At 70.7% G+C, this 90,582-nt stretch carries 76 protein-coding genes, 1 tRNA gene, 1 other RNA gene and 1 pseudogene (1 of these 79 running past the window's edge); 56 read left to right on the plus strand and 23 right to left on the minus strand.

Going from position 1 to position 90,582, the window contains the following annotated elements; genetic code table 11:
* Positions 1-858: the 5' portion of a 2-phospho-L-lactate transferase gene (cofD, locus tag SM447_RS15675; RefSeq protein ID WP_474573522.1), read on the minus strand. Its footprint begins 108 nt before the window's first position; 858 of the gene's 966 nt are visible here — the first part of the coding sequence; the start codon lies at positions 856-858; the stop codon falls past the left edge of the window.
* A gap of 97 nt (positions 859-955) precedes the next feature.
* Here cofD and SM447_RS15680 point away from each other — a divergent pair, with 97 nt between their 5' ends.
* The 6 genes from SM447_RS15680 to SM447_RS15705 all read left to right on the plus strand — a co-directional run bounded on the left by SM447_RS15680 (position 956) and on the right by SM447_RS15705 (position 7,923).
* The gene (locus tag SM447_RS15680; RefSeq protein WP_474573523.1) at positions 956-2,074 is read left to right on the plus strand and encodes a hypothetical protein; all 1,119 of its coding nucleotides are present in this window, start codon (positions 956-958) and stop codon (positions 2,072-2,074) included.
* 110 nt (positions 2,075-2,184) lie between these two features.
* On the plus strand, positions 2,185-4,761 hold the full coding sequence (locus SM447_RS15685) for a bifunctional FO biosynthesis protein CofGH (RefSeq protein ID WP_474573524.1): 2,577 nt from the start codon (positions 2,185-2,187) through the stop codon (positions 4,759-4,761).
* A 156-nt stretch (positions 4,762-4,917) separates the two neighbouring features.
* Complete coding sequence (locus SM447_RS15690) at positions 4,918-5,202, plus strand: hypothetical protein (protein ID WP_474573525.1); 285 nt, start codon at positions 4,918-4,920, stop codon at positions 5,200-5,202.
* A gap of 229 nt (positions 5,203-5,431) precedes the next feature.
* Complete coding sequence (locus tag SM447_RS15695; protein WP_474573526.1) at positions 5,432-6,826, plus strand: DUF4331 domain-containing protein; 1,395 nt, start codon at positions 5,432-5,434, stop codon at positions 6,824-6,826.
* A gap of 15 nt (positions 6,827-6,841) precedes the next feature.
* Entirely contained in the window at positions 6,842-7,192 is a 351-nt protein-coding gene (locus tag SM447_RS15700; protein ID WP_474573527.1) for a phospholipase, read from the plus strand.
* 473 nt (positions 7,193-7,665) lie between these two features.
* On the plus strand, positions 7,666-7,923 hold the full coding sequence (locus SM447_RS15705) for a WhiB family transcriptional regulator (protein WP_013731688.1): 258 nt from the start codon (positions 7,666-7,668) through the stop codon (positions 7,921-7,923).
* Between the two features lie 57 nt (positions 7,924-7,980).
* On the opposite strand, the gene SM447_RS15710 is transcribed toward SM447_RS15705, so the two are convergent.
* Positions 7,981-8,430, minus strand: a complete 450-nt coding sequence (locus tag SM447_RS15710; protein ID WP_099847483.1) for a metallopeptidase family protein — start codon at positions 8,428-8,430, stop codon at positions 7,981-7,983.
* A gap of 152 nt (positions 8,431-8,582) precedes the next feature.
* Here SM447_RS15710 and SM447_RS15715 point away from each other — a divergent pair, with 152 nt between their 5' ends.
* The gene (locus SM447_RS15715; protein WP_474573528.1) at positions 8,583-8,960 is read left to right on the plus strand and encodes a DUF3499 domain-containing protein; all 378 of its coding nucleotides are present in this window, start codon (positions 8,583-8,585) and stop codon (positions 8,958-8,960) included.
* A gap of 112 nt (positions 8,961-9,072) precedes the next feature.
* Here SM447_RS15715 and SM447_RS15720 read toward each other — a convergent pair whose 3' ends face one another.
* A complete protein-coding gene (locus SM447_RS15720; RefSeq protein ID WP_474573529.1) occupies positions 9,073-10,449 on the minus strand; it encodes an NAD(P)/FAD-dependent oxidoreductase in 1,377 nt (458 codons plus the stop codon).
* Between the two features lie 30 nt (positions 10,450-10,479).
* Positions 10,480-11,826 carry an aspartate aminotransferase family protein gene (locus tag SM447_RS15725; protein WP_474573530.1) on the minus strand — a complete coding sequence of 449 codons (1,347 nt, stop codon included), beginning with the start codon at positions 11,824-11,826 and terminating at the stop codon, positions 10,480-10,482.
* A gap of 554 nt (positions 11,827-12,380) precedes the next feature.
* Here SM447_RS15725 and SM447_RS15730 point away from each other — a divergent pair.
* Genes SM447_RS15730 through SM447_RS15740 form a run of 3 tightly spaced genes read left to right on the plus strand, consistent with a single transcriptional unit; the run spans position 12,381 to position 13,573 of the window.
* Positions 12,381-13,169, plus strand: a complete 789-nt coding sequence (locus SM447_RS15730; protein ID WP_474573531.1) for a helix-turn-helix domain-containing protein — start codon at positions 12,381-12,383, stop codon at positions 13,167-13,169.
* On the plus strand, positions 13,160-13,351 hold the full coding sequence (locus SM447_RS15735; protein ID WP_474573532.1) for a DUF397 domain-containing protein: 192 nt from the start codon (positions 13,160-13,162) through the stop codon (positions 13,349-13,351). Before SM447_RS15730 ends, SM447_RS15735 begins: the two co-directional genes overlap by 10 nt.
* A 15-nt stretch (positions 13,352-13,366) precedes the next feature.
* Positions 13,367-13,573, plus strand: a complete 207-nt coding sequence (locus SM447_RS15740; RefSeq protein WP_474573533.1) for a DUF397 domain-containing protein — start codon at positions 13,367-13,369, stop codon at positions 13,571-13,573.
* Here SM447_RS15740 and SM447_RS15745 read toward each other — a convergent pair.
* Positions 13,552-14,064, minus strand: a complete 513-nt coding sequence (locus SM447_RS15745) for an Lrp/AsnC family transcriptional regulator (protein ID WP_474573534.1) — start codon at positions 14,062-14,064, stop codon at positions 13,552-13,554. The two genes, SM447_RS15740 and SM447_RS15745, sit on opposite strands and share 22 nt — an antisense overlap.
* Positions 14,065-14,268: 204 nt before the next feature.
* On the opposite strand from SM447_RS15745, the gene SM447_RS15750 reads away from it, so the two are divergent.
* The 17 genes and pseudogenes from SM447_RS15750 to SM447_RS15830 all read left to right on the plus strand — a co-directional run bounded on the left by SM447_RS15750 (position 14,269) and on the right by SM447_RS15830 (position 30,870).
* On the plus strand, positions 14,269-15,453 hold the full coding sequence (locus SM447_RS15750) for a polyamine ABC transporter substrate-binding protein (protein ID WP_474573535.1): 1,185 nt from the start codon (positions 14,269-14,271) through the stop codon (positions 15,451-15,453).
* A gap of 2 nt (positions 15,454-15,455) precedes the next feature.
* The gene (locus tag SM447_RS15755; RefSeq protein ID WP_474573606.1) at positions 15,456-16,607 is read left to right on the plus strand and encodes an ABC transporter ATP-binding protein; all 1,152 of its coding nucleotides are present in this window, start codon (positions 15,456-15,458) and stop codon (positions 16,605-16,607) included.
* A gap of 34 nt (positions 16,608-16,641) precedes the next feature.
* A complete protein-coding gene (locus SM447_RS15760) occupies positions 16,642-17,556 on the plus strand; it encodes an ABC transporter permease (protein ID WP_474573536.1) in 915 nt (304 codons plus the stop codon).
* Positions 17,553-18,386: an ABC transporter permease gene (locus tag SM447_RS15765; protein ID WP_474573537.1), complete on the plus strand. Its 834-nt coding sequence runs from the start codon at positions 17,553-17,555 to the stop codon at positions 18,384-18,386. The genes SM447_RS15760 and SM447_RS15765 overlap by 4 nt, the downstream gene beginning before the upstream one ends.
* Complete coding sequence (locus tag SM447_RS15770) at positions 18,383-19,804, plus strand: NAD(P)/FAD-dependent oxidoreductase (RefSeq protein ID WP_474573538.1); 1,422 nt, start codon at positions 18,383-18,385, stop codon at positions 19,802-19,804. Before SM447_RS15765 ends, SM447_RS15770 begins: the two co-directional genes overlap by 4 nt.
* Positions 19,804-21,006, plus strand: a complete 1,203-nt coding sequence (locus tag SM447_RS15775; RefSeq protein ID WP_474573607.1) for a saccharopine dehydrogenase family protein — start codon at positions 19,804-19,806, stop codon at positions 21,004-21,006. Before SM447_RS15770 ends, SM447_RS15775 begins: the two co-directional genes overlap by 1 nt.
* Positions 21,003-22,016 (plus strand): agmatinase, encoded by a 1,014-nt coding sequence (gene speB / locus SM447_RS15780; protein ID WP_474573539.1) that lies wholly within the window; start codon positions 21,003-21,005, stop codon positions 22,014-22,016. Before SM447_RS15775 ends, speB begins: the two co-directional genes overlap by 4 nt.
* A gap of 210 nt (positions 22,017-22,226) precedes the next feature.
* Positions 22,227-22,568: a G5 domain-containing protein gene (locus tag SM447_RS15785; protein ID WP_474573540.1), complete on the plus strand. Its 342-nt coding sequence runs from the start codon at positions 22,227-22,229 to the stop codon at positions 22,566-22,568.
* Between the two features lie 165 nt (positions 22,569-22,733).
* Positions 22,734-22,832: pseudogene (locus SM447_RS15790) on the plus strand (hypothetical protein); the annotation flags it as partial.
* Positions 22,833-22,940: 108 nt separating this feature from the next.
* Complete coding sequence (locus tag SM447_RS15795) at positions 22,941-23,588, plus strand: endonuclease domain-containing protein (RefSeq protein WP_474573608.1); 648 nt, start codon at positions 22,941-22,943, stop codon at positions 23,586-23,588.
* A 237-nt stretch (positions 23,589-23,825) separates the two neighbouring features.
* The gene (locus SM447_RS15800; RefSeq protein WP_474573541.1) at positions 23,826-24,491 is read left to right on the plus strand and encodes a response regulator transcription factor; all 666 of its coding nucleotides are present in this window, start codon (positions 23,826-23,828) and stop codon (positions 24,489-24,491) included.
* A complete protein-coding gene (locus SM447_RS15805) occupies positions 24,488-25,546 on the plus strand; it encodes a sensor histidine kinase (protein WP_474573542.1) in 1,059 nt (352 codons plus the stop codon). The genes SM447_RS15800 and SM447_RS15805 overlap by 4 nt, the downstream gene beginning before the upstream one ends.
* Positions 25,547-25,670: 124 nt before the next feature.
* Positions 25,671-27,110 carry an acyltransferase family protein gene (locus SM447_RS15810; RefSeq protein WP_474573543.1) on the plus strand — a complete coding sequence of 480 codons (1,440 nt, stop codon included), beginning with the start codon at positions 25,671-25,673 and terminating at the stop codon, positions 27,108-27,110.
* Between the two features lie 19 nt (positions 27,111-27,129).
* Complete coding sequence (locus SM447_RS15815; protein ID WP_474573544.1) at positions 27,130-28,248, plus strand: threonine ammonia-lyase; 1,119 nt, start codon at positions 27,130-27,132, stop codon at positions 28,246-28,248.
* A 64-nt stretch (positions 28,249-28,312) separates the two neighbouring features.
* The gene (locus SM447_RS15820; RefSeq protein WP_474573545.1) at positions 28,313-29,437 is read left to right on the plus strand and encodes a D-alanine--D-alanine ligase family protein; all 1,125 of its coding nucleotides are present in this window, start codon (positions 28,313-28,315) and stop codon (positions 29,435-29,437) included.
* A complete protein-coding gene (locus SM447_RS15825; RefSeq protein WP_474573546.1) occupies positions 29,434-30,069 on the plus strand; it encodes a M15 family metallopeptidase in 636 nt (211 codons plus the stop codon). Before SM447_RS15820 ends, SM447_RS15825 begins: the two co-directional genes overlap by 4 nt.
* 120 nt (positions 30,070-30,189) lie before the next feature.
* Positions 30,190-30,870 (plus strand): RlpA-like double-psi beta-barrel domain-containing protein, encoded by a 681-nt coding sequence (locus SM447_RS15830; protein WP_474573547.1) that lies wholly within the window; start codon positions 30,190-30,192, stop codon positions 30,868-30,870.
* A 61-nt stretch (positions 30,871-30,931) separates the two neighbouring features.
* On the opposite strand, the gene gabT is transcribed toward SM447_RS15830, so the two are convergent.
* On the minus strand, positions 30,932-32,203 hold the full coding sequence (gene gabT / locus SM447_RS15835; RefSeq protein ID WP_474573548.1) for a 4-aminobutyrate--2-oxoglutarate transaminase: 1,272 nt from the start codon (positions 32,201-32,203) through the stop codon (positions 30,932-30,934).
* 4 nt (positions 32,204-32,207) lie between these two features.
* A complete protein-coding gene (locus tag SM447_RS15840; protein ID WP_474573549.1) occupies positions 32,208-33,644 on the minus strand; it encodes a gamma-aminobutyraldehyde dehydrogenase in 1,437 nt (478 codons plus the stop codon).
* A 139-nt stretch (positions 33,645-33,783) separates the two neighbouring features.
* Between SM447_RS15840 and SM447_RS15845 the strand changes: the two genes are divergently transcribed.
* Positions 33,784-35,223 (plus strand): aldehyde dehydrogenase family protein, encoded by a 1,440-nt coding sequence (locus tag SM447_RS15845; RefSeq protein WP_474573550.1) that lies wholly within the window; start codon positions 33,784-33,786, stop codon positions 35,221-35,223.
* A 7-nt stretch (positions 35,224-35,230) separates the two neighbouring features.
* Here SM447_RS15845 and SM447_RS15850 read toward each other — a convergent pair whose 3' ends face one another.
* Positions 35,231-36,466 (minus strand): SUKH-3 domain-containing protein, encoded by a 1,236-nt coding sequence (locus tag SM447_RS15850; protein ID WP_474573551.1) that lies wholly within the window; start codon positions 36,464-36,466, stop codon positions 35,231-35,233.
* 253 nt (positions 36,467-36,719) lie between these two features.
* Between SM447_RS15850 and SM447_RS15855 the strand changes: the two genes are divergently transcribed.
* The 7 genes from SM447_RS15855 to ahcY all read left to right on the plus strand — a co-directional run bounded on the left by SM447_RS15855 (position 36,720) and on the right by ahcY (position 44,780).
* A complete protein-coding gene (locus tag SM447_RS15855; protein WP_474573552.1) occupies positions 36,720-37,988 on the plus strand; it encodes a hypothetical protein in 1,269 nt (422 codons plus the stop codon).
* Between the two features lie 69 nt (positions 37,989-38,057).
* Positions 38,058-39,437, plus strand: a complete 1,380-nt coding sequence (locus tag SM447_RS15860) for a phosphomannomutase/phosphoglucomutase (RefSeq protein WP_474573553.1) — start codon at positions 38,058-38,060, stop codon at positions 39,435-39,437.
* Between the two features lie 62 nt (positions 39,438-39,499).
* The gene (locus SM447_RS15865; protein ID WP_474573554.1) at positions 39,500-39,682 is read left to right on the plus strand and encodes a Trm112 family protein; all 183 of its coding nucleotides are present in this window, start codon (positions 39,500-39,502) and stop codon (positions 39,680-39,682) included.
* A complete protein-coding gene (locus SM447_RS15870; RefSeq protein ID WP_474573555.1) occupies positions 39,679-40,875 on the plus strand; it encodes an SIS domain-containing protein in 1,197 nt (398 codons plus the stop codon). Before SM447_RS15865 ends, SM447_RS15870 begins: the two co-directional genes overlap by 4 nt.
* Positions 40,872-41,825, plus strand: coding sequence for a cation diffusion facilitator family transporter (locus SM447_RS15875; RefSeq protein ID WP_474573556.1), 954 nt, complete (start codon positions 40,872-40,874; stop codon positions 41,823-41,825). Before SM447_RS15870 ends, SM447_RS15875 begins: the two co-directional genes overlap by 4 nt.
* A 3-nt stretch (positions 41,826-41,828) precedes the next feature.
* Positions 41,829-42,986 (plus strand): mannose-6-phosphate isomerase, class I, encoded by a 1,158-nt coding sequence (manA, locus tag SM447_RS15880; protein ID WP_474573557.1) that lies wholly within the window; start codon positions 41,829-41,831, stop codon positions 42,984-42,986.
* A gap of 294 nt (positions 42,987-43,280) precedes the next feature.
* The gene (gene ahcY / locus SM447_RS15885) at positions 43,281-44,780 is read left to right on the plus strand and encodes an adenosylhomocysteinase (protein ID WP_474573558.1); all 1,500 of its coding nucleotides are present in this window, start codon (positions 43,281-43,283) and stop codon (positions 44,778-44,780) included.
* Here the strand turns inward: ahcY and SM447_RS15890 are convergent, their stop codons facing one another.
* Positions 44,781-44,975, minus strand: coding sequence for a hypothetical protein (locus tag SM447_RS15890; protein WP_474573559.1), 195 nt, complete (start codon positions 44,973-44,975; stop codon positions 44,781-44,783).
* Positions 44,972-45,865, minus strand: a complete 894-nt coding sequence (locus SM447_RS15895; protein WP_474573560.1) for an RDD family protein — start codon at positions 45,863-45,865, stop codon at positions 44,972-44,974. The genes SM447_RS15890 and SM447_RS15895 overlap by 4 nt, the downstream gene beginning before the upstream one ends.
* A 41-nt stretch (positions 45,866-45,906) precedes the next feature.
* Here SM447_RS15895 and SM447_RS15900 point away from each other — a divergent pair, with 41 nt between their 5' ends.
* Positions 45,907-46,890 (plus strand): stage II sporulation protein M, encoded by a 984-nt coding sequence (locus tag SM447_RS15900; RefSeq protein ID WP_474573561.1) that lies wholly within the window; start codon positions 45,907-45,909, stop codon positions 46,888-46,890.
* A 26-nt stretch (positions 46,891-46,916) separates the two neighbouring features.
* Here the strand turns inward: SM447_RS15900 and SM447_RS15905 are convergent, their stop codons facing one another.
* Genes SM447_RS15905 through SM447_RS15925 form a run of 5 tightly spaced genes read right to left on the minus strand, consistent with a single transcriptional unit; the run spans position 46,917 to position 51,997 of the window.
* Positions 46,917-48,227: a DUF58 domain-containing protein gene (locus tag SM447_RS15905; protein ID WP_474573562.1), complete on the minus strand. Its 1,311-nt coding sequence runs from the start codon at positions 48,225-48,227 to the stop codon at positions 46,917-46,919.
* Positions 48,224-49,210, minus strand: a complete 987-nt coding sequence (locus tag SM447_RS15910) for an AAA family ATPase (protein ID WP_474573563.1) — start codon at positions 49,208-49,210, stop codon at positions 48,224-48,226. Before SM447_RS15910 ends, SM447_RS15905 begins: the two co-directional genes overlap by 4 nt.
* Positions 49,207-50,583 (minus strand): DUF4350 domain-containing protein, encoded by a 1,377-nt coding sequence (locus SM447_RS15915; protein ID WP_474573564.1) that lies wholly within the window; start codon positions 50,581-50,583, stop codon positions 49,207-49,209. Before SM447_RS15915 ends, SM447_RS15910 begins: the two co-directional genes overlap by 4 nt.
* On the minus strand, positions 50,580-51,155 hold the full coding sequence (locus tag SM447_RS15920) for a DUF4129 domain-containing protein (RefSeq protein WP_474573565.1): 576 nt from the start codon (positions 51,153-51,155) through the stop codon (positions 50,580-50,582). The genes SM447_RS15915 and SM447_RS15920 overlap by 4 nt, the downstream gene beginning before the upstream one ends.
* Positions 51,152-51,997: a hypothetical protein gene (locus SM447_RS15925; RefSeq protein WP_474573566.1), complete on the minus strand. Its 846-nt coding sequence runs from the start codon at positions 51,995-51,997 to the stop codon at positions 51,152-51,154. Before SM447_RS15925 ends, SM447_RS15920 begins: the two co-directional genes overlap by 4 nt.
* A 209-nt stretch (positions 51,998-52,206) precedes the next feature.
* Between SM447_RS15925 and mtrA the strand changes: the two genes are divergently transcribed.
* From mtrA to hpf, 5 genes are all read left to right on the plus strand, one after another.
* On the plus strand, positions 52,207-52,896 hold the full coding sequence (gene mtrA, locus SM447_RS15930; RefSeq protein ID WP_474573567.1) for an MtrAB system response regulator MtrA: 690 nt from the start codon (positions 52,207-52,209) through the stop codon (positions 52,894-52,896).
* Positions 52,897-52,908: 12 nt separating this feature from the next.
* Positions 52,909-54,666: an MtrAB system histidine kinase MtrB gene (mtrB, locus tag SM447_RS15935; protein ID WP_474573568.1), complete on the plus strand. Its 1,758-nt coding sequence runs from the start codon at positions 52,909-52,911 to the stop codon at positions 54,664-54,666.
* Positions 54,663-56,462, plus strand: a complete 1,800-nt coding sequence (locus tag SM447_RS15940; protein ID WP_474573569.1) for an LpqB family beta-propeller domain-containing protein — start codon at positions 54,663-54,665, stop codon at positions 56,460-56,462. Before mtrB ends, SM447_RS15940 begins: the two co-directional genes overlap by 4 nt.
* Before the next feature lie 42 nt (positions 56,463-56,504).
* Entirely contained in the window at positions 56,505-57,167 is a 663-nt protein-coding gene (locus SM447_RS15945) for a ComF family protein (RefSeq protein WP_474573609.1), read from the plus strand.
* Between the two features lie 247 nt (positions 57,168-57,414).
* Entirely contained in the window at positions 57,415-58,044 is a 630-nt protein-coding gene (hpf, locus tag SM447_RS15950) for a ribosome hibernation-promoting factor, HPF/YfiA family (protein ID WP_474573570.1), read from the plus strand.
* Between the two features lie 69 nt (positions 58,045-58,113).
* On the opposite strand, the gene SM447_RS15955 is transcribed toward hpf, so the two are convergent.
* Together SM447_RS15955 and SM447_RS15960 are read right to left on the minus strand one after the other, a co-directional pair.
* Positions 58,114-59,301, minus strand: coding sequence for a GNAT family N-acetyltransferase (locus SM447_RS15955; RefSeq protein WP_474573571.1), 1,188 nt, complete (start codon positions 59,299-59,301; stop codon positions 58,114-58,116).
* A complete protein-coding gene (locus SM447_RS15960; RefSeq protein ID WP_474573610.1) occupies positions 59,298-60,452 on the minus strand; it encodes a GNAT family N-acetyltransferase in 1,155 nt (384 codons plus the stop codon). The genes SM447_RS15955 and SM447_RS15960 overlap by 4 nt, the downstream gene beginning before the upstream one ends.
* A 161-nt stretch (positions 60,453-60,613) precedes the next feature.
* Here SM447_RS15960 and secA point away from each other — a divergent pair, with 161 nt between their 5' ends.
* Positions 60,614-63,541, plus strand: coding sequence for a preprotein translocase subunit SecA (gene secA, locus SM447_RS15965; protein ID WP_474573572.1), 2,928 nt, complete (start codon positions 60,614-60,616; stop codon positions 63,539-63,541).
* A 111-nt stretch (positions 63,542-63,652) separates the two neighbouring features.
* Here secA and SM447_RS15970 read toward each other — a convergent pair whose 3' ends face one another.
* Entirely contained in the window at positions 63,653-64,309 is a 657-nt protein-coding gene (locus SM447_RS15970; protein ID WP_474573573.1) for an Rv3235 family protein, read from the minus strand.
* A gap of 118 nt (positions 64,310-64,427) precedes the next feature.
* Complete coding sequence (locus SM447_RS15975) at positions 64,428-64,655, minus strand: helix-turn-helix domain-containing protein (protein ID WP_474573574.1); 228 nt, start codon at positions 64,653-64,655, stop codon at positions 64,428-64,430.
* Positions 64,656-64,874: 219 nt separating this feature from the next.
* Between SM447_RS15975 and SM447_RS15980 the strand changes: the two genes are divergently transcribed.
* A complete protein-coding gene (locus SM447_RS15980; RefSeq protein ID WP_474573575.1) occupies positions 64,875-65,393 on the plus strand; it encodes a DUF6912 family protein in 519 nt (172 codons plus the stop codon).
* Positions 65,394-65,410: 17 nt separating this feature from the next.
* On the opposite strand, the gene SM447_RS15985 is transcribed toward SM447_RS15980, so the two are convergent.
* Positions 65,411-66,436, minus strand: coding sequence for a hypothetical protein (locus tag SM447_RS15985; RefSeq protein ID WP_474573576.1), 1,026 nt, complete (start codon positions 66,434-66,436; stop codon positions 65,411-65,413).
* A 284-nt stretch (positions 66,437-66,720) separates the two neighbouring features.
* Between SM447_RS15985 and pruA the strand changes: the two genes are divergently transcribed.
* The 8 genes from pruA to SM447_RS16025 all read left to right on the plus strand — a co-directional run bounded on the left by pruA (position 66,721) and on the right by SM447_RS16025 (position 74,251).
* Positions 66,721-68,349: an L-glutamate gamma-semialdehyde dehydrogenase gene (gene pruA, locus SM447_RS15990; protein WP_474573577.1), complete on the plus strand. Its 1,629-nt coding sequence runs from the start codon at positions 66,721-66,723 to the stop codon at positions 68,347-68,349.
* Between the two features lie 222 nt (positions 68,350-68,571).
* Positions 68,572-69,087: a PadR family transcriptional regulator gene (locus SM447_RS15995; protein ID WP_474573578.1), complete on the plus strand. Its 516-nt coding sequence runs from the start codon at positions 68,572-68,574 to the stop codon at positions 69,085-69,087.
* 163 nt (positions 69,088-69,250) lie between these two features.
* Entirely contained in the window at positions 69,251-70,372 is a 1,122-nt protein-coding gene (prfB, locus tag SM447_RS16000) for a peptide chain release factor 2 (RefSeq protein WP_474573579.1), read from the plus strand.
* A 118-nt stretch (positions 70,373-70,490) separates the two neighbouring features.
* Positions 70,491-71,171 (plus strand): cell division ATP-binding protein FtsE, encoded by a 681-nt coding sequence (ftsE, locus tag SM447_RS16005; protein ID WP_013731749.1) that lies wholly within the window; start codon positions 70,491-70,493, stop codon positions 71,169-71,171.
* A gap of 68 nt (positions 71,172-71,239) precedes the next feature.
* Positions 71,240-72,115, plus strand: coding sequence for a permease-like cell division protein FtsX (gene ftsX / locus SM447_RS16010; RefSeq protein WP_474573580.1), 876 nt, complete (start codon positions 71,240-71,242; stop codon positions 72,113-72,115).
* A gap of 139 nt (positions 72,116-72,254) precedes the next feature.
* A complete protein-coding gene (smpB, locus tag SM447_RS16015) occupies positions 72,255-72,734 on the plus strand; it encodes an SsrA-binding protein SmpB (RefSeq protein WP_474573581.1) in 480 nt (159 codons plus the stop codon).
* Between the two features lie 106 nt (positions 72,735-72,840).
* Positions 72,841-73,216, plus strand: a transfer-messenger RNA (tmRNA) gene (ssrA, locus tag SM447_RS16020).
* A gap of 87 nt (positions 73,217-73,303) precedes the next feature.
* Positions 73,304-74,251, plus strand: a complete 948-nt coding sequence (locus SM447_RS16025) for a hypothetical protein (RefSeq protein WP_474573582.1) — start codon at positions 73,304-73,306, stop codon at positions 74,249-74,251.
* A 65-nt stretch (positions 74,252-74,316) separates the two neighbouring features.
* Here SM447_RS16025 and mdlC read toward each other — a convergent pair whose 3' ends face one another.
* The gene (mdlC, locus tag SM447_RS16030) at positions 74,317-75,912 is read right to left on the minus strand and encodes a benzoylformate decarboxylase (protein WP_474573583.1); all 1,596 of its coding nucleotides are present in this window, start codon (positions 75,910-75,912) and stop codon (positions 74,317-74,319) included.
* Positions 75,913-76,206: 294 nt separating this feature from the next.
* On the opposite strand from mdlC, the gene SM447_RS16035 reads away from it, so the two are divergent.
* From SM447_RS16035 to SM447_RS16045, 3 genes are all read left to right on the plus strand, one after another.
* A complete protein-coding gene (locus tag SM447_RS16035; protein ID WP_474573584.1) occupies positions 76,207-76,797 on the plus strand; it encodes a YqgE/AlgH family protein in 591 nt (196 codons plus the stop codon).
* 90 nt (positions 76,798-76,887) lie between these two features.
* Positions 76,888-76,960: transfer RNA gene (locus SM447_RS16040), tRNA-Ala, on the plus strand.
* A 1,424-nt stretch (positions 76,961-78,384) separates the two neighbouring features.
* Positions 78,385-81,078: a LamG domain-containing protein gene (locus SM447_RS16045; RefSeq protein WP_474573585.1), complete on the plus strand. Its 2,694-nt coding sequence runs from the start codon at positions 78,385-78,387 to the stop codon at positions 81,076-81,078.
* Positions 81,079-81,747: 669 nt separating this feature from the next.
* Here SM447_RS16045 and SM447_RS16050 read toward each other — a convergent pair.
* Together SM447_RS16050 and SM447_RS16055 are read right to left on the minus strand one after the other, a co-directional pair.
* A complete protein-coding gene (locus SM447_RS16050) occupies positions 81,748-81,972 on the minus strand; it encodes a hypothetical protein (protein ID WP_474573586.1) in 225 nt (74 codons plus the stop codon).
* 237 nt (positions 81,973-82,209) lie between these two features.
* Positions 82,210-82,428: a hypothetical protein gene (locus SM447_RS16055; RefSeq protein ID WP_474573587.1), complete on the minus strand. Its 219-nt coding sequence runs from the start codon at positions 82,426-82,428 to the stop codon at positions 82,210-82,212.
* Between SM447_RS16055 and SM447_RS16060 the strand changes: the two genes are divergently transcribed.
* Together SM447_RS16060 and SM447_RS16065 are read left to right on the plus strand one after the other, a co-directional pair.
* Complete coding sequence (locus tag SM447_RS16060; protein ID WP_474573588.1) at positions 82,421-87,517, plus strand: RHS repeat domain-containing protein; 5,097 nt, start codon at positions 82,421-82,423, stop codon at positions 87,515-87,517. The genes SM447_RS16055 and SM447_RS16060 overlap by 8 nt on opposite strands.
* A gap of 336 nt (positions 87,518-87,853) precedes the next feature.
* Entirely contained in the window at positions 87,854-88,519 is a 666-nt protein-coding gene (locus tag SM447_RS16065; protein ID WP_474573589.1) for a TolB-like translocation protein, read from the plus strand.
* Positions 88,520-90,582: the final 2,063 nt, after the last annotated feature.

Consider the following 90,582-nt stretch of genomic DNA (forward strand, 5'->3'; position numbering starts at 1 on the left):
CTCCTCGGCCACCAACCAGCCGTCGAGCAGGCCACCCGCGGCCCGGCTCCCGTACAGCCCGCCGACCCCAGCGGCGGTGCACTCCACGCCGACGACCGCCAGGCAGCGGTCGGCCATGCCCCGCACCGGCGCGCCGCCGATGATCGGCGAGACGCCCACCACCGGGGCGGGACCGTCCGTCACCGCCGCACGCAGGCCCGGCACCGCCAGGATCGGCGCGATGCTGACCACCGGGTTGCTCGGTGCCACGAGCACCACGTCGGCGCCGGTGATCGCCTCGGTGACGCCGGGTGCCGGCTTCGCCGACTCCGCGCCGACGAAGACGAACCGGTGGGTCGGTATCTCCGCCCGGTGGCGGACCCACCATTCCTGGAAGTGGATCGCCCGCTGGCCGCCGTCGACAGCGTCGGCGTCGGCGTCGCTCACGATCGCGTGCGTCTCCAGGCGGTCGTCGGTCGCCGGCAGCAGGCGTACGCCGGGCTGCCAACGTGTCGCCAGCGCCTCGGTGACCTGGTGCAGCGGATAGCCGGCGTCCAGCATGGTGGTGCGGACCAGATGGGTGGCGATGTCCCGGTCGCCCAGCCCGAACCAGCTCGGCTCGGCACCGTACGCGGCCAGCTCGTCCCGGACCGTCCAGCTCTCGTCGACGCGCCCCCAACCCCGCTGCGGGTCGGCCCCGCCGCCGAGGGTGTAGAGCACGCTGTCCAGATCCGGGCAGATCCGGAGCCCGTGCAGCCGCAGGTCGTCGCCGACGTTGACCACGGCGGTCACCTCGGCGCCCACCTCGCGGGCGTACGCCCGCACCCCGAGCAGGAACCGGGCACCGCCGATTCCGCCGGTCAGAACCACGATGCGCATCCGCCCATCCTCGCCTACGTGACGCCTCCGCCGGCCAGGTGCCCCGGGAGACTAGGCTCACGTCGGCATCTGTCCGCTTTCGCCCCAGGGAGAGTTCGTGACCAGCCCCGCCGAGCCCCCGCCCACCGACCCGACCCCGGCCCGACAGGTGACCGGGCCGCTGCGTGAACTCGTCGCTCTCGTGCTCCTGGGCGCGAACGCCGTCTTCCTCTTCGTGGGGCTGATCCGGCTGCTGACTCCGCAGGGCGCCTACAGCACGGTGACCGGGCGTGCCGCCAGCTCGTTCTTCGCCTTCATCGGCCTTGAGGCGGTCGTCCTGCCGGTGCTGGCGGTGCTGCTGGCCACGCACGTCGCGCCGACCGTCGCACGGGCGAAGCTGATCACGCAGGTGGCGTTGATCGAGTACGCGGTCAGTGCCGTGCTCGGCGGTCTCACCCTGCTGATCTGGGTGGTCGGTCGGCTGGCCGAGGCGCAGTTGTTCGACGCCATGACCGGTCTGCTCACCCGGGCGGCCTGGGTGGCGCTGTTCGCGGCGGCCGCGTACGTGGTGTGGAGCGTGTGGCAGCGGCTCTACCACGTACCCAGGCCCAAGCCCGAGCCCGGCCTGTACGGCACGCCGCAGCCGGGCTGGCCGCAGCCGGGCGGTCCGGGTCAGTTCGGTGGTCAGCCCGGTCAGCAGGGTGGCGGCTGGCCGCCGGCGGGCGGCTGGTCGGGTGCCGATCGGCCCGGCGGCTATCCGGGCGGCCACCCCGGCACCGGTCACCCAGGCGGGCAGGCACCTCAGCCCGGCGCAGGTCAGACCGGCGGTTACCCGACCGGCGGCGCGACCCACGGCCAGCAGGGCCAGCAGGGCTGGCCGGTGGCCGGTCAGGCACCCACCGCCGGTGGGCCACCGGAGTCCCCGCACACGTGGCCGCCGCACGGTCAGCCAGCGGTGCCGCCGCAGTCGGCCGCGCCGTCCTCGCCGGCCGCACCACCGTTCGGGCAGCCGCCCTCGGCCGACCCGACCCAGACCATCCCGCGCCAGGGCGCCGAGCCGACCGAGAGCGTTCCGCGCCAGGGCGCCGAGCCGACCGAGGGCGTCCAGCACCGGGGCGCCGAGCCGACCCAGGCGATCCCGCACCAGGGTGCCGAGCCGACCCAGGCGATCCCGCGTTCGGATGACGCGGACGCCGACCGCACCCAGCGGATCGACCCGGGCGATCAGCCCCGCTGAGCGGCCGCACCGTCACGCCGACCGGGTCCGACGAGGTTCGCCGTCGTCAGGGCACGTGCGGTTGCCCACGGGCGGGGGCCGGACCGGACGGCAGCGCATAGGCTGAGCGGATGGTTGATCAGAGCGAGCGCGGGCCGGGCGACGGGGGCGTACGGCGGGCGCTGCGCCGGGCCGCCACCGGGCGGGCGCTCGACGTCGACGAGGCGTCGACCCTGCTGACCGCCCGGGGCGCGGCCCTGGAGGAGTTGCTCGGCATCGCCGGTTCGATCCGCGACGCGGGACTGCGCGACGCCGGCCGGCCCGGCGTGGTGACCTACTCGAAGAAGGTCTTCATCCCACTGACCCGGCTCTGCCGGGACCGCTGCCACTACTGCACGTTCGCCACGGTGCCGCACCGGCTGCCGGCGGCCTTCCTCGACCGCGACGAGGTGCTCGCCATCGCTCGGGCCGGTGCGGCGCAGGGCTGCAAGGAGGCGCTGTTCACCCTCGGCGACCGGCCGGAGGAGCGCTGGCCGGCCGCCCGGCAGTGGTTGGACGAGCGCGGCTACGCCTCCACCGTGGACTATCTGCGTGCCTGCGCGGTGGCGGTGCTGGAGGAGACGGGGCTGCTACCGCACCTGAACCCGGGTGTCCTCTCCTGGGCGGAGTTGCAGCGGCTCAAGCCGGTGGCGCCGAGCATGGGCATGATGCTGGAGACCACCGCCACCCGGTTGTGGTCCGAGCCGGGTGGCCCGCACTACGGCTCCCCGGACAAGGAACCGGCGGTGCGGTTGCGGGTGCTCGACGACGCCGGACGGGTCGGCGTTCCGTTCACCACGGGCATCCTGATCGGCATCGGCGAGACCCTGACCGAGCGGGTCGACGCGATCTTCGCGATGCGGCGCGCCCAGCGGGAGTACGGCCACCTCCAGGAGGTGATCGTGCAGAACTTCCGGGCGAAGCCGGACACGGCGATGCGCGGGATGCCCGACGCCGAGCTGCACGACCTCGCCGCCACCGTGGCGGTGGCCCGGGTACTGCTGGGCCCCAAGGCCCGCATCCAGGCGCCGCCGAATCTGATCGCCGGCGAGTACGACCTGCTGTTGCGGGCCGGCATCGACGACTGGGGCGGCGTCTCACCGGTGACTCCGGACCATGTCAACCCGGAGCGTCCCTGGCCGCAGCTCGACGAACTGGCGGCGCGTACCGCCGCGGCCGGGTTCACCCTCCGGGAGCGGCTGACCGTCTACCCGGAGTACGTCCAGGCCGGCGAGCCCTGGCTGGACGCCCGACTGCTGCCGCACGTGACCGCGCTGGCCGATCCGACGACCGGGCTGGCGGTCGAGGCGGCCCGACCGGTGGGCCGGCCGTGGCAGGAGCCCGACGAGACCTTCGGCGGGCGTACCGACCTGCACGCCACCATCGACACCACCGGGCGTACGGACGATCGGCGGGGCGACTTCGACCACGTGTACGGCGACTGGGCGGAGGTTGCCGCGAAGGCGGCCGTGCCGCCGGCGCGGGGCACCGGCGACTCCCCGGCGCCGGAGGCGGGCCGGCGGGCCGGTGCCGGTCGACAGGTCACCGCCGGTTCCGGCGACGCCGAGCTGCGGGCCGGGTTGCGGTTGGCCGCCGGGAATCCGGCGGCGCTGCTGGAGCCCCGGCACACCGATGCCGCACTGGCGCTGTTCGGCGCGGACGGGCCGGCCCTGGACGAGCTGTGCCGCACCGCCGACGACCTGCGCCGGGCCGCCGTCGGCGACGACGTCACCTACGTGGTCAATCGCAACATCAACTTCTCCAACGTCTGCTACGTGGGCTGCCGGTTCTGTGCGTTCGCCCAGCGGGAGCGGGATGCCGACGCGTACCGGCTGTCGGTGGAGCAGGTCGCCGACCGGGCGCAGGAGGCGTGGGACGCCGGTGCCGGCGAGGTCTGCATCCAGGGCGGCATCGACCCGAAGCTGCCGGTGACGATCTACGCCGACCTGGTCCGGGCGATCAAGGCCCGGGTACCGGAGATGCACGTGCACGCCTTCTCCCCGATGGAGATCGTCACCGCCGCGGCCAAGGCCGGCGTCCCGGTGAAGGAGTGGCTGGCCGGGCTGCGCGAGGCGGGACTGGACACCATCCCGGGCACGGCGGCGGAGATCCTCGACGACGAGGTGCGCTGGGTGCTCACCAAGGGCAAGCTGCCGGCCGCCGCCTGGGTCGAGGTGGTCAGCACGGCCCACGAGCTGGGCATCAGGTCCAGCTCGACGATGATGTACGGACACGTCGACCATCCCGCGCACTGGCTGGCGCACTTCCGGGTACTGGCCGGGGTGCAGGACCGCACCGGTGGGTTCACCGAGTTCGTGGCGCTGCCGTTCGTGCACACCAACGCCCCGATCTACCTGGCCGGCATCGCCCGGCCCGGGCCGACCTGGCGGGAGAACCGGGTGGTGCACGCGATGGCGCGGGTGCTGCTGCACGGCCGGATCGACAACATCCAGTGCTCCTGGGTGAAGCTTGGCGACGCCGGTACGGCGGAGATGCTGCGCAGTGGCTGCAACGACCTGGGCGGCACGCTGATGGAGGAGACCATTTCGCGGATGGCGGGATCCGGCAACGGGTCGGCGCGTACCGAGGAGCAGTTGCGGGCCATCGCGGCGGCGGCCGGCCGGCCGGCGCGTAGGCGTACGACTGCGTACGGTCACATCGTGGCCTAGGGTCGAACCTTCGTCCGCCGCCGGACGTACCTGTCGATGCCGGCGGCGGCACGGCGAGGACCGCCGCCGGCACCCCTGCACGGGGGCCGGCGTGGTCTGTCGTGACCCCCGTCCGTCAACGCGGACGCGTGCGCGCCGCCGCCGGAAAGGTTGGCCATGATCACTGAGAAGCGTAAGCGGCGCTGGCCGAGACTGACCCGCCGGCAGACAATCACCGCCGCGGCCAGCGCCACCCTCGGGGCCGCCGCGCTCGCGGTGCCGGGGCTGTCCCTCGCTGGCGACGGCGACGAGCGTGCCGCGGCCGGCGCCGACGAGACGATCGTCGTGCACCTGCGGGACGCCCGGTCCGGCACCATGGACGTCTTCGTCGGCGAGTCCCGCATCGAGGTGCGTGACCGTGGCCTGGCGGACCGGCTGCGCCGCGCCGCAGCCCGGCGCTGAGCCCGTGCCCACCCGAGTCTGCGCCGCCACAGCGGCCGCCCCGCCCGCCGTCGCCGTGGGCATCGCCCCGCGCGGGTGCTGGCCCGCCGCCCGGCACGTCCGGTCCCGCCGTCGGCGCTGAGCCTTCCGCCGGTCCGACGTAGCCGGCAGCCCCGGCACCCCCGGCACGGGCCTCGATGTCCGGCCGGCCATCCCGATTGACTCTTTCGCCCAGTGAGGTGGGTCCGTCATGTCTTCACACCGCGAGGCACCGGAGATCGCCAAGGATCCGGTCGCCGATTCATCCGATCTGTACGCCTTCGTCACCCCGGATCGTCCCGACACGGTGACCCTGATCGCCAACTACGTACCGTTGCAGTTGCCTTCCGGTGGGCCGAACTTCTTCGAGTTCGGCGACGACGTGCGGTATGAGATCCACATCGACAACGACGGTGACGGGCGGCCGGACGTCACCTACCGTTTCGAATTCACCACCGAGATCACGAACCCGAACAGCTTTCTCTACAACACCGGCCCGATCGATTCGCTGGACAGCGAGAACTGGAACCGGCGGCAGTTCTACAGCCTGACCCGGATCGTCGGCGGCAAGGAGGAGCGGCTGGCACGCAAGCTGCCCTGCCCGCCGTGCAACGTGGGGCCACTGTCCACTCCGAAGTACGCCGAGCTGGTCCGACAAGCCACGTTCAAGCTCTCCACCGGCGAGCGGGTGTTCGCCGGGCAGCGCGCGGACGGGTTCTTCGTGGACCTCGGCGCGATCTTCGACCTCGGTACGCTGCGACCGTTCCAGCAGCTGCACGTCGCCGGAAAGAAGATCTTCAAGGAGGCCGGTGAGCCGGTCAACGCCACCGACCGGTTGAACGTGCACAGCCTGGCGTTGCAGGTGCCGCTGGGTCGGGTCCGCCGCCGGGCCGACCGGTACCACTGGCAGGAGCCCGCCTCGGTCATCGGGGTGTGGACCTCGGCGTCCCGCCGCCAGGTGCGGGTACTCGGTGACCGGGTGGCCGCCGACACCAACGCCGGACCGTTCACGCAGGTGTCCAGGTTGGGCAACCCGTTGTTCAACGAGGTCATCGTGCCGATGGCGCAGAAGGACCTGTGGAACACCCTGCCGCCGTCCGAGGACAAGCGGTTCGCCCAGTTCGTCGAGCGGCCGGAACTGGCCGCCCTGCTGCCGGTGCTGTACCCGGACGTCTTCCCCAACCTGGACAAGCTGAACAGGTCGAAGAAGGCCCGGGCGGACCTGGTCGCCATTCTGCTCACCGGCATCCCCGAGGGACTCATCGACGGCTTCAGCAACAACACCGGGGACGTCCAGGCGGACATGCTGCGGCTGAACACGGCGATCCCGCCGGCCCGTCGGCCGAACCGGTTCGGTGTGCTCGGCGGCGACCTGGCGGGCTTCCCGAACGGCCGGCGGGTGGCCGACGACGTGGTGACCATCGCGCTGCGGGCCGTGGCCGGGTTGACCGTGCCGCTGGTGGACCGGAAGTTCCAACCGGACGCGGCGGCCGCGGCGGTCACGCCGGGCTTGAGCGCCGCGGACGTGACCGCGCCGTTCCTGCGGAACTTCCCCTTCCTCGGTACGCCCTACGACGGGTTCAACAATCCGTCGGCGGAGTCCTGAGCGGGGGTGGGTGAGATGACCGGACATGAACACTCGCACACGTACGGTCCATCGGGAACCGGGACGGTCGTCCTCGACCTCGGTGGCGACACCGGTGCCTTGATCATCTACACCGGACGGCAACTGCTCGGTCGAGAGATCGAGGTGAGCCGGGTCGACCGGGACGATGAGCCACGTACGCACTCCGCCGTGCGCGAACGTCGGGTCCGGGACGGTACGTTCCACAGTGCCGTCTATCCGGACCTTCCGGCCGGCGTCTATACCGTCTGGTGGGACAGTGACACACCCGCCGGAGCGGTCACCGTGACCGGTGGCGTCGTCGCCGAATTCGCCCTGCCGACCAGCGTACCGGCATCGACCGACTGAACCGCCGGAGTCTCCACCGACCGCGTCCCGTCCACATTGTGGGCGGGACGCGGTCGTTGTCCACCCGCTCGACGGGCGGGGTTGGCGAAGTCGGGATAACCTTGCGGATCAAGATCAACGGATCTTGGTGGGTGGCTTTCCGGGCGACGGCGCGAAGCTCGATCACACCCGTGGCGCTCCGCGCGCCACGGGAGAAAACTCGGGCAACTCGCCGGGGAGGGCGTTACTCGTCCGGGGTCTGAATCGATAGGGCAGGGCGAGACCGGGTGGTCCGGGTGGCCGTCCGGGATGCGTGTCGGGAGGGCGACTCCATTATCAAGTTTGGCTTGACGGCGCACGCATTACACGCGTGTAATTTGAATGGGGTTGTTCGCACGGAACGGATGAAAACGGGACCGTACGGACAAAAGCACGCCTTTCGCGTGGGGGGTTGCAGCGGCGACGACGCCGGTGCGCGACAAGGAGGCAACTGAATGGACGGCCAGCTCGAGGCGGCCGACCTGCTCGGAAACGCGCCGGAGTGGCAGGAGCGGGCTCTGTGCTCGCAGACCGACCCGGAGGCGTTCTTTCCCGAGAAGGGCGGCTCAACCCGCGAGGCGAAGCGCATCTGCTCGCGGTGCGAGGTCAAGACGGAATGCCTCGAATACGCTCTCGGCCACGACGAGCGGTTCGGGATCTGGGGCGGGCTCTCCGAACGGGAGCGGCGCAAGCTCAAGCGCCGGGCGGCCTGAACAGACGTGGGGCGGGACGGTTGGGGGCCGTCCCACCCGTCCGGGCGGCTGTCTGGCTCAGGCCAGCTCGTCCGGGTCGACCCCGAGCAGGTTCGCCACCTGCTCGATGATGACGTCGTGGACCAGGTCGGCGAGATCCTCCCGGTCCATGGCCCGGAACTCAAGCGGACGCCGGTACAGCACGATCCGTGGCGGCACCTCCTGGCGGCCCGGCCGGCCGGGCAGCAGCCGGGCCAGCGGCACCTCGCCATCCTCCAGGACGTCTGAGTCGTAGACGTTCAGGTCGGGCGGGACGTCCTCGACGGCGAACTCCACTCCGGCGAGTTCCTTGGCGAACCGACGCTCCAGGGTCTCGACGGTGTCGAGCACCAGATCGTCGAAGATCTCCGCCTTGGTTCGGGCCAGCGGCACGGTGGCCGGCACCAGGCGCCCGCGCAGGCCGCGGCCGTGCCGGTCGCGGTGCGTCCGCCGGCCGGTGCCGGGGCGGCGGTTCTCCGGGCTCGTCATGAGCCAAAGAGTAGCTTCCGGTTCCGCCCGAGCCGGGTCAGCGTCGACCACGTGGCGCGTTGCGGCTCCGGACGAGAAATGTGATCACCAAGACGGGCGTGTCGTAACGCGAAGCGGTGCGCCGAAGCCGGTAATGGAGATACCCTGCGCCGGTGAGGTCACCACGGCGCTGCTCCCGCAACGGCTGCCCCCGGCAAGCGGTCGCCACGCTGACCTATGTCTACAACGAGTCGACCGCCGTGGTGGGCCCGCTGGCCGCCTTCGCCGAGCCGCACACGTACGACCTCTGCGAGCCGCACGCGCGCAGCCTCACCGCCCCCCGAGGCTGGGAGGTGGTACGGCACGAGGGCGAGTTCGAGCCGCCGCCACCCACCACCGACGACCTGGTGGCCCTCGCCGAGGCGGTCCGCGAAGCGGCCCGTCCCGCCCCTCGCCCACCCCAGGACGAGCAGAACAACCCCTCCACACCCCCCGCCGCGTCCCCCACCTCCCGCCGCGGCCACCTCCGCGTAATCCCCCCCACCCACTGACCCCCTCCCCAAGCCCTCCGGCCCCGGCCTCCGCGTTGATCATGAGTTTGGCGGCAGCTTTGGAGATCAACATCGCCGTCAACCTCATGATCAACGGAGTGGGTGGGGTGGGTTAGTGGCCTAGGAGGTGGGAGAAGGTGGTGGCTCGGCGGGCGGGGCGGTTGGTGCGGCGTTCGGCGACGTCCGCGGAGGACATGATCTGGAGGCCGGCGTTGATCGCGAGCCAGCGCAGGGGTTCCGGCTCCCAGCGTGGGGAGCGGTGGTTGACCCAGGGGAGGCGGGTCAGGTCGGTGTGCTCGCCCCGGATCAGGTCGGCCAGCGTACGCCCGGCCAGGTTGCTCGTGCTGACGCCGTCGCCGACGTATCCGCCGGCCCAGGCCAGCCCGGTGGCCCGGTCGTAGCCGACCGAGGCCGACCAGTCGCGCGCCACCCCGAGCGGCCCGCCCCAGGTGTGAGTCACCGGTACGTCCGGGCCGAGCGCCGGAAAGAGTTCGCCGAGCGTACGCCGCAGTGCCGCGAAGACCCGTGGCTCCCGGTCGAAGTCGGGTCGGACCCGTGAGCCGAAATGGTACGGCGCACCCCGTCCGCCGAAGGCGAGCCGGCCGTCGGCGGTGCGCTGGCCGTAGATGATGACGTGCCGGTGGTCCGAGAAGGTCTCCCGCTCGGCGAGCCCGATCCGCTCCCAGGTCTCCGTCGGCAGCGGGGCGGTGGCCACCATCAGCGAGTAGATCGGCGCGATGGCACGTCGGTGACCGGGCAGGCCCTGGGTGTATCCCTCGGTCGCGCGGACCACAACCGGGGCGTTGACCGTGCCGGCCGGGGTGACCGCCGTGCCGGGCCGGATCTCGGTGACCGGGGTCCGCTCATGGATGCGCACGCCGAGCCGTTCGACCACGTGAGCCAGGCGGCGCGCCAGCCGGGCCGGGTGCACCGCCGCGCAGTGCGGCGTGTACGTGGCGGCGAGCACCCCCTCGGCGGCGCAGCGGCTCGTGGCCTCGTCCGGACCGATCAGGTCGAGGTCGTCCGGGCCGAAACCGAACTCCCGTGCCTCCGCCACCGCCGCACGGGCCCGGTCCAGTTGCGGTCCGCTGCGGGCGAGCACCACCGTTCCGCCGTACGCCCAGTGGCAGTCGATGCCCTCGGCCGCGACCACCCGGCCGACCTCGCGCACCGTGTCGTGCATGGCGCGCTGCATGGCGACGGCGGCGTCCCGGCCGTGCCGGCGGGCCAGCGCGGTCAGCGAGGTCGGCAGCAGCGCGGAGCACCATCCGCCGTTGCGGCCGGACGCCCCGAAGCCGGCCACCTGCCGCTCCAGCACGACGATCCGCAGTGTCGGGTCGGCGCGGGCCAGGTAGTACGCCGTCCACAACCCGGTGTAGCCGGCACCCACGATCACCACGTCGGCGGCGGTGTCCCCCGCCAACGCGGTGCGTGGTGTGAGGGGCTCGTCCACGCTGGACAGCCAGTAGGACAGGTCCTCGTAACGCACGGTCTGCTCCAGACGTCGCCGGTGCCGGCCCTAGAGTCGGGACCAGGCCTCGGTGAGCACGGCCCGCAGGATCTGCTCCATCTCGTCGAACTGCTGCTGCCCGGCGATCAGCGGCGGAGCGAGCTGCACCACGGGGTCGCCCCGGTCGTCGGCCCGGCAGTAGAGCCCGGCGGCGAACAGGGCGCTGGAGAGGAAGCCGCGGAGCAGCCGCTCCGACTCGGCCTCGTCGAAGGTCGCCCGGGTGGCCTTGTCCTTGACCAGCTCGATGCCGTAGAAGTACCCGTCGCCCCGGACGTCACCGACGATCGGCAGGTCGTGCAGCTTCTCCAGGGTGGCGCGGAACGCCGCCTCGTTGGCGCGTACGTGCCCGACGAGATCCTCGCGGGCGAAGACCTCCAGGTTGGCCAGAGCCACCGCGCAGGAGACCGGGTGACCGCCGAACGTCACCCCGTGGGCGAACATCTCGGTCTCGGTCAGGAACGGCTCCATCAGCCGGTCGCTGGCGATCATCGCGCCGAGCGGGGCGTAGCCGGAGGTGATGCCCTTGGCGGTGGTGATGATGTCGGGCTGGTAGCCGTACCGGAGCGCGCCGAAGTACTCGCCGAGCCGGCCCCACGAGCAGATCACCTCGTCGCTGACGAGCAGCACGTCGTACGCGTCGCAGATCTCCCGTACCCGCTCGAAGTAGCCGGGCGGCGGTGGGAAGCAACCGCCCGAGTTCTGCACCGGCTCCAGGAAGACGGCCGCCACGGTGTCCGGCCCCTCCCGCTCGATCGCGCGGCCGATCTCCTCGGCGGCCCACCGGCCGAACGCCACCGGGTCGTCGCCGTGCTCCGGTGCCCGGTAGAAGTTCGTGTTCGGCACCTTGATGCCCCCCGGCACCAGCGGCTCGAAATCGGTCTTGATGCCGGGCAGGCCGGTGATGGAGAGCGCACCCATCGAGGTGCCGTGGTACGCGATGTACCGGCTGACCACCTTGTGCTTGGTCGGCTTGCCGACCCGCTTGTAGTACGCCCGGGCCAGCTTCCACGCCGTCTCGACCGCCTCGGAGCCGCCGGTGGTGAAGAAGACGCGGTTCAGGTCGCCCGGGGTCAGCGTGGCGATCTTCTCGGCCAGCTCCACCGCCTTCGGGTGGGCGTACGACCAGAGCGGGAAGAAGGCCAGCTCACCGGCCTGCTTCGCGGCGGCCTCGGCCAGCTCGGTGCGCCCGTGGCCGGCGTTGACCACGAACAGCCCGGCCAGCCCGTCCAGGTAGCGGCGGCCCTGCGCGTCCCAGACGTACGCGCCCTCGCCGCGCACGATGGTCGGCACCTCTCCGGCGGAGTAGCTCGCCATCCGGGTGAAGTGCATCCAGAGGTGGTCGGTGGCGTCGGCCATGTCAGCCCCATCGGGTCTCGGGCCGGTCAGGGGTCACCGGCCGCTCGTCCCACGGTTATCCCACAGTCCTACGCCGCAGGGCAAGTGCAATCGGTTGACTTTGAGCATTCCTGCAACGGATTCGGCTGCTTGAAGTGTGAGAACGCAACGGAATCCGCATGACCGTTGATCTCTGCGGGTCGATGTGCCGGCAGACCTGCTCCGGCCCTCGGCGAGCGGCCCTGCGGCGTCCGGGGCGGGACATCCTCGTGGCCTCCCTTTGCTCTGCTTCAACCCACGCACGGTTCGGCACCCGGTGCCGTTGCGCGCGTTGAAGCAGAGCAAAGCACGTCGGTGGAGGTGCTTGGCGGGCGCGGACGGTAAGGCTGGCGGGCCTGGACCGTGGGGACTGCCCGGAGGTCCCGAAGCGGCTGCGGCAAGGGCGTTCTCGGGGCATCCGGAGGACATCTTGAGTGCGCGAAACAGTCCTGGCCGCAACACGCCAGCAGGGTGCGGACAGGGCAACGGGCGGTGACTAGCGTGCGCCGGAGGGTGACGCGAGTCGGGAGGGCGCGATGGGCAACGGGACCGTGGGCAACGAGGCGTTGCGGGTGGCGATGGCGGACAAGGGCGAGACGGTCGAGTCGCTGGCCGGGAAGGTGGGCGTCGACCCGAAGACGACGGCCCGCTGGCTGGCGGACGGGCGGATCCCGCATCCGCGCACCCGGATCGCCGTCGCCAACCTCCTCGGGCGGCCGGCCAGGGAACTCTGGCCGGAGCCGTTCCGCCGCCGGGACCTGCCCTGGTTCCGGGCGTGGGCTGAACTCGAGCAGGACGCCAGATGCCTCCGGTCATATGAGCCGCTGCTCGTGCCGGGCCTGCTCCAGACCGAGGCGTACGCCCGGGCGGTGCTGGCCACCGGCGGCCTGCTGCCGCCGACCGAGGTGGAGGAGATCGTGGCGGCGCGGCTGGCGCGGCAGCGGGTGCTGGAGCGCGAGATCCCGCTCCAGTTCGTCGCGGTGATCGACGAGGTGGTGCTGCGCCGGCCGGTGGGCCCCGACCCGGGGGTGATGGCCGGGCAGTTGGCCCACCTCGCCGCGCTCGGCGAGCGCGAGCACGTGCAGGTCCGGGTGATCCCGGCGGAGAACCCGTGGCACACCGGCCTGGCCGGGCCGTTCGTGCTGGCCCGGATGGCGGACGGTGCCGAAGCGGCCTATCTGGACAATCAGCTGCGCGGTCAGGTGGTGACCGAGAGTGCCGACCTTGCTAGCCTGGGCGGGAGATGGGAGAGCGTCACCGGTGAGGCGCTGCCCCGTCGACGGTCCATCGAGCTGATCAGGGAAGTGGCGACGACATGGAGATGACCGGCGCCCGCTGGCGCACCGCCACCCGCAGCAGCAACAACGGCGGCAACTGTGTCGAGGTGGCCGACAACCTGCCCGGCCGGGTCCTGGTGCGCGACAGCAAGGATCGCACCGGCGGCACTCTGACTTTCACCCCGACCGCTTGGCAGGCGTTCGTCGCCCGAGCCAAGACCTCTGCCTGAGCCGGAGGCGATGGCATGGACGTGACCGACGCCCGCTGGCGCACCGCCACCCGCAGCAGCAACAACGGCGGCGACTGTGTCGAGGTGGCCGACAACCTGCCCGGCCGGGTCCTGGTGCGCGACAGCAAGGATCGAGCCGCCGGCACCCTGGCCTTCACCCCCGACGCCTGGCGCGCGTTCGTCGCCGCCGCCCCGGACGCTCAGGCGGTACCCCAGCTGTAGGTCTGCTTGCGCAGCTTGAGGTAGACGAACGCCTCGGTCGCCAGCACCCCGTCGACCGCGCGCAGCCGTTGCAGGATCTCCAGCAGGTGTTCGTCGTTGCGGCAGACCACCTCGGCCAGCAGGTCGAAGGAACCGGCGGTGATCACCACGTAGTCGACCTCGTCCAGGTCGGCGATGCGGTCGGCGACGCGCTCCAGGTCGCCGTCGGTCCGCAGGCCGATCATCGCCTGCCTCGGGAAGCCCAGCTGGAGCGGATCGGTCACCGCGACGATCTGCATCACCCCGGCGTCGAGCAGGCGTTGCACGCGCTGGCGTACCGCCGCCTCGGAGAGGCCCACCGCCTTGCCGATGGTGGCGTACGGCCGGCGACCATCTTCCTGCAACTGCTCGATGATCTGCTTCGCCACGTCGTCGAGCAGGGCGTGGCTGGCGCCCTCGCGCACACTGACCCGGCGACCGCCGTTGCCGTTGTCCTGCTGCCGGTTCGTCATCGACCGCTCCCCATGTCCGTCACCGGGGTGAGCCTAGCGCCATCGGTCACTCCGGCGTAATTCGTCGTCCGGAGCTACTCCGGCAACGGAATCCCTTGTGAGTGAGGTTTCCTCATGTCAGGATCAGTCGTCCATCGCCACTGATCAGCTAGCCGGCGCGCCACCCCCGTCCCGCCGCCGACGATCACCGATAGGAGTCGTCACATGCGTAGTGCCTTCCGGCCCCTCACCCGGCGTGGTCTGCTCACCGGCACCCTCGGCTCGGCCGCACTGCTGGCCGCTGGCGGCACCCTCGCCGGCTGTGGCACCCCCGGTGCCCAACAGACCGAGGAGGGGTGCGTCAGCGAGGATCTTTCCGGCGCGGAGAAGAAGCTGGCCTTCTCCAACTGGCCGCAGTACATGGACGTGGACGAGGACGACGAGTCGAAGCGTCCCAGCCTGGACGGCTTCGTCAGCAGGACCGGCATCCAGGTGGCGTACACCGAGGACGTCAACGACAACAACGAGTTCTTCGGCAAGGTGCAGAACCAGCTCGCCGCCTGTCAGAGCACCGGGCGCGACATCGTGGTGCTCACCGACTGGATGGCCGCCCGGATGATCCGGCTCGGCTGGATCCAGAGGCTCGACAAGTCGAGACTGCCCAACGTCGAGGCCAACATTCTGCCGTCGCTGCGTAACCGCCCCTTCGACGTCGACAACCAACTCGCCGTCCCGTGGCAGTCCGGCCTCGCCGGGCTCGCCTACAACGGCCGGGTGACCGGGGAGATCCGCACCGTCGACGAGCTGCTCACCCGCCCCGACCTCAAGGGCAAGGTGACCGCGCTCAGCGAGATGCGCGACACCATGGGTCTGCTGCTGATGTCCAACGGGCACAACCCGGCGGACTTCACCGCCGCCCAGTTCGACGACGCGCTCAACAAGCTCAAGCGGGCCGTCGACGCCAAGCAGATCCGCCGGTTCACCGGCAACGACTACGCCCCGGACCTGGCCAAGGGGGACATCGCCGCGTGCATCGGCTGGTCCGGCGACATCATCCAGCTCGGCTTCGACGACGAACGGATCAAGTTCGTGGTGCCCGACTCCGGCGTGATGCTCTGGTCGGACAACATGCTGGTGCCGAACCGGGCCACGCACAAGGCCAACGCCGAAGAACTGATCAACTACTACTACGAGCCGGCCGTCGCCGCCCAACTCGCCGCGTACGTCAACTACATCTGCCCGGTGCAGGGGGCGCAGGCCGAGATGGAGAAGATCGATCCGGAGCTGGCCGAGAACCCGCTGATCTTCCCGGACGAGGCGATGCTCGCCCAGGCCCGGGTCTTCATGGCCCTGGACGAGCAGCAGGAACGCGAGTACGAGACCAAGTTCCAGCAGGTTATCGGAGCGTGACGATGGCGCGGGAGACTCCGGCCGGCGACCTGAGGCTGGCCAACCTCACCAAGACCTTCGGTGCCTTCACCGCCGTGGACGACCTGAGCCTGACGATCCCGCAGGGCTCGTTCTTCGCCCTGCTCGGTGCCTCGGGCTGCGGCAAGACCACCACCCTGCGGATGATCGCCGGCCTGGAGGAACCGACCAACGGGCAGGTGCTGCTCGGCGACCGGGACATCGCCCGGCTGCGTCCGTACAAGCGGCCGGTCAACACCGTGTTCCAGAGCTACGCGCTCTTTCCGCACCTGGACATCTTCGAGAACGTCGCCTTCGGGCTGCGGCGGCGCGGCATCCGGTCGGTCGACGACCAGGTACGGCAGATGCTGTCGCTGGTGCAGCTCGACGGGTTCGAGCGACGGCGTCCCGCCCAGCTCTCCGGCGGTCAGCAGCAACGGGTCGCGCTGGCCCGGGCACTGATCAACCACCCGCAGGTGCTGCTGCTCGACGAGCCGCTCGGCGCACTCGACCTCAAGCTGCGCCGCCAGATGCAGATCGAACTCAAGCGGATCCAGACCGAGGTCGGCATCACGTTCGTGCACGTCACCCACGACCAGGAGGAGGCCATGACGATGGCCGACACGGTCGCGGTGATGAACGCCGGGCGGATCGAGCAACTCGGCCCGCCGGCCGACATCTACGAGTTTCCGGCTACCGCCTTCGTGGCCAACTTCCTCGGCCAGTCCAACCTGATCGCCGGTGACGTCTCCGGCGGCAGCGGCGACGACATCCTGGTCACCGCGCACGGTGCGCGGTTCTCCGTGCCCGCCGGCCGGTCCCGCGTCGACCAGGGTGCGGTCTTCCTCGGGGTACGCCCCGAGAAGCTGCACCTGGCCGGGGCCGCCGGGCAGGTGCCCGCCGGCAGCCAGCATCTCGACGGCACCATCACCGACGCCTCCTACGTGGGCGTCAGCACCCAGTACCTGCTGCGTACCGCCTGGGGCACCGAGCTGAGCGTGTTCGTCGCCAACAGCGGAGCCCAGCAGCGTTTCGCCGTCGGCGAGCGGGCCGTGGCGTACTGGGATCCCCGGCACGCCTTCCTGCTCGGTCGGGGCGCCGACGAGCAGGACCGCACCACCCCGGTCCTCGACGAACCGGTCGGTGCCCCCTCATGAACGAGCCAACCAACGGGTCCAGCAGCGAGGCGGCATGAGCGCGCTGGCCCACGTACCCACCGCATCCGGGCAGCCGGCGTCGCCGCCGCCCGCCGCCCGCCGGGGCCGGCACCGGCTCCTGCCGTACCTGCTGTTGCTGCCGGGCGCGGCCTGGCTGTTCCTCTTCTTCGCCGTGCCGCTGCTGCAACTCGCGGCGGCGAGCCTCTACGACCCGTCCGGATCGCTCTCCACCGGGTACGCGCTGACCTGGGCGTTCGGCAACTACCCGACGGCGTTGCAGACGTACTGGCCACAGTTCGGGCGGTCCTTCCTCTACGCCGGTATCGCGCTGGTACTGGCCCTGCTGATGGGCTACCCGCTGGCGTACGCGATCGCGCAGAAGGCCGGCCGGTGGAAGAATCTGCTGCTGGTCTGTGTGATCGCGCCGATGTTCACCAGCTTCCTGGTGCGCACGCTGGCCTGGAAGACGATCCTGTCGGACAACGGTGCGCTGGTCGGCCTGCTGCGCGACGTGCACCTGCTCGGCCCGGACGGCCGGCTGCTGGCCACCCCGATCGCGGTGGTGCTCGGCCTGACGTACAACTTCCTGCCGTTCCTGGTGCTACCGCTGTACGCGAGCCTGGAGCGGCTCGACTACCGGCTGCTGGAGGCGTCCAGCGACCTGTACGCCAGCCCGTTGAAGACGTTCCGCCGGGTCACCCTGCCCCTGTCGATGCCCGGCCTGATCGCCGGCACGCTGCTCTTCTTCATCCCGGCGACCGGCGACTACATCAACGCGGAACTGCTCGGCACCCCGAACGAGTACATGATCGGCAACGTCATCGACTCGGCGTTCCTGGTCCGGCTCGACTATCCGCAGGGCGCGGCGCTGTCGTTCCTGCTGATGTCGGCGATCCTCGCGGTGGTCTTCGTCTACCTGCGCCGCGCCGGGACGGAGGAAGTCCTGTGAGGATCTCCCGTTGGTTCGCCGAACACTGGGTGATGGGGGTGGCGCTGCTGGTGCTCGGCTACCTGTTCCTGCCGATCGCCGTGGTCGCCGCGCTGTCGTTCAACCGCCCCTCCAGCCGGCTGTCGTACGACTTCAACGAGTTCACGCTCGACAACTGGCGGAATCCCTGTGCCACCTCCGACATGTGCGACGCGGTGCTGCGCAGCGTGCAGATCGGGTTCCTCGCCACCGTGGCGGCCACCGCGCTCGGCACGCTGATGGCGTTCGCCCTGGCCCGGCACCGGTTCCGGGGACGGTCCGGGCTGAACGTGCTGATCTTCCTGCCGATGGCCACGCCGGAGCTGGTGATGGGCACCTCGCTGCTGGCACTCTTCGTCGCCGGTGGGGTACCGCTGGGGTTCTGGACCATCGTCATCGCGCACGTCATGTTCTGCGTGTCGTTCGTGGTGGTGACCGTCAAGGCCCGGCTGGCCGGGATGGACGGGCGGCTGGAGGAAGCCGCGATGGACCTGTACGCCAGCGAGTGGCAGACGTTCCGGCGGATCACCCTGCCGCTGGTGCTGCCCGGCATCGTGGCCGCCGCCCTGCTGGCCTTCTCGCTCAGCTTCGACGACTTCATCATCACGAACTTCAACTCGGGCACCACCGTCACGTTCCCCATGTACGTCTGGGGCGCCGCCCAGCGGGGCATCCCGCCGCAGGTCAACGTCATCGGCACGGCCATGTTCCTGGTCGCGTTGCTGCTGGTGCTGGCCACCTCGCTGCGCGGCCGGCGGGCTCGCCGGGCGGCGATCGTACCCGCGCCCGCCCAGGGCAGCGGCCGGCCATGACCAGCGCCGGTGACCCGACCCGCGCCCTGGCGGACGCGGCGCGGGTGCCGTATTGGCTGGACCGGCCGGAACGCCCCGAGCCGCTGCCGTCGTTGACCGAGGTGACCAGCGCCGACCTGCTGGTGATCGGTGGCGGCTACAGCGGGTTGTGGGCGGCGCTGCTGGCCCGGCAGGCCGACCCGGGGCGGGACGTGCTGCTGGTCGAGGCGGGCACCTGCGGCTGGGCGGCCTCCGGGCGCAACGGCGGATTCTGCGCCGCCTCGCTGACCCACGGGCTGGCCAACGGGGCGCAGCGGTTCCCCGACGAGATCGGCGAGTTGGAACGGCTCGGTCGGGAGAACCTCGACGCGATCGAGGCGACGGTGGCGGAGCACCGGATCGACTGCGACTTCGAACGCACCGGCGAACTGGCCGTCGCGGTCGAGCCGTACCAGCTCACCGGGTTGGCCGAGGACGTCGAGCTGGCCCGCCGGTACGGCCATGACGTCGCGCTGCTCGACGCCGACCAGGTGCGGGCCGAGGTGGCGTCGCCGACGTACCTCGGTGGACTGTGGGACCGGGACCGGGTGGCGATGCTCGACCCGGCCCGGCTGGCCTGGGGACTGCGCCGGGCCTGCCTGGCGGCGGGCGTACGGATCCACGAGCACACCCGGGTGACCGGCCTGTGTCGCGACGGCGGGGCGCTGTCCGCGCGTACCGTCGCCGCCGACGGCGCGCCCGCAGCGGTGCGTGCCGGGCGGGTGGTGCTGGCCACCAACGCGTTTCCGCCGCTGCTGCGCCGGCTGCGGGCCTGGATCGTGCCGGTGTACGACTACGCGCTGATGACCGAGCCGCTCAGTGCCGAGCAGCGGGACGCCGTCGGTTGGCGCAACCGGCAGGGGTTGGCCGACAGCGGCAACCAGTTCCACTACTACCGGATCACCGGCGACAACCGGATCCTGTTCGGCGGCTACGACGCCGTCTACCACTACGGCAACCGGGTGACGCCCGCGCTGGAACAGCGGGACGCCACCTTCACCGCCCTCGCCGACCACTTCTTCACCACGTTCCCCCAGCTCGACGGCCTGCGGTTCAGTCACCGGTGGGGCGGTGTCATCGACACCTGTACCCGGTTCTGCCCGTTCTTCGGCACCGCCTACGACGGTCGGCTCGCCTACGCGGCCGGCTACACCGGGCTCGGCGTCGGCGCGACCCGGTTCGGCGCCCGGGTGATGCTCGACCTGCTCGACGGCGCGGACACCCCGTTGACCCGGCTCGGCCTGGTCCGCGACCGGCCGCTGCCGTTCCCGCCCGAACCGGCCCGCGCGGTCGGCATCGGGCTCACCCGCTGGTCCCTGGCCCGCGCCGATGCCCGGCAGGGGCGGCGCAACCTCTGGCTCCGTACGCTCGATCGGTTCGGTTTGGGGTTTGATTCGTGATGCGCATCCTGCTCGTCGGTGCCGGTGGCGTCGGCTCCGCGGTCGTCGCCATCGCGGCCCGGCGCGCGTTCTTCGAGACCATGGTGGTCGCCGACCATGACGCCCGGCGCGCCGCGCGGGCGGTCGCCAATCGTGACCCCCGCTTCGTCGCCGCCCAGGTCGACGCCGCCTCCGCCGTGGCGGTCGCGGCGCTCTGCCGCGAACACCGGATCACCCACGCGCTCAACGCGGTCGACCCGCGCTTCGTCATGCCGATCTTCGATGGTGCGTACGCGGCCGGTGCGGACTACCTGGACATGGCCATGTCGCTGTCCCGGCCGCACCCGGCCCGGCCCTACCGGGAGACCGGCGTGAAGCTCGGCGACGAGCAGTTCGCGGTCGCCGACCGGTGGGAATCGGCCGGCCGGCTGGCGCTCTGCGGCATCGGCGTCGAACCGGGCCTGTCCGACGTCTTCGCCCGCTACGCCGCCGACGAATTGTTCCGCGAGATCGACGAGATCGGGGTACGGGACGGGGCGAACCTGACCGTGGACGGGTACGACTTCGCGCCGTCGTTCTCCATCTGGACCACCATCGAGGAGTGCCTCAACCCGCCGGTGATCTGGGAGGCCGGGCGCGGCTGGTTCACCACCGAGCCGTTCAGCGAACCGGAGGTGTTCCACTTTCCGGCCGGCATCGGGCCGGTGGAGTGCGTGAACGTCGAACACGAGGAGGTGCTGCTGATCCCGCGCTGGGTGCCGGCGAAGCGGGTCACCTTCAAGTACGGCCTCGGCGACGAGTTCATCGAGGTGCTGAAGACGCTGCACAAGCTGGGTCTTTCCGGGACCTCGCCGGTACGGGTGGGCGGTGTGTCGGTCTCGCCCCGCGACGTGGTCGCGGCCTGCCTGCCCGACCCGGCCACCCTCGGTGACCGGATGCGCGGCAGGACCTGCGCCGGCACCTGGGTGCGGGGGACCGGGGTCGACGGTCGGCAGCGCGAGGTCTACCTCTACCACGTGGTCGACAACGAGTGGTCGATGCGGGAGTACGGCCACCAGGCGGTGGTCTGGCAGACCGCCGTCAACCCGGTCGTCGCGCTGGAACTGCTCGCCGAGGGCGCGTGGTCGGGTGTCGGGGTGCTCGGTCCGGAGGCGTTGCCGCCGAAACCCTTCCTCGACCTGCTCACCGGTTATGGCTCACCCTGGGGTCTGGAGGAGAGATGACTCGCTACGGCCCGATGTACGGCCCGGACGTGACGTTCCTCGGCGTGCCCCCGTGCACGCTGGAGGAACCGGTCACGTACGCCGATGCCGACGTGGTCATCATCGGCGCGCCCTTCGACGGCGGCACCTCGCACCGGCCCGGGACCCGGTTCGGCCCCTCGGCCATCCGGCAGGCCTGCTACCTGCCGCACGACGGATCCCGCCCGTCCCTGGCGCTGCGGGTGGACGCCCTGAAGGACCTCTGCGTCTACGACGCCGGTGACGTCGAGATGTTCTCCGGAGACATCGAAAGGTCGTTGGCCGCGCTGGAGACGGCGGTGCACGCGGTCGCCTCGGCGGGAGCCATCCCGGTGATCCTCGGCGGAGACCACTCCATCGCCCTGCCCGACGCCACCGGCGTCGCCCGCCACCACGGGCTGGGCCGGGTGTCGCTGGTGCACTTCGACGCGCACGCCGACACCGGGGACGTCGAGTTCGGCTCGCTGCACGGGCACGGCCAGCCGATGCGTCGGCTCATCGAGTCCGGGGCGGTACGCGGCGACCGCTTCCTCCAGATCGGCCTCCGTGGCTACTGGCCGGGACCGTCCACGCTGCGGTGGATGGCCGAGCAGCGGATGCGCTCGTACGAGATGACCGAGATCGTGGCGCGCGGCCTCGACCCGTGTCTCTCGGAGGCATTCGAGATCGCGGTCGACGAGTGCGAGGGCGTCTTCCTCTCGGTGGACGTGGACGTGGTCGACCCGGGCATGGCACCCGGCACCGGAACCCCCGAACCAGGCGGCTTCACCTCACGGCAACTGCTCGACGCGGTCCGCCGGGTCTGCTACGAACTGCCAGTGGTCGGCGTGGACGTGGTCGAGGTCGCCCCACCCTACGACCACGCCGACATCACCGCCTACCTCGGCAACCGGGTGGTCCTGGAGGCGTTGTCCGCGATCGCCCGCCGCCGCCGCGACGCCGCCGGCGGCCCACCCTGGACCCCCACCCAACCCCTCCTCGACGCCCGCTGACATCGAGCTACCTCGTCCTTTCGCGGGAGCGGCGCCGTCGAGCCCGATGACGTCGCCACCGCTGAACCCACGCCTAATGTGTCTACTCCGGACAGTGCTACGCCGGAGTTGGCTGTCTCCGGTGAGGCGGAGTCGGTACCGGCTGTCTCCGGTGATTCGGTGCCAGACGGGTCCGCCGGACTATCCATCGCGCCCAGCCCGACTTCCGTGGTGCAGACGCGCACTCTGGTCGAGAAGCGGGCCGTCCGGCACGGCAGCCGTACGGCGAAGGACTCCTCCCTGGCCGAGGGGAAGCGGGTGGTCCGCACTCGGGGCGTCGATGGCGTACGCACCCTGACCTATCAGGTGACCGGGCACGAAGCCGACCTCCCGGTGCGACCCGAACTACACCCCGCGCGTGCCGATCGCCAGCGATGTCGACTGCGCCGGCGGCAGCGGAAACGGCCCTGCCTAGTGGTCGGCCCGGTCAAGGTCACCGGCAACGACCTCGACCGCCACAACGACGGCTGGGACTGTGATCGACCACCCCCGCCGATCATGCAGTTGTGGTAGTCGATACGTCGCTCATGGGCGCTTTGTCATGTACCACAACTGCATGATCGGTCTGCCCCACGGGGGCATAGCAGACGCGAGGTGAGGGTGGGGGTTGTCCACAGGACGTTTGGTTGTCCACAGGGGGCGGAATAGTGACCCGCTGGCGGAGAACAGTGCGGCGGTGTGGCGGACGTTTTTCGATACTCCGATTTGTTGGCGTCAGGTTGGAGCCGTGGGCGGGTCAGGTGCCGCGTTGAGGCGGGGACGCTTGTCAGGCTGAGTCGAGGGGTGTACGGACCAGGGGTTGCTCCTGGCCGGGACGAGCGGATCGCAGCCGTCTTCGGCCGGTTGCCGGACGGCTGTGCCCTCGGCTACCACAGTGGCGCATTGATGCACGGCTTCGGCGACGTCCGCTCCGACAAGCTCCACGTGATCGTGCCTGCCGGTCTGGTGATGCCGCGGATCCGGGGAGTCGTGACGCACCAGTCCGTCGTCCCCGTGCGGAATCCGGTCTGGATCCGAGGAGTACCGTGTGCGCCCGCACAGCGCTGCGCGATCGATCTCGCACGGACGTTGCGACGGATGGACGCCCTGCCTGTGCTGGATCTGTGTCTACGCGTCGGTGCTTGCGACATCGATGGTCTGCGAGAGGAGACCGTGGCGCATCGCGCGCTGCGTGGCATCCGGCAGGCGCGGCGACTGGTGGATCTTGCCGACGCCCGAGCCGAGTGTCGCCAGGAAAGTCAACTGCGGCTGCTCCTCGTGGATGCTGGGCTGCCGGTTCCTGAGCCCCAGTTCTGGGTCCGTGACCGGGACGGCTTGGGGATCTACCGACTCGACCTGGCCTACCGCGAAAGCCGTGTCGGTGTCGAGTACGACGGACTGTCACACCTCGACCCTGACCGTCTGCGTCAGGATCGGGCACGGATGAACTGGCTGGCCGCCGAGGGCTGGCGCATGCGCCACTTCACCGCTCACGATCTCTACCGGCGCCCCACCCACATCATCGCCACCATCCGTTCCCTCCTCACTCCCTAGCCCTCCCCTTCGCCATCGTTGATCAAGCAGTTGTGGTACCTGCCAAGGCGGGCAAATCCGGACTCATCACGTGCCACAACTGCATGATCGGCGGCTCAGGGTGACGGGGGCTTGGTGAGGTGGGTCACGTGCGGTTGGGGTGGTTACGTGGAGTATTGCTGCGGCGGGCACTTACAGAACCCTTAACTGCTGCCTGCGAACGTATGCCCGACAGCGAGGATCACGGGGAGCGGAAGCGTGCGGGTGCTGGTGGCGGACGACGAGCGGTTGTTGGCGGACACCGTCGCCGAGGGGCTGCGTCGCCTCTCGATGGCGGTGGACGTCTGCTACGACGGTGACGGAGCGTTGGAACGGGTCGGGGTGAACCGGTACGACGTCGCGGTGCTGGACCGGGACATGCCCGGACATACCGGCGACGAGGTCTGCCGTAGTCTCGCCGCCTCCGGTGTCGGCACCCGCGTGCTGCTGCTCACCGCCGCCGCCGGGATCCGGGACCGGGTCGAGGGCCTCGGGCTGGGCGCCGACGACTACCTGACCAAGCCGTTCGCCTTCGCCGAGCTGGTTGCCCGGGTGCAGGCGTTGGGGCGGCGCTCAGCCCCGGCCGTGCCACCGGTGCTGGAGGCGCACGGCGTCGCGCTGGACGTGGCCCGGCACACCGTCACCCGGGACGGTCGGTCGATCAACCTGAGCCCCAAGGAGTTCGCGGTGCTGCACGTGCTGCTCCGCGCCGAGGGCCGGGTGGTCAGTGCCGAGGAACTGCTCGAACAGGCGTGGGACGAGTTCGCCGACCCGTTCACCAACGTGGTCCGGGTCACCGTGATGACGCTGCGCCGCAAGCTCGGTGAACCCCAGGTCATCCACACGGTGCCCCGCGCCGGGTACCGCATCGGTGGTGCCGCATGAACCCGCGCCGTCGGGTCGTGCTGGTCGGCGTGCTCGCGCTCCTCGTCGGGTACGCCGCTCCCGGGCTGGCGAAGTACGCCCTGAGCCAGTTGTGGCTGTGGGGCCAGCGGCTCTGCGGTACCGGACTGCCCGGATCGGGCGTGCTCTGCGGCCGGGCGTACGACTTCGTCGATCTGATCATGGCACTCGCCCCGCTGGCCGTACTCCTGGTCGCGGTGGTCGGGATCTGGGCCGCCGCGGTGTGGTGCCTGCGTCCGGTGCGGGAGCTGGCCGCACCGATCGCGCAGGTCGGACCGCAGAACCTCGGCCACCGGCTGCGGCCGCGCGGCAAGGACGAACTGGCCCGGCTGGCCCGCTCCATCGACGAGATGATGGAGCGCATCGCGGCCGGCTACGAGGGGCAGCGGCGGTTCGCCGCCAACGCCTCACACGAACTGCGTACGCCGTTGGCGGTGCAGCGGACGCTGATCGAGGTCGGGATGGCCCGGTCGCTCACCGGCGAGCAGCTGGAACTGCTGACCGGGCAACTGCTGGAGACCAACGAGCGCAACGAGCGGCTCATCGAGGGGCTGCTTGCGCTCAGCGAGAGCGACCAGGGGCTGCGCTCGCGGACGCCGCAGCGCCTCGACGAGATCGTCAACGGGGTGCTGGCGGCGTACCAGGACCGGATCACCGAGGCCGGGGTGACGGTGCAACGGCACCTGGAACCCCGGATGGTGATGGGCGAGCGGGTGCTGCTGGAACGCCTGGTGACGAACCTGGTGGAGAACGCGATCAAGTACAACCGGCCGGGTGGCACCCTCACCGTCGCGGTCGGCCGCAGCCCGGCCCTGACCGTGGTCAACACCGGCCAGGTGGTGCCGGCCGAGGCGGTCGCCGGGCTCTTCGAGCCGTTCCGGCGCCTGGCCCGGGACCGGACGAACCAGAGCGGTGGTGCCGGCCTCGGCCTGGCCATCGCCCGCTCGATCACCCAGGCCCACGACGGCCTGATCGCCGCCCGCCCGGCCGAGTACGGCGGGCTGCGGGTGGACGTCCAGTTACCCACCGCACCCTGACCCGGCCGCCCGGCCGGCATCCGAACACCGCCCGCGAACGGGGCCGCAAACCGCGGCAGCCCGGCCTTCGGCGTGCCCGAGAACCGCCCGGTTCGGCGGTCCGCGCCGACGGAGAGGAGACTTCGTGACCACCCGTGACCACGCCGTGGTCGAGGCGGCCGTCGCCGGCCCGCCCGCCCCGAGCGGAACCACCGGCCACGCCGATCCGGCCGCGACCGGAAACATCGACAACACCGTCACCGGTGCTGCCGGCGACGGCGGGCCGGGCCCGCAGGGGGCGAGGCTGGCCTGGGCTGATGTCGCCAAGGGCGGCTGCATCCTGCTGGTGCTGCTCTGGCATGTGATCGTCAAGGACTACCTCCAGATCGACTGGCGGCTCGGCGTGCCGGTGCTGGGCGCCTGGGGGACCTTCGGTGAGCTGCTGCTGCCGATGCGGATGCCGCTCTTCTTCGCCATCTCCGGGATGTTCGCGGCGAGCGCCGTGCAGCGGCCCTGGCGTTCGGTCGCCCGGCCCCGGGTCGCCCGCTTCCTCTACCTGTACGCCGCCTGGCTGTTGATCCACACCGCCGTGCTGGCCCTCGCCCCGGACTTCCCGACCGACCGGGCCGGCGACCTCGGCGGCCTGCTGGCACAGCTGACGATCACCCCGTCCAACCTCTGGTACCTGCACGCGCTGGTGCTCTACTTCGTGCTGGCCAAGGCGTTGCGGCGGGTCCACCCGGCGGTGCTGCTGGTCGCCGCCGGCATGCTGAGCGCCGTCGCGGCGGCGGGACTGGTCGACACTCCGGGCAACCGCGGCGGTGTCTACCAGAACCTGGTGTTCTTCCTGGCCGGCCTGCACCTGCGGGGGTACGTCCAGCGGTGGGCCGACGGAGTCACCGGCCGACGGCTGCTGCTGGCCGCGGGCGGGTACGTCGTGGCACTGGCCGCCGTGGCGGCGACCGGCACCGCTCGTCTGCCGGGTGTGGCGTTGTCGGTCTCCGTCCTCGCGGTGCTCTTCGGCATCGCCGTGTCGGTCCGGCTGGCCCGATGGTCGACGGTCGGCGAGCCGCTCGCCGCCCTCGGCCGGCAGACGTTGCCGATCTACGTCATCCACATGCCGGTGTTGGCGCTGCTGCATCGCCTGATCGCCGATCCGATCGCTGGTCTGGACGACTCGAGCCGGCTCGCGTTGGCCCTCGGCTACCCGGTGTCGCTCACCGTCGCCGTGCTGGCGCTCAGCCTCGGCGTGCACCGGCTGCTGCTGGCGGCCCGGGCGACCTGGCTGTTCGACCTGCCCGGGCCGGGCTCGGCCGCCCGTCGGACGCAACCCGGCCCGTTCGCCGTGACGCCGCCCCGGCCGTCCGCGCCAATGGCACCCCCGCCGCCCGCGCCGACGCCGCCCGCACCCCCGCCGCCCGCGCCGACGCCGCCCGCACCCCCGCCGCCCGCGCCGGCGCCGCCCGCACCCCCGCCGCCCGCGCCGGCGCCGCCCGCGCCGACGCCATCCGGGCTGTCGGCGGCGAGTCCACCCGGGCCGCGGCCGACCGCCTCCGGGGCGTCCGCGCCGACGGCACCTCGCTGACCACTGCAAAGGAGCTGAGATGTCCACATTCGATCCGTTCGGCGCGGCCACGGCCGCGACAGATGTGACGGCGGCGGCCCGGTGGCTCGCTGGCCGGGTGCTGCGTACGCCGGTGCTGCGCGCTCCGGCCATCGACCGGCTGGCTGGTGCGCGGGTGCTGCTGAAGGCGGAGAACCTGCAGACCGGGGGCTCGTACAAGATGCGCGGCGGGCTGTTCGCGGTGGGTCGACTGGCTGCGGCCGGGCACGCCGGAGTCGTGGCGCAGAGCACCGGCAACCATGCGGTGGCGGTGGCGCTCGCCGCGCGGCGGTTCGAGTTGGCTGCCACGGTGGTGCTTCCGGTCGACGCGGCACCGACGAAGGTGGCCCGGGCCCGTGCGGCGGGGGCCCGGGTGGTCCTCGCCGGCACCACGGTCGAGGAACGGCTGGCGGCGGCCCGCCGGGTGAGCGAGGAGACCGGCCACCCGATCGTCGACGCGTACGACCATCCGGACGTCGTCGCCGGGCAGGGCAGCGCCGCCCTCGAACTGATCGAACAGGCCGAGCAGGCCGGTACCCCACTGGACGCCCTCGTGCTGCCGGTCGGTGGGGGCGGCGGCGTGGCCGGCGCCTGCCTGGCCGCCGCCGGTCGACCGATCGAGGTGTACGGCGTGGAACCGCGCGGCTGCGATTCGCTGGCCCGCAGCCTGGCGGCCGGTCGACGGGTACCGGTCGCACCGGCACCGACCATCGCCGACGGACTACGCCCGTCCTGCGTGGGTGAGCTGCCCTTCGCCATCCTGCGCACCCGCCTGAGCGGTGTGGTGCGGGTGGACGACGACGAGATCGCCGAGGCGTTCCGGCTGCTGCTGATGGAGCTGAAGGTGCTGGCCGAGCCGTCGGGCGCGGCCGGCCTGGCCGGCGCGTTGCGGCTCGCCGCCGATGGAACGCTGCGCCGGTCCGGCGAGGAGGACGAGCTGGCGGGCCGGTCGACCGTCGACGGTCGCCTGGCCGACGTCGAGCGGTTGCCGGCGGTGGCCGCCGACGGGCACCGGCGGCGCACGGTCGGTGTGGTGCTGACCGGCGGAAACGTGGAGGCGGAACTGGTCGCCCGACTGGCGACGACCGCCCGACTTGAGGAAGAGGTGGCAGTGGCATGAGTGGGTTGATCATGGGCTGGGAACTGTCGGGGCGCAGGTTCGGCGGCGAGCGGGAGGTGGGGGCATGAGTGCGCCCGTGCGAATCGGCATCCTGTTCGGTGGCCCGTCGGCGGAGCACGACGTCTCCTGCGCCTCCGCACTCGGGGTGGCCCGGGCGCTGGCGGGCGGCGGATACCGCGTCGTCGCCATCGGCGTCACCCGCGGTGGTGGGCTGCGGCTCGTCCCGGATGCGGCGCTGTCCGGGTTCCTCGCCGGCACGGCGGCCGAGCGGGCCATCGACGACCGGCTGAGCGTGATCGGTCCGGCAGTGGAACTGCGGGCCGGGCCGCGTCCGGGTACCGCGGTGGTGACCGCGGCGGATTCGCCCGGCGCGGTGCACGCCGAACTGGACGTGGTCTTCCCGGTGCTGCACGGCCCGTTCGGTGAGGACGGTGTGGTGCAGGGGTGGCTCGAATCTCTGGGCGTGCCGTACGTCGGGTGCGGCATCCTCGCCTCCGCGCTGGGGATGGACAAGGTGGCGATGAAACGGGCGTTGCGGGCCGAGGAGGTCCCGATCACCCCGCACGTCTCGTTCGACGCGACCACCTACCGCGCCGTGGAGGATCCGGAGAAGCTGGTGGTGGGGCTGCGCCGGCCGCTGTTCGTCAAGCCGGCCCGGATGGGTTCCTCGATCGGCATCTCCCGGGTGGCCGACGGCGACGATCTGGCGGCGGCGATCGAGGAGGCGCTGCGGCACGACAACCTGGTCGTGGTGGAGCAGGGGGTGAGCGGCCGGGAGCTGGAGTGCGGGGTGCTCGGTGGCACCCGCCCGGACGCCTCGGCGGTCGGCGAGGTCCGGGTGACCGGCGGCTGGTTCGATTACCGTCAGAAGTACTTCGGCGACAGTGATCCGATGATCGTCCCGGCCACGCTGCCGCAGGAGGTGACCGAGCGGATCCGGGAGCTGTCGGTGCGGGCGTTCGCCGCGATCGGTGGCTGGGGCCTGGCCCGGGTCGACTTCCTCTACGACGAGGTCGCCGGCGAGTTGTACGTCAACGAGCTGAACACGATGCCGGGATTCACCGCGCACTCGATGTACCCGAAGGTGTGGGCGGCGGTCGGTGTCGAGTACCGGGAGATCCTGGACCGTCTCGTCGCGCTGGCCTTCGCTCGGCACGCGGAGCGGCCCGGCGCGGGAGGCGAGCGGTGATCCTCCTCTGCGATCCGCGCGTCGCGGCGGTACCCGGTGTCGACGACGGGGAACCCCTGGTGGACCTGCGCGAGGTGGCCGAGCTGCGGCTGGACGCGCGGGCGGCCGATCCGGCCGGCGCGTACGCCCGGCTGCGCCGGCCGGTGGTGGACCGGCTGCTGGCGGCGCAGCGGGCGCTGCCCGACGGCCTGCGTCTGCTGGTCATCGAGGGTTACCGGCCCTACCAGGCGCAGCTGGACATCTTCACCGGCTATCAGGAGGAACTGCGGCGCAGCCACCCGGACTGGTCGCCGGAGCGGCTGTACCGGGAGACGACCAAGTTCGTCTCGCCGGTGGAGGTGGCACCGCACAGCACCGGCGGAGCGGTGGATCTGACGCTCTGCACCGCGGACGGCGTCGAGCTGGACATGGGCACCGCGGTCGACGCCACCCCCGAGGCCAGCGCCAACGCCTGCTTCACGGCCGCGTCGTCGATCGGCGCCGAGGCTCGTCATCACCGGCAGATCATGGGGACCGCGCTGCGCGGGGCGGGGCTGGTGAACTACCCGACCGAGTGGTGGCACTGGTCGTACGGTGATCGCTACTGGGCGTTGCTGACCGGTGCGCCGCACACCCGTTACGGCCCGGTATGACCGATGGATCCCCGGTTCATTCGAAACCTTGTTTTCGATACGCGTCACTGCGCTGAACTGGAAAGCGCTCCCAGCCCGTACCAGCCCGCGAACGGACGGGTGTGAGGACGGGAGGAACAGGTGAAGCTGCAGCGGAAGCACGTGCTGGCGGCGGGGGTGGCGGTGGTCGCCGCGGCGACGGTGGCGGTGGGCACCGGACTCGGATTCGCTGACAGCGCACCGGCCCGGCAGAGCGTCTGCTCGGGATCGATCACGTTCTCGGCCGAGGGCGGCGCACCGGCCGCCACCAGCAACCAGTTCCCGGTCGGTACCCGGCTGCGGGTGACCAACCTCGACAACGACAGGTCGGCGGAGGTCACCGTGGTCGGTCCGTCGGGCAGCTGCGTGCTGCTCAACACCGCCGCGATGGAACTCGTCCGCGAGCCGGGCAAGAACGTCATCCGGCGCAACGTGGTCGAGCGGATCGGCGACGCCGCCGCGCAGCCGGGCGCGGGGCGGCCGGGTGCGGTGGGCGACCGGCCGGGGTCGGCCTCACCGCCGGCGGCCCGGCCCGTCACCGGCTCGGCCTGCCAGGGTGCGATCACCTTCTTCGAGGAGGCCGCCGGCCCGGCCGCGACCAGCGACCGGTTTCCGATCGGTACCCGGCTGCGGGTGACCAACCTGGACAACAACAAGGCGACCACGGTGACGGTCACCGGTCCCTCGGGCAGCTGCGTGCTGCTGAACTCCGCCGCGATGGAGCAGATCCGGGAGCCGGGCAAGAACCTGGTGCGCAACAACACCGTCGAGCTGCTGCGCTGAGGGTGGGGTGTTAGGAGGGGGCCCTTCCTATACAGCAGGCGTTAATAGGGGGCCCTTCCTTTCACCCGAAGGCGGTGTCGAGGATGTCCAGGCCGCGGGTTAGTTCGTCGTCGGAGATGACCAGCGGGGGCAGGAAGCGCAGCACGTTGCCGTACGTGCCACAGGTGAGGGTGAGCAGGCCGGCGGCGTGGCAGGCGGCCGAGACCGCCGCTGTCGCGGCCGGGTCCGGGGTCAGGGTGCCCGGCCGCACGATCTCCACGGCGAGCATGGCGCCGCGTCCGCGTACCTCGGCGATGCGTGGGTCACGGGCGGCGACGGCCCGCAGCCGCCCGCCCAGCGCGGTCCCGATCCGCCGGGCGGCGGCGGCCAGATCCAGCTCGTGCATCGTCTCGATGCTGGCCAGGGCGGCGGCGCAGGCGATCGGGTTGCCGCCGTAGGTGCCGCCGAGCCCGCCGACGTGCACCGCGTCCATCAGTTCCGCCCGGCCGGTGACGGCGGCCAGGGGCAGCCCACCGGCGATGCCCTTGGCCAGCGTGACCAGGTCCGGTTCCACGCCCTCGTGCTGGCAGGCGAACCAGTCACCGGTGCGGCAGAAGCCGGTCTGGATCTCGTCGGCGACGAAGACCACCCCGGCCGCCGTCGCCCACGTGCGCAGCGCCGGCAGGAAACCCTCCGCCGGTACGACGAAACCACCCTCGCCCTGGATCGGCTCGATCAGCAACGCGGCGACGTTCTCCGCGCCGACCTGCTTCTCGATTGTCTCGATGGCGCGGGCCGCGGCGGTGGCGCCGTCGAGGCCGCCGTCGCGCAACGGGTACGACATCGGCACCCGGTAGACCTCACCGGCGAACGGTCCGAACCGGTGCTTGTACGGCATGTTCTTCGCCGTCAGCGCCATCGTCAGGTTGGTCCGCCCGTGGTACGCGTGGTCGAAGACCACCACCGCGGGCCGGCCGGTGGCGTGCCGGGCGATCTTCACCGCGTTCTCCACCGCCTCGGCACCGGAGTTGAACAGTGCCGAACGCTTCTCGAACCCGCCCGGGGTCAGCGCGTTGAGCCGCTCGCAGACCGCCACGTACGACTCGTACGGCGCGATCATGAAGCAGGTGTGGGTGAATCGTTCGACCTGCGCCCGAACCGCCTCGACCACCCTCGGAGCGGAGTTGCCCACGTTGGTCACCGCGATGCCGGCGGCGAAGTCGATCCACCGCCGGCCCTCCACGTCGGTCAGCGTGCCGCCCGAGGCACTGTCCACGTAGGAGGTGATGACGCTGCCGACGCCCCGGGCGACGGCGGCACCGCGCCGCTTGTGCAGCTCTTCCGAAGACGACATGGGCTCAGCCCTCGATGTTGTGCATGACGTGCTTGATCCGGGTGTAGTCCTCCAGGCTGTAGACGGAGAGGTCCTTGCCGTGCCCGGAGTGCTTGAAGCCGCCGTGCGGCATCTCGGAGATGAACGGAATGTGGGTGTTCACCCAGACGCAGCCGAAGTCGAGTCGTCGGGTCATCCGCATCGCCCGGCCGTGGTCCCGGGTCCACACCGAGGCGGAGAGGCCGTAGTCGACGCCGTTGGCCCACCGCACCGCCTCGTCCTCGTCGGAGAACCGCTGCACGGTGATGACCGGCCCGAACACCTCGTCCTGGACGATCTCGTCGTCCTGCCGTACCCCCGAGACGACGGTGGGCGCGTAGAAGTAGCCGCGCTCGCCCACCTGCGCGCCGCCGGTCTCCACCGAGGCGTGATCGGGCAGCCGGTCCAGGAAGCCACGCACCCGGGCCAGTTGGTTGGCGTTGTTGAGCGGGCCGTAGAGGACGTCCTCGTCGTCCGGCGCGCCGGTCCTCGTGTTGCGGGCCTGCTCGGTGAGGGCGGCGACGAAGTCGGCGTGGACGCCGGGCGCGGTGAGCACCCGGGTCGCCGCCGTGCAGTCCTGGCCGGCGTTGAAGTAGCCGCCGACGGCGATGGCCTCGGCCGCCGCGGCGATGTCCGCGTCGTCGAAGATCACCACCGGTGCCTTACCGCCCAGCTCCAGGTGGGTTCGCTTGAGGTCGGGGGCGGCGGCCGCGGCGACCTCCATGCCGGCCCGGGTCGAGCCGGTGATGGAGACCAGCTGCGGGGTGGGATGCGCGACGAGGGCGCGGCCGGTGTCCCGGTCGCCGCAGACCACGTTGAACACGCCCGGCGGCAGGTACTCGGCGGCGATCTCGGCGAGCAGCAGCGTCGACACCGGAGTGGTGTCCGAGGGCTTGAGGACCACGGTGTTGCCGGCCGCGAGCGCGGGAGCGATCTTCCAGACCGCCATCATCAGCGGATAGTTCCAGGGAGTGACCTGTGCGCAGACGCCGATCGGCTCGCGCCGCACGTAGGAGGTGTGCCCGGCCAGGTACTCGCCGGCCGAACGGCCCTCCAACAGGCGGGCGGCGCCGGCGAAGAAGCGGAACTCGTCGACCGCCGGCGGCAGCTCCTCCTCGGCGGTCAGCTGTCGGGGCTTGCCGGTGTTGCGCACCTCCGCGTCGACCAGGTCGGCGGCCCGGGCCTCGACCGCGTCGGCGAGCTTGAGCAGCGCCCGCTGCCGCTCGGCCGGCGTGCTGTCCCGCCAGCTCTCGAAGGCGGTGGCGGCGGCCCGCATCGCCGCATCGACATCGGCGGTGCCGGAGACCGGCGCCTGGGCGAACACCTCACCGGTGCACGGGTCGATCAGGTCGGCGTAGCCGCCGTCGACCGGCTCGACGTACTCGCCGTTGACGAAGTTGCGCAGCTTCTGCTGGTCACTCATGACTGGATCACTCCGAGGGGTCCGGGGTCGCGCTGCGGCGGTTATCGCAATCGTGCTGCCATCTTCGCTACTGAATTCGCGGCAGACAAGGGTTAAGGCGACTGTTTCCGTCGGCGGATGGGTCGTCTAGGCTGCGCCTGTGGAGCCCACAGCGTTCTTCGTCGCCGGCCGGCCCGCCCACGGTGCCGGTGAGCTGACCGTCCACCACCCCTACGACGGCCACCCCGTCGGCCGTACCACCCTCGCCACCGCCGACCAGGTCGAGGCCGCGGTGGCGGCGGCGGCCGGGGTGGCCGCGAGCGCCGCCGCGCTGCCCGCGCACGCCCGCGCGGCCGCCCTGGACCACGTCTCGCGCCGGCTCGCCGAGCGGGCCGAGGAGGTCGCGGCGCTGATCACCGCCGAGAACGGCAAACCGATCAAGTGGTCGCGGGCGGAGGTGGGCCGGGCCAGCTCCACCTTCCGATGGGCGGCCGAGGAGGCCCGGCGCTTCTCGGGCGAGCTGCAACGGCTCGACACCGATCCGGCGGCCACCGGGCGCATCGCCCTGGTCCGCCGGGTGCCGAAGGGCCCGGTGCTCGGCATCACGCCGTTCAACTTTCCGCTGAACCTGGTGGCGCACAAGGTCGCCCCGGCGATCGCGGTCGGTGCCCCCGTCGTCGTCAAGCCGGCGCCGGCCACTCCGCTGTCCGCGCTGCTGCTCGGCGAGATCCTGGCCGAGACCGAGCTGCCGGAGGGGATGTTCTCGGTACTGCCGCTGCCCAACGAACGCGCCGCCGAGCTGGTCGCCGACCCTCGGTTGCCGGTCGTCTCGTTCACCGGCTCCGGACCGGTCGGCGCGGCGATCCGCCGCGCCGCTCCGGACAAGCACGTGACCCTCGAGCTGGGCGGCAACGCGGCCGTACTGATCTGCCAGGACTGGGCCGAGGACGAGGACCTGACCTTCGCGGCGCACCGGGTCGCCACCTTCTCCAACTACCAGGCCGGGCAGTCCTGCATCGCCGTGCAGCGGGTCTACGTGCACGAGTGGCTCTACGACGGTTTCCTGCCCCGACTGGTCGCCGCGGTGCGGGAACTGCGCACCGGAGATCCCGCCGACCCGTTGACCGACGTCGGCCCGCTGGTTTCCGAGGCCGCCGCCCGCCGGGTGGAGGCGTGGGTGGACGAGGCGGTGACGGCCGGCGCGACCATCGAGACCGGCGGTCGGCGCGACGGCGCCACCTACCCGCCGACGGTGCTCAGCGGCGTTCCCCGGAACGCCCGGGTGCACGCGGAGGAGGTCTTCGGACCGGTGCTCGTCGTGGACCGGGTGGTGGACGACGCCGCCGGCTTCGCCGCGATCAACGATTCGGCGTACGGGTTGCAGGCCGGCGTCTTCACCCGCCGCCTCGACGTCGCCTTCGCCGCGGCCCGGACCCTGGAGGTGGGCGGGGTGATCGTCGGCGACGTGCCGTCCTATCGCGCCGACCAGATGCCGTACGGCGGCATGAAGGGCAGCGGCGTGGGTCGGGAGGGACTGCGCAGCGCCATGGACGACTACACCGAGCCCCGCGTCACCGTGCTGACCGGGGTGCAGCTCTGAGGGGCCGTCACCAACTGCCGTCGTCGCGTACCCGGGCCGGGGCGCGACCGAGCAGCAGGATGGTGAGCGCCGCGTCGATGTCGGCCCCGAGGAGCCATTCACCGGCCTGGTCCAGCGCGAAGATCCGGCCGTGTTCGTCGACGGCGATGATGCTGTGCCCGCCTTCGGTGCCGATCGGGAACAGCCGGGCGCCGATCACCGCCGCGAAGTCACCGAGTGAGTCGGCGGTGTGAGCGACCTCGCGGGGCCGGATGTCGAAGCGTGAGATCCACACCTGCTCGCCCGGGCCGCGTCGCCGGCCGAGCAGTCGTGGGAAGGCGGTGAGGGCGGCGAGCACCGCAGGGAAGACCGGGTGCCCGTGGGCCCGGCCACCGACCGCACCGACGTCATGTACGGCCGAGGCCGCCGCGGCTGCGTCACCGAAGTGTGGCCGCCAGCCGGCGGCGACCAGTGCTCGCGCCACCTCCGGGGGGAACCGGCCGGGTTCCGGGTCGTCGTCGGCCGACTCCGGGAACCAGGGCTCGGTGTGGGCCTGTTCGGCGCGCGCCAGGACGTTGAACTCCACCAGCATCTCCAGGCACGAGTCACACGGCCGTTCGGCCGGCCCACCGTGCGGGTCACCCGGGTCGCGGAGCTGGGACACCTCGACGCGGGTGGAGTTCAGCAGGTCCTTCGCGTCGCCCAGACTCATGGCGGCGATGCCTTCGGCCGTGCGACGGTGATCGTACTCGTGCAGGACGTCGGAGAGCACGACGAACTCCGCGTGCCGCTCCCCGCCGCGGACGAGGCGACCGGCCGGCAACTGGTCGAGGTACGCGCGGACCAGCGGGTGATGGTTGAGCTCCACGTCTCCCTTGGCGCCCCGGGCGGTGAAGGTCCGCCCTTCGACGGTGAGGCGGGCGATCGTGGTCGGGGTGGGCACCCGCCGGATCTCCCGCAGCAGTTGACCGGCCGGATCCACGGTGCGGGCCACCGACGGGCAGGTGGACCGGCTGCGACGGTAGAGCCGCTCGACCACGTCGGGCGGCACCCGCGGCCAGGTGGTCACCTCACCGGTCCGCTTGTCGACCACGGTCGTCGGCAGGTCACCGGGAAGTGCTCTGACCTGAGTGGACACGGTGGAGGTGATGACGTATCCGAGGTCGAACTCGGCGACGGCGGGACGGCACTCGCGCCCCAGGCGCAGCGAGTCGCGACGGGCCCACACCGCTGCGAGTTGCTCGGCCTGTTCGCGGTCGATCACACCGGGAACCTATCGGAGAATGTCGTTTGGTGGCGCTCCGTGCGGTCGAGCCTACCGAACGTGAGACGAACGGTCGGTATCCCGCGCCGAGCGGCACCAGCGGGGCGGGTGTGGGACGGAACGACGGGACCGCCGGCCCGACTGCCGCAGCGTGGCGCGGCGCACATGCGGTGTGCTCGCCGACCAGCCGAGGTCCGGCCCCGGTAGTAGCCTGACCCGCGTTCCCCCGTCGGGGGAGGAACGGTGGTTGATCATGTCGGTACGTCGGCACACGGCGCGGCTCGCGACGGTCTGCGTGTTCCTGGGCAGCCTGGTGGCGCTCGGTGGCGCGCCCGCGCAGGCCGACGAGGACCGGGTGCGGGTGCGTTCGGCGGGCAGCTTCACCGCCGGTCGTTCGGCCGAGGGCGTGACCGTGGAGGTGCGCAAACGTACCGACGGTTGCGTGCGGGTGCGCACCGCGCTGGGTCTGAGCCTGCCCGACGTGCGGGCCGACCAGGTGGCGGTGCAGGCCAACGTGGGAGGTCGCTGGGTCCCGGTGGGGGTCTCCGGCCAGCCTGGACTGGTCACCACCGCGGCGGTCGCGCCGGCCAAGGACGAGCTCTGCAAGGGCAAGGGTGTGGCGATGCGGTACCGCGTCGCCTTCGCCGCCGATGCCCCCGCTGGTCGGCTGGTGGTGACCGGCGAAGCCACCACGGCGCGGGGCGCGGTGCTGGGCCGGGCCGCGGCGTCGTCGCGGGTGGTCGGCGGGCAGCTTCCGACGTCGCCGACGCCGTCCCCGTCGCCGTCGCCTTCGCCTTCGCCCAGTGAGGCGGTGGCCGAGGAGCCGAGCGTGGCGGCCACGCCGACCGTGGCGCTCGCCGTGGACCCGGCCGACGACCTTGCCCAGACCGCGGGCGAGTCCTCCGGTGGATCGCCGGTGATGTATTTCGGCATCGCCATGGTGGCCGCCGGTGCCCTGCTCATCGGCCTGCTGATCCACCGCTCCCGCAAGGACCGCAAGAACCGTCGGCAGCCGGCCGACGGCTTCGAGATCCCGCCGCCACGCAACCCGGGCGGCACCACCTACCGCTCAGGCGGTGGTCCGGGCGCCGTGCCGGTCCCGCCGGTCCCGGGTGCCGCACCGGCACCGCCGTCCGGCCTGGGCGCCGTGCCGCCGGTGCCGCCCGGTCAGCCGTACGGGACCGGCCGGGCCGGCACGCCCCGGGTCTACGGAGGCGCACCGACGTCCCGTCCGAGCGGCGGTCTGTACGGTGCGCGACCTGCCGAACCCGCCGAAGCGACGGGTCCGGCCGAGCCGGGTGAGCCGACCCGACCGGTCCCGCCGGGCACTGCCGCTCGCGCAGCCGTTCCATCGGGGCGGGCGGTCCCGCCCACCTCCGCTCCGCCTGCCGGGCCCGCTCCGGGCCGGCCGGACGCGCACCCCGCCGTACCGCCGACCGGGCCGGGCCGGGGCGTGCCGCCCGGACAGCCGGCCGCTGGAGAGGGGGACGAGCGGGACTACGGGCGCGGGCTCGGCGGCTGAGCCGGGGTCGGCCCCGTCGCTCCGATACGCTCAGGTTCGTTGACGACCCGCAGGCGAGGAGTGGAACCGGTGTCTGATCTGTCCCGGATCGTGAAGGCGTACGACGTCCGTGGGACGGTGCCGGACCAGTGGGACGAGCGTGTCGCCGGTGCTCTCGGCGTCGCCTTCGCCCAGATGCTCGACGCCGCTGGTGAGCCGGGGCAGGCGGTGCTGATCGGGCACGACATGCGGGCCTCCGGGCCCGGGCTGGCCGCCGCCTTCGCCACCGGCGTACGCGCCGAGGGCCGCCCGGTCATCGAGATCGGGCTCGCCTCGACCGACATGGTCTACTACGCCTCCGGTGCGCTCGGGCTGCCCGGGGCGATGTTCACCGCCAGTCACAACCCGGCGCAGTACAACGGCATCAAGCTGTGCCACGCCGGTGCCCGCCCCGTCGGGCAGGACAGCGGGCTGGCCGAGGTCCGCGATCGGGCCCAGGCTCTGCTGGACAAGGACGAGCCACTCGGCGAGCCGATCGCCCCGACGCAGCGGCGCGACCTGCTGCCCGACTACGCGGCACACCTGCGCACGCTGGTGGACCTCTCCGGCATCCGACCGCTGACCGTCGTGGTGGACGCGGGCAACGGGATGGGCGGGCACACCGTGCCCAGTGTGCTCGGCGACGCCGCCCTGTCGGCCCTGCCGCTGCGGATCGTGCCGCTCTACTTCGAGTTGGACGGCACGTTCCCCAATCACGAGGCCAACCCGCTGGACCCGGCCAACCTGGTCGACCTGCAACGCGCCGTGGTGGCGCACGGCGCGGACATCGGCCTGGCGTTCGACGGGGACGCCGACCGCTGCTTCGTGGTGGACGAGCGCGGCGAGCCGGTCTCCCCGTCGGCGATCACCGCGTTGGTCGCGGCCCGGGAACTGGCCAAGCACCCCGGCTCGACGGTGATCCACAACCTGATCACCTCCAGCGCGGTGCCCGAGATCATCCGGGAGCACGGCGGTCAGCCGGTGGTGGCCCGGGTGGGCCACTCGTTCATCAAGGCCGAGATGGCGCGGACCAACGCGGTCTTCGGCGGGGAGCACTCGGCGCACTACTACTTCCGGGACTTCTGGTTCGCCGACACCGGGATGCTGGCGGCGATGCACACCCTGGCGGCGCTCGGCGAGCAGCCGCTGCCGCTGTCCACGCTGGCCGGAGAGTACGAACGGTACGTCGCCTCTGGTGAGATCAACTCCACCGTGGCGGACCAGGCGGCCAAGGTGGCCGAGGTGCGGGCCGCGTACCCGGACGCCGAGGCCGACGAGATGGACGGGCTGACCCTGCGCTTTCCGGACGGGGCGTGGTTCAACCTGCGCGCCTCGAACACCGAGCCGCTGCTGAGGCTCAACGTCGAGGCGCCCACCGCCGAGCGGATGACCGCGCTGCGCGACGAGGTGCTCGACCGGGTTCGCCGATAAGATCGCTCGCGCCGGTCGGCACCGCCGATCGGTGAAGCCGCATACGTGGAAGGAGCCGCGCAGTGGCCCTCGACCCGCAGTTGCTGGAAATCCTCGCCTGCCCGGACACACACCATGCCCCGCTGAACTACGACGCGCAGGCCCAGACGTTGACCTGCACCGAGTGCGGCCGGATCTTCGAGGTCCGCGACGACGTGCCGGTGCTGCTGCTCGACGAGGCGCGTGGCCCCGCGGAGGGATCGTGATCGACGGAACGGCCGGCGTCAGCGGACACCGCAACGCCGACGAACGACTCCTCGACGACCCGCAGGCGCTCGCCGAACGGGATCCCGGCGGCATGCTGCGGCACACCGCCTCGGCCGGCGCGCAGGTACGCGAGTCGGCCGCCCTAGCCGCCGAGGCGAACCTCTCCATGCTCGCCGACGAGGGACGTCCCCGGGCGGTCGTGATCGCCGGCATCGGCACCGCCGGGCGTACCGGTGACGTGCTGGCCACGGTCGCCGGCCCACGGTGCCCGGTGCCGGTCATCGCGCACCGCAGCGCGGGGGTGCCCGGTTGGGTCGGCGCGGCCGACGTGGTGATCGCGGTGAGCGCCTCCGGCCGCAGCCCCGAGGCGCTGGGTGCCGCCGAGGCCGCTCAACGCCGGGGTGCCCGGCTGGTCGCGGTGGGCCCGGCGGACTCGCAGTTGCAGTCGGTCGCCGAGCGGGCCCGGGCCCCGTTCATCCCGGTGCCCCGGCGGGCACCTGCCCGGGCCAGCCTCTGGGGGCTGACCGTGCCGGTCCTGCTCGCCGCCAGGGCGCTCGGGCTGGTCAAGGTCAACGAGGCGGATCTGGCGGAGACGGCGGCCCGGCTGGACGCCGACGCGGACCGTAGCCGCCCGAGCGCGGAGTCCTTCGTCAACCCGGCGAAATCCCTCGCGCTCGGTCTGGCCGGGTCCATCCCGATCGTGTGGGGCTCGTCGCCGTTGGCGGCGGTCGCCGCCCGTCGTTTCGGCGACACCCTGTCGGCCAACGCCCGGTACCCGGTGGTCACCGGCGCGCTCGGTGAGGCGGGACGGGGTCGGGTCGGCCTGCTCGACGGCGTCTTCGGGGGCCTGGCCGAGGGGGAGCGGGACATCTTCGCCGACCCGGACGACTCCGTCGAGCAGGGCACCCGACTGCGGTTGGTGCTGCTGCGCGACGGCGGCCTGAACGCCGAGGACGATGCCGACGAACCCCTGGCCGTCGAGGAGCGGCGCGCGGACGCGGTACAGACCCTCGCCGAGCGTCGGGGCGTACGGTGCGACGTGGTCACCGCCGAGGGCGGCTCCGCGCTGGAGCGGCTCGCCTCCCTGGTGGCGGTGCCGGACTTCGCGTCGATCTACCTGGCGCTGGCGCACGGCCTGGACCCGATGGCGGTGCCCGCGATCACCGAGATGAAGGAACTGGCCAACCAGTGAGCACCCAGGGTGGCATCAAGGCGATCATCGCCGCGCTGCTCGCCAACATCGGCATCGCCGTGACGAAGTTCGTCGCCTACCTGCTGACGAGTTCGTCGTCGATGCTCGCCGAGTCCATCCACTCGGTCGCCGACGCGGGCAACCAGGCGTTGCTGCTGCTCGGCGGCAAGCGGGCCCGGCGGGCAGCCACCCCGCAACACCCCTTCGGCTACGGCCGGGAGCGCTACGTCTACGCGTTCATCGTCTCGATCGTGCTGTTCAGCCTCGGCGGTCTGTTCGCGCTCTACGAGGCGTGGCACAAGTGGTCCCACCCGCACGGCATCACCAGTTGGCACTGGGTGCCGGTGACCGTGCTGCTGGCGGCGATCGTGATGGAGTCGTTCTCCTTCCGAACCGCCATCCGGGAGTCGAACCTGGTCCGGGGCCGCGAGTCCTGGACCAGGTTCATCCGCCGGTCGAAGGCGCCGGAGCTGCCGGTGGTGCTGCTGGAGGACTTCGGCGCGCTGGTCGGTCTGGTCTTCGCCCTCTTCGGCGTGGGCATGACCCTGGCCACCGGCAACGGCCGGTGGGACGCGGCCGGCACCGCGATGATCGGTCTGCTGCTGGTGACCATCGCGATCGTGCTGGCCGTGGAGACCAAGAGCCTGCTGCTGGGGGAGGGGGCCGAGCCGGCGGACGTCGAGGCCATCGAGCGGGCGGTCACCGCGGGCCCCGAGGTGGAGCGGATCATCCACATGAAGACTCTCTACCTCGGCCCGGAGGAGCTGATGGTGGCCGCGAAGATCGCGGTGGGGCGGTGCGAGAGCGCCGAGGAGGTGGCCCGGGGCATCGACGCCGTGGAGAAGCGGATCCGGGCCGCGGTGCCGGTCGCCCGGGTCATCTACCTCGAACCGGACATCTACCAGGTCCCGGCGGAGCCCGCCCCAGCGTCCGGGCACGCTGGGAGCTGACCGGTGGAACCGCTGCACGGCCCGATCAAGGAGTACGCCTGGGGCTCCCGCTCGGCGATCGCGGAGCTCCAGGGGCGGCCGGTGCCGAGCGAGCGGCCCGAGGCCGAGCTGTGGCTCGGGGCGCACCCGTGCGCGCCGGCCACGGTCGAGCGTGACGGGGGGCGGATCGCGCTCACCGAGGTGCTCGCCGCCGAGCCGGTCGACTGGCTCGGGCAGTCGGTGCTGGGCCGGTTCGGGAACCGCCTGCCGTTCCTGCTCAAGGTGCTGGCCGCGGCGGCTCCGCTGAGCCTGCAGGCCCATCCGGACGCCGAGCAGGCCCGGGCCGGTCACGCCGCGGAGCAGGCTCGCTCCGGTGGGCACCGCAACTACGTCGACCCGTTCCACAAGCCCGAGCTGCTGGTAGCGCTCGGGCCGATGGAGGCGCTGTGCGGGTTCCGCGCTCCCGCCGACTCGGCTCGGGCGCTCGCCGCGCTGGGGGTACCGCAGCTGCGGCCGGTGCTCGACGCGTTGGCTGCCGGGCCGGCGGGTCTGGCCGAGGCCGTACGCCGGCTGCTGGAGTGGCCGACCGCGGAGCGTGCGGGTCTGGTGGCGGCGGCCCGGGCGGCGGGCGGTCCGGACGCGGACCTGGTCGCCCTGCTGGCCGAGGCGTACCCGGCCGATCCCGGTGTGCTGGTGGCGTTGCTGCTGAACCGGGTGCGGCTGGCCCCCGGCGAGGCGATCTGGATGCCGGCCGGGAACCTGCACGCGTACCTGCGCGGCACCGGCGTGGAGGTGATGGCGGCCAGCGACAACGTGCTGCGGGGCGGCCTGACCCCGAAACACGTGGACGTGGCCGAGCTGCTGCGGGTGCTCCGCTTCGAGGTGCTGGAGCGGCCGGTCGTCGCGCCCAGGCAGGTCGCCGACGGCGTGGTGACCTGGCCCGTGCCGGTGGACGACTTCGCGCTGCACCGGGTGACGGTCGGCGACGGGCGGCCCGAGGCCACGCTGACGGTGCCGGGCCCGCGGGTGGTGTTGTGCACCGCCGGTCGGGTCACGGTGACAGACGGCGTGGCGCCGGTGACCCTCGGGCCCGGTCGGGCCGCGGTCGGGCCGGCCGCCGGCGGATCGCTGACGGTCACCGGCGAGGGTGAGACGTACATCGCCTCGACCGGCCTGGTCTGAGGGTGCTCCGGAAAGCCCACGTCGACCAGTCGTCGCCCGACAAGTCCGACTTTCCCGGAATTGCTTGACTCATCTCTCGCGGAGTGTGACTCTATGGGTGCGCAGCGTTATCGCGACGATGGTCCGAGAACGCGCGGGGGAACCAAACCGGGGGGATGCACGGGGCGGACGGAGGTGGACGGCACACGTCCACGACCGGCCGCCCCGTGCGCTGTCCGCAACCGCCCCCGCCGCCGCGCTCGGGCGGGCGTAAGGTGGGAGGTTGCGCAGCACCATCGTCCGACAGGAGCTTTCATGACCAGCACCCTCCCGGCGTCCCCCAGCGGCACGTCGTCCGAGGTCCGGCCGCGTACTGTCGCCGAGGGCGACTACAAGGTTGCGGATCTGTCGCTCGCCGAGTTCGGGCGCAAGGAGATCCGCCTCGCCGAGCACGAGATGCCCGGTCTGATGGCGATCCGGCGCGAGTTCGCCGACGCGCAGCCGCTCGCGGGCGCGCGGATCACCGGGTCGCTGCACATGACGATCCAGACCGCCGTGCTGATCGAGACCCTGGTCGCGCTCGGCGCGCAGGTCCGCTGGGCGTCCTGCAACATCTTCTCCACCCAGGACCACGCCGCCGCCGCGGTCGTCGTCGGCCCCGACGGCACCGCCGACGCCCCGTCCGGGGTGCCGGTGTACGCCTGGAAGGGCGAGACCCTTCCGGAGTACTGGTGGTGCACCGAGCAGGTGCTCGACTGGCCCGACGGGGACGGGCCGAACATGATCCTGGACGACGGCGGCGACGCCACGCTGCTCGTGCACAAGGGCGCCGAGTTCGAGAAGGCCGGTGCCGTGCCGCCGGTCGAGTCCGCCGACTCCGAGGAGTACGCGGTCGTCCTCGACCTGCTGCACCGCTCGCTGGCCGCGAACGGGCAGCGGTGGACGCGGATCGCCGCCGGCATCAAGGGCGTCACCGAGGAGACCACCACCGGAGTGCACCGGCTCTACGAGATGTACCGCGCCGGCACGCTGCTCTTCCCGGCCATCAACGTCAACGACTCGGTGACCAAGAGCAAGTTCGACAACAAGTACGGCTGCCGCCACTCGCTCATCGACGGCATCAACCGCGCCACCGACACCCTCATCGGCGGCAAGATGGCCGTGGTGCTCGGCTACGGGGACGTGGGCAAGGGCTGCGCCGAGTCGCTGCGGGGCCAGGGCGCCCGGGTCGTGGTGACCGAGGTCGACCCGATCTGCGCCCTCCAGGCGGCGATGGACGGCTACCAGGTCGCCACCCTCGACGACGTGGTCGAGCAGGCCGACATCTTCATCACCGCGACCGGCTGCTTCGACGTCATCACCAACGAGCACATGGCCCGGATGAAGCACCAGGCCATCGTCGGCAACATCGGCCACTTCGACAACGAGATCGACATGGCCGGTCTGGCGAAGCGTTCGGACGTCACCCGGGAGAACATCAAGCCGCAGGTCGACCTCTGGAAGTTCGACGACGGGCACGCGATCATCGTGCTCTCCGAGGGACGCCTGCTGAACCTGGGCAACGCCACCGGCCACCCCAGCTTCGTCATGTCGAACTCGTTCGCCAACCAGACCATCGCTCAGATCGAGCTGTACACCAAGACGGCGGACTACCCGATCGGCGTGTACGTGCTGCCCAAGCACCTCGACGAGAAGGTCGCCCGGCTGCACCTGGACGCGCTCGGCGCCAAGCTGACCACGCTCACCAGCGAGCAGGCCGCGTACCTCGGGATCGCCGTCGAGGGGCCGTTCAAGCCGGACCACTACCGCTACTGATCATCGACGCCACTCCCGGGGCTGACCGCTGCGGCCGGCCCCGGGAGTGTCGTGGCGTCGGGTGGGACGGATCCAGGTCCAGACGCACCAGAGCAGCCAGAGCACCGACACCAGCGCCGCCAGGGTGCGCAGCCGCGCCGCGCTGAGCAGCAGCACCACCGCGAGCACCGCCAGCCAGGGCCCGAAACCCCTCATCCCGACCTCCCCGGTCGATCCTCGGCCGATACCGTCCCGGCCGGTGACCACAACGCCTCGGCGAGCGCGCGTTCACCGGCCAGGAGGCGACGGGCCCGCCGGTGCCGCTCGGCGATGACGGCGGTCAGGTAGACCACCTCCGACAGCCCGGCCGGCGGCGCCGGGGTCGTCACGCCTTCGACCTGCCGCCACAGCATCCGGGCCAGCTCGCCGCGCGCCGGCTCGCTCAACCCGTTGGCCCGGGCCAGGTACTGCCGGGCGGCGAGCGCCAGTTCCGTGTCCAGCCTGCTCAGGTCCAGCGAGGACGCCCAACCGGCCAGAACCGGCGTCGTGGCAGGTACCGGGCGCCATCTGGTCGCGGCGCGGGTGTGCACCACCAGGGTGCCGGCGGCCAGGTCGCCCAGCCGCCGCCCCCGGGCGTCACCGAGCATCACGGTCACCCCGACCACCCAGGACAGCAGCGGCAGCACCAGACCCGGCCACTCCACGGCGACCCCGACCAGCGCCCGGGTGAGCGACTGCCGGAACCCGACCGGAGCGCCGTCGACGCTGACCACCCGCAACCCCACCGCCGCCTTGCCCGGTGTCCGGCCGTCGTTGAACCGTTCGAATAGCACCGGGTAGCCGACCAGCAGCAGCACCAGCCCGACGGTGAGCAGCGCCCGTTCCATCGCCGCGTCGAGCACGCCGTACGGCAGTGCGGCCAGGACCAGCCCGGCCAGTGCCGCGAGCAGCAGACCGAACAGCAGTTGCACCAGCACGTCGAGCAGCAGCGCGAGCGCCCGGGAACCGATCCGGGCGGCCCGTACGTCGAGTTCGACCGCCTCGCCGCTGACCAGTCCGGCGTCGCCCCAGCCCGGGGCGGTCCACGGTCGCGCCGCTGTGCTCACCCCGACAGTGAACACTATGATCGCGCGGTCGGAGGTGGCCGGTGGATGTCGACGCGTACGTCGCGGAGCACGGCGGACAGTGGCGTCGCCTGGATCAGCTCTCCGCCCGTCGGCGACTCGACGCGACCGAGGTCGACGAGCTGGTCGTGCTCTACCAGCGGGCCACCACTCAACTGTCGGTGCTGCGCAGTCGCTCGCCGGACCCGGCACTGGTCAGCGAGCTGTCCCAGGTGGTGCTCCGGGCGCGGGCACGGATCACCGGCCGGCCCCGCCCCTCCTGGACGGCCCTCCGATGGTTTCTGGTGGCCGGCCTTCCCGGCGCGATCTGGCGCGCGGCACCGTGGTGGTGCGCGGTGGCGACGGCCTTCACGATGCTCACCTTCACCCTGATGTGGTTCGTGGCGGACAATCCGGAGACGGCGGCGGCGTTCATCGGCACCGACGAGGCCGCCGACCTGGTCGAGTCCGGTTTCGCCGGCTACTACACGGAGTTCTCCGCGCCGACCTTCGCCTTCCACCTGTGGACGCACAACGCCTGGTTGGCGGCGAAGTGCCTGGCGGCGGGGGTGCTGATCGTGCCGGTCGGCTACCTGCTCTGGCAGAACGCGGTGAACATCGGTGTGGTCGGTGGGGTGATGGTCTCCTACGGCCGGGCGGACGTCTTCTTCGGCCTGATCACCCCGCACGGCCTGCTGGAACTGACCGGGGTGTTCGTCGCCGCCGGGGTGGGGCTGCGCATCGGGTGGGCGTGGATCGCACCGCCGGAGCAACTGACCCGGGCGCAGGCGGTGGCTCGGGCGGGACGCGACGGCGTCCTGGTCGCGGTCGGCCTGGTCGGTCTGTTCGCGGTCGCCGCGGTGATCGAGGCGTTCGTCACCCCGGCACCGCTACCGGCGACCCTGCGCATCACGCTCGGCGCCACCGCCTGGCTGGCCTTCCTCACCTACGTCCTCCTCCTCGGCTCCCGCGCCACCCCCGTTGATCATGAAGTTGTCACCCGCGACACGCCGCCCGGAGGGCAGTAACTTCATGATCAACCTGAATGGGTGGGTCAGAGCTGAGCGGTGGTCTTGAGGTGGAGGTAGGTGTCGGCCAGGGCGGGGGCCAGGCGATCGGCGGGGGCGTCGACGACGGTGACCTGGTGGCGGGTGAGTGCCGCGGTTAGGCGCTCGCGTTCGGCGAGGGTACGCCAGGCGGCGGCAGCGGTGTAGGCGTCCGCGGGACGTCGTGGTGGTGCGCCGGTGAGGCTGGCCAGTACCGGGTCCTGCGCCGCGGCCACCAGCACCCGGTGCCGGGCGGTCAGCCGCGCCAGCACCGGCAGCAGTCCCTCGCCGAGCGCGCCGGGCTCCAGGGCGGTGAGGAGCACCACCAGACTGCGTGGGCGGTGTCGCCGTAGCAGCTCCCCGGCGATCAGCCGGAAGTCGGTCTCGACCAGCGAGGGCTGCAGCGGGGCCAACGCGTGCGCCAGGCGGCTCCACTGCCCCGGTCGTTCGGCCCCGCTCACCGAGGCGCGGGGCACGGCGTCCGTCGCGAGTACGTCCACCCGGTCACCGGCCCGCGCGGCCAGCGCGCTGAGCAGCAGCGTCGCCTCGATCGACGCGTCCAGGCGGGGCTCGTCGCCGACGCGTACCGCCGAGGTTCGTCCGGTGTCCAGCACGCAGATCAGCCGCCGGTCCCGCTCCGGACGCCAGGTCCGGACCAGCACCTCACTGTGCCGGGCGCTGGCCCGCCAGTCGATGGAGCGCACGTCGTCGCCGGAGACGTACTCGCGCAACGCGTCGAACTCGGTACCCGGACCACGGCCCCGGCCGACCTGCGTGCCGTCGACGACGCGCAGCCGGGACAGGCGCTCCGGCAGGTGTCGACGGGACTCGAAGCGGGGCAGCACCCGCAGCGTCCACGGTGGGGTGGCCGGCCGGTCAGCCCGCTGCCGGAACGCCAGCCCGAGCGGCCCGAACGAGCGTACGGTCAGGGCCACCGCCGGCCGGTCGCCCCGGCGGGTGGGGGTGAGGTGACTGGGCAGCGCGAGCACCTCACCGGGGGCGGCGCGCACCAGGCGGGTCGGCGGCACCTCCGGGCGGGCCCCGGCCGACGGCACCCAGGCGTCGCGGACCCGGGCACGCAGCGGTCGCCCGGAGGCGTTGCGCAGGTGCACGGTGACCGTGGCGGTGTCACCGAGCCGGACGGCCCGTTCACCGGCCCGCTCGGCGGTCAGCGCCCGCAGCGGTGCGGCGAGCGCGAAGTCCACGCCGACCAGCAGCAGGACCACGCCCACCATCACCGCCACCCCGACGAAGGGCGCCGGCCACCCGGGCAGGGTCAGCGCGCCCGCCGCGAGCAGTGCCGCCGCCCGCCAGGTCATCGCGGAGTCGGCACGGTGGCCAGCACCGTCTCCAGGACCGGATCCACCCCGACACCTTCGAGTTCGGCCTCCGGACGCAGCCGCAACCGGTGCCGCAGGGTGGGCCGTGCCATCGCCTTGACGTCGTCGGGCACCACATGGTCGCGTCCGTTCAGCCACGCCCACGCCTTGGCGGTGCCGAGCAGGGCCGTCGCGCCGCGCGGCGAGGCACCCAGCTCCAGCGCCGGGGTGGCCCGGGTGGCCCGGCACAGGTCGACGACGTAGCCGAGCAGCGGATCGGCTACGTGGACCCGGCCGACCGCCGCGCGGGCGGCGGCGAGATCGGTCGCGTCCGCCACCGGCCGTACCCCGGCGGCGGCCAGGTTCCCCGGGTCGAAACCCGCGTGGTGCGCGCGGAGCACGCCCAGCTCCTCGTCCCGGCTGGGCAGCGGCACGGTGAGCTTGAGCAGGAACCGGTCCAGTTGGGCCTCCGGCAGCGGGTAGGTGCCCTCGTACTCCACGGGGTTCTGGGTGGCGGCGACGATGAACGGGTCGGGTAGCGCCCGCCGCTCGCCGTCGACGGTCACCTGCCGTTCCTCCATCACCTCAAGCAGCGCGGACTGGGTCTTCGGCGGCGTGCGGTTGATCTCGTCGGCGAGCAGCAGGTTGGTGAACACCGGCCCCTCCCGGAAGGTGAACTCCGCGGTTCGCGCGTCGAAGACCACCGAGCCGGTGACGTCGCCGGGCATCAGGTCGGGGGTGAACTGCACCCGCCGCGACGTCAGGTCCAGCGCGGCGGCCACCGTACGCACCAGCAGCGTCTTGGCGACCCCCGGTACGCCCTCCAGCAGAACGTGGCCACGGCAGAGCAGGGCGACGATCAGCCCGCTGACCGCGCCCTCCTGACCCACGACCGCCTTCGCCACCTCGGTACGCAACCGGTGCAGCGCGGCCCGCGTGGGGTCGGCGGCGTGCGGGTCCACGGTCGTCGCGGGTCGGGTCACCGGGTGTCTCCTTCGGATCGGGGCATCGGCAGCCGGACCGGGGCCGGCTGGTCGGGGACGGGCTGGACGGGTGCCGGTCCGCCGCCACGCGTCACCCGGTCCAGGTCGTCGGCCAGGTCCAGCAGCTTCCGGTCGGTGCGCGGCGCGTCGCCGTAGAGCAGTTCCCGGACGGCGTCGGGCCGGTCGCCGGTGCCGGCGGCGACCGTGGCGGCGACGGCGGCGGGTTCGGCCTCGGCGGGCAGGTGCAGGCGTCGCGTCAACCGGGCGATCGCCGCGCTCCGGAGTACCCGGGCGGTGCTCTCCCGGGCTCGGGCCCGCTGGTAGAGCCGGCCCCGCCCGAGGACCGTCTCGGCGGCCGGCACGGAGACCGGCAGCGGCTCCGGCGTGGGCGGACCGAGACGACGGGCCCGCCCGGCGGCGATCAACAACGCCGCCAGGGCGAGTTGCAACAGCAGCGCCCAGAACCACGGCGGGAACGCCGACCAGAGCGGGTTGGGTGCGCCGGAGCTTCCCGGCCCGCCGGGGCCGGACGCCTCGCCGCCCGGACGGCGCTGCGGTGTCGTGTCGCCGTGCCCGCTGCCGTCCAGGTCCCCTGCGCCGTCGGGCTCGTCGCCGCCGTCGGCGCGTTCCGGTAGCGGTCGGGTCGGGGCGGGACCGGCCTCGGGCGGGGGCGGTGCCGGACCGTCCAGGTCGAGCCAGACCACCCGGCCGGAGGTGGCGAGCAGACCGGTGGCGAAGGCCAGGTTGTCCCACTCGTGGATCCGACCGTTGCGGAACGGGTCGCTGGCACCCACCACCACGCTCTCGGCGGCCCCGGGCAGGCGGGCCAGGCCGGCGGCGTAGCAGAGGTCGACGCTGCCTGCGGCGCCGGTGGGGGAGTAGCGCTGGCGGGCCACCGCCGCGGTGGCGGCGGGGACGATCTCGGCCAGTGGACACGGCCGGTCGTCGTGCGGTGCCACCGCCCGGGCGGCCCACCGTCTGCCCGCCGGCCGCAGCGGCAGACCGGCGGCGGCCAGCACCCGTCGAGGCGGATCGACCAGCACCAGCCGGGTGCCGTCGGGCAGCAGGCCCAGGAAGCTGACGGTCCGCGGGTGCAGCAACTCGGGCGCCGGGACGAACAGAGTGGCCGGGCCGGGGCGGGTGGCCAGCAGTGCCCGCAGCGTGTCCGTCTCGCGCTGCACGATGACACCGTGCCGGACCAGATTCTCGGCGAGCCGGCTGCCTCCGTGGTCGCCGGTCGCCACGGGAGAGAGGAAGCCCCGGTCGGTCTGGTCCGGCTGGTCGATCTCGCGGGTGACCAGCGTGACCGCCATCAGCAGCAACCCCACCAGCACCGGAATCATGATCCGGCGACGACGACCTGCCACCCTCACCGGCTCTCCTGTTCCGTGGACGGGCTCGCGGCGAGCAGGTCCGCGAGCCGGCTCGCGTGGCCGCGCATCCGGTGGTCGTGTTCGACGCTGGCCGGGCGCTGGGCGTACCACACCTCGGAGAAGATCGCCGCGGCTGCGGTCAGTGGCGGCCCGGCCGGTGGGTGGTTGGCGGCGGCCACGGCGACCACCTCGGCGACGGTCATGCCCGGCCGGACCCGCACCACGTGCCGGTCGGTCAGCGCGTGGAGCATGGCGCGCAGCCGCTCGCGGATCGCCTCGTCGTAGCGGCCCTCGGCGGCCAACCGGTCGGCCACCACCGCCGTACCGACCGGCATCGCGGGCGGCGGCGGTACGCCGGTGACCGGCGACGCGGTCTCCGGCTCCCGCTCGGCCCGCCGGGCGGGACGGCGGCGCGGTCGGGGGAGCCGGCGGGGCAGCCAGGCGGGGAAGGTGTACCAGGCGGTCGCCGCCAGGATCGTCGCCAGGACCAGCAGCAGGCCGGCCAGCGGCAACGGGACGTGGTCGCCGAGAGCGGCGATGGTCTCGGTCCACCACCTGCTGAAGCTCGTCATCGGCCGACCGCCAGCAGTTCCGTGGCCGGTCGGGCGGCGGGCGCGCGGGAGAGGCGGATGTCCAGGCCCTCGCTGCGGATCCGGGTCTCCAGGTGGACGACCGCGTCCAGGCAGGCCAACGCGGCGTAGGCGACCGCGTTCACGGCCGCCCAGACCAGCATCGCCGCCACGGTGGTCCAGCCGTCGCCGATCAGGTCGAGGGTGGTGAGCCCGGTGAACAACCCCCAGCCGAGCCCGACCCGCATGATCCACCAGACGAGGTATCCGAGCAGCCGCAGCGCGGCGGCCCGACCGCTCACCCGGAACGCGAGCGCGACGGAGCGGTTGATCGCCCGGACCGGCGCGACCCGGTCGACCACCAGCGCCGGGGCCACCGCGCCCAGCAGGGCGTACCCGACCAGCCAGCCGGGGCCGAGCAGGGACGCGAGCAGCATGATCGCGCCGACCACGGGACAGAGCAGGGCGGTGGCGCCCCAGCGGCCGTCGGTGGCTCGCAGCAGGTCCCCGGCGGTGGCCCGGCGGCCGAGCAGCGCGCGGGCGGCGGCGCGGGCGGCCGGGTTGCCGAGCATCAGGATGATCATTGCTTCGGTCGCGGCGCCGAGCGCGAGCAGGACCCAGAAGAGACCGAACTCGCTCAGACCCGACGCCCACCACCACGGCCCGGTGGCGCCGACCATGGTCCGCAGCGGCAGCAGCAGAAGCTGTTCGGCGACGGCCAGCACGGCGGCGAGGGGCAGCAGCACCAGCGCCCGGCCGCGCAGCAGCAGCACGGCGGAGTCGAGCAGTTCGCCGACGGTGAGCGGGCGGCCGGGGAGTACGACGGTCGGGCCTGTTTCGGGCACGCGTACTCCTGGGAGGCGGTGGTGGTGGCGCGCTGCGGCGCACCCGGGGATCATGTTGGCACGCGCGGTTGGCCCGGGTGCAGACCCGCCCCCGGGGGCGGCCCGTGCGGGCGGTACAACCGAGCGGTGCTGGGCACGGCGCACCTGACGGCAGTAGCGTGCCGGGTGACGCGAGCCCACCGAACTGACGGGATGGAACCATTAACCCCATGAGAGCCCGGGTACTGGTGGTCGACGACGACCCCGCGCTCGCCGAGATGCTCGGCATCGTGCTGCGCAGCGAAGGCTTCATGCCCTCGTTCGTGGCGGACGGGGAACGGGCACTGGCCGCGTTCCGTGACAATCGACCGGATATCGTCCTGCTCGACCTCATGCTGCCCGGAATGAGCGGTATCGACGTGGCGCGGGCGATCCGGGGTGAGTCCGGGGTGCCGATCGTGATGTTGACCGCGAAGAGCGACACGGTCGACGTCGTGCTCGGCCTGGAGTCGGGTGCCGACGACTACGTGGTCAAGCCGTTCAAGCCCAAGGAACTGGTGGCCCGGATGCGGGCGCGGCTGCGTCGCGGTGAGGACGCCGCGCCGGAACTGCTCACCATCGGCCCGCCCGGCAACCAGATCTCCATCGACGTGCCGGCGCACACCGTCAGCCGCAACGGCGAGGAGGTGAAGCTGACGCCGCTGGAGTTCGACCTGCTGGTCGCGCTGGCCCGCAAGCCGCGTCAGGTCTTCACCCGGGAGGTGCTGCTGGAGCAGGTCTGGGGGTATCGGCACGCGGCGGACACCCGGTTGGTCAACGTGCACGTGCAGCGGCTGCGCGCCAAGATCGAGCCGGATCCGGAGCGACCGGAAATCATCCTCACCGTGCGCGGCGTGGGATACAAGGCGGGTACCGGATAGCCTGGTCGCACTGTGACCACCTCCCCGATCCCGGATCTCGACCCGACGTCCCGCCGGCGTGGTGCCGTGCGGGAGTTGTGGCGTGGCGTAAACGGTCGGGTGACCCGGTCGTTGGCGAGGTTGCACCAGACCTGGCGGCGTTCGTTGCAGGTGCGGGTGGTGACCATCACGCTGGTGACCTCCAGCCTGCTGGTGGGCGGCTTCGCCTACCTGATCGCCGACAAGATCACGAGCATCCTGCTGGACAATGCCAAGACCGACGTCCAGTTGCGGCTGCTCAACGGGGCCGAGTACGCGGCGAAGCAGTTCAGCCTCTACAGCCAGCCCCAGGAGGCGCAGCTCCAGGAGACGATCGACGGCACGGTCAACTACCTCGCCGGCGGCGACCCGCAGCAGAACAGCGGCGTGGTGGTGGCCCTCACCGCGGAGAACTGGCCCGGGGTGATCGAGCCGCGCACCTCGCCGGCGGCGAACGTCCGACCGCTGATCAGTCCCGAGCTGCGCGCGGCGGTGGCCGGCGGCAACGTGGCCAACCAGATCCGTACCGGCCGGCTCACCGGGGACACCGAGACGAAGTACCTCGTCTACGGCTCGCCGGTGCCGACCCGGTTCGGTCAGGTGGAGCTCTACTACTTCGTGCCGCTGACCCTGCAGGACGCCACCGCGGCACAGGCGCGGGCCACCGTGGTGGCGACCGGGGTCGCCCTGGTGCTGCTGCTCGGCCTGCTCGCCGCCCTGGTCACCCGACTCGTGGTGATCCCGGTACGGGTGGCCGCCCGGACCGCCCAGCGACTCTCGGCCGGCCTGCTCGACCAGCGGATGGCCGTCAACGGTGAGGACGACCTGGCGTTGCTGGCGGCGTCGTTCAACCAGATGGCCACCAACCTGCAACGGCAGATCCTGCGGCTGGAGGAGATGTCCCGGCTGCAACGGCGGTTCACCTCGGACGTCTCGCACGAGCTGCGTACCCCGCTGACCACGGTACGGATGGCCGCCGACCTGATCTTCGCCGAACGCGACGGGTTCGACCCCGCGGTGGCGCGCAGCGCCGAACTGCTCCAGGCCGAGCTGGACCGGTTCGAGGAACTGCTGACCGACCTGTTGGAGATCAGCCGCTTCGACGCGGGGTTCGCGGTGCTCGACGCCGAGCCGACCGACCTGGTGCCGGTGGTCCACCGGGTGGCCGACCGGCTGGCCGGCCTGGCCGAGCGGGTCGGGGTGGCCATCGAGTTGGACGTACCGACCGCCCCGGTGATCGCCGAGATCGACCCGCGACGGGTCGAGCGGGTGCTGCGGAACCTGGTCGGCAACGCCGTCGAGCACGGCGAGGGCCGGCCGGTGCGGATCACGCTCGGGATGGACGAGACCGCCGTCGCGCTGACCGTCCGCGACCACGGCGTCGGGCTCAAGCCGGGCGAGGAGAAGCTCGTCTTCAACCGGTTCTGGCGGGCCGACCCGTCGCGGGCCCGGCAGACCGGCGGGACCGGGCTGGGACTGTCGATCAGTCTGGAGGACGCCCGACTGCACGGCGGCTGGCTGGAGGCGTGGGGTGCCCCGGGGCAGGGCGCGCAGTTCCGGCTCACCCTGCCGGCGCGCGCCGGTGACCGGCTGACCACCTCTCCGCTGCGGTTGGTGCCGGCCGACGCCACGCTGCCGTTCGGCGGCGCGCCCGCCGGAGGTCTGCTGGCGATCGGGCCGGGCCCGGCCGGCACGCTCGCCATCGGTCCGGCGTCGGCAGCGGAACAGCGGCGCGCGGAGGTGGGGTCGTGAGGCGGCGACTGCTGACCGGCGCCCTCGGCGGCGCCCTCGTGATGGCCGTCTCCGCCGGCTGCGGCATCCCGGACCGCACCGAGGTGCAGATCGAACAGCGCGGGCCGGCGGCCGAGACGAACTGGTCGCTGGGGCGTGGCACGGAGCCGCCGACCCGGGAGGCGAGCGGTAGCGACGCCGAGGCGTTCGTGCGCAACTTCCTGGCCGCGGCGGCCGGCGAGCCGGACCGGGCGTACGAGCGGGTCAAGCGGTTCATCGCGACCTCCGAACGGAACGGACTGCAGGAGAAGCAGGGCAGCGAGGTGGCGCTGTCGGTGGTGCGGCTCACCGACGATCCGGTGATCGAACCGGACGTCGACAGCATGAAGGTCACCATCAGCGTGCAGCAGGTCGGCCTGCTGCGGGCCAACGGCATGCTGGTGCCGCCGCTGGCCACCGAGTCGACGTACGAGTTCCGGCTGGTCAGCGCCGGCCCGGTGGGCGAGGACGACGCCGGCTTCTACGTCAGCGACCCGCCGAACCTGCTGCTGCTCAGCGACGACGCGCTGCGCCGGTTCTACCAGGCGGAGCCGATCTACTTCTGGAACTCCGACCGGACCCGGCTCGTACCCGACCAGCGGTACCTCTCCCTGGCCGTGCCGGCCGAGCGCCGGGTCAGCGAGGTCATCCGATGGTTGACCGCTGGGCCCTCGGAGTGGCTGCGGATCGGCGTCTCCGGTCTGCCCGACCGCACCGAAATGATCAACAATGCCACCGGGTCGGACGGACGGTGGGAGGTCAACCTCGACATGCCGGGTGCCGACGAGGGACGGCTGGAGCAGCTCGGCACCCAGCTGGCCTGGTCCCTGCCGGAGCTGGACGGCACCCTCGAAGTCAAGATCCTCAACCAGTCCCGAAAAATCATCGACCTCGAGGAACAGCGCAGGCTCAACCCGCAGGACTCGATCGACCTCAACGCCCGACGTTACTGCGTGTACGAGGGGGCCATCCATTCGCTGGCCGTGCCCGGCGAGCCCGCCGGCTCGGTGCCGGTGGCACCCGAGGTGAACCGCGACATCGTCGCCGCCGGGCTGCGCCGCGCCGACACGGACGTCCTCGCCGCCGTGGTCGTGGCCGGCGCGGACGGGCGGCAGCGGCTCGCGGTGGGGCGCGGCGACGGTGTGGTGGAGACCCTCACCCCCGGGGGCACCGGGTTCGCCGCGATGAGCCGCCCGGTCTGGATCCGCAGCGACGGCCCCCGGCCGGCCGGCCTGGTCGTCGCCGACGGCCGGCTCTACCGCTTCGACGACCAGGCGGCGGTCCGGCAGGTCCAGCTCGGTCTGCCGGGTCGGGTCACCGCGGTGGCGGCCGCGCTGGACGGGCACCGGATCGCACTGATCGTCGACGGGACGCTGCACGTCGCCGCGATCAACTGGGAGGGTGGCGTGCCCACCGTGGGCCCGGCCCGACGGCTGGTCAGCTCGCTGACCGACGCCACCGCGGTGGACTGGTCGACGCCGAACCGGCTCCTGGTGGCCGGCTCGGCCGGCCGGCCGGCGATCTACGACGTGAGCGTGGACGGCGCCGTGGAGACCCCGCTGCGGGAGGACACCGGCACCCAGGTCGACCACCTCGCCGCGTACCCCGCCACCCCCGAGCGGTCCCCGCTGGCCGGTTCGTTCATGTACGAGGCGAACGGGGTCGCGTACCGCAGCAACCCGTTCGAGCGGATCAACCGCGACCAGGTCCAGGACGTGACGCCGCCGCCGGCCGGCGTGCGCCCGGGCAACCCCACCGCGCCCGTCTTCCTCTACTGAGCCGCCGTGTCGGGCGGGCTCTGGGCGGACCTGGCCGACCTGGTGCTGCCCGCCGAGTGCGCCGGCTGCCGGGCACGCCGCGCGGGGCTGCGGCAGGGTGTCTGCCCGGACTGCGTCACCGCACTGCGGGCGCTGCGCCCCGGCCCGGTGCGCCCCGTCCCGGCCCCACCGGGCCTGCCGCCCTGTCACGCCTTGGGCGCGTACGGCGGGCCGCTGCGGGAGACGCTGCTGGCGTACAAGGAACACGGTCGGCACGCCCTGGCCCGTCCGCTCGGCGCCCTGCTCGCCGAGGTGGTCGCGGCGGCGGTCGTACCGGCGGGGCCGGTGCTGCTGGTGCCGGTGCCGGACACCCCGGCGGCGGCCCGGGCCCGCTACGGCGATCATCTCGGTCGGCTGACCCGGCACTGCGCCCGCCGGCTACGGGCAGCGGGTTGGCCGGTGCGGGTGCACCAGGCGGTACGCGCCGCGCCGCGACCGGACTCGGTCACGCTCGACAGCGCCGGTCGGGCGGCGGCGGCCACCACCGCCTTCCAGCCCCGGTCGGGCACCCGGCCGGCTCCCTCCGGTTCGACCGTGGTGCTGCTGGACGACATCATCACCACCGGAGCCACCCTCGCGGCGGTGAGTCGCGTGCTGACCGCGCACGGGCTGTCGCCGTCGGCTACGGCGGTGCTGGCCGCGACACGGAAAAGGCACCAACAGTGACCGATCGTGTTTCCGTTTCACCCCTTCGTGTATGAGGTGTGGAAATTCTCCGGGCGGTCTTGGCAACCGGGGGTGACTGTCGGGCTAACAGGAGTTAGCGTTTGGCTGTCGGGGGTAGGAAGGCCATCCCACCCGCTCCCGGCGGTGAGAGGAGGCGTAGCCGTATTGACCGGTCGACGCCGAATGGGGCCGTCCCCGGGCGCGACCGGAGTTCCGGATCGAAGACCGTCCGAACGAGGGAGGTCACGTGGACATCGTGGTCAAGGGCCGTAACGTCGAAGTGCCGGACCATTACCGGGTGCACGTAGCAGACAAGCTCGCGAAGATCGAACGCTACGACCACAAGCTCATTCGTGTCGATGTCGAACTGTTCCACGAGCGCAATCCGCGCCAGGCCGACCACTGCCAGCGGGTGGAGATCACCTGCTACTCCCGCGGCCCGGTGATCCGGGCGGAGGCCTGCACCAGCGACTTCTACAGTGCTCTGGACGCGGCGATCGCCAAGCTCGACTCCCGGTTGCGCCGCGCGGCCGACCGGCGCCGGGTGCACCGTGGCCGGCACGCGCCACTGTCGGTGGCCGCCGCCACCGCCGGCCTGCCGGTGACGGATCTGCCGGCGCTGGCCGCCCCCGCGGAGACCAGCACCGCCACCGCGGTGGCCGAGCGGCCCGAGGAGGAGTACGACGACGACCAGCCGTGGCACATCGCCCGGGAGAAGGTGCACCCCGCCGAGCCGATGACCATCGACGACGCCCTGTTCCAGATGGAACTGGTGGGCCACGACTTCTATCTCTTCCAGGACAAGGAATCCGGTCGGCCGAGCGTGGTCTACCGGCGGCACGCCTACGACTACGGCATCATCTCGCTGGACATCTGACCGTGGCGGCGGCTCGGGTCGGCACCCACCGACCCGAGCCGCCACCGGCGGGTGACATGACGCCGCGCGTCAGCCCGGCAGATCCGTCCGCAGCAGGCCGTAGAGCGTCGAGTCGGCCCGGCTGCCGGCGGCGCCGGGCAACCGGCCACGCAACAGCCCTTCCCGCCGGAAACCGGCCTTCTCCAGTACCCGCTGGGAGGCCGCGTTCTCCGGCAGGGTGCCGGCCCACAACCGGGACAGGCCGACCTGCTCGAACCCCCACCGGGTGAGCAGTCGTACCGCCCGGGTGGCGTAGCCGCGTCCACGCCACTGCGGCAGCAGGCTGTAGCCGAGCATCGCCTGGCCGCTGGCGGGCTGGTCGTAGACGAGCGTGCAGTTGCCGACGAAGTCCCCGGAGGCGGCGTCGAGCAGGGTCAGGGCCGCGGCGGTGCCGACCAGCCACTGACTCTCCGCGGCGGCGCACCGCCGCTCCACCTCGTCCCGGGTCGGTGCCCCCGGCGGAACCCGGCTGGCCGCCACCTCCGGGTCGGTGTGCAGGCGGTACGACTGCTCGGCGTCGTCCGGTCCGAGCCGGCGCAGCACAATCACCCCGTCGGTGAGTCGGCCCTCGGGCAGGTCCGGCAGCGGGCGCTCCGACGGCCCGGGCGGGTCGTCGGCGAGCCGTACCCACACCGTCAGGTCCCGCCGGCCGCCGCCCCGCACGGGTGTGGCGGAGCGGCGTACCCCCTCGGGTCGGAACCCGGCGGCCAGCGCGACCCGCTGGCTGGCCGCGTTCTCCACGTCGGTGACCAGCTCCAGCCGGGCGGTGCCGCCGGCGAAGGCGTGCTCGGACAGGGCCCGGGTGGCGGCGGTGGCCACCCCCCGACCCCGCGCCCACGGTGCGACCCAGTAGCCGATCTCGGCCTGGCCGCGCTGCGACACGTAATTGCTCAGGCCCACGGTGCCGAGCAGCCGGTCGGTCGCCGGATCGGCGACGGCGTACGCGGCCCCGCCGCTGGCGAAGGCGGCCGGTGCGCCCTGGGTGATCCACCAACGGGCGTCCGCCTCGGTGTACGGGTCGGGCAGGCCGTCGAGGAACCGCTGGGTGAGCGGATCGGCGCAGCCGGCGGCGACGTCGGCCACGTCGTCGAGGCGGAACGGCCGCAGCCGCACCCCGAACGCCTCGATCCGCTGCCGTTCGCTCAAGCCCGACCCGCCGCTGCGCTGCGCACCGGCCTGGGGCTCCCGGGGCGCTGGGTCGACGCTCCGCTCGCTCATGACAGATCCTCCGCGAGCAGGGCGCCGACCCAGGCGTCGACCCGGGTGCCGCGGTGGTTGAGGGCCGCGCGGGCGGTGCCCTCGAGTACGAAGCCGGCCTTCTCGGCAGTCCGCCGGGAGGCGACGTTGCCGACGTTGGCCCGCCATTCGATCCGGGCCAGCCCGAGGGTGGTGAAGCCCCAGGCGCAGAGCGCCGTCAACGCTGCCGGTTGGTAGCCCCGACCCCGGGCGTGTGGCGCGGTCATGAAGCCGACGTCCGCCAGCAGCGGGTCGGCGGCCGACAGCCGCAGGTCGATCGAGCCGGCGCACTGGTCGGCGGCGTCGGCGATGACGAAGGACGCGCAGGTGCCCGCGGCCCAGGCGGTGCGCACGAAGGTCAGGAACTCCTCGGCGTCCGTCCGCTGGTAGCCCTCCGGGACGGTCGTCCAGCGCAGCGTCTCCGGATCCCGGCAGGTGGCGACGATCGCGTCGAGGTCGCGCTCCTCCGTCGGGCGCAGGCTCAGCTCGTGCCCGCCGGCGGTGGCGAACAGGGTCGGTTGCGGCCGACCGAAGACCGCCGCGCGGCGGGCCTCCAGCGTGCCCGGTCCGGCCGGGTCGACCTCGCCGGGAGCCGGCACGTCGCCGGGCAGCAACGAGCCGAACCACTCGTGGGTGGCGTACTTCGCGTCGGCGGCCCGCAGTCGTCCCTCGATCCGGACCCCGGATCGCAGGGCGACCAGTCGGGAGGCGTGGTTGCCCACCGGGGCGCCCCAGACCAGCCGCCGCAGCTTGAGCTCGTCGAAGGCCCACCGGGCGACGGCGCGGACGGCGCGGACGGCGACGCCCTGTCCACGCGCCCACGGGGCGGTCCAGTACCCGATCTCGCTGAGCTCGTGGTTGCGGTCGATCGTGTGCAGCCCGCAGGAACCCAGCAGCTCGCCGGTGGCGGCGTCGCAGACCGCGAAGGGTGCGCCGGTGCCCAGTTCCCACTGGCGGGCCCGGTCGGCGACGAACCGCCGGGCATGTTCCTGCCGGTACGGGCGGGGAAGGGCGCTCCAGCGTTGGATGTCCGGATCCTGGCAGGCGCGGTACACGGCATCGACGTCGGTGTCACGCCACGGCCGCAGTACCAGACCGTCCTCGGTGATCTCCACGGGCTCCACCCGAGCCATCGTGCCGGATCGTTCGCCCACGGCGTAACCGGATAACCGGGACACGAACCGGAGCTGGGAGTGTTATGTCGGTTTCGCGGTGGCAGACCCCCGCCACCAGTGACCATCGGCCCGATGGAACGCCTACGATGGTTCGAGACTGTCTAGGGGAGCGTTGATCCGTGTCGATTCTTGAAAAGTTCCTCCGCGCGGGCGAGGGGCGCATGGTGCGCCGCCTCAAGGCGATCGCCGCCGCCGTCAACTCGATCGAGGACGACTACGTCAACCTCACCGACGATGAGCTGCGCGACATGACCGAGCACTTCCGGGAGCGGCTCGCCGAGGGCGAGACCCTGGACGACCTGCTCCCCGAGGCGTTCGCGGTGTGTCGGGAGGCGGCGGCGCGGGTGCTCGGCCAGCGGCCGTACGACGTGCAGGTGATGGGTGGCGCGGCGCTGCACTTCGGCAACATCGCCGAGATGAAGACCGGTGAGGGCAAGACCCTGACCTCGGTGATGCCGGTCTATCTCAACGCGCTGTCCGGCAAGGGCGTGCACGTGGTCACGGTCAACGACTACCTGGCCCAGCGTGACGCCGCGTGGATGGGACGGGTGCACGAGTTCCTCGGGCTGACCGTCGGCGTGGTGCTGCCCAACCGGCCGGCTGTCGAGCACCGTGCGGCCTACGAGTGCGACATCACCTACGGCACGAACAACGAGTTCGGCTTCGACTACCTGCGCGACAACATGGCCTGGTCGAAGGATGAGCTGGTCCAGCGGGGTCACAACTTCGCCGTGGTCGACGAGGTCGACTCGATCCTGATCGACGAGGCCCGTACGCCGCTGATCATCTCCGGTCCGGCCGAGCACTCCGCCCGCTGGTACGGCGAGTTCGCCGCCGTGGTCGCCCGCCTCCAGGCGGGCAAGGACGGCGAGGGCGACTACGAGGTCGACTACGCCAAGCGCACCATCGCGGTGACCGAGCGGGGCGTGGCCAAGGTCGAGGACCGGCTCGGCATCGACAACCTCTACGAGTCGGTGAACACTCCGCTGGTCGGCTACCTGAACAACGCGATCAAGGCCAAGGAGCTCTACAAGCGCGACAAGGACTACATCGTCAGCGACGGCGAGGTCCTGATCGTCGACGAGTTCACCGGCCGCATCCTGCACGGTCGCCGCTACAACGAGGGCATGCACCAGGCGATCGAGGCCAAGGAGGGGGTGGAGATCAAGCAGGAGAACCAGACCCTGGCCACCATCACCCTGCAGAACTACTTCCGCCTCTACGACAAGCTCGCCGGCATGACCGGTACCGCACAGACCGAGGCGGGCGAGTTCAACAAGGTCTACAAGGTCGGCGTGGTGACCATCCCGACCCACCGGCCGATGGTCCGGGAGGACCGGGCCGACGTGATCTACAAGACCGAGAAGGCCAAGTTCAACGCGGTGATCGAGGACATCGCCGAGCGCCACCAGGCCGGGCAGCCGGTACTGGTCGGCACCGTCTCGGTGGAGAACTCCGAGATCCTGTCCCAACTGCTGCGCCGCCGGGGCATCCCGCACTCGGTGCTCAACGCGAAGTTCCACGCCCGGGAGGCGGAGATCGTCGCCCAGGCCGGTCGCAAGGGCGCGGTCACGGTGGCCACGAACATGGCCGGTCGAGGCACCGACATCCTGCTCGGCGGCAACCCCGAGTTCCTCGCGGCCAGCGAGCTGCGCCAGCGCGGCCTGGACCCGCTGGAGAACGCCGAGGAGTACGACAAGGCGCTCGAAGAGGTCCTGCCGAAGTGGAAGCAGGCCTGCGACGCCGAGGCCGAGGAGGTCGCCGCCGCCGGTGGGCTCTACGTGCTGGGCACGGAGCGGCACGAGTCCCGGCGGATCGACAACCAGCTGCGCGGCCGGTCCGGCCGGCAGGGTGACCCGGGTGAGTCGCGGTTCTACCTGTCCCTGCAGGACGAGCTGATGAAGCGGTTCCGCTCCGGTGCGGTGGAGGCGGTCATGGACCGCTTCAACATCCCGGAGGACGTGCCCATCGAGTCGAAGATGGTCACCCGCCAGATCAAGAGCGCGCAGGCCCAGATCGAGGGGCAGAACGCCGAGATCCGGAAGAACGTCCTCAAGTACGACGAGGTCATGAACAAGCAGCGCCAGGTGATCTACGCCGAGCGGCTGCGCGTACTCAACGGCGAGGACCTCTCCGACCAGGTGCGCAACATGATCGACGACACCGTCGAGGCGTACGTGCGGGGGGCCACCTCGGACGGCTACGCCGAGGACTGGGATCTCGAGCAGCTGTGGTCCAGCCTCAAGCAGCTCTACCCGGTGGGCGTCACCATCGAGGAGCTGGAGGAGGAGGCCGGCGGGTCGCGGGCCAGCATCGACGCCGATTTCCTGGTGGCCCGGCTCAAGGAGGACGCGCACGCGGCGTACGACCGGCGTGAGGAGCAGCTCGGCGCCGAGGGCACCCGGCAGCTGGAACGGATGGTGCTGCTCCAGGTCATCGACCGCAAGTGGCGCGAGCACCTCTACGAGATGGACTACCTCCAGGAGGGCATCTCGCTGCGGGCGTACGCCCAGCGCGACCCGGTGGTGGAGTACCAGCGCGAGGGCTTCGACATGTTCGCCACCATGATGGAGGGCATCAAGGAGGAGACCGTCGGCTTCCTCTACAACCTCGAGGTGCAGGTCAACGAGCCGGAGCCCGAGGCCGAAGAGGTCCAGCTGCTGGACAAGCCGGTGGAGATCCGGGCCAAGGGCCTGGGCCGTGCGCCGCAGCAGCAGGGGCTCCAGTACTCCGCACCGACCATCGACGGTGAGGCTGGCGCTGGTGGCGTCGCCGTGCAGCGTGAGGAGCAGCGGGCGCCCGCGCTCGGCATCGGCCGCCCGGATCCGGCCACTCCGGCCGCACCGGGACGGACGGCACCGAACGCGCCGCAGCGTCCGGCAGGCGGCCTGCGTGGCCCGGCGGTCCCGGTCGGCGCGGCCCGTCAGCCGGCCCCGGGGCAGGCGAGTGCCAGCAACGGCCCGTCCCGCAACGCGCCGTGCCCGTGCGGCTCCGGTCGCAAGTACAAGCGCTGCCACGGTGCCCCCGGCGGTACCTCGGCCAGCTAGGAAACCCGGCTAGGACGATCGTGCTCGATCCCGGATCGAGTGGCCCCCGCGAACACGGCCACTCGATCAGGGATCGGGCACGATCCCGTTCGGCCCGTGAGCCGGCGAACGTCAGAGGACCCGCAGATCCGTACAGAGCCAGCTGCCGCGCCGGTGCTCCAGGCGCAACGCCATCGCCCAGCTACGGTCACCGGCCCCGGTGAGCACCGCGGCGGCCTCGACGGCGGCCGGGCGAGGCTCGCAGACGCGGAGCCGACGCAGCCGGACCCCGGGGCGTGCCGAGCGTCGTCGGGGCGTTGCCGCGCGGGCGGTGGCGCGGGCCAGTTCGGGTAGCAGCACCGCGGCCCGGGTGGGATCGAGTTGACGCCGTAGCTGCACCGGAGGCCGGAAGCCGTTGACCACCTCCAGGCAGGTGGCGACGAAGCGGTGGGCGATCCGGGTGGCCGCCGGGGTGGCCGTGGCGAGTGCCCCGGTCGGCAGGTGCCGGGCCGGCGCCTGCCCGGCCCTCGACGAGGAGGCCTGGCCGCGGTCGACGGACCCACCCGGCCGGCTGCCGGATCCCGTGGTGACCCGTGGCCCGGCCGGCCGATCCGGTCCGCTTCCCGCCGGCCACCGGCGACCGGGGGCGAAGAGGTCGAGGGCGAGCTGACCGTCCGCCGGGCGGGGCCAGTCGGTGGTGACCTCGTCGAGGAAGGGCGGCTCGAAGGCCGGCGCGGGACGCAACCGCACGGGTGGGCGTGCTGGCCCGGGTCTCCGGAGGTCGGTCATCGCGCTGCCCCCTGCCGTCTAACCGTCATTAGTCTGCGTTTGCTTGCGTTTGCCTTCGACAGGTCTGATTCTCGAACATGACAGAGCTGACGGTCAATGCCGTGGTGTGGTCCTACCGTTACTCGGGATCGCGTTCGGCCAGCGGGTTGTCGCGCACCCACTCGGCGGTCTCCGCGTACTTGCGTTGGATGTACTCCTCCAGGCGGGCCCGCTCGACGCGCCACTGCCCCCGGCCACCGATCTTGATCGCGGGCAGCTCGCCGCTGCGCACCATGTGGTAGACCTGCGAATCCGACACGTTGAGCTCGGTGGCCACGTCGGACAGGAGCAGGAACCTCGGTTCCACCGAAACTCCCCGGGTTGACGTCGTTCGCCTCAGTTTGCCACCGGTCAACGCTCGCGACCAATCCGTCCCGCCCCCGGGTGACGTCCCGACGGACACACCGGCTCACGGCCGGAACTTCCACGAGAGCGGTACGAGGTGTATGACGGTCAGGGCGAACGGCACGGCCGTACGTCCCGGCCGGCGGTGTCGCCGGCGGACGGAGCAGAGCGGGGGAGAGCAGTGACCGACGAGCTTGTCCGGGTCTACGTGCCGGCGACCGTGCCGATGCTGGGCCGGCTGCCGGAGCACGGCCTCGCCGCCACGCAGGCGCACGCGGTGACCCCGATGCTGCGCGAGTGGTACGCGGAGGGCGACGAGGAGGAGTTGGAGTACGTCGCCTTCACCCGCGCCGCCCAGGACGCCCTTCAACTGATCCGCCACGACCCGGCCGCGCCGCGTCGACGGGTGGTCGTCTCGGCGGACCTACCGTCGACGACGATCGGTCGGGGCGACGGGGAACTGGGATCCAGCGTGGTGGAGTTGCGCGCGCCGGTGCCCGTCGCCGCCGTCGCGGCCGTCCACGTGGACGGGGTGGACGCCGCCGACGACGTCGCCGCGGCCGTCCAGGTGGTGCTGGAGGCGTTGGCCGGTGACCCCGACGCGCAGTTCACCGTCGACGGCGCCGAGGACCACGAACTGGAGTGGTACGACCCGAGCGAACTGGAGTCGTTGCTACGCGCCGCCGCCACCGAGAACTGACCGCCGCACCACCGCCGTCAGGGGCGGTCGTCACCGGCCTCGCCGTGGCCGGCCGCCGGGGACGCCTCGTCGTCGTCGGGCGTGCCGAGCGTCCGGCCGAAGCTGACCACGGCGGTCAGGGCGCCGACGAAGAGCACCCAGATGGCGTTGTCCACCCGCGACGTGCCGAGCGAGGTCTGCGCCACCGCGTCGGCGTCGCTGAGCGCGGCGGCCAGGTCGATCAGCGAGCGCCCACCGATCCGGATGATCACCTCGGTGAGCAGGAGCAGGAGTCCCGCCCCCGCGCCCGCCACCAGGTACGCCGGCCAGCGCAGCCCGGGCTCGCCGCCGTCGCGTACGGCCCGACGCCGGGCCCAGGTGAGGTAACCGAAGGCCAGCGCACCGGCGATGAGCCCGGCCAGCAGGGACTCGGTCCGGGAGACCCAGCCGGCCGCCCGGAACAGCGACTGCTGACTGTCGCCGGCGCCGAAGAGGTTGAACAGTGGATCCCGGGCCACGCTGAAGGCCACCACGAAGATCAGCGCCCCCAGCGCGGCGGTGGCCACGGCACCGACCACGGCCCCGTTGCGGGCACCGGCGAGTGCGCCGCCGATGACGGCCGCCGCGGCCGTGGTGCCGGCGATCGTGCGGGTGGTGACGTCGCCCGCGTAGGTGAGGTCGATCGCGAGCGCGGCGAGCAGCCCCACCAGCAGGCCGGCGCCGAGCGTCGCCGCGAAGCGCAGCGTGACCCGCCCGGTTCGGCGGGCGACCGGTTCGCCGACGGCCAGCCCGACGGCCGCGCCGGCCACCAGCGCCGCCGAGATCACGCCGGGCAGCGCGAAGGCCGAGAGACTGACCGCGGTGACGCCCGCCGTCGCCGAGCCGATGGCCTCGCGGGTCGACCAGAGCATCGCGGCCAGCCAGCCGGCCGCCAGCAACGCCAGCACCGGTGCTCCCGGTGCGGGGGCCGGGCGATCGGCGTCGGTGTGGTCGCCGACGCCCGGGACGGCGGTCGCGGATGAGTCGGGCTGAGCGGCGGTCGACCCACCGGGCTCGTTGCTCATCGTCTCCCCTTCATCACCGGGCCCGACCGGGCCGGAACGTCCACGGCAACCCAGCGTACGCGGCCGGGAGGGAGGGGCACCCGAAGCCCGCGTGGCCTGCATTCCTTCGGTGAGATGCCCCCTTCGGGTACGAATCGGTGCCGGTGGCCGTGAGTCGCTTCCTGATCAATGGTCTCCGTGTGGCCGGGGTGTGATCGACCGACGCGGGGCGTGGGAAGATTGGCGCAGGTCCCGCCGCCGCGGGGCCGGTTTCGCCACCGCCGTCGAGATCGCCAGGAGCCCTGATGGACGCCGTGTTCTCCGTACCCGAGCCACGCAATGAGCCGGTGCGCACCTATGAGCCGGGTAGCACCGACCGCGAACGTCTCCAGCGGCGACTCACCGAACTGGCCGCCGAACGCATCGACCTGCCGATGACCATCGCGGGCGAACAGCGGATGGCCGGCGGCGAGCCGATCCAGGTGGTGCAGCCGCACCGGCACGCTCACGTGCTCGGGGTGACCGGGCACGCCACCCACGACGACGCGCGTGCCGCGGTCAAGGCCGCCAAGGACGCCGCGCCGGGTTGGCGTGCGCTGCCCTTCGAGGAACGGGCCGCGATCTTCCTGCGCGCCGCCGAACTGCTCGCCGGACCGTGGCGGGACACCCTCAACGCGGCCACCATGCTCGGCCAGTCGAAGACCGCCGTACAGGCCGAGATCGACTCGGCCTGCGAGTTCATCGACTTCCTGCGGTTCAACGTGCACTTCGCCCGCAAACTGCTGGCCGAGCAGCCGATGTCCTCGCCCGGTGTGTGGAACCGCTTCGACCACCGGCCGCTGGAGGGCTTCGTCTACGCGGTCACCCCGTTCAACTTCACCGCCATCGCCGGCAACCTGCCCTCGGCGCCGGCCCTGCTCGGCAACACGGTGGTCTGGAAGCCGGGCCCCACCCAGCAGTTCGCCGCGCACTTCACCATGCGGCTGTTCGAGGCGGCCGGCCTGCCGCCCGGCGTGATCAACATGGTGACCGGCCGCGGCGAGGAGGTCTCCGACGTGGTGCTGGCCGACCCCGACCTGGCCGGCATCCACTTCACCGGGTCCACCAAGGTCTTCCAGCACCTCTGGCGCACCGTCGGGGAGAACATCGCGAGCTACCGCGGCTACCCGAGGCTGGTCGGCGAGACCGGGGGCAAGGACTTCGTGGTGGCCCACTCCAGCGCCGACATCGACGCGCTGCACACCGCGCTGATCCGGGGGGCCTTCGAGTACCAGGGCCAGAAGTGCTCGGCCGCCTCCCGGGCGTACGTGCCGCGCTCGCTGTGGGAGGGTGGCCTGCGTGACCGGCTGGCCGCGACCGCGGACGGGCTGGCCTACGGCGACGTCACCGACTTCAGCAACTTCGGCGGCGCGGTCATCGACGACAAGGCGTTCTCCCGGCACACCGCGGCGTTGGAACTGATCTCCGCCGACGACAGTTGCCGGATCATCGCCGGTGGCACCGCCGACGACTCGGTCGGCTGGTTCGTCCGGCCGACGATCTTCGAGTGCGGCGACCCGGCACACGAGACGTTCACCACCGAGTACTTCGGTCCCATCCTCGGCGTGCACGTCTTCGACGACGCCCGCTTCGACGAGGTGGTCACCCAGGCAGAGGCGATCGCCCCGTACGCACTCACCGGGTCGATCTTCGCCACCGACCGCCGGGTGGTCGACGCGGTGGCGGAGAAGATGCGGTACGCGGCCGGCAACTTCTACATCAACGACAAGCCGACCGGCGCGGTGGTCGGGCAGCAGCCGTTCGGCGGCGCCCGCGCCAGCGGGACCAACGACAAGGCCGGCTCCTGGCACAACCTGGTCCGCTGGATGTCGCCTCGGACGATCAAGGAGACGTTCGTCCCCCCGACCGACCACACCTACCCGCACATGGGCTGAGGATGTAACACCCGCCCCCCGCCCGACGCCGTGAATGGTGTGACAGGAGGGGCCCTTGTCGACCCCGCGCCCGGGAAACCGGGCCGGGGGCGGCCGGGGGCGGCCCTGCCGGGCCGACGCTGATGGACCGTCGCGCGCCGACAGTGCACATAGGAAACCCCAATGGGTGGCGAAAAAGGGAAATCCTGGACGCCGGCCCAGCAAAGTGGCAGCGTGAGGGGCATGGCGGAATCCGGAGTGAACCCCACGGCGGCGGCCCTGCTCGGGCTGCTCCATGAGGGTCCCATGACAGGTGGCCAGTTGATGGCCGCCGCCGAGCGCCGGCTGGCGCCGTACTGGTCGATGACCCGCAGCCAGGTCTACCGTGAGTTGCCGGTGCTGGCCGACCGAGGTCTCGTCCGGCTGGGCAAGCCCGGGCCGCGGATGAGTCAGCCGTACGCGATCACGGCAGCCGGGAAACGGACATTCTCCCGCTGGCTGGCCGAAGACCCGGGGCGGGACACCATCCGCAACCCGATCGCCCTGCGCATCGCCTTCGGGGACCTGCACTCCCCGACGCAGCTGAAGAACCTTCAGGCCGCGGCCAACGAGTACCACACGGACGCGCTCGCCCGGGTTCGCGAGCAGGTCAAGAACGCCAAGAAGGAAGGCGACACGTACGACGCGAGCGCCCTGGAGTTCGCCGTGGCGTACCACCGGGCCGCCCTGTCCTGGCTCAAGAGCGCCGCCGTCAGCTGACCGCAGCTCGGCCGGCCCGCCGGCTCGCTCCTCGTCCGAGCTGGGTTGTTTTGGCTCGTACTGCGGGGCTCGCAAGCTCACTCCTCGTCCGAGCTGGGTTGTTTTGGCTCGTACTGCGGGGCTCGCAAGCTCACTCCTCGTCCGAGCAGTACCCTTGTCTGTCGTGACCGCTGCCGACTTCGCCGAACAGCTCAAGGAACTCGACGCCACCCTGCGCAACATCGAGGCGGTGCTCGACCTCGACCGTCTCCGCGCGGACAAGGCCCGCCTGGAGCAGGAGGCGTCCGCCCCGGACCTCTGGGACGACCAGGCCCGCGCCCAGCAGGTGACCTCGCAGCTGTCGTACGTCAACGGCGAGATCGACAAGCTCGGCAGTCTGCGGTCGCGACTGGACGACGCACGCGTGCTGCTGGAACTGGCCGAGGCCGAGTCCGACTCGGGGGTCCTCACCGAGGTCGAGTCGGAGATCACCGGGCTGACCAAGGCCATCCAGGAGATGGAGGTCCGCACGCTCCTCTCCGGGGAGTACGACTCCCGGGAGGCGCTGGTGGCCATCCGGGCCGGCGCCGGTGGCGTGGACGCGGCCGACTTCGCCGAGATGCTGCTGCGGATGTACCTGCGCTGGGCCGAGCGGCACGGCTACCCGACCGAGGTCTACGAGACCTCGTACGCCGAGGAGGCCGGCCTGAAGTCGGCCACCTTCACGGTCAAGGTTCCGTACGCCTACGGCACGCTCAGCGTGGAGTCCGGCACCCACCGACTGGTCCGGATCAGCCCGTTCGACAACCAGGGGCGGCGGCAGACCAGCTTCGCCGGGGTCGAGGTGCTGCCGGTGGTCGAGCAGACCGACCACATCGACATCCCCGAGAACGAGATGCGGATCGACGTCTACCGCTCCTCGGGTCCGGGCGGGCAGAGCGTCAACACCACCGACTCGGCGGTGCGGATCACCCACATCCCCACCGGCATCGTGGTGACCTGCCAGAACGAGAAGTCGCAGTTGCAGAACAAGGCCTCCGCGCTGCGGGTGCTCCAGGCCCGGCTGCTCGAACGCAAGCGCCAGGAGGAGCAGGCCAAGCTCCAGGGACTCAAGACCGACGCCGCCGGCTCCTGGGGCGATCAGATGCGCTCCTACGTGCTGCACCCGTATCAGATGGTGAAGGATCTGCGTACCGAGCAGGAGACCGGCAACCCGAGTTCGGTCTTCGACGGTGACCTGGACTCCTTCATCGAGGCGGGGATCCGGTGGCGCAAGCAGCAGCAACTGGCCGGCGACCGTGCGTGATCGATCGTGGGCGGAGTGCGTCGACGATCTCCACCTGACGTGCTGATTCGATGACTTGTCCCGCAACGGCGGGGCGTGGGACTTGGCACGACAGTTACACGGCGTAGACTCACCACCCGTGATTCAGCTTGAGCAAGTGACGAAGACGTACCCGAAGGCGTCGCGGCCTTCGCTCGACAACGTGTCCGTGTCGATCGACAAGGGCGAGTTCGTCTTCTTCATCGGCCCATCCGGCTCCGGCAAGTCCACGATCATCAAGATGCTGCTGCACGAGGTGACCCCCAACAAGGGACGCGTCGTCGTCAACGGCAAGGACGTCACCTCGATGCGGTCCTGGAAGCGCCCACACTTCCGCCGCTCGATCGGCTGCGTCTTCCAGGACTTCCGGCTGCTGCCCAACCGCACCGCGTACGAGAACGTGGCCTTCGCGCTGGAGGTGATCGGCAAGACCAAGGCGGTGGCCCGCCGGGTCGTGCCGGAGGTGCTGGAGCTGGTCGGCCTCGGCGGCAAGGAGCACCGCTACCCGCACGAGCTCTCCGGTGGTGAGCAGCAGCGCGTCGCGGTGGCCCGGGCGTTCGTGAACCGTCCACTGATCCTGCTGGCGGACGAGCCGACCGGAAACCTGGACCCGGACACCTCCATCGAGATCATGCGCCTGCTGGACCGGATCAACCGCACCGGCACCACCGTCGTGATGGTCACGCACGACTCCAACATCGTGAACCAGATGCGCCGCCGCGTCATCGAGATCGAGAGCGGCCGCATCGTTCGCGACCAGGCCCGCGGCGTCTACGGGTGACGACACCTACCCACCGCACCCCGATCTGACGACGAACACCTCACGCCGGAGAGCCGGAGGAAATCCCGATGCGGATGAAATACGTCATGTCCGAGGTACTGGTCGGACTGTGGCGCAACGTGACCATGACCATCGCGATGATCATCACGATGGCGGTTTCGCTGACCATGCTCGGTGCCAGCGGCCTGATCTACACCAAGGTCGCCGACATGAAGCAGCTGTACTTCGAGAACATCGAGGTCTCGATCTTCCTGGACGCCGAGGTGACGGACGAGCAGCGCAGCGCGCTCGCCGGCCAACTGGAGGCCGACCCGCTGGTCTCCCAGGTCACGTACGTCAACAAGGACGAGGCGTTCCAGCGCTTCCAGGAGATGTTCCGGGACTCGCCGGACCTGCTCAGCGCGGTCAAGGCGGACCAGCTGCCGGAGTCGTACCGGCTCAAGCTGGTGGACCCGGAGGAGTACAAGACCATCTCCGACCAGTACGCCTCGGTCGAGGGGGTCGACCAGGTCGTCGACCAGAGTCAGGTACTCGACAAGATCTTCAACCTCTTCACCGCCGGGCAGAACATCGCCCTGGTCGCCGCGGTCGCGATGGCCATCGCCGCGCTGCTGCTGGTCGCCAACACGATCCAGGTCGCCGCGTACAGCAAGCGCCGTGAGGTCGCGGTCATGAAGCTGGTCGGTGCCTCCAACTGGTTCATCCAGGCACCGTTCGTGCTGGAGGCGGTGGTCGCCGGCCTGATCGGCTCGATCCTGGGTCTCGGCGCACTGATAGCGCTCAAGATATTCCTGTTCGACGGTGCGCTCAGCGCCCTGCAGGGCCTCTTCGCGCCAGTGAGCTGGGGCGAGGTGTTCCTGACCTTCCCGGTGATGGCCGGTGTCGGTGGTCTGATCAGCGCGATAACCGCCTGGGTCACCCTCCGCTTCTACCTGCGCGTCTAGCGGGGCTCGTAAGCTCGGGGGCCCTTCCGTGCCGGAATAAACGGCGCGGGAGGGCCCTTGTCGTTCGGGTAGCATGATCTCCGCTCTCCGGCCGGCTCGGCCGGCCAGGGCGGCAACACGGAAGGGAGGTGGCGCGGCAATGCCACGGGAAAAGGGGCGCAAGGTCGTCGCCTCCAACAAGAAGGCACGGCACGACTTCGCCATCCTCGACACGTACGAGGCGGGCATGGCGCTGACCGGCACCGAGGTGAAGTCGCTGCGGGCCGGGCGGGCGTCGCTGGTCGACGCGTTCGCCCAGGAACGTGACGGCGAGATCTACCTGCACCACATGCACATCCCCGAGTACGTGCAGGGCACCTGGACCAACCACGAACCGCGACGCACCCGGAAGCTGCTGCTCAAGCGGCTGGAGATCGACCGGCTGATCGGCAAGCTCCGGGAGAGCGGGCTGACCCTGGTGCCGTTGCAGGTCTACTTCTCCGACGGCTGGGCCAAGGTGGAGATCGGGTTGGCCAAGGGCAAGAAGGCGTACGACAAGCGTCAGGACCTCGCCAAGCGGGACGCCGACCGGGAGATCCAGCGGGCGGTCGGCCGGCGAGGTAAGGGGATGGAAGACTGATTTGTCCGAGATCGTCCGGTGGCCGCGTTTCGGCGTGGGCTCGGGATGAATCCGGTTGCGGCAGGCGTTAGGCTTGTCGGAGCCGCCAGCACCGGCGGCCTGTCGAGGGGGTGACTGGTTTCGACTTCGTACGTTGCGGCAGGGGAAGCGAGCCGAGGAAGCCGACGTCGTCTCGAGAATCGTTCGTCGGAAACCAATAAGCGCCAAGAACAATCGCGCTGACTTCGCTCTCGCCGCCTGAGGCGAGTAGCAAGTCTGTCGGCCTGGGAGCGCCTTCGACCCAGTTAGCCGGCATCAGCTAGAAGGCTGGCCAACCGGACCCGGTCGCGGGGTCCGTGCGGCGAGATCAATCAGCGACTGGGCCCGTCACACCGACTCGCTCGCGTGATCGGAGGGGCCGAGTAGAGGCACAGCGAGCTGCGCTCGGAGAAGCCCTGACAAGGCGGCGAAGGACCCGGGTTCGATTCCCGGCACCTCCACCACCTGACTGCGCGCCCCGGTCACCCGACCGGGGCGCGCAGTCGTGTATCGAATGGAACCGTCCGGGGCGACGGTCCGTCAGACCCGGTATGCGCCGCACACTCGCCCTGCTGGGCCTGCCACTGCTGATGATGGCCGGATGTGCCCCGGTGGGCACCGAGCAGACCGGACCTGGCACGTCGAGCGACCGTCACGACGGATTCGAGCAGCGGGCGACGGCGGTCGCCGAGGCGTGGCGCCCGGATGCGGCGTGGACCTCCGGCTACCTGCCGCTCCAGGAGCCCACGGTGCTCGTCGGTGACCCGGAGTTCACGGAGGAGACCAAGGTCGCCTTCCACGCCGGCTGGTACCGGGAGCAGGTGCCGTTGCCGCCCGGGCAGCCGGACGACGGCACGGTCCGGTTCCCGGACGGGGAACTCCGCGTGCCACTCGTCACCGCGGTCGAGGCGTACCGGCAGCTCGACCAGGGAGACCCGCCGCCCTGCCCCGGGCGGCCCAGGGATCCGGGCACACCGCCGCCGGCCAACCCGCCCGACGGACCGGACGCGCCGGTCAGCAGCGAGCCGCTGACCGCCTGCGTCCCGCTGACCGTGACCAGGGTCGAGCTGGGCTCCGTCCCGGTGCACACCAGCCGGGGCGAGGCGCAGGCACCGGCATGGCTGTTCAGCGTCGAGGAGATCAACGCCGTGGTGGCCCGGGTCGCGGTCGCGCCGAGCGCCGTGGCGGCCCTGCCTGAGCCGATCACCCCGTCCGGGCCCACACCGCAGGAGCTGGTCGGCGCGCAGGACATCGCGGCGGTCGACGGAGCGACGCTGACCTTCCGGCTCGGCGTGGGCAGCTGCGACACCGGAATCACCCCGCTGGTGCAGGAGCACGATGATGTCGTCGTGGTCGGCGGCACCGTGGTGCGGGCCACCGGCGCCTGCAACGACATGCTCAAGCTGGAACCGGTCACGGTGACGCTGCGGGCACCGCTGGGAGGCCGTCCGGTCCTGGACGTGGTCGGCGCGGCGCCGCTGCGCTTCGCCGCGGACTGACCCCTCCGGCCGACGCCGTCCGGTCCCGGGACGGCGTCGGCCGGAGCACCATCCGCGCCCGGGGCTCAGAGGATCGGCGGTACGTCGGTGCGGATCGGCACCGGCAGCACGGTCGGCCCCTCCGCCCGCAACGCCGTGGACAGCGCGGCACCGAGTTGATCGGGAGCGTCCACAACGGTGGTGGCACAGCCGTAGCCACGGGCGATCGCGGTGATGTCGACGCCGGGCAGGTCCAGCCCGGGTACGCCCGGGGTGTTCTTGAGTTCGGCGAACGCCTTGAGGATCGCGTACTGCTGGTTGACGGGCACGACGACGGCCAGCGGCAGGCGCAACTGGGCGGCGGTCCAGAGAGCCTGCACCGAGTAGTGGAACGAGCCGTCGCCGATCACCGCGACCACCGGCCGGTGGCGGCCGGTGTCGCGCTGCGCCAGTGCGATGCCGACGGCCGCCGGCAGGCCGTAGCCGAGACCACCGCTGGCCATCGTGAAGTACGACCCGGGAGTGCTGAACCGCAACCGGCGACGCAGCGCCGACAGGTTGGACGGAGACTCCTGCACCAGCACCCCGTCCTCGGGCCAGTGCCGGGCGAGCGCGGCGAAGAGCGCGTCGGCGCTGAGCGGAACAGAATCCTCCACCGGCGACGGTGCGGGCCGGGCCGGCGGTGGCGGTCGGTCCGCTGGCGGCATCAGGTCGGCCAGCGCGGCCAGGGTTAGTCCGGCGTCCCCGAGGAGACTGTCGCCGACCGGCGCGCGGGCCGCCTCCTCCGGATCGTCGGTGACGTGCAGCAGCCGGGCACCGTCCGGCAGGGTCTCGCCGGGCACGTGCGGGTAGTACCGGAACACCGGGGCGCCGACCACCAGCACCGTGTCGTGTCCCCGGAGCTGCTCGGCCAGCGGACCGATGGCGAAGGGCAGCACGCCCCGGAAGTGCGGATGGTCCTCGGGGAAGGCGGTCCGTTCGGGCGCCGGTGCCGACCAGACCGGGGCGACCAGTCGCTCCGCGAGGGCGACCCCGGCCTCCCAGGCCCCGGACCGGTCCACGGCGGCACCGAACACCAGCGCTGGCGACCGGCTCGTCGCCAGCGTCGCGGCGAACCGGCGCAGGCGCTCTGGATCGGGGGCGAACCGGGTCGCCACCGTGCGGACCTGCGGCGGCGGGCCGGCGGGCTGCGCCCAATCGTCCAGCGGCAGGGAGAGGAAGACGGGCCCGGTCGGCGGTTGGACCGCGGTGGCGTACGCCCGCATGAGCGCCGCCGGGACGTCCTGGGCCCGGACCGGCTCGTGGGCCCACTTGACGTAGGGCTGGGGGAGTTCGGTGGGGTGCCGGGCGGTGAGCCGGGGTTCGAGCAGCAGCATCTCCCGGGTCTGCTGGCCGGCGGTGACGATCAGCGGGGTGCGGTTGTGCCAGGCGGTGACGACGTTGCCCATGGCGTTGCCGGTACCGGGCGCCGTGTGCAGGTTGACGTGCGCCGGAGCCCCGGTCACCTGTGCGTACCCGTCGGCCATGCCGACCGCCGACGCCTCGTGCAGCGCGAGCACGTAGCGGAAGTCGTCCGGGAACGCCTGCAGGAACGGCTCCTCGGTGGAACCGGGGTTACCGAAGACGGTGGTCATGCCCAGGGCCCGGAGCAGGTCGTAGGTGGTGTCGCGGACCGTTGCCATCAGTTCTGAATGTATCGGGGTGACTCGGCTGTCCAGGGCTTTTCGGCACTGATCGGGCAACGGCCCCTGCCGCGCACAGCGGCGCCACGCCGCGGTGGCGGCGACCCGCCCCGAGGGCCGTCCGGCCCCGCCCGCCCGTCTGTCGATCACCCGACCGTCAGACCTTCGCCTGGGTCGGGGACGCAGGCTATGGTGCCAGGCATGGCGATGACAGCGCGGATGTCACCGGTTGGACCCACCGTCGACGAGTGTGACCGGTTCCGCCTTTCCGTGCACGGCTGACGGGTGCGCGTGATGCAGGGAGAGGGGCAGGCGATCGGCGGGCGGGCGACGGAGTCGATGACCGGGAAGCTGCTGGTGGCGACACCGGCGCTGAAAGACCCGAACTTCGACCGTACGGTCGTGCTGCTGGTCGCGCACGAGCCCGGCGGTGCGCTCGGTGTGGTGCTCAACCGGGCGACCGAGGTGCCCGTGGCGGACGTGCTGCGTGACTGGGGCGACCTGGCCCGCCACCCGGCAGTGTTGTTCGAGGGCGGTCCCGTACAGCCCGACTCCGCGATCTGTCTGGCCCGGATGCGGCCGCCGGTGCGCCGCCTCAAGGGCTTCCACCAGGTCTCCGGCGCGGTGGGCACCCTCGACCTGTCGGTCGACCCGCAGCGGCTCCGCGAGAACGTGCAGAGCATCCGGGTCTTCGCCGGGTATGCCGGCTGGGGCACCGGGCAGCTGGAGCAGGAGATCGAGGACGGCTCGTGGTTCGTGCTGGAGGCGCTGCCCGGCGACGCGTTCGTCGACCGGCCCGACGATCTTTGGCCCATGGTGCTGCGCCGGCAGGGCGGCATGATGGCCGCGGTCGCGCACTTCCCGCCGGACGTGGCCCTGAACTGACCGACACCGGCGGACACCCCCGCGAGATGACCATGCTGGCGGGCGTGTGTATAGTTCTCCCAGTGCCCGGGCGACCGGGGGCGACAGCAAGGGGCCGTGGCGCAGCTGGTAGCGCACCACACTGGCAGTGTGGGGGTCAGGGGTTCGAGTCCCCTCGGCTCCACCCTTGTTTACGCAGGTCAATCGGCATCAGTCATCGACTGGTGCCGATTTCTGTGATCTCGTGGTCACGGCCGTGGTCACGCAGCGCCCCACACTGCACTTCGGAGATCGGTGTTGAGGTCTCGTCAGAACCGGCCTCTGACCAGGGATCTTTCGACTGCGCGTGTTGTCCGAGTGCTGCCGGGGCGGAATGTGGGGCGCAAGGCAGTGTGGTACCAGGGTGCCGACCTGTGTCGTCAGATACGGCAGCGCCGGTGTGCTGGCGTACCCGCTTGGTGCGTGGCGGGGTGGCTGACCATGATTTGAGTCGCACGGATCGAGGCGAGCCCAAAGGCCGGTGGTCGCCGACGAGATCGAGGCGCAGTATGGGGACTGGAAACGGTGCAACCGGACGCGCCACCTTCGCGAAATCCATCGACGTGTGAGGTTGGCAGGGTTGGTGTTGACCGACTCCGCTCTTCATAAAAGCGAAGGTTATGGAAGATCCTGCATTTTCGGACTCCGCCGATCGCCGGAGAAATTTGCGCAGCATTACATGCGACGACCATGTTGAAGTGCTTGCACTTTACGGATGGTGTTGAAGAAACCCGACTGTGATCTTGAACAGCTCTCCCGCCATTTTCCTGGCGCAGCGGCAACCCTTCGATCACCCATAAGATGCATCATCTGATGCCCTCGCCATGATCGAGCTGCCTGATTCCGTCCTTGGTCCGCGGGGCAGAGCGTTTCGGGATTATGAAGTGAGCTTGAGGCTGCGACTGCACGGTGGCCGGCGCTGTGGCGGCTTCGCGCGCGTGCGGGTGCTAGGCGCCGGGGTTCCGGTTGCGTTCGTCGGTGGTATGCCGCTGTTTGGCTGCCACAGTTCGCGCACGTCGGCCATGGCCCGCAGGATTTCCCCTGCATCCTTTACAAGTCATCATGCCATACAAGATGCAACCGCAACGTTAATAGAGGGTTGTGAAATTCTGTCTGCTTGTCTGCTGCGTGGTTGCGCAGAGCGATTGTCCGGACGCTTAAGCAGGGCGATGTCCGATTTGTGGTTGCAGCTTGTGACCTCTCTTTACCTCGACTGTTCGAGATCGTTACAGTTCGCGCATCGATTGGGATTTATCACGGGGGGTGTCGGATGGCTGAGCGTCTGCATTGGCGTGAGCGGCGGCGTCGTGGCGTGACGCGTGGCTCGGGTGCGGTGTTCGTGGCTATCAGTATTTTGTGTCGTCTGTAGCAGTCAGCGGCAGTTGTGGCCGTTTCACGGGGAGGTTTGCCTTGGGGGTCTTGTTTTCGTCTGTATTCGGTGTAGCGCAGTCACGCTGTTTGAGGTGGTTGGCCGGAGTTTTGGCGGCCTCGTTGGTTGGGGCCGGTCTTGGTGTGGTGGGTTCTGGGTCTGAGCGGGCGCAGGCGTCAACGTCTGGTTCGGAATGTTCGGTGGCACAGGCCGCCGATGAGGCCGCCGCCGCTGCGTTGGCTGCCGAGTGTGGCGTCGCGGTGGAGGCGCTGAGCGAGCGGACCGAGTTCGAGCAGGTGGTGGTCAACCCGTCGGGTTCGCAGACGTTGACGGTGGCGGCGGTGCCGCAGCGGGTGCGCCGGGGCGATGGTTCATGGGCGGCGATAGACCCGACTCTGTCGGTGTCGGGTGGCGCGGTGGTGCCGACGGCGACGTTGACGGATGTGCGGTTCTCCGCCGGTGGATCGGGGCCGTTGGTGACTTGGCGGAAGGACGGTTCGTCGTTCACGGTGTCGTGGCCGTTGGGTGCGTTGCCGGCGCCGAGGTTGCTCGGCGCGACGGCGGTGTACGACGGGGTGTTGCCTGGGGTGAACTTGCATGTGACGGCGTTGCGTGAGGGGTTTACGCATTCGGTGGAAGTCCTGACGCCGGCCGCGGCGGCGAACCCGGCTGTGCGTGGGTTGCGGTACGCGTTGGGCGGCTCGATGCGCGTCGAGCGGGACGCGCGGGGCGGGTTGCGGTTGCTCGACCCAGCCGGGCAGCCGGTGGGGGTCACGCACGCGGCGTCGATGTGGGATTCGTCGCTGGATCCGTCGCTGGCTGGAGAGGTCCGGACGTCGCCTGGCGGCAGCGGAGCGGCGGAGCCGGCGACCGGTGCGGAGCCGGCGGTCACCTCCAAGCGCACCAGCGTCGACGTGCAGGTCGCCGGGTCGGACCTGACGGTGCTGGCGGATGACGAGATGCTGATCGACCCGGACGTCGTCTGGCCGGTGTTCGTGGATCCGCCGTTCAACGGGTTGCGCTCGAAGTGGGCCTATGCGAACAACGCGAACAAGAACTGGGATGTGGGTAACCGGGCGTGGGTGGGTCGCAACTCGGACGACGGTGTGCTGTACCGGTCGTTCTTCGACTTCGATGTCGCTACCTTGCGGGGCACTCAGGTCCTGTCGGCGAAGGTGACGATGAAGCTCGACCACTCGTGGTCCTGCGACCCGACGCCGGTGCATCTGTTCCGCGCCGGTACCGGCGGTCTCTCGGTGAGCAGTGGCGGTCGGGAGGCGTGGGGGGCGCGGCCGTTGCCGTCGCCGTACTGGTTGGGGTCGTGGTCGGGCAACGCGAACGAGGCCGGCGGTTGTGGGTCGATTCAGCCGGACGCGGATGCGGTGTTCGACGCTCCCGGTGTGAGGGCGGATGTGCAGACGCGGGCGACCGAGAACGCCCTGATTTACACGATCGGGTTGTGCGCGTGCAACAGCGAGGGCCAGTACGAGTCGAACCAGGACCGGTGGAAAAAGTTCTATACCGGCCAAACGTATCTGATCGCGACGTACGACAAGCCGCCGAACGCGCCGGTCGCGCAGGCGTTCTCGGCGACGACGGATTGCTACAAGGCGTGCACGTCGCCGGCGGTGGTGCGCACGACGGCGCCGACGCTGCGGGCGAACGTATCGGACCCCTACAACGGAAACCTGAGAACCACCTTCGAGGTCCGCACGTCGGCCTCGGCGTCGGCGACATTGGTGGCGGGCAACGCAGCGGCGCCGACGACAACAGCGGCGCCGGGTACCGCCACGTGGCGGGTGCCGTCCGGGTTGGCCAACGGGTCGACCTACTACTGGCGCGCCCAGTCCAAGGATGAGAACAACCTGGTGGGCGGCTGGTCGGGGTGGCAGACATTGAGCGTGGATACGACACCACCGGTGATCTCGTCGGTGACCTCGGCGCAGTACCCGCTGCGGGAGTGGGGTGCCGTGTTCGGCACCGCCGGAACGTTCGCGTTGTCGGGCGGTTCGGATGTCGCGGACTTCACCTGGTGGGTGGACAGCGGCTCGGCGACCACGGTCGCCGCCTCCGGTGCGAATCCGAAGACGGCGTCGGTGACGCACACCCCGACCAAGGACATGGTCAGCACGCTGAACGTGGTGGCCAAGGACGTCGCCGGTAACACCAGTCCGACGCACCTGCACCAGTTCTGGGTGTCGCCGGTGCCGAACAAGTATGCCCGCTGGAAGTTCGACGAGGCGTCCGGCACCACCGCGGCGGACTCGGGCTCAGGCGGGAGCGCCCTGTCCCCGGGAAGCTTGTCGGGTTCGGTGGCGTTCGGGCCGGGCTACCTCGGTAACGCGGCCTCGTTCACCGGGACCGGCGGTCAGATCACCACCACCGGGCCGGTGCTGGACACGACCAGGAGCTTCACGGTGATGGCCTGGGTCCGCGCAACCGACCTGGCGGCACACGACTACCAGATCGCGTTGAGTCAGGACGGTACGACGGCCAGCCGCTTCCAGCTGATGTACAACAAGGACGCCAACGGCGGCGCGGGTGGCTGGTGTTTCGCCATGCGCCCCACCGACGGCGGAAACTCCACCAGCGCCTGCACGGACGGCTCCGCATGGGGGCTGCCAGCCAACGGAACCTGGGTGCACCTGGCGGGCGTCTACGACGTGACCGCCGGCAAGATCCGTGTGTACGTGATGGGTGATCCACTGCGCTGCGGTGGAGAGAACGCCGAGACGTCCTTCACCGGAACCTGGTCGGCCACCGGATCGTTCGCGATCGGCCGCGGACAGTCGTCGGGTGCGGCCGCGAACCGTTGGCGCGGCCAGATCGATGACGTCCATGCCTACCAACGGACCTTGTCCGCCCTGGAAATCTGCCAGCAAGCCGTCCAGTAATTCCCCACGATCCCGGGCAGCCGTACCGTCATCGGCTGGTCAAGGCTCGACTGCCATCGCGGCGAGGCTGCCCGGGGTCCCCGATTCGTGTCGCCGGCTCGTCACGTTCCCATTTCCGGTTGGTCGCTAGAAGCATGCATAGGGGAGCAGCGCTATGAGGGTTGCAGTCGATGGTCCGCTCCGGCGGACGCAAGCAAGGCTAGGTGTCGGGCGCCGGCTGCGGTGGTTGTCTGCGCCGTTGGCGGTGGTGTTGGCGGTGACGTTGGTCGATCAGCCGTCGGTTGCCGAGGCGGCGCCGAAGTGGGATCCGCCGAAGCCGAAGGATGTTGCCGGACTGCGGGTGACTGACGCAAAGCCGCAAGCCGTCCCCGCGGCGGCTTTCCCGCAGTCGCGGGTGGTGCGAGGCGCTCGCCCGGTGACCTGGCCGGCGGGTACGGCGATGGCCCGCCCCACGGTGGCGGGTGCCCATCGGGCCGGTGACCTACCGGTAACCGTGTCGGCCGTGGAGCCGAAGGGCGTCGGCGCTCGAGGTATTGCCGCGCCGGAGGCGGTGTCGGTGCGGGTGTTCGACCGGGCGGCGACAGCGCGGGCGGGTGCGCAGGGTGTGCTGTTGAGTCTGGGCCGCGCGGACGACAGGTCGGGCGCTGGCCGGGTGTCGGTCGGGGTGGACTACTCGGGGTTTGCGCACGCGTTCGGTGGTGACTGGGGTTCGCGGTTGCGGCTGGTGCAGCGTCCCGCCTGCGCGGCGACCACGCCACAGCTGCCGGAGTGCCAGACGTCCACGCCGGTGCCGACGGTGAACGATCCGCAGGCGTCGACGGTGTCGGCGCAGGTGAGCCTGTCGGGTGAGGCGGTGACGCTGCTGGCGGTGCAGGCGGACTCGGGCGGCGACAACGGTGATTACAAGGCGACGGACCTGTCGCCGGCCGGAACGTGGGATGTGTCGACCCAGACGGGTGACTTTTCCTGGTCGTACGAGATGCGGATGCCGCCGGGGCTGGGTGGTCCCGAGCCGTCGGTGGGCCTGGCGTATTCGTCGGGCAGTGTGGACGGGTTGACCGCGATGTCGAACAACCAGGGTGGCTGGGTCGGCGACGGCTGGGCCTCCTGGCCCGGTTTCATCGAACGGCGCTACGCCTCCTGCGCGGACGACAACCCGAGCCATAAGACCGGCGACCTGTGCTGGTTCAGCGACAACGCGACGCTGTCGATGAACGGCCGGGCGGGGGAGCTGATCCGGGACGGTTCGGTGTGGCGGTTGAAAGACGACGACGGCACGAAGATCGAGCGGCTCACCGGCTCGGCGCGGGACAACGGGGACAACGACAACGAGTACTGGAAGATGACCACCACGGACGGGGTGCAGTACTACTTCGGCTACCACAAGCTGCCGGGCTGGTCGTCAGACAAGCCGGTGACCAACTCGACGTGGACCGCCCCGGTCTACGGCAACAACGTCGATGAGCCGTGCTACAACTCGACGTTCGCCAACGCCCGCTGTGACCAGGGATGGCGGTGGAACCTCGACTACGTGGTCGACCCTAACAACAACTCCCTGGCGTACTTCTACAAGAAGGAGACCGGCGCGTACGGGCGGAACATGACGCCGACGCAGCGGACCACCTACGACCGGGGCGGCTACCTGGACCGCATCGAGTACGGCATGCGTGAGGGCTCCGAATACAGTGCCGCCGCACCGCTGCGGGTGCTGTTCGAGACCAAGGAGCGGTGCCTGTCGAACTGCTGGACGGGCACTGCCTGGACGTCGGATCCGAAGCCGAACTCATGGCCCGACACCCCGTGGGACCAGTACTGCAAGGAATCCCCGTGCACCGAACTCGTCTCGCCGACGTTCTGGTCGGCGCGGCGGCTGTCGAAGGTCACCGCGCAGCTGCGTAACGGCACCTCGTCGTACCGGGACGTGGAGTCCTGGGCGTTGCGGCACGAGTTCATCAACGCCGGCACCGGTGAGGGCACCCCGATGTGGCTGCGCGGCGTCACCCGCACCGGCCACGTGACCACCGCCGACGGCGCGGTCGTCTCCGACCCGGAAATCACGTTCAACCCCGGGGCCGAGCCCTTGGCCAACCGGGTCGACGGGCCTGCCGACCAGCGCACCGAGCTGAACCGGTGGCGGATCAAGCAGATCCGCACCGAGTCCGGCGGCGACATCCTGATCACCTACTCGGGGCATGACTGCACCCGCAGCAGCCTGCCGACGCCGCACTCGAACACCAAACGGTGTATGCCGGCGTACTTCTCCTGGCCGGGCAGCGGCGACCCGACCCTGGACTGGTTCCACAAATATGTGGTGACCCGCGTCGATCAGGATGACCTGGTCACCGACCAACCACCTCAAACGACCTTCTACGACTACCTGGACAATCCGGCCTGGGCGTACAACACCGACGAGCTGACTAAGGACAAGTACCGCACCTGGGGCGACTGGCGAGGCTACGGCCGGGTACGCGTGCGCCAGGGCGACCCAACCAACGGGGTGCAGACCTCCGTCGAGTACCGCTACCTGCGCGGCATGCACGGCGACAAGCAACCCACCGGCACCCGCGACGTGCAGGTGTCTGGTACCTGGGGTGGGTCCATCACCGACCACGAGGCGCTACGTGGCTTCCTGCGGCAGGAGATCACCTACAACGGGGCCAGTAGCAGCGGCGTCAACGGTGCCGAGGTGTCCTCTACGGTGAACGATCCGCTGCGGGTGGGACCGACCGCCACCCGGGAACGTAACGGGGTGACCACCAACGCGTGGCGCGTCGACACGGCCTCGACCCGTGCCCGTACCGCGCTGGCCGCTGGCGGGTTCCGTACCACCAAAACCGCTACTACCTATAACTCGGACGGATTCCCGGAGGAGGTGGACGACTTCGGTGATGAGAACGCCACCGGCGATGAGACCTGTAGCCGGATCAGTTATGCCCGTAACGCGGCCACGTGGATGCTCGACCGGGTCAGCCAAACCGAGGTGCTCTCCGGCACCTGCGCCGCCGCGACGAAACCGGCGAATCCGACCACGGTGCTGAAACGGACCCGGGCCTTCTACGACACCTACACCAACGACTCGTCATTCGGCGCCGCCCCGAGCCGAGGCAACATCGTCCGCACCGAGGACCTGGACCGGTTCAACGGCTCCACCCCGGAATACGTCCGCACCGCAACGCACACCTACGACACCAATGGCCGGGTCACCTCGACCACCGACGCCCGGAACTACACCACAACCACCAGCTACACCACCAGCAATGGCGGGTTGGTGACCCGGACGGTGGTGACCAACGCTCTGACCCAGGCGACGACCACCGATCGGGAACCGGCGTGGGACCTGCCGACGAAGGTGACCGACCCGAACGGGGCGGTGACCGATCAGACGTACGACGGGCTGGGCCGACTCACCAACGTGTGGCAGCCAGGACGGAACAAGGCCACCCAGACCCCGCACATGAAGATCAGCTACCTGGTCCGCAACAGTGGTGGTCCGACTGCGGTCACCACCGAAACGTTGCTGGTTACCGGCAGCACCTACCGCAAGTCCGTCGAACTCTTCGACGGATTCCTCCGGCCACGTCAGACCCAGACCCAGGCCACCGGCGGCGGGAGGCTGTTGACCGAGACGTTCCACAACGCCCGCGGCGAGGTGGAGTGGACCTCCGCCCCCTACCACGACACCACTAACGCCGCACCATCGACGACGCTCGGCACCCCGCAGGGACAGATCCCGTCGATCACCGAAAAGAAGTATGACGGGGCGGGCCGGCAGACCGAGGAAATCCTCAAGGCCCTCGGGGTGAAGAAGTGGAGCACCACCACCATTCACGGCGGGGACCGCACTCACACCACCCCACCGGTCGGTGGCACCGCAACCACCACGATCCTCGACGCCAAAGGCCAGGTCAGCAAGCTGCGGCAGTACAAGAACCAGGCCGACGTGGGCTCGACCGATCCGGCCAAGTACGACGAGACGCAGTACACCTACACCCTGCTCGGCCAGCAGAAAACCGTCCGCGACCCGGAAGGCAACACCTGGTCGTACCGCTATGACCTGCGCGGCAGGGAAGTCGAATCGATCGACCCGGACAAGGGAAAGACGACCTCCACCTACGACGCGGCCGGCAACATCGAGACCACCACGTCGCCGACGGGCACAGGAACCGCGACCGTAAACCTCGCCTACACCTACGACGAACTCGGCCGTAAGACCACCGTGCGCGACGGCAGCACGACCGGGGCGAAGCGGGCCGAGTGGGTCTACGACACCCTGCCCAACGGCAAGGGCAAACTCACCTCCGCGACCCGCTACGTCGGCGGGCAGGCCTGGATCAACCGAACTGACTCCTACGACGCCTACGGCCGCCCCACCTCCACTTCAACAGAGGTGCCAGCGGCCGAATCGCAGCTGTGCGCGGCAGCAGCACCAACCCCCTGCATCTACACCACGACCACGAGTTACCGGGTCAACGGCAAGGTCCACCAGGTCACCCTCCCGGCTGCGGCGGACCTGCCGTCAGAACGGCTGACGTTCGGCTACAACGATGTCGACGCCGAAGCGTCACTGCTGTCACCGGCGCAGATCTACGAGGCGGTGACCTACAACAAGCTCGGACAGCTCACCGGTCGAGAGTTCGGCGAATACGGCTACCGCGTCGCGGTCACCTCCGACTTCGACGAACCCACGCGTCGGCTCAAGACCACGAACGTGGTACCAGAGCTGAAGCCGGAAGCGGCGAACTGGACCTACGACTACGACCCGGCCGGCAACGTCACCAAAATCAAGGAACAGCCGCAGGGGCAGACCGCCGACAGCCAGTGCTACAGCTACGACTACCTTCGGCGAATGACCCGGGCATGGACACCCAACACCGGTGACTGCGCGGCGAGTCCCACCGTGGCCGGCCTCGGTGGCCCGGCACCCTACTGGCACTCCTGGACCTTCGACGCCACCGGAAATCGACGGACCGAGACCCGACACGCGGCGACCAACACCGTCTACACCTACACCCACCCGACGGCAGGCTCGGCCCGGCCGCACACCGTCACCAACGTCACCGCCACCGGCGGCGCCACGTGGAGCCGCAACTACGGCTACGACAACGCGGGCTACACCATCACCCGACCCACCGCCAGCGGCGCCACCCAAACCCTGTCCTGGAATCCCGAGGGACGCGTCGACAGCCTCACCGAAGGCTCCGCCACCACCAGCTTCCGCTACGACGCTGACGGCAACCGACTCACCCGCACCGACGCCACCGGTAAAACCCTTTACCTACCCGGCGGCCTGGAAGTCCGCTACACCAACTCCACCACCGCCAAGACCGCAACCCGCTACTACAGCCACGCCGGCGCCACCATCGCCGTCCGGACGAGCAATAGCCTGCACTGGATCATTAGCGACCACCACGGCACCGCCGAACTCACCATCAACGCCACCACCCTGGCCGTCGCCAAACGCCGCACCCTGCCCTACGGCGACACCCGCGGCAACACCACCGGCACCTGGCCAACCACCATGGACAAAGGCTTCGTCGGCGGCACCAAAGACACCACCGGCCTCACCCACATCGGCGCCCGAGAATACGACCCCTTCCTCGGCCGCTTCATATCGATTGACCCCGTCATGGATCTCGCGGATCCACAGCAAATGCATGGCTACACCTACAGTAACAATTCGCCGGCCACCTATAGCGATCCAACGGGTCTTTACTTTGAAGAGGACAGTCACGGCCAAGGGCGTCGAGCCCAGGTCGTCAAATCGCCTTCCGGAAAGAGCAAGGTTAAAGTCTCCGGGCGGCCGGTGAAGGTGCCTAGCAAGAAGGGGAGTGCTACCACTACCGCGCATGGCAAGGGGAAGAGCAAGAGTAACAAGGGCCCGGGTTCGGGTGCTAACTCGAATGACGGTTTCACTGGTAGCTCACTAGGCTTCTACCAGGCGCGGTGGTGCTTGGACATGGGGCTTCTGGCATGCGCGAGAGGGATTGTGATTCAACAGAAGGCGCTCGACGTGTCGAATCGGATTGCTGACAACTTCCGCTGGTCGACCGGGCGCCGTAACGCATTTCGCCATTCCTACTGGATGGGACTGATGACCGTGCACGGCTTCACGTATGACGACGCGGTCGCGCTCGGTGTCGCGCACGAGAAGGACACGGACACACCAGGGGAACTTCCAGGTTCTGCTGACTCGAACGCTGATCTGCACAACAATTCGGTGGGTGCGCGGATCGGCGTGGACGTTCGACCATGGTATGTGGCTGCCGCCGGGGTCGGAGCCACCACCAAGCATGAGAAGGCGCTTGAGGATAGGCTGTTTCTGATGGTAGGAGGAGGTGCTCCAGGCCGTGGCCCCGGAGCACCCGAGAAGGGACGCGCCTCTTACGTCTCGGTGTGCACCCGCGACGGTTGGCTCGTCATGATCGAACCAGGGAAGTAGAACGTGCGAAGAACTGGGTCGCGACAAGGGCAACTAGTCGTTCGGAGATTGTCGTTCTTGGTGGCCGCTCCGATAGCTTTGCTGCTTCTCGCGCTTGCAGGTGGGTGTCAGTGGTCCTCGTTTACGGGCGTGCATGTCACGATCTCCGAATCGGTCTGGTCGAATGACGGGTGGGTATATTATCTTCGCGAAGAGGCATCCGAGGGCAGGCAGTTGTGGCGGCAGCGGCCGGACCGACGGTCGGGCGAGCTTGTTCTGGACCAGACCGCCGCTAGATCGGTGTGTGCCGATGGCTCTCTAAGCTTTCTCCATCGTTCCCCAAGTGGAGGGCTGAGAGTGGCGGTGGAGTGCGATTCCAGCACCCGCACGGAGTTGCTTGCCTACTCCGAGGGTGAACACCAGCTTGAGTCACTTGCATCGGTTCCGTTTCTAGGAGATGTAGCTCTCGTCGATAGTAAGGCGACTGGATATGCGGAAGTACCACGCGGATGCGGTATCGCCCTCCAATCTCTTGTAAACGGCAAGCTTGAGGATTTTGATTCCGTCGTAACGACAGACGGAAAAGCGTTTGATATTAGCGGCGAGGACGGCGATTGTGCATCGGCTGCCTGGGTGCAGTCGCCTGTGGTGGTTGACGGGCGCTTGTTCTTCTTGATCGCAACGAACTCGGTCGGCAGACTGCCGGTCCAGGGGCCGAGTGTGCTGGAGGAATTCACCTGGCAGCTCGTTCAGTGGGATCCCAAAACTGGTTCAGCGAGGATTGTCGCCGAAGTTCCTGGCATTGCTGACCTTGCGGCGAACGATCAGAGTATTGTCGTGGCGGTCCACGCTCGAAGCGAAGAAAGCGGGGTGTGGTCGGTTGACGTGGCCAGTGGGGAGATGTCGAGAATTGTGGATGGTAAAGAGGCGTACCATCCGAGTTTCTCGCCTGATGGCAAGGATTTCGTCTACGTCGAGGACCTTAGTCGCCTGAGATTTGCTTCGTTGCCTACTAATAAGTAATCGAGGGTCATGCACGGTCTCCGGCGAGTCCGGAGACCGTGCATGCACGATGAGCAGACCCAGCGGCGGTGCTGTAGCGGTTGGATACGCGGATACCTGGTCGCAGTACCGGAAGTCGAACAACACCCTCAGGTAGTTGGATAGCATGCAAAACCAAACTCAGACCATCATCCTTCATTTCCGAATTCCCGGCTATGACCCGCTGAACCGCCCACCTCTTAACCCCATCTGTCGAACGCTATTTCCGGCAACGGTAGCTGCTAGTGAAGTCTCAGGCTAAAGGAAGGGGGCGAAGGGTCCTTCTGGCGCTCTTCGCCGCCGTCCTCGTCATCATCTGCTGCGGTGGCATCGTCAGCGCTGGTATCTGGCCTCCAGTGCGAGAACACTCCTTGTGTGGACACTTCGAGTCTCCGCTGGGGGGAGCAATTGTCCTGAGCGCTGATGGCGCTGCGTCGATTTCGAACGTTTCTTTCGACATCAACGAAGGGCGCAGCGGCAGGGAAAGAATTTCCGGGAGCGGTGATTGGCGGCTTGAGAAGGGCGGCATTGGGGGCGCAAAGGTGGCCTTTAACCTAGACGGTGCCGCGGTTGGGTTCGATTTGAGAGTGAAGCGGAGTTGGCTAGGACATGTGCAGTTCTGGCACTACCTGGGCGACCCCGACAGCGGGAAACGGGAAACTTTCGACCGAGTTTCCGCATGCCAGTGATGACTAGGAGTTATGGGCGGTTGGCGGCGGGGATTGTCGTATCCTTGGCCTGCCTTGCTGCTGTCGCTGTGGTCTTTTCGGTAAGCAGATGGTCCAGTGGCCAACGCCCCGAACTTACTGATTCAGCAGTGGTGGGATCATCGTGGCGGGGGAGTGGCGCGTCTGAACTGATCATTGCGGGCGACCGGACGTTCTCCGCCAAAGGGCTCCCGTCTTCGCTGGTTGGCTCGCAGGCGACTACGTCTACCGTGTCCGGTGTCGGGAGATGGTCCATTCAGGCGGATGTGAACGACTCCAGTGAGAAGAAAACCCAGCTTGCGTTGGTTTTCGAGGATCTCGACGACGTTCCCGTCCCCTTCTCTCGGTCAAGCTCGTATCGGATCTGGCTGACGGGAAGTTGGTTCTATTCTGGATCGTCAGTGACCCTGATCTCGGTCACCGCGTCACACTTGAAAGGCGTATAATGGCGATTAGGGGCAGTTGGATGCTCCGCGATATGAAGCCTGATCTCCTGTATGTAAATTGATGTGAAGGCCCGGGAGGGTGCTAACTTCTCTAGCACCCTCCCGGGTCTTTTCCATCGATAGATTACAGGTCTGAATGGCTAGGCTAAGTTGGGTTCGAGGGTCAGGCCGCATATACCCATGCCCCTGTTCCCGAGGAGGCGAGAGGATCTCCCGAGGACGGCGGCGTTCCAGGGTGAAGACAGTCCGTTAGTCTTCATTGCGCCTTGGTCCTGGTTCTGGGCATAGCGATCTATGTGTTCAACAGGGTCTTCGAGGGGGGCATTCGCCCTAGTCTCACCAGGGACATCGTGGTAGGCGCGTGGCGCGACGCCGACGGTGGTGAGGTCACCTTCGATTTTATGTCGCTAGATCAGAGTGAATACGGAGCACTATGGCTCGCGGCTGCTGTCGAACACGGTCGACGGAAGCGTAATTCTTTACTGGCACGTCGGTGACTCGGATCTTAACCGTCAGGTCGTGCTCGAAAAGGTGTGACCTGTAGCCGCAGATTCGGCTGGCGACCGGCCCCGGACGCGGGTTCGGGCCCAATGGCGCTTCCTTAAACCAGGACTCGATGTCGTCGAGGGGCTGCCGGACCAAGTGTTGCCTCAGTTGATCAAACTCGGGTGCGAGCGGCTGGACCGAGTGGCACGAAGCCTCCCACACTGAGCGTGGTCACATCTGTGGTCACAAGGCAAGATCAAACAGCTGTAACCACGTGGTACTCGGCGGCAGTAGGCGTCACTTACTGTGAGCGCTTTCCATCTGGGGTAGCGCGAGCGGGTCAGGCGTTGGGTGTCACTCGCGGGTGAGTCCCGGTGGCAGCGCGTCTTCGTCGGGTCGGACCCGG

The organism is Micromonospora aridisoli, assembly GCF_056150025.1.

Excerpts from the sequence above, each read along its gene's own strand:
- SM447_RS15685 (WP_474573524.1), top strand. The coding sequence starts at position 2,185 with ATGGTTGATCAGAGCGAGCGCGGGCCGGGCGACGGGGGCGTACGGCGG.
- SM447_RS15690 (WP_474573525.1), top strand. The coding sequence starts at position 4,918 with ATGATCACTGAGAAGCGTAAGCGGCGCTGGCCGAGACTGACCCGCCGG.
- SM447_RS15695 (WP_474573526.1), top strand. The coding sequence starts at position 5,432 with ATGTCTTCACACCGCGAGGCACCGGAGATCGCCAAGGATCCGGTCGCC.
- SM447_RS15700 (WP_474573527.1), top strand. The coding sequence starts at position 6,842 with ATGACCGGACATGAACACTCGCACACGTACGGTCCATCGGGAACCGGG.
- SM447_RS15705 (WP_013731688.1), top strand. The coding sequence starts at position 7,666 with ATGGACGGCCAGCTCGAGGCGGCCGACCTGCTCGGAAACGCGCCGGAG.
- SM447_RS15710 (WP_099847483.1), bottom strand. The coding sequence starts at position 8,430 with ATGACGAGCCCGGAGAACCGCCGCCCCGGCACCGGCCGGCGGACGCAC.
- SM447_RS15725 (WP_474573530.1), bottom strand. The coding sequence starts at position 11,826 with ATGGCCGACGCCACCGACCACCTCTGGATGCACTTCACCCGGATGGCG.
- SM447_RS15730 (WP_474573531.1), top strand. The coding sequence starts at position 12,381 with ATGGGCAACGGGACCGTGGGCAACGAGGCGTTGCGGGTGGCGATGGCG.
- SM447_RS15735 (WP_474573532.1), top strand. The coding sequence starts at position 13,160 with ATGGAGATGACCGGCGCCCGCTGGCGCACCGCCACCCGCAGCAGCAAC.
- SM447_RS15740 (WP_474573533.1), top strand. The coding sequence starts at position 13,367 with ATGGACGTGACCGACGCCCGCTGGCGCACCGCCACCCGCAGCAGCAAC.
- SM447_RS15745 (WP_474573534.1), bottom strand. The coding sequence starts at position 14,064 with ATGACGAACCGGCAGCAGGACAACGGCAACGGCGGTCGCCGGGTCAGT.
- SM447_RS15750 (WP_474573535.1), top strand. The coding sequence starts at position 14,269 with ATGCGTAGTGCCTTCCGGCCCCTCACCCGGCGTGGTCTGCTCACCGGC.
- SM447_RS15755 (WP_474573606.1), top strand. The coding sequence starts at position 15,456 with ATGGCGCGGGAGACTCCGGCCGGCGACCTGAGGCTGGCCAACCTCACC.
- SM447_RS15760 (WP_474573536.1), top strand. The coding sequence starts at position 16,642 with ATGAGCGCGCTGGCCCACGTACCCACCGCATCCGGGCAGCCGGCGTCG.
- SM447_RS15770 (WP_474573538.1), top strand. The coding sequence starts at position 18,383 with ATGACCAGCGCCGGTGACCCGACCCGCGCCCTGGCGGACGCGGCGCGG.
- SM447_RS15775 (WP_474573607.1), top strand. The coding sequence starts at position 19,804 with ATGCGCATCCTGCTCGTCGGTGCCGGTGGCGTCGGCTCCGCGGTCGTC.
- speB (WP_474573539.1), top strand. The coding sequence starts at position 21,003 with ATGACTCGCTACGGCCCGATGTACGGCCCGGACGTGACGTTCCTCGGC.
- SM447_RS15795 (WP_474573608.1), top strand. The coding sequence starts at position 22,941 with ATGCACGGCTTCGGCGACGTCCGCTCCGACAAGCTCCACGTGATCGTG.
- SM447_RS15805 (WP_474573542.1), top strand. The coding sequence starts at position 24,488 with ATGAACCCGCGCCGTCGGGTCGTGCTGGTCGGCGTGCTCGCGCTCCTC.
- SM447_RS15815 (WP_474573544.1), top strand. The coding sequence starts at position 27,130 with ATGTCCACATTCGATCCGTTCGGCGCGGCCACGGCCGCGACAGATGTG.
- SM447_RS15820 (WP_474573545.1), top strand. The coding sequence starts at position 28,313 with ATGAGTGCGCCCGTGCGAATCGGCATCCTGTTCGGTGGCCCGTCGGCG.
- gabT (WP_474573548.1), bottom strand. The coding sequence starts at position 32,203 with ATGTCGTCTTCGGAAGAGCTGCACAAGCGGCGCGGTGCCGCCGTCGCC.
- SM447_RS15840 (WP_474573549.1), bottom strand. The coding sequence starts at position 33,644 with ATGAGTGACCAGCAGAAGCTGCGCAACTTCGTCAACGGCGAGTACGTC.
- SM447_RS15855 (WP_474573552.1), top strand. The coding sequence starts at position 36,720 with ATGTCGGTACGTCGGCACACGGCGCGGCTCGCGACGGTCTGCGTGTTC.
- ahcY (WP_474573558.1), top strand. The coding sequence starts at position 43,281 with ATGACCAGCACCCTCCCGGCGTCCCCCAGCGGCACGTCGTCCGAGGTC.
- SM447_RS15890 (WP_474573559.1), bottom strand. The coding sequence starts at position 44,975 with ATGAGGGGTTTCGGGCCCTGGCTGGCGGTGCTCGCGGTGGTGCTGCTG.
- SM447_RS15905 (WP_474573562.1), bottom strand. The coding sequence starts at position 48,227 with ATGACCTGGCGGGCGGCGGCACTGCTCGCGGCGGGCGCGCTGACCCTG.
- SM447_RS15920 (WP_474573565.1), bottom strand. The coding sequence starts at position 51,155 with ATGACGAGCTTCAGCAGGTGGTGGACCGAGACCATCGCCGCTCTCGGC.
- mtrA (WP_474573567.1), top strand. The coding sequence starts at position 52,207 with ATGAGAGCCCGGGTACTGGTGGTCGACGACGACCCCGCGCTCGCCGAG.
- SM447_RS15955 (WP_474573571.1), bottom strand. The coding sequence starts at position 59,301 with ATGAGCGAGCGGAGCGTCGACCCAGCGCCCCGGGAGCCCCAGGCCGGT.
- SM447_RS15960 (WP_474573610.1), bottom strand. The coding sequence starts at position 60,452 with ATGGCTCGGGTGGAGCCCGTGGAGATCACCGAGGACGGTCTGGTACTG.
- SM447_RS15970 (WP_474573573.1), bottom strand. The coding sequence starts at position 64,309 with ATGACCGACCTCCGGAGACCCGGGCCAGCACGCCCACCCGTGCGGTTG.
- SM447_RS15985 (WP_474573576.1), bottom strand. The coding sequence starts at position 66,436 with ATGAGCAACGAGCCCGGTGGGTCGACCGCCGCTCAGCCCGACTCATCC.
- pruA (WP_474573577.1), top strand. The coding sequence starts at position 66,721 with ATGGACGCCGTGTTCTCCGTACCCGAGCCACGCAATGAGCCGGTGCGC.
- SM447_RS15995 (WP_474573578.1), top strand. The coding sequence starts at position 68,572 with ATGGCGGAATCCGGAGTGAACCCCACGGCGGCGGCCCTGCTCGGGCTG.
- ftsX (WP_474573580.1), top strand. The coding sequence starts at position 71,240 with ATGCGGATGAAATACGTCATGTCCGAGGTACTGGTCGGACTGTGGCGC.
- smpB (WP_474573581.1), top strand. The coding sequence starts at position 72,255 with ATGCCACGGGAAAAGGGGCGCAAGGTCGTCGCCTCCAACAAGAAGGCA.
- SM447_RS16025 (WP_474573582.1), top strand. The coding sequence starts at position 73,304 with ATGCGCCGCACACTCGCCCTGCTGGGCCTGCCACTGCTGATGATGGCC.
- mdlC (WP_474573583.1), bottom strand. The coding sequence starts at position 75,912 with ATGGCAACGGTCCGCGACACCACCTACGACCTGCTCCGGGCCCTGGGC.
- SM447_RS16035 (WP_474573584.1), top strand. The coding sequence starts at position 76,207 with ATGCAGGGAGAGGGGCAGGCGATCGGCGGGCGGGCGACGGAGTCGATG.
- SM447_RS16060 (WP_474573588.1), top strand. The coding sequence starts at position 82,421 with ATGACCACCACGGACGGGGTGCAGTACTACTTCGGCTACCACAAGCTG.